This window comes from Capnocytophaga gingivalis, assembly GCF_002302415.1.
In the GTDB taxonomy this organism is placed as follows: Bacteria; Bacteroidota; Bacteroidia; order Flavobacteriales; family Flavobacteriaceae; genus Capnocytophaga; species Capnocytophaga gingivalis.
Window position 1 is genome coordinate 56,319 of the sequence record NZ_CP022386.1, and the last position, 115,343, is coordinate 171,661.

Sequence of the window (115,343 nt, forward strand, 5' to 3'; positions counted from 1 at the left end):
GTTTTGGGATTATATAAAGGGATACTTCAAGGCTAAGAAGGAAAAACAAGATTTTTTAGTAACTCCTGAGGAAGGAAAGTGGATACGGGCTTACCGCTGGAGAAATATCAAGAAAAAATTCTGAATTGTTGATAAGAAAATTTGCTGTATACTGATTTTTTCTTTACTTTTGCGCTGTATTAAAATAATACCACAAAGAGAATGAAAATAGCACTATTAGGTTATGGGAAAATGGGTAAAACCATTGAGCGTATTGCCCTTGAGCGTGGTCATGAGATTGTTCTCAGGGTGGATGCTCCAGGGGAGTATGATCTCTCAGTAGCTCAAGTGGCCATTGAGTTTAGTACCCCTCAGAGTGCTTTTGCTAATATTAGCAAGGCGCTTTCCGCAGGTATACCAACCATAGCTGGTACTACGGGTTGGCTTGAGAATTACCCAAAGGCGGAAGCCTTATGCAGGGTGCATGATACAGCCTTTCTCTATGCTTCCAACTTTAGTATAGGAGTCAATGTTTTCTTTGAGATTAATAAGGTCTTAGCAAAGCTCATGCAGAAGTATCCTCAGTATGCCATTGCTATTGAAGAAATACATCACACTCAAAAACTGGATGCACCCAGTGGTACCGCCATTACCTTAGCACAGGATATTATTGAACAGACCGACAAAGTTGGTTGGCAGTTGGGGGAAACCTCCGAAGATAAGATCCCCATTACAGCCAAGCGTATAGAGAATACTCCTGGTACTCATATAGTTACTTATAGTAGTCAAGTGGATACCATTGAGATCAAACATACCGCTCACAGCCGTGATGGTTTTGCCTTAGGGGCTGTTTTAGCTGCAGAGTGGATACAGGGGAAAAAAGGTGTCTTTTCTATGAAAGATGTCCTATTCGAAAAATAAATTTAATCATTTGTAAAAATAAATTTTATGGCAAGCGTAAGACGTTTAAAAAAGAATATTGCTTCTGTCTTAGGAGAGTTAGTAGATACTCTTATCATTTGGGAATTGGTAACTGATAAAAAAAATGAGGCTTCTCAAGCTGTGGTAGAGGAAATCTACGCCGCTTATGATAAGTATCTCGGACAAATTAATAATCCAAGTGAAAACAAAGGGGCTTTCTACAAACAACTGCTTAAGAATTTCGAAGAAGAAGTCAATGCTATTGTAGCAAAGATCAATGCTTTGAGCTAAAAAGAAATTACTTTTTTTGTTTTACACCAATTACATTTGTTCACAATGCAATTGGTGTTTTTTGCATATATTACTATGAAGAAGCTATTCTTATTTCTTTTCTTGGCCTTTACCTCTGTAACTTTTGCACAACAGACTTATAAGCTCTATGTAGAGGGCGAAAAACAGTGGGCATATAGGGAAAATGTGCTTACCGATTTTGTATATGCTTTCTGTACTAAGGATTTCGAGGACATTGCCAAAAATCCTGTGGTAAGGGATAGTTTAAAAGTAGCCTTATTAGAATCCATATATGATAAAATGCTGCAAAGTATCCCTACGAAAGATAAAAATACACAGATAAGTCTCTTTTTCGGAGAACGAAAAAAGGGGAAAGGTCGTATTTTCTTTATGACTTTCTTCGAAGGAAACCTAAAAGGTAAGCGCAAAGATGCTTTCTTTCAATTCCTGTTGGAAAACAATACTAAAGAAGGAGCGTTTAAGTGCGATACTATTGTGATTTCAGAGGGAAAGCATAGATTTACATACCAAGAACCCTCTGTAAAACTCAAAACAAGATATCAAAAGGAGGTGATGCAGGAATATGAAGCGCATGCATTAGAAAAAAATGCCAAAAAAGAATTGGAAAACTATATAAATACAAGAAAACGCTGGCGAAAAATGATTATCGTCAATTAGCGATAGTTTGCAAAAATGCTATGCATAGGGGTAATTTACACATAAATAATTCAAAACTCAAAACTCAAAACTAAATAGATGGCAGACGACGATTTGATTACAGACGATGAGCTGTACGAACACTATAGTTTTAAGGCAGGAAAGGGACAAGAACCACTACGAGTAGATAAGTTCCTGATGAACTTCGTGGAGAATGCCTCTCGAAATAAGGTACAACAGGCGGCTAAGGACGGCAATATATTTGTCAATGGAGTAGCCGTGAAGGCTAACCACAGGGTCAAGGCCAATGATGAAGTCAAGGTTATGTTTGCCCATCCTCCTCACGAATATCTCTTGGTACCTGAGCCTATTCCCTTGGATATTGTCTATGAGGATGAGGAACTAATCATCATCAATAAGCCTGCCGGTTTGGTAGTACATCCAGGGCATGGCAATTATCAAGGAACTCTCATCAATGGACTAATTTACCATTTTCAGCACCTGCCTATGAACAGTTCCGACCGACCTGGCTTGGTACATAGAATCGACAAAGATACCAGTGGCTTATTGGTTGTGGCTAAAACGGAAGAGGCTATGAATCACTTGGCTAAGCAGTTTTTCAACAAAACCAGTGAGAGGGAGTATGTAGCTTTGGTGTGGGGCAACCTCGCTCAGGACGAGGGAACTATCATAGGGCATATCGGAAGGCATCCTAAGAACCGCCTCCAGATGACCGTTTTCCCTGATGGAAGTGAAGGTAAGGAGGCCATCACTCATTACAAGGTCTTGGAGCGTTTTGGCTATGTAACCTTAGTTTCTTGTCGCTTGGAAACAGGGCGCACACACCAGATTCGAGCCCATTTTACCTATATAGGACACCCGCTTTTCAATGACGAGCGCTATGGTGGGGATAAGATACTCAAGGGAACAACTTCAGCTAAGTATAAGCAGTTTGTCGAAAACTGTTTTAAGATTCTCCCTCGTCAAGCGCTTCATGCCAAAACCTTAGGGGTGGAGAAACCCTCCACAGGGCAGATGCTCCGCTTTGATAGCGAAATACCTCAGGATATGCAACAATGTATAGAAAAATGGCGTAACTACCTTAGCAATAGAGAGGTAGTCAATGATTAATGAGAATAATAGGGAGGATTGCAATTTATCCCTCAAAAACAAGAATTTTTCAGAAAACCTCTAATCATAAAATGGAATTTTACTCTTTTATGTAAAGTGATTTTATAGCTAATTAATTTACATTTGAAAATATATTATGAAACAATTCTTTTTTCGACAGGCGAAAATAGAAGATTTAGAGGCTATATGGCCACTCTTTCTCTATGCCAAAGAAACCATGCGACAAAGAGGAACCCACCAGTGGCAGGATGGTTATCCCTTTAAGGAAACTATTGAGCAAGATATAGTTCATCACTATGCTTATGTAGTGGAAGAGGCAGGTGAGGTTATCGCTTATGTAGCCATCAGTAGGGATGGAGAGCCTACCTATCAAAAGATAGAGGGAGCTTGGCTTAACCAGGAGCCCTATATAGTAGGGCACAGAATGGTAGTAGGGAAGAAGGGACGAGGTAAGGGATTGGGATCTTTTATGATACGAGAAGCTGAAAAAATAGCTATTATTCATGGAATACGTTCTGTACGAGTGGATACTAACTTTGATAATCAGGTCATGAAACATATTTTTGAAAAAGAAGGCTATACTTACTGTGGTATCATTCAGGTACGTGATGGAAAACGTGAGGCCTTTCAGAAGATTTTAGTTTAAATAAAGAGTTATGAAATACAATCAGATAGATACAGGAGCCTATACCATCTACTTCGCAGAAGAGGGCTATAAATACTTAGCAGACTATATAAAAGAAAAGAAATATTCAAAGATATTTGTTCTTTCCGATACACATACCCATGAGTGTTGTGTATATACTTTCTTACAGAAATTCCCTTTTGAAGTGGAAATCATAGAAGTAGAGGCTGGAGAGGAGTACAAAACCTTGGATACCTGTCTTTCTCTTTGGCAGACCCTCTCTGATTTAGAGGCGGATAGAAAGAGCTTGCTGATCAATGTAGGTGGAGGGGTGGTTACTGATATGGGAGGATTCGTGGCATCTACTTTCAAGCGAGGAATTGATTTTATCAATATTCCTACTTCTCTCTTGGCGATGGTGGATGCTTCTATTGGAGGGAAGACAGGGGTCGATTTAGGAACCCTCAAAAACCAAATAGGCGTGATAGAGAACCCTAAGCTTCTTCTTATTGATGTCAATTATCTTAATACCTTACCCAAAGAGGAATTTCGTAGCGGTTTGGCCGAGATGTTTAAGCATGGACTCATACAATCTCCTGCTTATTGGGAAAAGATGAGACATCTCTCGACCTTGACTACCGATGATTTGGAAGAAATTATTTATCAATCGGTAGTGATTAAGTATCAAGTGGTATCTGAGGATCCTAAGGAACAAGGATTGCGCAAGATACTCAACTTTGGCCATACTCTGGGGCATGCTATTGAGTCCTATGCACTATCTCACCGAGAAAAGCGCTTATTACATGGAGAGGCTGTCGCTATAGGAATGATCTTGGCTGCTTATATCTCTCATAAGGTGCTACAGTTCCCTTGGGATAAGGTGGAGGAAATCAAAACAACTCTTTTAGAATATTTCCCTCAAGAGAACTTCACCTCACAAGAGAGAGAAGCCATACAGCAGCTACTCAAGTATGATAAAAAGAATGCTTACGGACGTATATATTTTGTATTGTTGGAGGAGATCGGAAAACCTAAGTGGGATATAGAGGTTCCTTCCTCTCTTATAAAGGAGGCTTTTGACTATTATAGTATTAATCATTGATTATGGTTATAGTTATACTTAATTGGAATGGAAAGCATCTATTAGAGCAGTTTCTTCCCTCTGTGGTACGCTATTCCTCAGGGGTAGGGCTTTATGTGATAGACAATGCCTCTACCGATGGAAGTGTTTTGTTCTTACAAGAGTACTATCCCCAGATAAAGATTGTCCAAAATACTGAAAACTATGGGTATGCCAGAGGATACAACGAAGGATTAAAGCATATCCCTGCCGATGTGTATTGCCTGCTCAACTCCGATGTCGAGGTCACCCCTCATTGGCTCAAAGCTCCTATTCATATCTTTGCCCATGAGCCTCAAATCAGTATATTACAGCCTAAGATAAAGTCTTATAAACAGAAAAACTATTTCGAATATGCAGGAGCTGCTGGAGGATATATAGACAAATACGGTTTTCCCTATTGTAGAGGGCGTGTCTTTGATACAATAGAGGAGGATACAGGACAATATGAGGAACAAACGCCTATTTTTTGGGCTTCTGGGGCATGTTTTTTTATTAGAGCATCCACTTTTGAGCATCTTGGTGGTTTTGATGAGGATTTTTTTGCCCATCAGGAGGAGATAGATCTCTGTTGGCGTGCGCAAAATGAGGGGTATAAGGTGTATTATACTCCCTTGTCTCAGATATATCACTTAGGAGGAGCAACACTTGAGCAAGGAAGTATACAAAAGGTGTTCCTTAACTTTCGCAATAGTCTTTTTATGCTCTTGAAAAACTTGCCTAAAGGGACTTGGTTTTCCACGATTTTTTTGAGAATGGTTCTGGATGGCATTGCTGGGATACGTTTTTTCTTTCAGGGAAAGCCAAGCTATACTTGGGCTATTCTTAGGGCGCATTTTGCTTTCTATAAGTACTTTTTTCATTTTTATCACAAGCGGAAAAATCCTATACTAAAACAGTATTACTCAATAAAATCAATAGCTTATAGCTACTTTATAAAGAATAAGAAAGTAGGGTATTAATGGGGGAACAAAAATTGTAGGTATACCCAAAAATAAAATTATCAAAAGATTGTGTCTTTCCTATATTTTTTCTATTTTTACGGCAGATTTTAAATCTTCCTAATAATATTTTTAAAGTATTGAAAATAAATATTTTATGAGAAATATTCTTCTAATTTTTTTATGTATCTGTTCATTCTTGGGGTACGCACAGGAGGAGACTCTTATGCGAGGAAGTGTGTTCAATACCAAGACAAACTTGCCTTTAGATAATGTGAATGTGCTCAATATCAATCAAGTAAAGGGAACAGTTACCAATATTAAGGGAGATTTCTCAATACGGGTAGCCGTGAATGATACTTTACACTTTTCTTATCTTGGCTTCAAGTCTATCAAAATAAGAGTAACTCAGGATATGATTCGTTTCCCTGGAACGCGTATAGGAATGACCGAACTGGCCTATGCCTTGGAAGAGGTAGTAATCTCTCCTTATCGCCTGACAGGTTATTTGGATATTGATGCAAAGTATATGCCTGTCAATACCAATAGACAGTATAGTATCTCTGGATTAGACTTAGGATATGAGCCCAGAACACGGGATAAGAATAAAACGGAAGAGGTCGTTACCTCTGTACTAAATCCCGCAGGACTGCTTTATAAGGCTTTTAGTAGTAGGGCTAAGGATTTACGCAAACTCAAAAAGATGAAGCAGAGTGATGAAATCCGTAGTATGCTCAATGGAAAATATGACCGAGAAGCTCTGGCCGAAATTTTAGGTATATCCAAGGACAAACTCGAAGAATTGCTTCGTCATTGCAATTATTCAAAAGATTTTATCAAGAATTCTAACGACTTACAATTCTTGGATGCTCTTACCCAATGTTATGAAGAGTACAAGCTCCTCAATAAAAATGGAGAACCTCAAAATAAAAAATGAAAAGGGAAGCTATTCTCTGCTCTTAGCCTCCCAATACCTAACACCTAATACCTAAAAAACATGAAGAAGTTTTTTAAAATTTTTGGTATCATTGTTTTAGTATTGATACTATTACTTGTTTCCATACCTTTTCTCTTTAAGAATACTATAAAGGATAAAATCATGGAGAAAGTAAATGAAAGTGTGAATGCTCAGATTAGTTTTACTGACTTTTCTCTGAGTGTCTTCAAGAACTTTCCCAATGCAACAGTAGAACTCGAAGGACTAAAGGTCATTAACAATGCTCCTTTTGCTGGAGACACTTTGGCTTATGTGGGGAATTTCTCTGCGAAGGTGAACCTTAAGGATATCCTTTTCAAAGGGGATAAGGATCCTTACAAGCTCTTAGGATTCTCCCTATCAGATGCTGTAGTGAATGTACACATGAATGAGGAGGGGAAAGGTAACTTCGATATTGCCAAAAGTACTTCTGATACTACTGATGAAGAACCCAACAATTTCTCTCTTGATCTCAAGGAGTATAGCATAGAGAACCTACGCTTTACATTCAGGGACGATACCTCTAAAATGAGTGTTATCCTTGATAGTCTTTATCATAAAGGAAAAGGAAATTTCGCTAATCAAGTACTTGATTTAGAGACAACTACAGCTACTAAGGTTTCTTTTGCTTCTGATGGAACAGCTTTCCTACGCAATAATGTAGTTACCCTGGATGCTGTCTTAGGAATCGACCTAAACCAACAGAAGTATACACTCAAGGACAATACATTGAAGTTGAATGCTTTGGAACTTAATTTTGACGGATTTGTACAGCTTTTGGAAGATGGACAACTCTATAATCTATCTTTTAAAACACCTAAGACAACCTTCAAGAATTTCTTGGATCTGATCCCTGCTGCCTATACCAAGAGTATAGAAGGAGTACAGACCACTGGTGAATTTACTATCAATGGTAAGGTAGATGGTAAGTATACTCCTACCACTATTCCTAAGCTGGATATTCGTATGCTCTCGAATAATGCGTCATTCAAGTATCCTTCCTTACCTAAGTCTGTCAAAAATATTGATATAGATGTAAAAATAGGAAATGAAACAGAAAAATTGGAGGATACTTATGTGAATATCAATCGTTTTGCCTTTACTATAGACCAAGATGCTTTTTCTGTAAAGGCCTTGCTCAGAAATCTTACTAAAAATATGTTGGTGAATGCGGATCTGAAAGGAGTGATCAATTTGGAGAATATCCAAAAAGCTTATCCTGTGAAGATGGATTTGGATCTGAAAGGTATTCTCAAGGCGGACATCTCTACAGCTTTCGATATGGCTTCAGTAGAAAAGAAGGCTTACGAACGTATTCAAAACTCAGGACACGCTTCTTTGGAGAAATTTGTCTATTCAGGAGCCGGCTTCTTGCAGCCTTTCCATATCAATAAGGCGGGAATTTCTTTCAATAATGCTAAGATAGAACTTACAGAACTGGATGCTAAGACAGGTAAGACTGATTTCAATATTAAGGGGACTTTAGAAAATTTCTATGGGTTTACACTTCGTAATGAGGTGCTCAAAGGGAATTTCACCCTCGCTTCCAATCATATAGATGTAGGTGATTTTATGCAAACCGATACACCTGCGGAAACTCCTAAGCAAGATAAGCAAGAAGAAAAGCCTACAGAAACTAAACCTACTTCCAAGACAAATGCTTCTATCAAAATTCCTGCTTTTCTAGATTGTAGTCTTGATGCCAAGGCCAAGAGTGTACTTTATGATAAGCTCAATTTGACTAATGTATCAGGAAAACTTATTATCAAGGATGAAAAAGTAACCCTACAGAACCTGCAAACCGATATCTTTGGTGGGAAAACCGCCGTTACAGGAAGTGTATCTACCAAAGGGGATACCTCCACTTTTTCTGTAGATTTGGACATGAACAAACTTAACGTTATGGAGTCTTTCTCTCAGATAGAAATGCTTAAGAAAATTATGCCTATTGCCAAAGTAGTAGAAGGTTTCTTTAGTTCTAAGATTAATGTAAAAGGAAAGCTCACTCCAGAACTTACCCCTGATATCAATTCTATCTCAGGAAGTCTTTCTGCTGCCCTATTGGATAGCCATGTAAAAGAGGCTTCTCCCTTAGTTTCAGCTTTGGATGCTCAGTTCAATCAGTTGAATCTTTCCAAGCTAAACCTCAAGGATCTCAAGGCTAATGTAACCTTTGAAAATGGCCGTGTGGTGGTAAAACCTTTTGCTATCAAATGGAATGGTAGTACTATCAATGTAGCAGGAACACATGGGTTTGACCAAACCATGGATTACAAACTTACTTTCAATGTCCCTGCTAAAATGCTTGGTCAGGATGCTTCAGCCCTATTGGCTAAGCTTACAGTAACCGAACAACAGAAGTTAGGGGATATTCCTGTCAATGTGAATATGGGGGGTAACTTTACCAAACCTCAGGTATCGACCGATATGAAACAAGTTGTCAATAACCTTGCGCTACAGGTAGCCAAAGCGCAAGCAAACCAGCTTACGGATAAGGTGATGGACAAAGTAGGTAAAGAGGTGACTAACAAAATCACTGAAAAAGTAGGAGGTGAAGCTGTAAATAAGGCTACAGATGCTTTAGGTAAGCTCATAGGAGGAAAAACCTCAGCTACGGATACTACTAAGACTACTCCTAAGGAGCAAACCAAAAAAGCTGTAAATAACCTCTTGGATGGTCTCTTTAAAAAGAAAAATAATAATGAGCAATGATTGTAAGGTTCAATGATTAATGATTAATGTGCTTATTAATCATTGAGGAAAGACGTGTGATTTTTTTAAAACACACGTCTTTTTACTAAAATTATTTGTTATTCATTATTCATCATTTGTCATTGATTATGAGATTTTTAGTATTTTTAGTTATTCTTATAATAGTCCAAAGTTGCCTTCTGAATAGGACTCATTATACAGGATATGTATGTGATGCTGCTACTAAAAAGCCCTTGGCAGGAGTAAAAGTTACAGAATTGGAGAGTCAGCAGTATACTTTTACAGATGAAAAAGGATTTTTTACTTTGAAAAAGATGGATGATATAGCCTCTCGTCTTATTTTTGAAAAAGAGCCTTATATAAAAGATACTCTTAGTTCTGTACTCATACAGCATGGAGAACATTTTGAATTTCTTTTTAAGGGAGAGCAAATCTACCTCAGAACCATACAGTACATGGATTCTATCTACAATGATTATGAAGAGAGTTTGTATAAAAGTACAAATCCACGAGAGCAGATCCTTCCTAAAGATAGTCTTATTATCCGAGGAAAAGATACTGCAGTGGTAACCCATTTACAAATTTATCATTATCCTGAAGAACAGCTTATAACAAAAGATTATATAGGATACTACAAAGGAGAAAAACCACGTAAAAATTCTCATTATATAGAAAAGCACACCCTGCGAACATACTTTATCAGACAAGGAAAGTTGAGTACAGAAACTATTTATTTTCCTAAGAAAGACAGCCTTATCTATGATCGGGATACTGTCAGATGTGAGTCCTTATTTATCAAGTATGATCTAGAAGGAAATATAAAAGAAAAAATCTGTGAAGGAAATTTTTCTTGTCCCGATATAGCCGCTCATACACGAGTGGGTACAGCATTTTTCTATAAGGGGGGTAAGCTCATCCAAGAGAAGTATTATCACAATGATCGCAGAGAAAAAGATTATATTCAGTATAGAGTATATGATACAATGGGAAATTATAGGGAAATCTATACTAATAATTATGAATTGTTTAATAATGATAGTCTTATCCTCTCTCCAGAGGAAGTAAGACGCCGCACAAAGAGATAGATAGAGGAAAAATAAAACAAATGAAAGATACAGTAAGGCATCAGGGAATGCGCAATCTTTTGGCTCGACAGCTTACTGAGCGCAAAGAATATCCTATTTCTGATGAAAAAGTATTACAAGCGATAAGAATGATTCCACGTCATTTGTTCTTAGATAGTATTTTTGAAGAAAAAGCCTATCAAGATATTGCTTTTCCTATAGGAGCAGGACAGACGATTTCTCGTCCTCATACGGTTGCTTTCCAGACAGAATTATTACAGGTGAATGCTGGGCAAAAAGTACTAGAGATAGGCACTGGGAGTGGCTATCAGTCAGCTGTATTGGTAGCACTCAATGTAGAGCTTTACACCATAGAGCGCCAACAGGAACTCTTCAAAAAAACAAAGTTATTACTTGATAAAATGGGCTATATGCCCCGAAAGATGATTTTTGGGGATGGATATAAGGGATATGTAGAACAAGCCCCTTATGATCGTATTTTGGTAACAGCAGGTGCACCAGAGGTGCCCAAGGAGTTGTTAGCACAACTCAAAGTAGGAGGGAGGCTTGTGATTCCTATAGGTCGGGGTGCACAGATCATGACGGTTTTTGTACGACTCTCTCCCACAGAGTTCAGCAAAGAGGAATATGGCACCTTTGGCTTTGTACCTATGTTGGAGGATACGCAAGTCAGGAGAAAGCAGTGAGTAGCAGTCAGAGAACAATGAACAGAGACAAACGGGAAAAAGAGGCGAAAAAATAGAAAAAAAACAGAAAAAAGTGTAGGTTTTTTGATTTTTTTTCAGTAACTTTGTAGGGAAAATAAGCAGTAATCTATATAATTTTTAAGGATATGAAACAAAGAGTTCCCGTTTCCCAGATTATGTCCAAAGACATAGTTACTCTAAGCCCTACTCAGACATTGTATGAAGCAGAGGCCTTATTCAAAAAACACCACATTCGCCATATTCCCGTGGTAGAGGGGCACAAACTCATTGGTGTGCTAAGTCTTACAGACTTGCTTCGCATCAGTTTTGCTGATCTCTCTGACGATGAAAAGCATGTGGATAGTGTGGTGTATGATATGTTCACCATTCCACAGGTGATGGCTAAAGTACCTTTGGCTATCTCTCCTGATACAACTATCAAGGAAGCCGCTGAGATTCTTGCTGAGCAAACTTTCCATGCACTTCCCGTTACCGATAACGGCAACTTGGTGGGCATGCTTACCACTACAGACCTTATCAAGTATCTTTTGGAACAATATTAATTTTAAAAAAGTTAGAAAACAAGAAGCCAAAATTCCTCAGGAATTTTGGCTTCTTCTTTATCCAAAATAATCAGCTTATTGTAGGGTTTCCTTTAGCCAATCAAAGAAGGTTCTTTGCCATAGTAAAGCGTTCTGAGGTTGTAATACCCAGTGATTTTCATCAGGGAAGTAGAGCAATTTGCTCTTGATTCCCCTGAGCTGAGCTGCAGTGAAGGCTTGGAATCCTTGTTCCTCAGGCACACGGTAGTCTTTTCCACCATGAATGATAAGGATAGGTGTATCCCAAGCGGCTACCTTCTCAATGGGGTTGAATTCGGTATAAGCTTTCTGAGCTAGAGCATTGTTTTTTTCCCAATAAGGGCCAGCAAACTCATGATTGTTGAAGAAAGTCTCTTCAGTAGTACCGAACATACTTTGGGTATTGAATACTCCACAGTGAGCGATAAAAGTCTTAAAACGCTTATTATGGATACCAGCTAAGTTATATACTGAATAGCCGCCATAACTAGCTCCCACAGCCCCTAATCGGTTACTATCTACATAAGGTTCTTTGGCAATATCATCAATAGCAGCGAGGTAATCCTTCATAACCTGTCCTCCCCAATCTCCACTGATCTGAGCATTCCATTCTACCCCATGTCCTGGCATACCACGACGGTTAGGAGCGATGACGATATAGCCTTGGGAGGCCATCAGCTGGAGGTTCCAGCGGAAGCTATAGAACTGAGTGAGCGCCGATTGAGGTCCTCCCTGACAATAGAGAAGGGTAGGATACTTCTTCTTAGGATTGAAATCAGGAGGATAGATCACCCAAGCGAGCATATCCTTGCCATCAGTAGTTTTGATAGTGCGTTCCTTTACAGGACACTTAGCTATATTCTTATACAAATAGTCGTTGATATGAGAGAGCTGTTTTACTTCTAAGGGAGTTTTTCTTCCTTTGAGGTTCACTGTATAGATCTCAGGAGCTCTGTTCATATCATTACGAGTCACCACTAAAAGGTCTCCAGATTGCCCTATGATATTGTTGATGTCAAAAATTCCTTTGGTAAGCTGTTTTACAGTAGGGTTTTTGGCAAAAGGCTCTATCTCAAAGAGTTGTTGAGTACCATTGGTAGCGGCGATAAAATAAATTTTCTTGCCATCATCACTCCATAGGTAGCTAAAAACTGTATTGTCCCAAGTGGCAGTAAGATTAATCTTCTGACCATTGTGAAGGATGTATAAGTCGTTCTTATCCGCTTCGTTGCCATCTTCCTTCATGCTTAACCAAGCCAATACCCCTTCTTTGCTAAAAGAAGGATTGGTATCATACCCCATCATACCCTCGGTGAGGTTGGTTGTAGTTTTGGTAGCGATGTCATACTGATAAATATCGGTATTGGTGCTTACTACATACTGAGTACCTACCTTGGCTTTGGTTACATAGAGTACCTTTTTGCCATCAGGGCTCCATATATAATCCTCTTCTCCTCCATGAGGTTCTTGAGGACAATAATAGGGAAGTCCCTGCATAATATCGGTAAGAGCTCCAGAGGCAATATTTTCTATAAATACATGATTATAAGAGCCTTCATTCCACTTATCCCAGTGGCGATGATCAAGTCCTTGATAGATTTTTCCAGAAGATTTGTCCAAATCCTTATGGAAATCCTTAGCAAGAACAGGAGTGAGTTTTACCTCCTTGTGGATGAGCTTAAGAGACTTATTGTTATTAAGTTTTTCTGTAAGCAGTTCCAACTGTTCCTTAGTGATGGATACCGTTTTTCCATCTTTGATAGCGAGCTTGTAATACTCTTTGTCAAAGGAATTATTTTTGACATTAGGAGTGGTAACCCCTATGAGTACATGGTTCTTGTCGGCTGTCAGTCCGATGCCACTAACCCTATGCAGCTCCCATAACTTTTCGGGAGTAAGCGGCTGTTGTGCGAATGTACTATACACCATAAACAATGTAAGTATTAGAGTGATTCTTCTCATGATATATATAATTAGAATTATTTTTCATGATAGCTTAGAGAACAACCAATGAATCATTCAAGAGAACATATCCTTTACCTTCTCAAAGAAAGTTTTTTCCGATTTGTCCGGATTGGGGGTAAAATTCTCATCTTCTAACATTTTCTGGAAAAAGTTCTTTTGTTCTTTAGTCAAGGTCTTAGGAGTCCATACATTGACATGTACTAAGAGATCCCCAGTGTCATACCCGTTGATATTGGGCAATCCTTTGTTCTTTAGGCGAAGGATTTTTCCAGATTGGATTCCTTCTTCGAGCTTGATACGAACCTTTCCAGTGGCTGTTTCTATATCTTTGGAAGTGCCTAGAACAGCTTCAGGCATACTTATATAGAGATCCAAGTGAAGGTTTTCCCCTTCACGCTTGAGAGTCTCATGCTCAATCTCTTCGATAAGTACTAAGAGATCCCCTGGAATACTGTTGTTTCCAGGCGCTTCATTTCCTTTTCCAGAGACTTTTAGTTGCATTCCTTCCATGACTCCAGCAGGAATCTTGATTGATACAGTCTCTTCTATGCTCTTGAGGCCTTGAGAGTCAGCCCCATCAGGTCTTTTGTCAATAATCTCACCACTTCCTCCACAAGTAGGACAAGGAGAAGAGGTTTGCATACGACCAAGCATAGTATTGACCTCACGGACGATACTACCATGACCATGACAGGTGGCACAACTCTTATAAGTGGCACCTTCTGCTTTTATTTTTCGTTGTACTTTTACTTTTTTCTCAGTACCTGTAGCAATATCGGCTAAGTTGAGCTTTACACGGATACGCAAATCCCCTCCCTTTACACGATAGGAATGAGAATTACCTCCTCCGAATCCTCCGAAACCAGAGAATCCGCTAAAGTGCCCACCGAATATATCCCCGAAGTTACGGAATATATCCTCCATGGTACTATATCCACCACCAGCACCCCCTTCGAAGGCAGCATGACCATACTGATCATACTGAGCACGCTTTTGTTCGTCACCAAGAATCTCATAGGCCTGAGCTGCCTCTTTGAATTTTTCTTCAGCCTCTTTGTCACCAGGATTTTTATCAGGGTGGTATTCTAAGGCTTTTTTTCGATAAGCTTTTTTTATTTCAGCGGCAGTAGCATTTTTGCTAACACCTAATATTTCGTAATAATCTTTTTTCATTTTTAATACTAAGAACAAGAACTTATTGTCCTACAACAACCTTTGGATAACGAATAATTTTGTCACCCAACTTGTATCCTTTTTCTACTACATCTAATACTTTTCCACGAAGGTCTTCGGTAGGAGCAGTGGTCTGAGTAATAGCCTCATGAATATCACTATCAAAAGGATCGCCAGTGTCAACCTGGATCTGTTCTAATCCTTTAGATCTTAGTGTATTAAGGAATTTGCTATGGATGAGTTCCACTCCACGAAGGAGGTTTTCATCCTCAGATTTGGATATTTCCACAAGAGCACGATCAAAGTCATCAAGGACTGGGAGCATAGAAAGTATGACATCTTGTCCTGCTGAGGTGAGCAATTCAAGCCTTTCCTTGGCAGTTCTTCTTTTGTAATTTTCAAATTCGGCAAACAGACGAGTGAATTTATCTTTTTCTTTATGTAGTTCAGCCTCTAATATAGAGATAGCCTCATCAGCTTCAGAAGAGTTATTTGACTGATTGTTATTGGATTTCTCAGTTTGTTTTTCTTCAGACTTCTGCTCAGGATTTTTTTTGATAATAATCTCAGGGAGTTCATCTTTTGTTTCATCTTCTATCTCTACATCAAGAGAATCCTGTGCAGTCGCTTGATGATGAGACTTTGGAGCTTCCTGCTCATGTATTTCATCAATAATTTCAGCATCTTGAAATTCAGCGTCCTGTATATCATCTGTATGGAAATCTCCTTGATGATGGTTATGTCCTGTATTCATAGGTTTATAATTTTTGTATTACTATTAATTACTATTTAGCTACCCCTATCAAAAGTATTGCCAAACTTAAAATAGTGACAAAATGGCAGTTGTACTTATCAGGCGTGAGGTGTAGTCTGTTTAGAATGATGTCTATGCCCCCTATGTTTTCTTTTTTTGGTGAGGTATCTAAAACGTAAGTCGTCATAGTAAAGGCCAGAGAGTAGGATTCCTATGGCGAAGAAAAGTGTTTTGAGCTTTAGTCCAAGTTCTACGAAAGCAAATCCTGCAAAGAAGCCTCCTAAAAAGAAAAACAAGACGATGGATAGGCGTAAGTGAATACTATTTTTGATTTTCTTTTCTTGTTCTTGATAGTTATTTCTCTTGAGATAAAATAGTTGAGAGAGTTCAATGCCTAAGTCTGTAAAGAGACCAGTGAGGTGTGTGGTGCGTACAGTAGCATTGGAAATCTTGGTCACAAAGGAGTTCTGCAATCCCATAGCATAGAGGAGCATAAAAGTAGTAGCTTCATGAGGAAAATCTAAAGAAATCCTATTGAGGAGAATGACTAAGCCCAATACAATACACTCCAAAATGGTAGGACGGAAGTACTTATTCTGCCGCTTGTGATAGTTGGCTTCCTCAATAAGCCAGCCAGAAGAGAAGGAACCTAAGAGGAAGCATACTATGTAAAAAAGGTAAATAGTCCCCTTCCAGAACTCAGCGATGGACATATCATGAATGAAAAAAGCGAAGTGTCCAGTGACATTGGTAGTAAGCCGCCCCAAGAAGAGGAAGCCAACAACATTGACCATGCCAGCTACGAAAGAGAGAACAACAGCTATTTGTAGATTGTTCTTTGCAGAACGCTTTTTTCCTTGATGTCTGAACATGAGCCTAAGTCAAGAAAGGGGTTAAGAATCTTAAATAGAGCTTCTGAATTGTTCTAAGAAGCGCACATCATTTTCATAGAAAGCGCGGATATCTCCTATCTGATACAAAAGCATAGCCACCCTTTCTAGTCCGATGCCAAAGGCAAAACCGGAGTATTTTTGAGGGTCTATTTTACAGTTGGTCAATACATTGGGGTCAGTCATTCCACAACCCATAATCTCAAGCCAACCTGTACCCTTGGTAATGCGGTAGTCAATCTCATTGTTCAATCCCCAATAGATGTCCAATTCAGCACTGGGCTCAGTGAAAGGGAAATAGGAAGGACGCAAACGTATTTTGGACTTTCCAAACATCTCCTTAGTAAAGTATAAAAGCGTTTGTTTAAGGTCAGCAAAAGAGACATTGGTATCAATATATAGCCCTTCTATTTGGTGGAAGAGACAGTGAGAGCGTGCCGAGATGTCCTCATTGCGATACACCCTGCCAGGAGCAATAATACGAATAGGCGGTTGGTGCTGCTCCATGTAGCGAACCTCTACAGAACTGGTATGTGTATGTAGCAGAATATCTGGACGAGTCTGGATAAAGAAAGTATCCTGCATGTCTCTGGCAGGATGATATTCGGGTAAGTTCAGTGCAGTGAAGTTGTGCCAATCATCCTCTATCTCAGGACCTTCGGCTATGTTGAAACCAATATTAGCAAATACCTCAATGATTCTATTCTTGATCAGGGAGACAGGATGACGGCTTCCTATTTCGATAGGGAAAGCCGGACGTGTAAGGTCATTGAGACTTTGGGTAGTCACATTCTGTCCACTGAGTTTTTCTTTAAGTTCATTAATCTTTGCCTCAGCTTTGCTTTTGAGTTCGTTGATTATTTGTCCGAAATCCTTTTTTTCTTCTTTGGGTACTTCCTTGAACTGCGCAAAAAAGTCATTGAGCAATCCCTTTTTACCAAAGTATTCTATACGGAATTGTTCTAATTCTTCTTTTTTTTCTGTAGCAAAAGCCTCTACACGAGCTATATGTTCTTTTATTTTATTAATCATGGGAGATTTTTTATGTTAGCATAGTTGAATTTTCTCTACACGGCGCTGGTGTCTGCCTCCTTCGAAAGGCGTTTCCAAGAAAGTCTTGACCATTTCCAAGGCTTGTTCAGCGGCTGTAAATCGGGCAGGGATGGCTAAGACATTAGCATTGTTATGTGCTCGAGCCAAGGCAGCTATTTCCTTGTTCCAGCATAAGGCGCATCGTACTTTAGGGTGCTTGTTGACTGTCATGGCGACCCCATTACCGCTACCACAAATGACAATTCCCCAGTCGGCTTCTCCTTTGTCAATCATTTCACCTACAGGGTGTGCAAAATCAGGATAATCTACACTTTGGGAAGTATCTGCTCCTACATTGGTTACTTGGTAATCTTTTGATAATAAGTACTGAAGAATCAAATTCTTATACTCAGTACCTGCATGATCATTTCCAATTACAATTTTCATCAGATAGTGTTTTTAAGGTGCAAAGGTACATATTTTTTGGTAGTTTCAAAAGATATTAGAGGAAAAAATTGTACCTTTGCGCAAGTATTGTATTTGCCAATAGAGAAAAGGCAAAAGACCAAAAAATATATAATGAAACTCACCTTTTTAGGTACAGGTACCTCACAGGGGGTACCTGTAATAGGTATGAATACCCCTGTGGCACATAGCCGCGATAAGCGAGATAAGCGCTTACGTACTTCCGCCCTACTTTCATGGGGAGGAGTTAATGTGGCTATAGACTGTTCTCCAGATTTTCGCCAACAGATGCTTTCCCATAAGGTACAGCACTTAGAGGCTATTCTCTTTACCCATGAACATGCAGACCATACAGCAGGACTAGATGATATACGCCCTTTTGTACTCAAGCAAGGGGATATGCCCATCTATGGGTTGCCCCGAGTGATAGAGCAACTGAGAATACGCTTTGCTTATATCTTTGCTACCGAGAATCGCTATGAGGGAGCTCCCTCGGTGAGAGTGACTGAGGTCGATGCTTCTACTCCTTTTACACTCTTTGGACAGGAGGTAATTCCTATTGCGGTGGAACATGGTTCCTTGCCTATCTTGGGCTATCGTATAGGGAAATTAGCCTATATCACCGATGCAAAACATATCCAAGAGGCAGAACTCTCAAAACTTTATAAGGTGGATACCTTAGTACTCAATGCCCTGCGTAAGGCACCTCATCCTACTCATCTGAATATAGCAGAAGCCATGGAGATTGTCAAAGAGGTACACCCTAGGCAGGCATTCTTTACTCACATCAGCCAGACAATGGGCTTCCATGCCAAAGTACAGAAGGAACTCCCTAAAAATGTATATTTGGCATATGATAAACTGACGATAAAGATTTAATTAGGAATAGGGAACAGTGAGATGCTGGTATGAACTGTAAGAAACGATCCAGTCAAGACACAATGCATTGTATCTCTACAATAAGACGCAATGAAATGCGCCTCTACGGAGAACGATGTCCACACTGGCGCGAGCTTGTAGAATTAGAAATCACATACAGTCACTGGAATATCCTTTGCCAGAAGGGTATCTTCAATGATAAGAGCTATTTCTTCCCAAGAGCCTCCTGCCAAGCCACAACCTATACGAGGCATCTGTACATGAGCTTGTTTTTCTTTGGCAAAGATGGCGACCTTAGTCAGAGCTTCTCTGACGGCCTCATAACGAATAGGAGGGAGTCCTTTTTCATCTTTTCTTATCTTATGCTGTCCAATGATATTGGCCACCCATATAAGCTCTTCCACTTGTACAAACTGGACAGCACCTAAGGCGAAGCCATCTTTATCTTGATACCACTTTCGATACTGCTCTTCAGGAGCTTTCCATCGCTTGGATAGAGCAAGGACAAAGCCTTTTCCCCAGCCTCCTTTGTCATTGCATATATGTGTGATAATGATATTTCCCTCACTTTGAGGTAGGGTAGCATCAGCTTTTATGTATTCTATTTCAGTCATGATAAAGTGTTAAAATAATCTTTGAGTATGGTATCATTGAGCATTCGAGGAGTAAAAACCTCCAAGAGGATAGGATTTTCATGATCAGAAAAGAGTATTTTTAAGCCTTCAGTAAGGGATTCTTTGTTTTCTGCTTGTAGGTAAGTAATCCCATACATACGACAGAGATACTCAGCGGTAAGAGAGTGAGTTGTTTCTTGAAAAGTCTCAAAGAAAGGCGTTTCCTTATCTGTTGGTAAGATGCGGAAGATGCCCCCACCCCCATTGTTTACGATGATGATTTTTAGGGTTTTAGGAATATAGTTGCACCATAAAGCATTGCTATTGTAGAAAAAACTTAAATCGCCTGTAATCAATAAAGTAGGTAAGGATTGTACCACACTAGCGCCTATGGCAGTGGAAGTACTGCCATCGATTCCACTAGTACCACGATTGCAAAAGATTTCCCATCCGTCCTTGGCGGGGAAAAGTTGCACATAGCGAATAGGGGCACTATTACTAATTTGTATATGATAGGGAGTAGGGATTTGCTCAAGAATAGCTTGATATACGGCCATATCCGAGAAAGGTATTTGGGCTAAGAAAGCAGAACGCTTGGCAAGAGTTTCCTTATAGATAGGTAGCCAAACACCCTTGTAATCAAAGCTAACAAGAGGAAGCTCAGGGGTGACAGCCTCTAAGAAAGTATTGATATCCGTTTTGAAATGATGGGTAAGGGCAAAAAAAGTATCATAGCCCACCTGCTCATCTATATAATAGTGAGCTCTGGGAGGGTACTGGCGTAAAAACTCTTTTATTTTCTTAGAAACCACCATCCCCCCTATAGAGATAAGCACATCAGGCTGCAATAGTTCTTGGAGATTTCTCTTTTGTATAGGAGAAAGGAAAGTATCAATCATCCCAACAAACGATTGCGCTACTACATTAGCCGTACTTTCGGTAAGGACTAAGATAGAAGGATCCTTCTGGAGCCAATCGATCCATTTTTGAGCCATAGTACCAGGAGGCAATACTCCTATGAGTACCATTTTCTTAGGGTAGATCCAGTCTTTGGTGAATTGGAGTAATTTTTCACAATTTAGGGGTATTTGTTTTTTTATTCCTATCTCATTGTGAAAAGTCACTGTAGGAGCGGGTAGGGTTCGGTATAGAGGCTCTTCAAAAGGAGCGTTGATATGTACAGGCAAGAGTTTGAGAGCAGCGGTATTCAGCGCCTCATTGAGCAGATATTCGTTGAAGGAAAGCGCCTTATTCTCCTCAGATAGATTGGCATTGTAAGCGGTATGAGCCGCTAGAGCATGAGGCTGATGAATGGTTTGTCCATCGCCTATATCTATTTTGGAGGCAGGACGGTCGGCACTAATGACCACTAAAGGGATATTACTATAAAAGGCCTCACTTACCGCAGGATAATAGTTGAGCAATGCTGAACCAGAGGTACAGGCCACTACTACTGGTTCTCGGAGCTGTTGGGCTAAGCCTAGGGCAAAGAAGGCCGCACAGCGCTCATCCACTATACTATAAGTGGTGAAAAAAGCATCACTGGCAAAGCCAATAGTCAGTGGGGCATTGCGTGAACCAGGCGAGAGGACTATATGTCGGATACCTTTTGCCTTGCAGGCAAGGAGTATCTGTTGGGCTAAGGGAATCTCGGGAAACAAAACGAAAATAAATTGAGTGAAAAAATCAAGAGTGAAAAATGAAGAGTGAAAAATGAAGAGTGAAAAATTTTTCACTCTTCACTCTTTACTTGTGTTTATTGTTTAGCAAAAACTTTTTGTAATAAAGGTGTCGTTCTTGAGCTGATATTAGTACGTATATCCTCCTCTTTTTGAGCAATTTGTAAGAAAAGTCCATCGATAGCCTTTTCAGTCACATAGCTTGTGAGGTTAGGTTCCACTTTGGTTACCAAAGGAATGGAGTTATACTTAGTAATGATATTGTTCCATACTTGGTCAGCACCTACTTTGCTTAGAGAGGCTTCAATTTTAGGAGAGAAAGCCTGTACTAAAGATTGAGTAGTGGTATTTTTCAGATACTCAGTAGCAGCATTTTTTCCGCCAGTAAGGATGGCTGTAGCATCGGAGAAAGAAAGATTCTTTACAGCATTAATAAAGATAGGTTTTGCCTGAGTTACTGCATCCTCAGCAGCACGGTTCAGTAGCTTTACTCCCTCATCGGCAAGGCTTCCTAGCCCAATGCTTCTTAGGGTTTTGTCCACCTTTTGGAGTGGTTCAGGGAAAAGAATTTTGGCCAAAGAACTGCCATAATAACCATCTTTTTGGCTAAGCAAATCCACTCCTTGGGAGATACCTAGTTCCAAGGCTTGTTTGAGTCCATTAGAAATATCTAAAGAGGACAAAGCTCCTGTTTGTTGAGTGTTGTTCATAATAGACTGCAAGTCAGCGCAGCTATTGAGGCAGAAAAGACTGCTTACTAATAAAACAATTTTCTTCATTTTTTTATTTTTTAAGGTTTAAGGTGTTAGAGTCCAATTACTACTTATCAAACTCACTAGTGAAGTGTAGCTTGAGTTGAGGATATTTTTGCTTGACCATTTCGATAGAGAAAGCGGAATCGGCCAAGAAGACCAATTGTCCCTGTTTATCACGAGCCAAGTACTTTTGTTTTACGCGGAGGAAGTCGAGATAATCAGGGTCTTTGGGGTTTTCAGGTTCTTCGACCCAACAAGCCTTGAAAATAGGGAAATTCTCATAACTACACTTGGCCCCATATTCGTGTTCCAAGCGGTACTGGATCACCTCATACTGGAGCGCTCCTACGGTACCAATGACTTTTCTTCCGTTGAAGTCCAAGGTAAAGAGCTGTGCTACCCCTTCGTCCATAAGTTGGTCAATTCCTTTCTCCAACTGTTTGGACTTGAGCGGATCGGCATTGTTGATATATCGGAAATGCTCAGGAGAGAAGCTTGGAATACCCTTGAAATGCAACACTTCCCCCTCGGTAAGGGTGTCCCCAATCTTGAAATTGCCGGTATCGTGTAGCCCAACAATGTCTCCAGCGTAGGAAATATCCACAACCTCTTTCTTTTCAGCAAAGAAAGCATTAGGGCTGGAGAACTTGAGTTTTTTGCCCAAACGTGTATGTAGGTAAGGTTTATTGCGCTCAAAGGTACCTGATACGATTTTGACAAAAGCCAAGCGGTCACGGTGGTTGGGGTCCATATTGGCATGTATCTTGAATACAAAGCCTGTAAACCCCTTCTCATTGGGCTGTACTATCCGTACATCGCTAGCCTTGGGTAGGGGAGAGGGAGCTATTTCTACAAAACAATCCAAGAGTTCTCTTACTCCAAAGTTGTTCAGAGCAGAGCCAAAGAAAACAGGCTGTTGGGAGCCATTGAGATAGGCTTGGCGATCGAAGGAAGGGTAAACCTCATACACCAGTTCCAAGTCTTCACGTAGGCGCTGTGCGGATTGAGAGGAGATAAGCTCCTCCAGTTCAGGGCTGGAGACGTCATCAAAAGCAATAGTTTCCTCGATATTCTTGCGGCTATCTCCAGAGAAGAGATTGATGTTCTTCTCCCATATATTATAGATTCCCTTGAAGTCATATCCCATTCCGATAGGAAAGCTCAAGGGAGTTACACGAAGCCCCAGCTTCTGTTCCACTTCGTCCAAGAGATCAAAGGCGTCCTTACCTTCGCGGTCGAGCTTATTGATAAAAACAATCATAGGAATATTGCGCATACGACATACCTCTACGAGTTTTTCTGTTTGTTCCTCAACCCCTTTGGCCACATCGATTACTACGATGACACTATCCACTGCAGTAAGCGTACGGAAGGTATCCTCGGCGAAGTCCTTGTGACCGGGGGTGTCCAAGATGTTTATCTTATGATCTTTGTAAGTGAAAGCCAAGACAGAGGTAGCTACAGAGATTCCCCTTTGGCGCTCTATTTCCATAAAGTCGGAAGTAGCTCCTTTCTTGATCTTGTTGGACTTGACTGCTCCTGCTTCCTGGATAGCTCCCCCGAAGAGGAGCAGCTTCTCGGTCAGGGTCGTTTTTCCCGCATCAGGGTGCGAGATGATGCCGAAAGTACGGCGCTTGCTAATTTCTTGTTCTAAGGACACTTTTTAATTGTCAATTATTAATTATTAATTTTCAGTTGTCAGTGATCAGTTGTCAGTTGTCAGAGGTCAGTTGTCAGTTTTTACAAGAATTAACCATTAACCATTGACAATTAATCATTAATCATTAGTTTCATCATTTCTTGATAGTCCATAGTATTTCCTCTGGAGAGGATTAGTGATCGGAAGCGATCCCCATTCTGGCGGGTAAGACCTCCATGTGACTCGAACCAGTGATAGGTATCTTCGGCTAATATCTCCGAATACTGATATGCATAATAGCCTGCGGCATAGCCTCCACCGAAGATATGAGAGAAATAGAATGAACGATAACGTACAGGCACTTCCTTAGGGAAACGCTTAACGGCCTCATTTTCAAAAGCAGCCACCTCGGTAACTTGAGCCAAGGCAGGAAGGGTATGCCACTGCATATCCAAATAAGCAGAAGCCAAGACCTCGCAAAAAGCATACCCACGATTGAACTCGCGAGAAGCCTTTAACTTCTCTATCAGTGAAGAGGTGATGACTTCCTGTGAAAGATAATGACGAGCATAGTGAGGAAGTACTTCGGGGTGGAGTGCCCAATACTCATTGAACTGAGAAGGAAATTCTACAAAATCCCTAGCTACAGCAGTACCGGCAAGGGTAGCATATTGCTGATCAGCAAAGAAAGCATGTAGTGCATGGCCAAACTCATGGAAAAGTGTTTCTACCTCAGAGAAGGAAAGCAGACAAGGAAGCTGCTCAGTAGGAGGGGTATAGTTACATACATTATATATCACAGGTTTCTGTCCAAAGAGTTTGGAGGGAGTTACCAGCTCACTCATCCAAGCACCTCCCCGCTTGCTTTCACGAGTATAGAAATCTCCATAATAGAGTCCTAAAGGAGATCCATCGGCCTCAAAGAGTTCATATACAACCACATCAGGGTGGTATATCGGAAGATCCATGCGGCGCTTGAAGGTAATTCCATAGAGCTCAGTAGCAGCATGGAAAACCCCTTTTTCCAATACATTGAAAAGTTCAAAATAAGGCTTGAGTTGGTTCTCATCCAAGTCGTATTGCGCTTTGCGTACCTTTTCAGCATAGTAATCCCAGTTATGAGGTGCTATTTGATCTTGTCCAGAAAAGTCTTTGAGACAAGCTACCTCCTTAGCTACTTTTTCAAAGGTAGGTTTTAGGAGTCTTTCGAAGAAATTCATAACCGTCTGGGGAGTCTTGGCTACACTCTTTTGCAAAGACCATTGTGCATAGTTATCATAACCTAAGAGTGTTGCTTTCTTCTGACGCAACGCAATGATTTCCAATACAATATTTTCAGTAGAGAAAGCCCCTTGAGAAGCCCTATTCCACGACTGTTGGAAGAGGCGGACACGCGTTTCTTCCTTTTCCAGTTGAGAGAGCAAAGGCTGCTGAGTGGTATTGGTCAAGGCGATTTTCCAAGAACCATCTTCCTGAAGAAGTATCTTTTGTTCCTCTGGAGAAAGTCCAACCAAGTCTTCTTCTTTTTCTATAGAAAGAGCTGCTTGGTGGCGTGCTTGTAAGGTATTATAGTTAAAATCATTCTCCAGAGAAGCTAATCGATTATTAATCTCTTTGAGAGCTTCTTTCTTCTCAGGAGAAAGGTTAGCACCTCGTAAGTAGAAAAGATCATAATAGTGCTCTAAGAGCTTAAGGGACTCACTATCGAGTGACAGAGAGGCACGTTGTTGATACAATACCTCTATACGCTCAAAGAGCTTGTCATTGAGATAGATGCTATCTTCATTAGCCGCCAATAGGGGTAGGATCTCTTTTTCGGTTTGTTGCAATACTTCATTAGTATCAGCTCCTGCAAGGGCAAAGAAAAGATTCGCTACACGCAGCAGCGCTTCTCCACTTTTTTCCAAGGCAAGGACAGTATTGTCAAAGTTTGGTGGAGCTGTTTGCTGAACAATAGCCGTAATAGCCTGCTGTTGTAAGGCCATAGCCTCAAGTAACGCAGGAGAAAAATCCTCACTTTTTATTTGAGAGAAATAAGGAGCCTGATAAGGCAGTGCCGTTTTTTCTAATAAAGACATTTGTCAAGTTTTGAGTTATTTATTATGGAAATCAAAAAAACAAGTGAACTTTATTTCATTATTCACTATTATTTCATTATTCACTATTTACTAATTTTGTTTTTCACTTCCCATAAACCTTTTGCCATATCAAAAATTGTACCAAAAAAATAGTTATAAGGTAAATATATTTATTTAACATTTATTTTTCATATATAGAAGAGAATAAGATAAAAAATATTGTTTATTTAACTAATTCAGTTTCAGTTGTAATGAAAAAATATTTTAGAAAAAATGAAAAAAAGTATTTTTCTTTTTGTGTAATCCAAGGGGAAAGTGTATCTTTGTCCTTGTTTAAGAGGAAAAAATGGAGGGATTTGATGGTTGATTTTAATCATAATTATATTGATTATCAAATAAGTAAATAAATAATTAATTAATATACAAGATGCGAAAAACATTTAGAAAAATTGCCCTTACATTATTGGTAATGATGTCAGTGGTAGCTTTGGCACAAAAGCCAAAGGTGCGTATTCTTGCTACAGGAGGGACTATAGCAGGAGTAAGTAAGTCAGCAACAGAAACTAACTACAAAGCAGGGGAACTTGGAATTAATCAACTTCTGCAAGCTGTTCCTCAAGTGAGAGATTTGGCTGATGTGTCAGGAGAACAAATCGTAAAAATAGGCTCTCAAGATATGAATGATGACGTATGGCTCAAATTGGCTAAGCGTATCAATGAGTTGCTCAACAAAGAGGGATATGATGGAGTGGTAATCACCCATGGTACCGATACTATGGAAGAGACTGCTTATTTTCTAAACCTTACAGTGCACAGTGCTAAGCCAGTAGTATTGGTGGGAGCTATGCGTCCTGCCACAGGTATGAGTGCCGATGGACCTTTGAACCTATACAATGCAGTAGCTGTAGCGGCGGATAAGAATGCTCAGGGACATGGAGTTATGGTATGTATGAATGACCTTGTTTTGGATGCGAAGTATGTAATCAAGAGCAATACAACTTCAGTAGACACTTTTAAAGGATCTATTTATGGACCTTTGGCTTATATCCACAATGGGAAAGTATTCTTTGGTCGTACCCCTACCAACAAACATACCACAGAGTCTCCTTTCTATGTAGACAACCTAAAAGTGCTTCCTAAAGTAGGTATCGTATACAGCTATTCCAATGCATCCGAACTTCCTATGAAAGCTTTTATCGATGCTAAGTTCGATGGTATTGTACATGCTGGAGTAGGAAATGGAAACTTCTATCATACTATTTTCGATTTGGCTGTCAAAGCACAACAAAAAGGTATTCAGATAGTACGTTCTTCCCGTGTACCTACTGGGGCTACCACTGAGGATGCCGAAGTAGATGATGCTAAATATCACTTTGTAGCCTCTCAGGGACTTAATCCTCAGAAAGCACGTGTACTCCTTATGTTAGCCCTTACCAAAACTAAGGATTGGCAACAAATACAACAGTATTTTAACCAAATGTAACATGTAATAATTATGTTTGATTGATATTTTTGATAAGGTATAAAAAGGGAGTAGAATTTTTTCTACACCTTTTACCTTATTTTATAATTAAAGAGACTTTTGCTGGTGTATAGAGATAATACAAATGTTAATAATAGCTTACTTTTACCTAAATGAAAAAAATATACAAAAACTTATTATTCAGGGTCTTCTGTGGGATTGTATTGGGGATACTTGTAGGAAAGATAGCCCCAGAGTGGTTCTATAGGATACTACTTACCTTCAAAGGAATCTTTGGGAATTTTTTAGGCTTTGCGATACCCCTGATCATCATGGGACTGGTAATGCCCTCCATCAGTGCCTTGGGCAAGAGTGCTGGAAAGATGCTCTTGGTTACGGTAGCTATAGCCTATTCCTTTACTCTTTTTTCAGGTTTTTCCACCTATTTTGTCTCCGATGCGCTCTTTCCTTCTCTTTTAGAAGGGCAAAAGATGGATGATATAGGAGAAGGCATATTAGCACTTCCTTACTTTACTGTTCCTATGCCCCCTGTGATGGATGTGATGACCGCTCTGTTGCTCTCTTTTGTTATAGGTATAGGTCTGTCTATAAGAGAACACTCTGTATTTGTAGAAGTCATCAAGGAATTTGGAGAGGTTGTCAGTTGGCTAATAGCCAAAGCGATAATCCCTATATTACCCTACTATATCATGAGTATCTTTGCCCAGATCACTTTTGAGGGTAAGGTAGTAGCTGTGATGGGAGTATTCTTCAAGCTCATAGGGATTCTCTTTGTGATGCATGTGGTGCTGCTTCTCCTTCAGTTTGCTATAGCAGGGAGTATCACCAAAAAGAATCCTATAAAAGCTCTGATGACCATGTTGCCAGCCTATGCGACAGCCTTGGGCACACAGTCCTCGGCAGCGACTATTCCCATTACGATGCGTCAGGCAATGCAATTAGGCATATCCGAGCGAGTAGCAGGCTTTGTCATCCCCCTATGTGCCACCATACACCTCTCTGGGAGTACAATGAAAATCACCGCTTGTGCTATAGCCTTGATGCTTATGGAAGGTATGCCCTTTGATATAGAACTTTTTGCAGGCTTTATTCCAATGCTTGGTATCATTATGATAGCAGCTCCAGGAGTACCAGGAGGCGCTATCATGGCTTCCTTAGGAATTCTCTCCTCAATGTTAGGTTTCTCAGAGGTACAACAGGGTCTGATGATTGCCCTATATGTAGCTATGGATAGCTTTGGTACAGCTTGTAATGTGACAGGAGATGGTGCTGTAGCACTTATTGTACAGAAAGTTATAAAAGAATAGTTGTGAGTTGGGTAGCTGAAAATTCAAAAACTAAAAACACATTAAAAAGATTGCTATTTCAAAAATAAGTAGTATCTTTGTACCTTATTTAGAAAATGGATTTTTTCAGGAAATGAACAACAAGCTACTTACAGTAGGAACATTGGCTTTTGATACTATAGAGACCCCTTTTGTCAGGGTAGAACGCACTATGGGAGGAGCCGCTAACTACAGCGCTTTAGCAAGTGCTATTTTCGATATAGAACAAGCCGTAGTCTCCGTGGTGGGAGAGGACTATCCAGCTTCTTTCTTGCAAATACTTTCAGAGAGAGAGATAGATATTACTCAAGTGGAGAAGAGAGTAGGGAAGAAGACTTTCTTTTGGAGCGGACGCTATTATGAAAATATGAATGAAAGGGAGACCCTTGAGACACAGGATGGTGTCTTACAGGATTATATTCCTAAACTACCATCACACTTTTTGGATGCTTCTTTTGTTCTCTTAGGAAACCAACATCCACAGTTGCAACTTGAGGTCTTAGATCAGTTTGTCGCTCCTCCAAGTCTGATCGTTTCCGATACAATGAACTATTGGATAGACCATAGCTTTGAACAACTTAGAGAAGTCATCCAAAAGACAGATGTGCTTACCGTAAGTGACCAAGAAGCCTTTGCCATTACCCAAGAGAAAGTCTTGCTCAAAGCTGTAGAAAAACTACAGCAAATGGGGGCTACTTATATCATCATCAAAAGAGGAGAACATGGAGCAATGCTCTTTCATGAGGATAAGAGCTTCTATACCCCCGCTTTACCATTGTGCAAAGTATGTGACCCCACAGGGGCAGGGGATACTTTTGCAGGGGGCTTTGTAGGTTATATGGCACAAACGGGAGATATTTCTTTCGAAAATATGAAAAATGGATTGGTCTATGCTACCGTCTTGGCCTCTTTCTGTGTGGAAGAGGTGGGTGCCTCTAAGCTATTGACCATCAATAAAGAAGAAGTGCTACGCCGCCTCTTCTCCCTAAAGGAACTAACCCAATTTGATATAAAAGTTGTCTAACCTATGAGTGATGCTATCAAGCACGAGTGTGGAATCGCGCTACTTCGTTTGTTAAAACCCTTATCCTACTACCAAGAAAAATATGGTACCCCCTTCTACGCGATACACAAAATGTACCTTCTCTTGGAGAAACAGCATAACCGAGGGCAAGATGGGGCAGGAATTGCTACTGTCAAGCTACAAATGCAGCCAGGAGAGCGCTATATTGCACGTGTGCGCTCCAATGATGCTCAGCCTATACAAGATATCTTCAAGCAGATAAACCAACATATCAACGACCTTTTAGAGAAAAACCCAACCCTTAAGGGAGATGTAGACCAACTAAAACGGATTGTCCCTTATCTGGGAGAAGTATATTTAGGACATGTACGCTATGGTACCTTTGGTAAGAATAGTATAGAAAATGTACATCCCTTCCTTAGAGAAAACAACTGGAACTATCGCAACCTTATCTTAGCAGGAAACTTCAATCTTACGAATGTTAATGAACTCTTTAATAAATTAGTAGAATTAGGGCAACATCCTATAGCTAAGACAGATACCATTACTGTGATGGAGCGTATAGGGCACTTCCTTGATACAGAAGTAGAGGAATGTTACCAAAAGCTCAAGGCAGAAGGAATTAGTAAAAAAGAAGCTTCAGTACTGATAGCTCAGGAGCTTGATATGATCAGAGTACTCCAAAGAGCAGCTACTCGCTGGGATGGAGGATATGCCATGGCTGGGATTGTAGGACATGGAGATGCCTTTGTGATCCGAGACCCAGCAGGAATACGACCTGCTTACTATTATAAGGATGAGGAAATAGTTGTAGTAGCCTCCGAACGAGCGGTGATACAAACAGCTTTTAATGTACCTTTTGAACGAGTAGAAGAACTCTCTCCAGGGGCAGCTATCCTTATCAAGCATGATGCTACAACCCAAATAGCACAAATACTCCCAGCTACAGAACGCAAGGCATGTTCCTTTGAGCGTATATACTTTTCCCGTGGTAGTGATCAAGAAATCTACAGAGAGAGAAAGAAATTAGGAGCCCTATTGCTTCCTAAAGTACTCAAATCCATTGAGAACGACCTTACCAATACTGTATTCTCCTATATACCCAATACTGCAGAAACCTCCTTCTATGGACTCATAGAAGCTGTATCAGAGCATCTTAACCAACAAAAAAAACAGCAAATACTCCAGGCGGGTAATACTCTTAGTGAGTCCCAGCTGACCCAAATTCTCTCTGTGCGTCCTCGTATAGAAAAAGTCGCGGTTAAGGACGTAAAGCTGCGTACCTTTATCACTGAAGATTCTGGAAGAGAGGACATGGTTGCCCATGTATACGACATTACCTATGGAGCTGTACGTCGCAATGAAGATAATTTAGTAATTATTGACGATAGTATAGTACGTGGTACCACCCTGAAGAAGAGTATTCTTAATATTCTCAGCCGCTTAGAGCCTAAGAAAATTGTAGTACTTTCTTCCGCTCCAGAGATCCGCTATCCAGACTGCTATGGAATAGATATGGCGCGTTTGGAGGACTTGATCGCCTTCGATGCTGCCTTGGAACTACACAAAGATAGAGGCACCTATGATATAGTGGCACAGATCTACCACAAGTGTATAGCTCAGAAACATAAGCCTGATAGTGAGATAGTCAACTATGTAAAGGAATTATATGCGCCCTTCACCTCAGAAGAGCTCGCCCAGAAGATTGTCCAACTATTGCGCCCTGAGACTATGACCTGTCAGTTGGATATTATCTTTCAAAGTGTAGAAAATCTCCATAATGCCTGCCCTAAGAACTTAGGAGACTGGTACTTTACAGGAGATTACCCAACTGTAGGCGGTAATCGGGTGGTCAATCAAGCCTATATCAACTTCTATGAAGGGAATAAGGAAAGGGCTTATTAATGTTTATAAAGAATTATATAACATTTTTTCGCAATAATAATCAAAAAAGCAATTGTTTTTTCCAAATAAAATATGTACCTTTGCAGTGAATTTTAACGATAAGATAATCTTTGATTATCAGCTAAAAGTAGTTATTAAAAAACCAAATTAGCATAAGAACATATGGAAAATAATCTAAAAATAAAAGGAAACATTTGGATAGAAACCGATACAGGCCTGGAGATCAATGCTGCCAAAGCATTACTTTTGGAACAGATAGATGTATTAGGCTCTATCTCAGAAGCGGCAAAGGTGCTCAATATGCCTTATCGCCGTGCTTGGGGAATGATACAAGAAATGAACAGAGACTCTTCTTTTGAGATAGTTGCTAAAGAAGCCGGAGGAAAAGCTGGTGGGCATAGTATACTCACTGAAGAAGGTCGTGACATTCTTCAACTTTTTAAGGATGTAAATGAAAGCCTAAAGCAGTATAGCAAAGGTGAAAATGGCTGTTTTACAGGCTGGAAGGAAGCATAGAGTTGTAGTAAACTCAGCTTTATCTCGAGGGGGTGTGATTCGGAGATAAAAATCCACTCCTTAAAAATTGTTTTGTCTTTTAAAAAAAGGTATAGTTTGTAAAATAAATACTGATATCTTCCCATTCTAAAGTAACTTTTATCTTTTTCATCATTTCTTCTTTAAAACAGGTGGTAATACACTAAATTATCTTCTATATCTTTTATCTATAGTCAAACAAATTTAGATTGCGAATAAATAAAAAATTTATTATTTTTGCACTGTCTATGGAACTAAGACTGTAACCAACAGAAATAGAGGAACTTAGAAAGCTCCAACGCAACTTGCAAGGTCGCTCGGATTATGCCCGAGTTACTTGTATTTTGATGCTTTCTATGGGCAATACTCCTATTTTTGTTGCTGATTGCTTAGGTATAGATATTTCTACTATTTATCGTTATCGTTCCTTATATCTTGAAGGAGGACTAGATAAACTCCTTGAGAATCGTTATAGAGGTTATCAAGGTCTGCTTAATATTTTTCAAATAGAATCCTTAAAACAAGAGTTACGCACACATCTTTATACAGATGCAAAACAAGTATCTCAATGGGTTAAAGACACTTTTGAAGTTACCTATACTCCACAAGGGATGGCTGATTTACTTAACAGAATTGGTTTTTCCTACAAGAAAACAACCGAAGTGCCTTGTGAGGCAGATCCTTTAAAACAAAAACTATTTGTTGAAGCACTCTCTAAAATTCTTCAAGAAAAGGAAGAAGGGGATGTGGTGTATTTTGCCGGTGGTATTCATCCTACGCACAACAGCCGTTCCACTTATGCTTGGATAGAGAAAGGTAAAGAGTTTCAACAACCAACAGTTAGTGGGCGTGATAGATTGAATATCAATGGTTTACTTAATGCTTATGATGTTATAGATGTAATAGCTCTTGATTGTGAATGCGTTAATGCAGAATCAACAAAAGAACTTTACGAATTAGCTCTTAAAAAGCATCCAAACGCTAAAAATATTTATATTATATCCGATAATGCTCGCTACTATCACAATAAAGAACTTCAAAACTGGGTAGAAGATAATAGAATCAAGCAAATTTTTCTTGCCTCCATACTCTCCGAACCTCAATTTAATAGAGCGCTTGTGGAAATTCTTACGAAAAAAAGTAATCAATACGGGTTTCTATCGAAACAAGACAGAATTCCGAGATGCTATAAGGAATTTCTTTGATAATATACATACTTATAAAAAGGAGTTAGAGTCACTTCTAACTCTCAATTTCCGTTTGATAAATTCGCAAACCATTTCTTTTTGACTATAATAGCTTATCAACCCAAAGACAGATGTCTGACGAGGTTTGCCTTTGTTGACATTCAGAATCTTAGAAAGAACTATCTACAATCGTTTTTTGACGGCAACTTATGGCTTAACAAACGGCGTCAGAAGACTGACACGCTTTCAAACGTGCGACTGATAGATGCCGCTTTAAACATCATCAAGGGAGGGCAAGGGTAAAGGAGAGAATTTAGATGTGCTGAAAAAATCTCCACCTTCACTTCGTGCGATCGCACGAAGTGAAGGTGGAGATTTTTTTAGTTCAAACTTTGTGTCGCTAAAACCCTACGGATGGCATACTTCTGAAGATGAGCGCATAGGCGTCTAACAAGAAAAGTTTTTTCATTGCTAATAATATACTATTTTTCTACTTTGGTGTTCGATATATTTGCCATTCCTGTAGGTTTGTTTTAGGGTCCAGTTACCTTGAGTGTCGTACTTGTAGCGGTAGGTAGTTACGGAGGTTGCTGTGGTATTGTCTTCTTTTTTGTAGCTTAATTCTCTGCGACTTATATCGCCTTGTGGGGTGTATTGATAGCGGTATTTTTCAGCTTGATCTAGAGGGAACTTGGTGTTGTATTCAGTTTCTTCAACGACTTGGTTTTTATCGTTGTATTGATATTCTATTATAAGGTGACCATATTTTATTTCCTTGATTAATTGTCCTTTATCATTATAGTGATATAGTTTTTCTTCTTTTAGTTCTCCTTCTTTTAGTTGGTTTTTATCGTAGTTAGCAATGCTTTTGATCTGCCTATCGGGAGTGTAGTATATTTCTAAGCTTAAGGTATTCTTCTCGCCAAAAGAACGCAAGCGCTGCAGGTTACCTTTGTCGTCATAATCAATTTTCAGGGAGAAGACCACCTCTTCACCATTATTAAAGAAGACTTCGGTGCAGTATTGTTTACCGTTCTTGGTTTGGTAATTAAAATAAACGATTTTGCCCTCTTGATTGGCAATATGGCTTATTTGTCCGTCATCATTACGGGTGATGATACGATTTTCAGACAAGAAAAACACATCTAAGCTGCCTTGCAGGGGTGTATCTAAGAAATCTTTAACGTAAGTTTCGTGGTATTCCATCTGGTCTTGGCCTGTGAGGGAATCTTTCGAATAAGAGGGAGGATCCCAGATACATATAGGGAACTGATAGATGAAGGTTTCTTTAGTAAAGAACACATCATTGAAGTGATCTTGGCGGAAGGTAAGACGCCCTAAGGTATCGTACTCTGAGATGATAGGCAAGGTATCATTTCTGTATTGCTGATAAGTGATGAGTTGTTTTACTCTGCCGCGAAGATGCTCTTTTTCCCAATCGGAGAAAGGATTGGAAGGTTCTGGTCTTTGAGAGCAGTTTATCATCAAGCAAGACAGGAAAAGTGCTATTTGTATTTTGGATATGTATTTCATAGAGTGTTTTGCTATGTGCGGCAAAGGTAAGCATTTATTTTGAGAGAAGCCCCTCTTTGCTGTTTTTTATTAGGTCAAACTCATCAAAATTTAAATTAATCATCTGATTATCATAATTATTCTTATCTTTGCTAAAAAAATAGGAATAAATTTATGAGTGCAGAAATTTGGAATGCTATTGCAGTTGTAAAAGACCCACGAGTTCAAGGAAGAATTGATTATCCTTTAGGGTTGATATTATTGGTAAGCTTATATGCAACTATATCAGGATGTGATGATTGGGAGCAAATTGAAGATTATGCTAATATCCATAGCGAAGACTTAAGAAATCTATATATTAAACTTTCTGGGAAAGAATTGAAGGTTAGCAGAATGCCTACTCACGATACCTTTAATCGTGTATTTCAGGTAATTGACCCCAAAGAATTTTTAGAGGTTTACAAAAAATTTATAATATCAATTTACGAAACTCTTACAGGTAAAACTATCGCCATTGATGGAAAAATACAAAGAGGAATAAAACAAACAGCAAACTCACATCCTTCTCATATTGTTTCAGCCTATTGTACTGACCATCATTTTGTTATAGACCATATAAATAGTGAAGTCAAAGGACACGAATTATCCTCAATACTGGATCTTATAAAGCTATTATTTCTTGAAAATAATACGGTAACTATTGATGCAGCAGGTACTTATGTTGAAGTTATTGAGATGATTCTCTCAAAAGGAGGTAACTTTGTCTTGCCAGTAAAAGGTAATCAGAAAAAACTATTAGAGTTCATAGAAAAGGAATTTAGAGAATATCGGGGAAATACAGTATCTGCTGATACACAAGAAGATATAGGACATGGGAGGGTTGAGAAGCGAACGGTTTATTGTATTACAGAAATAAAAACAGACGATGATATAGATGGCTGTATGCAAAAGTGGAAGGGGGTAAAAACTTTGGTGAAGATAGTTCGTGAGGTATATAAGAAAGCAGATAAAAGTACCCGCATAGAAACCGTTTATTACATAACGAATTTGATAGATCCAAAAGAGATAAATCGCGCTATACGAGCACATTGGGGAATAGAAAATAATCTACATAGGTCATTAGATGTGCTGCTCAATGAAGACCATAGTCAAAAAAGTAATCATAATGTGGTTGAGAACTTCCACATAATGAGCTTATTAGCACTTTTTATAATAAAAGAGATAAGTAAACAAAGAGGAATTAGTATGAACCGTACCCGAAAACTATGTGGCTATTCTTCCCCTTCTAAACTCCTTGTTAATTAAAGAATTTTGATGCGTTTACCCTGTGGTAAACCTTATTATATGTGGCTATAGAATTCTATTCAAAGAAAAAGGATATAAAAGATAAGAAAAATTAAGATACAACAACAAAAATCCATTAAAAATAATCATTAATCGTTAATCATTAATTTTCGTTCTACTTGCTCCTATGGCAGAGGCCATGATTCCCAGAATCAGTATAGTAAGGAAGACCACTACAATCTCAGACCAACGAATGTCTATAGGGTAGGGAATAGGGATCATTGCATTAGGGTTGATATATAGCATAGGATAGGCTTTTTGAAGCCAAGCGATACCCACACCTAAGCCGATCCCAAAAATGGCGCCTAATAGGGAGATAATAGCTCCTTGTAGGAAGAAAATACGCCTTATCTGACTAAGGGTCATCCCCATGGCAAAGAGAGTATATAGGTTCTTCTGTTTGTCTAAAATCATCATAATGATTGCTCCAACAAGGTTGAATAGCGCCACAATAAGTACTAAAGTAAAGATGAGGTAAGTGGCGAGGTTCTCCGTTTGGAACATTTTGTACAAGTCTTCGTTAAGCTCCATACGGTCTTTGATGACAAAATCACTCCCCAAGACTGAAAGAAGTCGTTTTTTTCCTTCTTCAGAAGAAATACCCTTGGTCAATTTTATCTCTATGGCGGATACATCATTCTCTTTTACGCCTAATAATCGCTGAGAAAGTGATAGGGTAGTAAAGACATACTTGCTGTCCAAATCCTCTGTAACTTGGTAATAGTCAGATAGTAACACTGTTTCCTCGCGATAGGGGGTGCTGGTAGAGGTGATACTTCCTTTGCCTGCCTTAGGCACTATAATCTGTAGTGGAGTAGTGCTGGTAAAGAGGCCTAAGTTCAGTGTTTCGGCAATGATATTACCCACCACTACATAATCATCGCTAAGTAGCCACTCTTTGGGGCTTAGCACTAAGATACTATCTACAGCATTGACTTTCGGATAGTTTTCATCTACTCCCTTGATATAAGCGATATAGTTTTTGCCTTGGCTATTGAGGAATACACGTTCCTCCAAGATCTTGCTATAGTGAGCTACCGTCTTCTCTTGAGATAGGGCTTTCTCTTGTTGGGCGGTAAGGGAAAAGATTTTCCCACTCTTTGGGAGTACTTTCAGGTCAGGATCGAAATAATTGGAAAACGACATACTGAAAGTCCTCAGCCCTGAGAAGCCCGCCAGAACAATCATCAGGGAGGCACCACCTATGATAAGCACAAAGATGGACATCCAGTTGATAATATTAATCACGTTCTGCGAGCTTTTTGAGCGTACATACCGCCAAGCTATAAAGAGAGAGGCTTTCAAGAGGGGTTAAGATTTTTTACGTTTGATAAGCAATTCAGGATTCTCTATAGGGTTTTCTTCTCCCTTGAGAGAGTGCTCTATCTGGGAGAGGTATTCTAGGGAATCGTCCAAGAAAAAACTCAAATCTGGCATTTTTCTCAGTTGATGTCTCACTCGCTGTGCCACTTCATGCTTTATCTGGAAGCTGTTGGACTGTATGGCCTTAAGGATTTCTTTGCCTTGCTCACTGGGAAATACACTGATGTATACTTTAGCCAGGGTTAGATCGACCGTGATGGCTACTTTTGTCACTGATAGGATAAGGTTGGTGAGTCCACCATTTTGTACGGCACGGCCTAAAATATCTCCCAGATCTTGTTGCAGAAGTCCTGCTATTTTCTTTTGTCGATTGGTCTCCATAAATGCTATAAATACATAAAACGATGCAAAGATAAAAATAATTTGCGAATAATTGTAGGTTTGTATTATAAAAATTGTATCTTTGCACTTTCATAAACAAATTCACGTATACACTATAATGAATATGGAGAAATTAACAAAATTAACAAATAGTATCTTTTCTTTTCTTTCTTCTTTGTCTCAGAACAATAATCGAGAATGGTTTTCTGATAACAAAAAAGATTATGAAAAAGCAAAAAGTCAAGCAGATAGTTTCTTTAGGGCAGTATATGCGGCTATCCAAGAGAAAGATCACTTAGGAGCAATCAAGATATATCGTATATATAATGACTTGCGTTTTGCCAAGGATAAGCCACCTTATAAGACGCATTTTGGACTGTATTTTGGCAGATTGCAGCCTAAGTATAGGGGTGGTTATTACCTTCATTTAAGTCCTGAACAGAGTTTTGTAGGTGGGGGATTTTTCAATCCTGAGCCTAAGGATCTCTTGCGTATTCGTCAGGAAATAGCTCAGGAAGGGGAACACTTTTCTCAGATAATGAATTCAGAGCCTATCAGGAGTTATTTCTCAGGGCAGTTATGGGGTCAGGAGGTAAAGACCACTCCCAAGGGATTCGATAAGGACGATCCTATGATTGATTTCTTGCGTAAGAAACAGTTTTTGCTCAAGCGGGATTTCACCTTGGATCAAGTGCTTGCAGACTCCTTTTTCCAAGAAGTGGTAGATACTTTTGTAGCCATGCTACCTTTTTATGACTTTATGACCCAAGCACTCACCACAGATGCTAATGGGGAACCTTTGTATAATTAAAAATGAATATAATGAAAAAGAAAATTACCCTTTTGCGAGTTATAGTTACTTCGTTTGCGATGTTTTCCATCTTTTTTGGAGCAGGAAACTTTATACTTCCTCCACGCTTGGGGCAACAAGCAGGGGATCACTGGTTATTAGTGGCGATTGGTTTCTGTCTTTCGGCAGTATTGATTCCTATTGCAGGAATTTTAGTACAAGCACGCTTGCAGGGCTCGGTATTAGATTTTGGTAAAAAAGTAAGCCCCATAGTGGCACTTATCTTAGGTTGTTTGCTCTATGGGATGTGTCTGGCTTTCCCTATGCCACGTACCGCTTCGGTAAGTTATGAGATGGTATCCGCTTCTTTTACAGGTACCATTCCTGCTTGGGCTAAGTACTTTTTTTATATAGTCTATTTTCTTTTAGTAGGATATTTGTGCTATCAGCGCAACAAGGTCCTGGATGTATTGGGCAAGTATCTGACTCCTATTATGGTAGGGATTATCTTCCTTCTTATCCTAAAAGCTATTTTTTCTATAAGTGATATAGAGATATCCTCTTTCCAAAAACCTTTAGCAGAGGGGCTTAAGGAAGGATATCAGACCTATGATGCTATGTCCTCTATCATCATAGGAGGGGTAATTAGTGCTTCTTTGTTTATGGATAATTCATTGGATAAGAGCCAAGTGAAGCGCTTGACTATTTATTCAGGGATAGGGAGTGGAATTTTGCTTTTTATCACCTATACAGGATTTATCTATGCGGGAGCTTCTCAGGGAGGGTATTTCCCAGCTATTGTTGAGCGAGTACCACTATTGGTGGCTATTACCAAGCATGTATTGGGAGGGGTAGGAGGATTGCTCCTAAGTATAGCCGTGGGTATTTCTTGTTTTACTACAGCTGTAGGTATTATCACTGGAGGAGCTGATTTTTTCAAAGAAATTACCAAAGGAAATGAGCGTACTTATAGAATATTTGTAACTATTCTCTGTGTATATTGTGTGATTGTAGCCCCTTATGGAGTGGAGTATATCATCAAGATAGCCTATCCTGTACTGGTGTTATTCTATCCAGTGGTAATCGTTTTGGTCTTTTTACATCTGTTGCCTTCTTATTTGGCTTCCAAAACGGTCTTCAAAGTGGTTTCATTGGTTACTTTTGTTACTACTATCCCTTTGTTCTTAGAACAATTGGGTTACCACTTCTTCGAAGTGCCTTTTCCCCTACACGAATATGGAGTTTCGTGGTTGTTTCCTGCTTTCTGGGCATGGGTTACGACTGTACTAATAGAAAAAACAATTGTTAAATCAAAAAAATAATGTCTCTTATCCTTCCTTCTTCTTTGCTCAAGGCAATAGACCAGAGAAAAAAAGAAGATGCTTTTCGTAGTCTCTCACTTAAAAATTATATAGTAGACTTTTATTCAAATGATTACTTAGGGCTTGCGCATAATCCCCAACAAAAGGAGTATGCGCAGGCTTTGCTCTCCCGAGAGCCTCAGTACAATGGGAGTACAGGTTCTCGCCTGCTATCAGGGAACTACCCTTTGATAGAGAAAGCTGAGGAGCAGTTGGCTGCCTTTCATCAGGCTCCTAAGGGATTGATATTCAACTCAGGTTATGATGCCAATGTGGGGATTTTCTCCTCAATTCCTCTCAAGGGGGATGTGGTGCTATATGACCAATATATACATGCCTCCATCCGAGATGGGTTACAATTGACAAATGCTCAGAGCTTTAAGTTCAAACACAATTCTTTGGAGGATCTTAGGGAAAAATTGGAAAGATTTTCAGGGAAGTATATCACCATTTATATAGCTACCGAAGCGGTTTTCTCCATGGATGGAGACATACCTAACCTAAAGGAGATGGTTGCCCTGTCCAAACAATATCAAGCCTATCTGATAGTAGATGAGGCGCACTCAGTAGGAGTATTTGGAGAGAGGGGAGAGGGGCTCTGCCAGCACTTAGGTATAGCCGATGAGGTCTTTCTTCGCTTGATTACCTTTGGTAAAGGGATTGGAGCACATGGAGCTATTGCACTGGCTCAGGAGCCAGTAATAGACTATTTGATAAATTTTGCTCGTTCGTTCATCTATACCACAGCCCCTTCGCCAGAGAGTATAGCCTCAGTAATGGCTTCCTATAAGCTTTTGCCTGAGCTGAAGGAAAGGAAAGTGTTACAAGAGCGTATCGCTTTCTTTAGGGAGAAGATACCCTTTTTTCCTTCAACAGAACAGGTTTATTTTATGGATTCTCAATCTTCTATACAAGGACTCATAGTCAAGGATACACAAAGGCTGAGAAATCTTTCCTCCTTGCTACAAACTCAGGGATTGGGTATCAAGCCTATTTATGCACCTACAGTACCCAAAGGAGAAGAGCGCCTAAGGATTTGCCTGCACAGTTTCAATAGTCAGGCAGAGATAGAACGACTCTTTTCACTGATTACTCAATGGCTTGAATCGCAGTAGTGGGTACTACTTCTTTTAGGTAGATGCCATCTTGCTCAAAGGATAAGGGTGTCTCAGGAAAATCCAATTGGGTAAGCCTTTTGAGCTCTTCGTATACCTTACAATTGTTGTCCAATTCCAACCCTTTGGCTTTGGTCTGCTTTACTGAAAGAACATTGGCGAAGAGAAAATCGCCTTTGCGATTGATTTTTATATCAAATAAGGGAGCTATTCCGTTAGGCCCGGCCAAGCTAAAGCGCCCATAAGTATTGAAGTTCCCCATACTATAGGCAATGAATTTTCCTTTGTATACCTCTACGGCACGTGTCACGTGTGGGCCGTGTCCCAATACTATATCAGCTCCATTGTCGATAGCTGTGTGGGCAAACTCATACACGTTGCCTCGGTTCTCCCCATAGAAAGTTTCCTTTTGGCGTGTTACTCTGGTATAAGAAGCCCCCTCGGCGCCACCATGGAAGGAGACGATTAGAATATCGACCTGAGGTCGAAGCTCTTGGATGAGATTTATTACCTTTTCTGTTGCATTGATAGAGATCATGTGGCTATTGGGTGAAAAGGCACAAAAACCATACTTGATACCTTCTTTCTCAAATACAACCGACTTATTCTCCACAGGTCCTGCATGATAGATGCCTACTTCATTGAGTACTCGAGCAGTATTCAGGCGACCTTTTTCTCCAAAGTCATTGGCATGGTTGTTGGCAGTGCTCATCAGGTTGAAGCCCGCCTCCTTTAAGATAGTCCCATAGCGATCAGGCATGCGAAAGGCATAGCAAGAACCTTCTTCCTTATCCTTGCACTTATCAGAATCTCCTTCGTCCAGGATAGCCCCTTCTAAATTGCCAAAAACAATGTCTCCCTTTAGGTAAGGCTTTACCTGCTTGAAACTCTCTATAGCATCGTCCTTGGGAAGATACCCAAGGGGAAAGGCCGAGCCAATCATCACATCACCTACTGCTACTATAGAAAGGGTGTCCTTGGTAGGGGAGAGGGCAAGGGGGGCTTTAGATAGAGAAGGAGCAAGGGTGTCCCGCTGGACAGGAATAAGGGTAGGTCTTATCTGTCCGTAAGATAAATTACAGAAAATCAGCGATATAAATAGAAAATATTTGTAAGACATAGAGTTGTATTACATTCAAAAAATAATGGATTAGTAGACCAAATCACCTACTTTTCTTTCTTTGTAGACCCCTTTTTCGATCTGCCAACATACTTTATAAGGACGTTCAGCATAATTATTATTTGCTACTATATAAAGTATATCGTTTTCCTTGTCATAATGGACAGAATTATGGTCTATAGAAAAAGAAGGTTCATACAAATCGCTATAAGCATCCTTGGGGAGGGACACTTGTTTTCCACGAATGTTTATCACAATACTTTTATATTCTGTAGTTGGCATTTTTCCATCAGTACCATAGGGAAGCTTATCATCTATTACTTCTACTCCACTTGGTGAGTCTTTGTAGTATTCAAAAGAATGTTTACTCTTGTCGAACTTTCCAGAAGTAAGAACAACTTGAATTTCTTTTCCTTCAAAGACAATAGTATTTCCTTTGGCAATGCCTTTGGCTATTATAGGGAATTCATGTATCCACTTGACCCTATCATTATAAATAAACCCCTCCTCATCGGTGTAAATCCAATTACCATTAGTTGCCTTATCATAGTTATACGCAAAAACAATGGTTTTGTTATTGAGCCTTTTGAGCACTTTGCTTTGGGCACTTTTTCCTTTTCGTACATTTACATAACCATCTTTGTCATAGATTACCCCAAAGGCTTCTTCCTGAGCATGAACAAAAGCAAACTGACAAAAAAACAGAAAAGTTAAGAATAGTTTCTTCATAATAATAGGTTTTTAGTTAGGACTATAAAAAGTATAGTCTAAGAGATGTTATCTATATTTTAGAAAGGAATACCTACTTTTCTTCCCTTGTAGACACCCTTTTCAATCTGCCAACAAACCATATAAGCCCCTGCTCCGTCACCATTGTTTGCTACTATATAGAGAATATCATTGTCTTTATCATAATGTACAGAATTGAATTCTGTATATAAATAAGATTCATACAAATCATTATAGGCACTTTGAGGAATGGAGACTTGTTTTCCACGAATCTTTACCTCAATACTCTTATATTCTCTCTTTGGCATATTACCATCTGTTCCCCAGAAAAGTTTTCCATCTATTTTTTCTATTACATCACGATATTCTTTATGATACTTGAAGGAATGCTTGCTTTTGTCAAACTTTTCAGTAGAGAGAACGACCTGAATTTCTTTTCCTTCAAAAACAATAGTATTTCCTTTAGCAATACCCTTAGCTATTTGAGGAAAATTATGTATCCACTTAACCCTGTCATTGTAAATATATCCTTCATAATCAGGATGAATCCAATTGCCATAGTAAGCCTTATCATATTCAAGAACAAAAATAAGGGTATTGTTGTCAAGTTTTTTAAGCACTTTGCTGTGGACACTTTTTTCTTTTCGTACATTTACATAACCATCTTTGTCATTGATTACCGCAAAGGCTCCTCCTTCTATAACTTGAGCCACGACAAATTGACAGAATAGCAGAAAGGGGACTACTAACTTTCTCATAGTAAGCTAATTTCTTAGTTAAGACTATAAGAGGTTCCTTCCTTGCCGTCCTTGAGCTGGATACCGAGTGCTAAGAGTTCATCGCGAATCTTGTCGGAGAGGGCAAAATCCTTGTTGGCACGGGCTTCCATACGCATATCGATCAGCAACTGGAGTACGCCATCGAGTCTGTCATTATTTGCGGCATTTAGCTCTTCATTTTTTAGTCCTAAGACATCAAAAACAAAGGCATTGACAAGGCTGCGAAGCTCTTCAAGTTCTTGGATGGAGATTTTTTCTTCCCCGCTTTTCACTTGGAAGATCCACTTAACAGCTTCAAAGAGGTGAGCAATGAGAATAGGCGCATTGAAATCGTCCAAGAGAGCATCGTAACACTTTTGTTTCCATTGTTCTATCTCAGAGGAAAGAGGTCCTGGGTGTTCTATCTCAGAGGTTAGCTCATTGAGGATTTTTACAGCCTCCATCAGTCTGTTGAAGCCCTTTTCAGCGGCGAGCATAGCCTCGTTGGAGATGTCCAATACGCTACGGTAGTGTGCTTGCATAAAGCAAAAACGAATTACCGAAGGAGCGAATGGTTTTTCAAAGAAAGTGTTATCCCCAGTGATAAGCTGCATCGGGAGGATATAGTTTCCGGTAGATTTGCTCATACGCTGTCCGTTCATGGTAAGCATATTGGCATGCATCCAGTAGCGTACAGGGCTCTGGCCATGTCCGGCCTTGCCTTGAGCTATTTCACATTCGTGATGAGGGAATTTCAGATCCATCCCCCCTCCGTGGATATCGAATTGGTCACCGAGGTATTTGGTACTCATCACAGTACACTCTAAGTGCCAGCCGGGGAAGCCATCCCCCCAAGGAGAAGCCCAGCGCATGATATGAGCAGGAGAAGCCTTCTTCCACAAGGCAAAATCCTGAGGATTGCGTTTTTCTCCCTGTCCGTCGAGGTCACGGGTATTGGCAAAGAGCTCCTCTATATTGCGACGAGAAAGTTCCCCATAGTTCAGTCCTCGCCTGTTGTATTCGAGTACGTCAAAATATACAGAACCGTTGCTTTCGTAAGCAAAACCATCTTTTAAGAGTTTTTCAGTTAGCTGTATCTGTTCCAAGATATGTCCTGTAGCAGTAGGCTCGATAGTAGGGGGGAGTAGGTTGAAGATTTCCAAAACCTTGTGGAAATCCACAGTATATTTCTGAACAATCTCCATAGGCTCAAGCTTTTCGAGGCGAGATTGCTTTACGAAACGGTCGTTGTTCACATCGCCATCATCGGTGAGGTGACCAGCATCGGTGATATTGCGAACATAACGCACTTTGTAACCTAAGAACTTGAGTGCACGATAGATAAAGTCAAAAGACATAAAGGTACGTACATTGCCCAAGTGTACATTACTATACACTGTAGGGCCACATACATACATACCTACATTATTAGCATGTAGGGGGACAAAGATTTCTTTTTCTCCTGTAAGGGAGTTGAATATTTTTAAGGAGGTATGATTCATTAGAACTTATTTTTTAGATAAAAATTAACCATTGTAGATAATAGCTTGATTTAGAGCGTCAACTACTTTTTGTATATATGACTTATCAGGTGAATTTAGTACATCAGAAGTTCCGGAATTACTACTAATTCTTACGAAATAGGAATAAAAATATTGGGTTTTGAGTTTGGACATTGTGTATATAGAAAAAATAATCAAGCCAATATATAAAACTACTTTAACATAATCAGAGAAAGGAACTTCTTTATTTACTTCTAAATAGAGTCCAATAGTTATTATTTTTTGAAATAATAATATAGAAGCAATACCTACTAATATTTTATAAAAAGTTTTGCTCGGCTTTTTTATTGAACAATTAGATGCTGTTGAAACTGATGAAATATTCCGTAAAACATAAGTTTTATCTCCTATCACTAATCGTGATTGAGAAACTAATACATTGTTTTGTTGAAAAAATATTTTTTCTTCATTTTGATTATCCATAATCTATTTGTATTTTTTCTATTTTATTCAAAATTCACTGGTTCTATTTTTTTAGTCTAAGAAAAGAAAAAACTCACATGCAAAGGTAAGAAAAATATTTTATATATAAACTATTTTTATAAAATAAATTTTTACTCTTCAGGTTCGAGACCTAATTCACGTGCGGCAATCTCACGCATTTCCACTTTGCGGATTTTTCCAGAAATAGTCATAGGGAATTCGCTAACGAATTTCCAATATTTAGGTATTTTATAGTGAGCAATTCTATCCTTACAGAAGTCACGGATTTCTTCTTCGGTGATGGTAACCCCTTCCTTGGGCTTGATCCATGCCATGATTTCCTCTCCATATTTCTCACTGGGGACTCCTATCACTTGGGCATCCATCACGCCTTTGTATGTATAGAGGAAGTCCTCGATTTCTTTTGGAGAGATATTTTCCCCGCCACGTATGATAAGGTCTTTGATACGGCCAGAGATGTGCAAATATCCCTCTTCATCCATCATAGCCAAGTCACCAGTATGCATCCAGCGCTGCTCGTCCAATACCTGATGGGTAGCATCGGGACTGTTCCAGTACTTGAGCATCACCGAATAGCCACGAGTACAGAGTTCCCCACTTTCTCCACGCTTGAGAGTAGCTTTGGTCTCTGGATCTATAATCTTGATTTCTAAGTGGTCATGTATGGTCCCTACCGAGTAGATTTGTTTTTCGAAAGGTGCTCCAATCTTTGTTTGGGTAGAGACAGGCGAAGTCTCAGTCATCCCATAACAGATGGTAATCTCGTGCATATTCATCTGTTCCTTGACCTTCTTCATGATCTCAGGTGGGCACAAGGAGCCAGCCATTACCCCAGTACGGAGGGAGGAAAGGTCGTAGGTCTTCTGTTCCATTTCTTGCAGTTCAGCTATGAACATGGTAGGCACTCCATAGAGAGAGGTACAGTGCTCACGCTCCACCGTCTCCAAGGTTTTTACAGGATCAAAGCTATCGTTGGGGACTACCATAGTAGCCCCATGAACAGTACAAGCTAAGTTGCCTATGACCATACCAAAACAATGGTAAAAGGGTACAGGAATACAAACTCTATCCACATGACTATAGTTCATACGTATTCCTATGAAATAAGCATTGTTCAATATATTATGGTGAGAGAGAGTTACCCCCTTGGGATTACCTGTAGTACCCGAAGTGTATTGGATATTGACAGGATCGTCGAACTGAACCTTTTCCTCACGCTTGCGCAGGGTCTCATCGGAGATGCGTTCCCCTTCCTTGAGAAAATGATCCCAGCTTTTATCCCAAAAAATAGTCTTTCGGATCGTATCGGTGAACTCACGTGCATCTTCCATCATCTTCTTGTAGTTGCTACTCTTGAACTGAAGTGCGGAGAACATGACCGATAAGCCCGATTGATTGATTACATAGATCAACTCACTGGTACGATAGGCTGGGTTGATATTTACCAAAATTGCTCCAATCTTGGCCGTAGCATACTGCAAGAGTGTCCATTGGTAGCAGTTGGGTGACCATACTCCTACACGGTCGCCACGCTTTACGCCTAAGGCGATTAGTCCTTTGGCGACTTGTATGACCTGCTCATAGAACTCCCTATAGGTAGCCCTATAGTTCTGGTGAGCACAGATAAGTGCCTCTTGGTCAGGATATTTCTCAATCGTTTTTTTCAAATTTTCATCGATGGTTTCTCCTAACAAAGGAATAGAAGAAGCCCCATGGGTGTAAGCATAATTGGTACTCATAGTATAAAAGTTTTTGAGGTTATGATTTTTTTCGCATGCGCATATTGAGGAACTCTATGCCCAAAGAAAAAGCAATAGCAAAGTATAAGTATCCTTTAGGAATAGCGCCTACCTCTTTGCCAAAGATAACCGCATGAGATAAGTGCATACTTTCGGTTAGAAGCATGAAGCCAATAAGAATCAAAAAGGATAGAGCTAAGATCTGGATAGAAGGGTTACGATTGACAAAGTTGCCCACAGGTACAGCAAAGAGCATCATAATACCTACCGAGAGGATAACCGCGATGATCATTATCAGTAGGGCACCTTCTAAGCCATTGGTCATCCCCACAGCCGTAAGGATACTGTCCAAAGAGAAAATGATATCAATCATAAGAATCTGAACAATAGTTCCCCAAAAAGAACTCCTACGAGATTTCTCCGCCTGGGATGAATCGGTAATGTGTTCTATATGGTTTACCTTGGAGTGAATCTCGTGAGTGGACTTGTAGAGAAGAAAGATTCCTCCCACCAGTAGGATAAGTGCCTGTCCATTAAAGTCCGCTCGGCACCAACCATAATCAAAACTGATCCAAGGCTCCTTAAGTTGAACTAGCCAAGAGATACATAAGAGCAGAAGGATACGGATGAACATAGCCAAGAAGAGCCCTACACGAGTAGCTTTCTTTCGTTGTTGCTCAGGGAGCTTGCCAGTGACAATAGAGATAAATATAACATTGTCAATCCCTAATACGATTTCCAAAAACGTAAGGGTCAGCAGAGCGATCATAGCATCGGCAGTGAATAAGTGTTCTATCATAAACCAAAATATTTATTTTACAAATGTAAACTATTTTATACTTTATTAAAAAGCAAATATACTACAAATTTTCAAATATCTCAAAAGAATTATCTTTATAGAAGAAAATAATTTTCTGTACTTCTTTTTTAGGAATATCCTTCAGAGGAATGTTTTTCTCTATAGGCTTTTCTTGAAGGGGTTCTATAGGAGGAAAAGGAATCTCAGGAGGCGCAATAGGAGTTACTTTTTTAGGAGGTAATTTCTCTTTAGGTTCTTCACGAGGTTCTTCTTTGGGGAAAGAGCCCTTTCCATAAAGTAACCAATAGAGGTCTATTTCTGGATATTTTTCTGTAATCTTGAGCACAAAATCCAAACTAGGCTTGTTCCTCTCGGATAATAAATGTGAAATACTGGAGCGCAAAACCCCTAAACTATCCGCCAAAGTAGAAGCGTTGATTTCGTAATAATTCATGATCTTCTGTAGGCGGGCTATGAATTTCTGTTGGTCGAACATAAGTAAAATGTATAGAAGTTTCAAGATTACAAAAGTAATTATTATTTTAATAATCTCCAAATTATTTTACAGAAATAAATTTGTAATATTTTACAAACGTGAATTATATTATATTTACTTTTGTGAAAAATATATAGATATGAATTTCGTATATACACCCGATACAAGAATCAAAGGGAAATATCTCTATAGTGGAAAGCTCCATCAGATACTCCACAATTATAATCTATGGAAATACCAAGAAGGAACCTCAGAGAAAGGGCAGCCTATCCCCTTGTATAGAATAGGTGAGGGGAGTAAGCGGATACTACTATGGTCACAGATGCATGGCAATGAAAGTACTACTACTCGGGCGCTTATAGATCTCTTTAAGCTCTTTGCTACCGAGGGCTATCCCTTTGCCAACTGTCAATTGTATATCATCCCTATGCTCAATCCCGATGGATCTGACTTATATACCAGAGAGAATGCCCGAGGAGTAGACCTTAATCGAGATGCTGTAAATCTCTCTCAAAAAGAAAGTATTTTTTTACGAAAAGTATACCAAGAAGTAAAGCCAGATTTTTGTTTTAACTTACACGACCAACGTACTATCTTTGGAGTAGGGCAGAAGCCTGCTACAGTATCTTTCTTAGCCCCTTCGGTAGATGTGACCAGAAGTATTACTCCTGTAAGAAAGAAAGCTATGCAGATTGTTACAAAAATAAACAATAGTTTACGATTGTTAATACCTGAGCAAATAGGTCGATTTGATGATAGTTTTAATCCCAACTGTACTGGAGATCAGTATTCACTATTAGGGACTCCTACTATTCTAATAGAATCTGGGTTTTACCCAGAGGATTACATACGTGAGCAGACCCGCAGGTATGTAGCAGAGGCGATTTTCAGAGGGATAGAATATATCAATGATACAGAAGTAACAGGAGAAGGATATGCCCCTTATTTTGATATTCCTGAGAATAAGAAATCTTTTAGAGATTACTGTATTGTAGATGATAAAGAACCTACTCGAAGGGTGTATGTACAATTGGAAGAACAGCTATCAGAGGGAAGGATTGTTTTTGTTCCTAAAGTAGTGGACAAGAGTGAGGGTGAGGAATTCTACGCCCATACAACCTATAAATTCTCAGAAATTTGTCGATACCCTAATAATGATATATATACAATGATTCCTGATATTTTGGAGTATATTCGAAAAGAAGTAGAGAAAATATAATTTTTTTGCTGTTTTTCTTATTTTTATTGCAAAAAAAGTTATACCTTTGCGCACAAAAATAAAAGTATGGCTTCACGATTTAAATTAGACGAAATTGACCACAAAATTCTCGATATGCTTATCGAAAATACTCGTATGCCCTTTACAGATATAGCCAAGGCTTTGGATGTATCAGCAGGGACTATTCATATACGAGTGAGAAAAATGGAGGAATCAGGGATTATCAAAAGCTCCACCCTTACGGTAGATTATGATAAGATAGGGTATACTTTTGTAGCTTATGTAGGTATTTTCTTGGAAAAAAACCATCAAACTCAGTTTGTCATAGAGCGACTCACTGAGATTCCTTACATTACCCAAGCCAGTATCATCAGTGGGAAGTATAATATCCTTTGTAAGATACGAGCCCGTGATACCAAGCATGCTAAGGAAATTATCTTTATGATTGATGACATTCAGGGAGTCTACCGTACAGAGAGTATGATTTCTATGGAGGAGAGTATCAGTGATAAGAAACGTTTGTTACACACCGTATTTAAAGAGTTGTAGAAAGAATTTTGTAAAAAGAAAGAATATGAATATGTTATCCTTTATCCCATTGTACAATCATACCAATGGAACCATGATGATTCTGCTTTTTGCTTTGGTTTGCCTTATGCTTACTTATGCAGTGGCTTCCATCATTAATAAAAACCAAAAGAGAAAGCAATAATTTTAGGATTAAAGAAAAATATAGGGCTATAGGTTTTTTGCAAAAATCCTTTAGCCCTTTATTTCTTCATTCTCCCCTTGAATAACTATAACTCAAATACCTGTTTCATAAAGAGAAGGCTTTCCTCGGGGGTACTGCTTTCCTTTAGGTGATTGATGAATTTGGTAGTGATTTTTTGAATGATTCTATCACTAATGATACTGGCTTGAAGTTCGTTGAAGTCAGTTATTTTTTTGCGATGGAAATCAATTTCTCCTTCTTTGAGAGTTTCTAAGGATTGCTTGAGTGCTTGTATAGCAGGGGCAAAACGTCGGTTCTGTAGCCATTGGTCGAACTCTTCCTTTATTTCTTCTATAATTTGCTGAGCTTGAGGTATAAAAGCCTTTCTACGCTCCAGAGTATCATCTGTCATTTGGGAGAGATAGTCCATATGGATAAGCCTTACCTTACTAAGTTCTTCTACATCTGTGGCAACATTCTTAGGAATGGATAGATCAAGGATAAGCATTTCTTTGTCGGAAGGAAGCATTTCCTTGGTAATCGTAGGAGTCTTGCTACCTGTAGCCACAACTAAAACATCTGTTTGGATAAGTTCTTCTTTGAGCAGCGCAAAATCTTTTACCAAAACATTGAACCTTCCTGCAATCTCTTGAGCTTTCTCCTTGGTGCGATTGATCAAGGTGATATGCTCATTTTGGGTATGCTTGATGAGGTTTTCACAGGTATTTCGTCCAATCTTCCCCGTACCGAAAAGGAGAATATTTTTCTGAGAAATATCCACTACATTTTGTAGTATATACTGTACCGAAGCGAAAGAGACAGAAGTAGCGCCAGAGGAAAGTTCTGTTTCATTTTTGATGCGTTTGCTCGCTTGGATTACACAGTTGAGCAAGCGGTCCATGAAGGCGTTGATTAGGTTGTATTTTTTGGCTAAGGAGAAAGATTTCTTCAGCTGGCTAATCACCTCAAAGTCACCCAGAATCTGGCTATCCAATCCTGTACCCACACTGAAGAGGTGGTTAATAGCCTCTTTATTTTTGTAGATATATCCTACCTTTTCGAAGTCTTCAAGAGTTGCCTTGGAGTGGGCACATAGTTTTTGAATCAGTTGGAAAGGATGCTGGGCAAAGCCATAGAGTTCTGTTCGATTACAAGTAGAGAGGATCGCCAGTCCCTCCATACCCTCCTGCTGAGAGAGGGAGAGAATACGCTCTTGATGCTCAGCATCAAGGCTAAAAAGCCCGCGCATATCTGCATCTGCCTTCTTGTAACTAATTCCGATGGTATAAAAATGAGTTTCTTTTTGAGTCGTATTTTGAGTCATCTGCATATCCATAAAACGAATGCAAAAATACAGCTATATTATGAAAAAAAATATCGCTAAAAGTTCTTTTTTTTACTCTAAAAGTACTATCTTTGCACTCAGATTTATTTTTTATTGAAAACCAATATTTTACTATATTTCTTTATGTAAAATATAGAAAAAGTCTAAATAAGAAATATAAAATATATTCGATTATGAGAGAAGAAAATATCGCCCGAAGTGCCTCTCTTTTTCAGGAAGTAGAAGAGGGAGTTTTTATCCTACACAAGGAGAATGAAAGTGATGATTATAAGATAGTTAGTCAAGAGATTAAGCAACATTTTATCCAGTTTCATTTCTGTGATAGGGCAGAGGTAGCCTTTGTATTCCATGGAGGAAACTACTCTTTTCCGCTGAAGGAGATGGAGAGTCTTTTGCTGTATAATCCCAAGGAAATATTGCCCTTGCAGGTAAGATTAGCACCAGGAGCGGCTCTATTTTCGTTATTTATTACCATAGGAAAGTTCCATTCACTATTTTTGGAAGAGTCCGGTTTGATAGATTTTCTCTCTCCTGGGCGCCAACATGAGAAGTACTATACCACAGGGACTATATCGCCTCATCTGTCGGTGATTCTACATCAGATACGTACAGTACACCTACCTAAAAGCCTTCACTTACTATATCTTAGGGCAAAGGTGTATGAACTCCTGAGCTTATATTTTAATAAGAGTCAAGATAATGAGGGAGAGGCTTGTCCATTTCTTTCCAATGAGGATAATGTACAAAAAATTCGTCAGGCTAAGGAGCTCCTTCTTAGTCGTATGACCTCGCCCCCTTCTTTACAGGAACTCTCCAAAGAGGTGGGATTGCCCCTGAAGAAGCTCAAGAGTGGTTTTAAGCAGATCTATGGAGAGTCCGTCTATAGCTTTCTCTTTGATTACAAGATGGAGCTGGCGCGTAAGTGGCTGACCACCGAGCAGTACAATGTCAATGAGCTCTCCCTAAAGCTCGGCTATAGTATGCCCAGCCACTTTATAGCTGCCTTTAAAAAGAAGTTTGGCACTACTCCTAAGAAATATATACTTACGAAAAATACCCTAATAAAGCAATGACAAACTACAAAGCTTTTCTCACTTAATTTGGATGTTTTCCCTATCTATTCAGATATTGATTTATTTCTTAGTGGGCTAAAAAAAGAAGGTGGGTAATAATCCAAAAATATAAATAATTTGTGATATTCTTAGAAAAATATTACTTTTGTCTCTTAAAAATACACGATAATGAAACCTACATTTGAACTTATGGCACCGCAGTGGATTGCATTCCCTGCTTATACTGAATTTACGATAGGCTGGCGTATGGGCGCTGGCGAAGATTATAAATCCAAGTTTTGGGACTGGTATGAGTCACTTACCCCAGCACAACAAAAAGAGTACCAAGCACTTTTCCCGTATCCTTGTTTTTGGCATTACAACAGATGGGAAGAAGATGACCAAGATATAGATGACGAGGAGGATTATTACTACGAAGGAATTCCTGTTTGGCAACCTAAAGGTGCTTATAAATACTCTAAAGCGACCTTTATCCATTCGGCAAAGAAGCTCAAGTTTGTTTTCTTTTGGAAGCCCAATGCAGAGGTAGTAGATGAATCTTGTTTTTCACAATGGCAACCCTCACCTTTTTCTGTAGATGGTGATAAATATTATTGTGCTGAGCAGTATATGATGGCTGAAAAAGCGCGTTTGTTTGGTGATGAAGAGGTGGAGGAAGAAATAATGAACACCTTCGACCCTAAACTGATGAAAGCCTTGGGAAGAAAAGTGCGCAACTTTGACCCTCAGGTGTGGGACAAAGCCAAATACAGCATCGTACTGAATGGGAATTACTACAAATTCACTCAGAATAAGGAAATGATGGACTTTTTGCTCTCTACCGGTGATAAAATACTAGTAGAAGCGAGTCCGCTCGATACCATTTGGGGGATAGGCTTGGGAAAAGACAATGAGAAAGCACATAATATCGCTTCGTGGCGTGGCAAGAACCTCTTGGGCTTTGCGCTCATGGAAGTAAGAGACGAGATAAGAAAGGTATATCAAAATGTACATTTGCTAAAATAAAAGAAATGAATACAACAGAAAAATACGCTGAAGAAATTCTACAAGGGATAGAAAAAGGATTTGGTAAATACATAGTGAAACCTCCTTATCAAAAGTGGTATCTTGATGAAGGATTAGCTGATTATATCATTGTCAATCAAAGTAATAACAAAATAGAAGTCTCTTTAGATAGAGATGGTTTTGGCACTGTAACTACTAAAATAGAAGGTATAGAAAGCCTCTCGGGGGAGGAAATAGAGGAAATTCTCAGTATTGTAGAAAAGAAAATTACTGAAATGTTCTTTGATGAAGTACATTTGGGAAAATTTGAATACCAACTGACAACAATACTAAATTTTAGGCACGCTAATAAGGAGTTCTATTTGGTGAACGATCCTCGCAAAGCAGAACTCAAACAGCGCTTTGATAGGTATGTGCAGGAAACTACTATTGATGGTAGTAGGAAGGTGATAGAAAATGAATGGATTAGTTTTTTAGACAAGTTATTCGACACAAATCTTACTCAATACACTGAAAGCCAAATCATAACAGTGGCTGAAAAGTATATGAAAAGTATAGAGGCTATGGGGGATAAAAAGTATCTTAAAGAGTATCGGAGTTCATTGATTCATCGGGCTGGAAAGTGGAAAAAGGCGGTGTTTATGCCACTTTATTACCAAGTGAAAGGGAATGAAAAATGGGATAAAGAATACATTCTGAAGGCAGAAATTGCCCCTGAAAAGGTTGATGCGGAGAAATTAAAACTATTTGTACAGCAGGCTCTTTGGAAAATCAAATACAAACAATACAGTTGGGATGTGAAGTTTGCTTGTGAAGACTTGGAACGAGCTGCCAATGAACTGGCTTCCGAGAAAGCTAAGCAATACCTTAAAAAAGGTACGGGCGAGCTACCCGATAACCTAATTCACTACAAAGATAGCGACTTGGAAGCTGATGCTAATGATGTATTTGCTACCATTAACCTTAAAATAAAGCAAGAGACCGCTGAGGCTTATGGCAAAGCATTAGGCTTTATCATTGCACTACTCAAAGCAGGTTTCTCACATAGTTATCAGATAAAATTCAGTTCTAAAGCCCCTAAACACTTTTTGGATATAAAAGGTCTTGCAAAATCAAGCACTCATCGCTTTTTTGCACAGGCATTGCAATATGAGACCTTGCATCCTAAATTAGAGAAATATGCGAAGGTAGCGATGAAAGAGTTTGAATGGTATACCGATGTGGAAGAAGGGGAGAAGAGCTGTATGCCAGGGAGCTATGCTGTATTTGGCTTGGGACTCACTGACAAGAAGTATTTTCCTTTGGTTATAGAATACTTTAAGTTAGTAGATGATGAGCACCAGATGGTACACAAAAACTTTGTGAGTGCGCTAATAGAGCAGTATGGGTTTAGCGTAGAGACCTTGCCTGTGATATATGAGGGAGTGATTTCTTCACAAGATGATGTGATATTCAAGTCGCTTACAGAGGCAATGCAAAATGTAGAAAACAAAGCACTCCTCAATGACTTTTTGAAAGATAAAGAGGATTACTACCAAGAGGCGATGTATTATGCCGTATATGGCAAAAATTGGGAGAAGAAAAAATGAAACCTACATTTGAACTTAAGACCCCTCCTTGGATTAAGTTTCCAGAACTTTCAGAGTTTACCATAGGCTGGCGCATGGGCTATGGTGAAGCCTATGCTTATGATTTTTGGAAATGGTATAGGGCACTTACCCCTGCACAACAGCAAGAGTATCAAGAGCTATATCCTCGTCCTTGCTTTTGGCATTTAAATACTTGGAAGCCAAGAGTTACGATAGAAGAATTAAGTTCTGGGGAGAATGATTACTATTATGGGGATAATCGTATTCCCTTTTGGCAGGCTAAAGGAACCTACAGATACTCTCTGACATTTTTTTTAAACTTAGCAAAAGAACTCAATTTTCTATTCTTTTGGAAACCTAATGCTCAGGTGATAGATGAATCTTGTTTTTCGCAATGGCAACCTTCTCCTTTTCAGGTGAATGCTTATCACTATTCTTGTGCTGAACAGTATATGATGGCTGAAAAAGCGCGTTTGTTTGGTGATGAAGAAGTAGAAAAGGAGATAATAAACACTTCTGACCCTAAACTGATGAAAGCCTTGGGAAGGAAAGTGCGCAACTTTGACCCTGAGGTGTGGGACAAACTCAAATACAGTATTGTACTGAATGGAAATTACTACAAATTCACTCAGAATAAGGAAATGATGGACTTTTTGCTCTCTACAGGCGATAAGGTACTGGTAGAAGCAAGTCCGATGGATACCATTTGGGGGATAGGCTTAGGCAAGGACAACGAGAAAGCACATAACATCGCCTCGTGGCGTGGCAAAAACCTCTTGGGCTTTGCGCTAATGGAAGTGAGAGATGAGATTAGAAAACTTTATAAAAATGTACATTTGCTAAAATAAAAGAAAAGAATACAATAGAAAAATACGCTGAAGAAATTCTACAAGGCATATTAGAAAAGATAGGAAGTGGAACGGAAACTCCTTATCAGTATCGCTATCTTGTGGAAGGCTTTGCTAACTATATTTTAATTGAGCAAGATGAAAATCGTGATAATAGCATCCTCTTTTATACTTCACTCAAAAGGTATAGTAGCCCTAAAGAAATAGTCATTCTCAATTTCTCTACACTTTCTAAAGAAGAAAAGAAAACTATTGCTAATACTTTGCAGGAGAAAATTACTAAGATATTTTTTACAGAAGCTTTTTTTGGAAAGTTTCAGTACAAAACATCGGTAAATATTGAATTTGAAGATTATACACTACAGTTCAAACTGGTACACGAAGCACGCAAAGCAGAGCTTAAGAATCGTTTTGATACTTTTATGGAAGAGGTAATCAACCACCCCAGTAGAGAAATGGAAGATGGGGAGATAGTTAGCTTTTTAGATAAGTTATTTGATACAGAGCTCAATGGCTATACAGCGATCCAAATCATAGCTATTGCTGAAAAAACATTAAAACTTTATGCTGGTAAAAAAGATTGGCTAAAAGAAAATGCAAGATGGCTTACTTTTAAGGCTAAATATTGGAAGTATGAAGTTTTCTATCCATTGTACTATGATGAAAAAAGACCTCAATGGAATATTGAATATACGCTCAAAGAAGGCATCACCCCCGAAAAGATTGATACTGATAAGCTAACCCTCTATATACAACAAGCTCTTTGGAAAATCAAATACAAACAATACAGTTGGGATGTAAAGTCTGCTCAAGAAGATTTAGAACGAGCAGCCAATGAACTGGGTTCGGAGAAAGCTAAGCAATACCTTAAAAAAGGTACGGGCGAGTTACCCGATAATCTTATTCATTACAAAGATAGCGAATTGGAAGCTGATGCCAATGATGTATTTGCTACTATTAGCCTTAAAATAAAGCAAGAGACCGCTGAGGCTTATGGCAAAGCATTAGACTTTATCATTGCACTACTCAAAGCAGGTTTTCCACATAGTTATCAGATAAGATTCAGTTCTAAAGCACCTAAGCACTTTTTGGATATAAAAGGTCTTGCAAAATCAAGCACTCATCGCTTTTTTGCACAGGCATTGCAATATGAAACCTTACATCCTAAATTAGAGAAATATGCGAAGGTAGCGATGAAAGAGTTTGAATGGTATACCGATGTGGAAGAAGGGGAGAAGAGCTGTATGCCAGGGAGCTATGCTGTATTTGGCTTGGGACTCACTGACAAGAAGTATTTTCCTTTGGTTATAGAATACTTTAAGTTAGTAGATGATGAGCACCAGATGGTACACAAAAATTTTGTGATTGCACTGATAGAGCAGTATGGATTTAGTGCAGAGACCTTGCCTATGATATATGAGGGAGTGATTTCTTCACAAGATGAGGTGATATTCAAATCGCTTACAGAGTCGATGAAAAACCCTGAAAATAAAGCACTGCTCAATGACTTTTTGAAAGATAAAGAGGATTACTATCAAGAGGCGATGTATTATGCCTTGTATGGAAAAGATTGGGAGAAGAAAAAATAGGGGAGAGGTACCAATGTATCTTAAATGATAAGAAAAATGATTATCTTTGCGCCGAATTTTAAATATAACAACAATGAAAGAATTACTTACACCAGAGGCACTATTGACCAATTTTAAGGATGTACGTGTCCTTACTCGCAAGGTCATAGAGGCTTTCCCAGAGAAAGACCTTTTTGAGTTTAACATCGCTAATCTACGTCCTTTTTCAGGGATGGTAGAGGAGTTTCTGATGATAACCAATTATATTTTTAGAGAAACCTTACACGAGAAACATACACCCTTCTATACTGAAGGACAATTTCCTACTACCAAAGAAGGGGTATTGGCCTTGTGGGACAAAGTTACAGAGATCATTGATCGTGAATGGAAGGAAATAGGGAACTTTACCCAGTCACTTACTATTTACCAAATGACTTTTAGTTTTGCTCAATGGATACTCTATGCCATAGAAAACGAAAGTCATCATAGGGGACAGGGCTATACTTACCTGAGAGCCTTGCAAATAGAGCCGCCTTTCTTTTGGGGGAGGGAAAGCTTTTAATAATGATTAATGCCAATAATGATTAATTTAAGTTTCGTAAGTTATATAACTTAGTCCTTATTCCCCCTCTCGGAGGGGGTAAGGAGGAGGTTTTATTTTTAATATATTGATTTATAAATAGTTATAATCTCAATTATATTCTAAAAACGACTTGCGAAACTTAATTGATTAATGATTTGTGATATTAATCATTGAACATTAATCATTAAACATTATTTTCATTTTTCCTTTGGAAATTTGAAAAAAAATAAGTAACTTTGTGCTCTAAAAAATTCAAACCAATGAGTGTATTAGTAAATAAAAATTCAAAAATCCTTGTACAAGGCTTTACAGGGAGTGAAGGGACTTTCCATGCCGGACAGATGATTCAATATGGAACCAATGTAGTAGGAGGAGTAACTCCGAACAAAGGAGGACAAACACACTTAGGAAAACCTGTTTTCAACTCTGTTAAGGAAGCGGTAGAGAAAGTAGGAGCGGATACTTCTATTATCTTTGTTCCACCTGCATTTGCTGCGGATGCCATTATGGAAGCTGCCGAAGCAGGAATTAAAGTGATTATTACCATTACCGAAGGGATTCCTGTGGCTGATATGGTAAAGGTAGCCGCTTATATAAAAGATAAAGATTGTCGCCTCATTGGGCCTAACTGTCCAGGAGTGATCACTCCAGAAGAGGCGAAAGTAGGGATCATGCCTGGTTTTGTATTCAAAAAAGGAAAAGTAGGTATCGTCTCCAAGTCAGGTACTTTGACTTATGAAGCAGCGGATCAAGTAGTACGTCAAGGATTAGGTATTTCTACCGCTATAGGTATCGGAGGAGATCCTATCATAGGAACTACTACCAAAGAGGCGGTAGAACTCTTCATGAATGATCCTGAAACAGAACTTATCGTGATGATCGGTGAGATTGGTGGTCAGCTAGAAGTAGAAGCAGCTCGCTGGATTAAGGAAACAGGCAACAAGAAACCTGTAGTAGGCTTTATCGCTGGAGAAACAGCACCTAAGGGGCGTACTATGGGACATGCTGGAGCTATTGTAGGTGGTAGTGAGGATACTGCTGAGGCCAAAAAACGTATTATGCGCGAATGTGGTATCCATGTAGTAGATTCACCAGCAAAGATTGGTGAGAAAGTAAAAGAAGTATTGAAATAACCTCCACATAATACTTAGAATTAACGTGTTGAGAGGCGACCATAAAATAGTGGTTAGCCTCTCTTCTTTTGAAAGTTTTTGAAATACCTATAATTTATATTATGTAAAATAGAATAATAATGATTAATGCCAATAATGATCTGTGATAGATATCTTTCTTGTTCATTAATCATTATTGGCATTCAGTCTTAATCATTACTTATTGATCCATTCTATGACTTCGGTATCATTAGGTAAGGTTTTCGGAGCAATGACTTTCTCTAAGTGGCCATCCTTACCAATGAGATATTTTTGGAAGTTCCAGCTCACTTTTGAATCCATGACACCATTCTTGGACTTCTGTGTAAGAAACTGATACAGAGGGTGCATATCCTTGCCCTTGACAGAGATCTTACTCATCATAGGAAAACTTACTCCATAATTCACCTGGCAGAATGTGGCTATTTCCTCATTGGTTCCTGGCTCTTGCTTGAGGAAATTATTCGCTGGAAAGCCTATAATGACAAAATCCTTGTCCTTATACTGCTGGTACAGTGCCTCTAACTCCTTATACTGAGGGGTCAGTCCGCACTTGGAAGCGGTATTGACAATCATTACTTTCTTGCCTTGTAGGCTTGACAATGGGAACGCTTTCCCTGTAATGTCCTCTACTTCAAATTGGTAAATCGTTTGGTCATTCATTTGTTTTTTGGTTTGTGCTTTTCCTAACATGATTCCCATGAGGAAAAGGAAGATTAATTTACTTACTTTCATTTTTAATTATTAATGGTTTATTATTAATGGTGTTTCTCAAATAAATAGAAAAATAATCGTATAAATGTTACAGAAAAATTTTATACTCTTATTACTACTATCTACATAACAGTAAAAGGCGCAATTAAGAAAAAATAAGGCATAGAACAGTACATTTTTATAGTAACTAAAAATATCCAGAAACAATTGAAAATCACTTCTTTGGTATTTTTCAGTGGAAATCCCTACTTTGTTGGTAGTACTAAAAACATCATCTTTATTAAAATAGCATTTTTCTATCTCATAATAAGTAATTTCTTCCTCGTCGTTTATTTGAGGAACTTGTCTGATAGAAAACAATCCTGTAGCTCTGTATAAAAACGTAATTTTATATTTTTGTTTTACACCATCTATTTTTTCAAGATATGCCTTTAGTATAACTCCTTGCTTATAACAAGTATTTACCAAAGCTGTTGTCTTTTTCATAGTTTCTATTTGGCTATAAATAGCTATTGTTCTATAAAAAACAAAAGAAATATAAACAGCACTTGCTATAATGAGTATATGAATAAGGATTTTTTTCATCTCAGGGCTAATCTTTTATCTTTTTCTTCCATTGCTTGCCATAGATGGCGTAATAGATATCTTCTTCGTAATATTTGTAAAAACCTGGTTCTTTGTTGGCAATAAAGAAGGCTTCTTTTTCTTTGAGGAATTTCGCCAGTAACTCCTTGTTCTCTGGCTTTTCCATTTCTTTTTCCAAATTCTTAAACACCATATCATACTGTGCAGAAGTGATTCCTTGGCAGATAAGTGGTAAGGATTTTTCATTCACTCCATAACGGTCGATAAGGGCGCTCACAAAGTATTTATGTACCATTTGGTGCTCGTCATCCAACAGCGAAAAATATTGGCTCACCAAAGGAAAGTACTCCTCCCCTATCAAGCCTAAACCAAAGACTGCATAACTACCCGGCATACAGCTTTTCTCGCCTTCTTCTACATCATTATACCACTGAAATTCTTTCATAGCCACCTCAGCATAAGCTACTAATTTAGGGCGCAACTCCTTGTATTGCAGTGCTTGGGCAAAGAAGCGATGAGTAGGCGATTTGGCAATGCCTTTGATATCTAAAAACTGTTTAGGGGCTTTACTGCTGAACTTGATATAGTAACTCGCAGGGAAATCGGCTTTGAGCAGAGCAATGATAAAATCTAAAGCCTTGTCATAAGCCGTGGCTGACTCTTGTTTGATTTTCACACTGATCTGAGCAAAAACATCATTGGCATCACATTCCACTTCACTATCCTTGTAATGGATAAGTTCGTTAGGCAAGATACCTGTCCCCTCTTTGAGGTACATCGCTGCTTTTTTAGAGCCTAATTCCTTAGCGGCACGCTCTAAATCCTCACAAGCAAACTCTACATCCCAACTATATTTTTTGTATTTGATACGCCAAAGGGCTTGTGCCACAAATAGGTTTAATTTGGCGTTATCTATATCTTTTGCTTGCAAACCTTCCTTGAGTGTATATTTCTTTGACCAATCACTTCCTTCTACTTTGTAATATAGTTTCATAAAAACCTTTTCTTTCCACTCTCGTGTATGGTAAAGCAAGCTCCATTGATATTCTTCTAAAGTCTTTTTCCACTTAGGATCTATGAGGGTAATCCCTTTATCGAGGATTTCAATTACCTTGTCCTCACTATAACCTGTGAGTTCAAAATCGAAGAGCTTATCAAAGAAGCTATGCACTTCCTTCTCTTTCATTTTCTCAGTAGCCTCATAGATTACCTTTTGCACATAGGTATCCAAACGCTCTTTGAGTTCTGCTTTGCGCTCGGGGTGTTCCAATCGTACTTGTTTGCGAGCGTGATGACCTGAGGCAGAAAGAAAATCAAGTACTAAGGCAAGTTTGTACTGAAAGCGATAATACAACTCAGGATTGAAGAACATTTGAGTAAATTGTTCTTCCAAAGCAGGAAGCAACTCATTGTCTATAAAATCGTCTGGAAGCTGCTCAAAGTCTTTAATGGTAATAGAAGGACAAGTATATTCTTCCTCATTATTATGAAACTCTATTTTGTTCTTTCTCTGTTTTATTTTGAAATAATCGGTGATACCTTCCCAGAGTTCATTTCTGCCATAGGGCTTTTTAGGAAGGTCTAATTCGTCAAAAGCAGTAGCTACCCCTGTTAGGATTTCATGGATGATGTTTTCCTTATTCATTATTTTTTAGTTTTAAATTTTGAGTTTAAGCTTTTTATAAATAAAGAGCTGCAAGCTCTATCCATAAGTAGGCACGAGCTAAAGTCGCTGAATACTTGGAAGCGAGCATGTGACTCGCGCCAGCTTAGGAATTGCCTTATTTATAGGGCGAATTGCAATTCGCCCCTACATACCCTGTCAAAGAAAAATTTCAATTCTTGAGAGAAAATCTCGACAGGATAACTATGCGCCATATTTTGTATAAGATGTATATCCACTTGTTGTTCAGGGGCTTTGTCTGTTAAAGCTATAGGCAGACTCTCCTTATAGGGAATCACCTCATCCTGCATACCTATGACAAGGAGCATATACTCCTTATACTGCTTATCCCAAAAAGGGGCAAAGGGCATTTCGTGCTGATAATTCAGTGCAGGATTGAACAATGCACAAGGTTTTTGTAGTTTTTGGGCTAAAAAATAGCCAATAAGTCCCCCTGCACTGGAGCCGATAATCACATCAATATTTTGGTACTCCTCACATAAATGAGTGAATAACTCAGGGCTATTTTTGTAATCAAATACAGGTGCAAGTATTTCCCCATAAGGTGCAAGTACCTCTTCCCTATCGGTGTGTAGATAGCTATCTAAGCCGTGCAAATATAAGATTTTTCTCATCACACTATGTGAACAGTTAAGGTTATTTTACAGGAGGTATTGCCTCATAATAGGTATATTTCACCTCTGTTTTCGAGGTGATTTTTTGATCTCGATAGGTTATTTTCTCAGTAAGATTTCCCTTGACACCATATCGGTAGAGGGTGCGTTCGTCTTCGGTATTGTTCTTGTAAGTGACATCCTCCAAACGCTCTCTGAAGGGAGTATATAGGTGAAATATACGTTTTTTTTCGAATCCTTCAGGGGTATACTCTACATACTTGGTGATTTCCCCTTGGGGATTGTACTCAAAAGAGACCATGGAGGTGATACTATCCTTAGGGTTGATATAGGTTACTTCCTGTAATAGTCCTTTGTAGCGATAGATCACACGACTGGGTAGGTTGTGTAGCTTATAGTTATAGAAGAGTTTTTCTACCAATAGGCTATCTTTTTCATATCGAGAAATCTTTTTTTCCTGCAGCATCCACAGGGCTCTATAATAATAGTAAGATTCTTTTTCCTGTTCGTATCCCTTGGTATTGTATTTGTATACCTCCCTATCGGAGAGTTGCCAATCGTTTTGTTCGAAAACAGACTTGACTATACTTTGTATATTTCCATCCTTGTCATACTCGGTATCGAAGCGAGTAACCTTAGGTAAGGAATCAGAGTAATCATACCGAAAGCGAGAGACCTCATACCCTAAGGTATCGTACTGATAGTGGGTAAGAGTCATTTTTATTTCATTATTTTTCAGTGCCTTATGCATGTAGTTTTCGACAATCACTCTGTGTTCTTCATCATAGTAGAAGCGTGTTTGTTCCTGTAAGGAGTCGTCCTGATAGGAGTTTTCTATCAGATATCCCTGAGGGTCGTAAGTGATGGAGAGCTCATAGGCTTTTTGCTGAAGAGTCTTCTTAGTAAGGGTATCTTCTATAAAAATATAGTTCACCTGTGTCTGTGTTCTGATACTTCCCTGTAGGGTATCCCTTTTTAGGTCCGGATGTGGTTTTTTCGCCTTAGGTTTCTCAGGCGTAGAAGTACAGGAAAGTAGGAATAAAAGTGAAAAAAAATATAGTAATCTCATGAGGTGGTTTAGGTCTGAAGGAAACAATGTTTATTTTTCTATACTAAATATGGGATATATCCAAAGACTGTCCTTAGGGGTTGGGAGCAAAGGGAGCATATTGGTCTTCATAAACCCATTTTCTGAATAGGGTTCGAGGGTTTCCAATAGGTATTTTCTTCCTTTCTGCCCAGTAAGCACCCATATATCTCCTTTGCGAATGGCTATTTTTTGTTTTTTTAGGGTCATTTTTTTCTCTATAGCTTCCTTAGTAAGGACAGATAAGCTATCTTTGGGAGCTTTTAGGGTATAGGCATATACACTTAGTAGCGAATCTTTCTCAAAACGATGCAATTCTATATGATTTCGCTTGAGATTATCGATAACTTTTGTCAGCAGCTGAGGAATTACATAGCTTTTTGCAATGGCAATAGTATCCTTAGGTTCATAGAGTGTTTTTTCTATAGGCAAGCTATCTTTGGCGGAGACAAGCCTGTAGGATAGGATATACTTTTGTTGCTTGATCATTTCCTTACCTTCCAAATCCTGTAGGTTCTCTATCAGTTCTTTGTGAGAATCGACAAGCAAGAGGATGTTTTTCAGTGCATTGTACATATCTTCCACACGGTTTTTATAAGGATTTTTCATGCGGCTGGCCACTTGTATTCCTATAGTGTTCCATAGGGATGCATACCCAACGATGGAGGCTGTAGAGGCAAAAGACTGTGCTGAAGGATAAGCCAGTAGTTTTCTGGAGGCTCTGCCAAGGCTATCCTCCACAGAGCGCTTGGCCAAAGAATCACTAAGCTGAGGTATGAAATTTTCTTCCAAATAGTACTTTACTTTGCCTAATTTTTCAGGAATAATGGTCTGGTAAAAAAGGCTTTGTGAGGGCACATCTCCAGCCAAGGAATATGTATCCACCAAAAAGTGTGGGTTTACCTGATGGAAAATCTCCACAAATGAGCGGGTATTGAGACTTTTATTTTCTATGAAATCCTCGTTGAGATTTCGCTCCAAAAAAGTGTTGATCTGTCCCTTGAAGAGAGCTTCCTGCTCCATCTGTCCTAAGTAGTTCATGATGGGAATTGTTACGACTACTGTATGAGCGGGAATTTCTATTTGTTTCTGCGCTAAGTTTCTCATCAGCTGCATAGTAGCATCAACCCCTTCACGTGCTTTTTCATTCATTCCGTTGGTGATGAAAAGAATCATCTTGTTTTTTCGAATACGGTTGAAGTCAAAAATACCATCGCTGTTGAAGATGACCAAGTACAATGGTAAACCGCTATCGGTAGTGGACATAGTTTTCAGAGAAACAGAACTGTAATTGGTAGCTAATTTCTTATAAAAATCGATAGTCTCCTCATAGGATGTCCCCCCTCCCCCATCAGTAAGCTCAAAAGGAGTGATAAAGTCCTCCTCAGGAGTGAAAAGTGGAGTATCACAGCTGGCAAAGAGGGTTACTAAGGATAATATCTTGATGATTTTCATGCTTTTTCTTTTTTTCTATGTACAAAAACACTCCCTACAGCGATTACAACAAAGGCTAAGGATGCCGAAAGGCTGATCCACCCACCTGTTTTGACAATCGTAGGAGCAAAGACAAACTCAATGGTATGCTTACCGGAGGGAATCTCAACTCCTCTGAAGGTATAGTCTACCTGATGAATAGTGAGTTCTTGGGAACCATCAAGGACAGCTTTCCAGCCATGTGGGTAATAGATTTCGGAGAAGACTGCCAAGCCCTCCTGAGGGTTGTCAGTGGAGTAAACGAGCCTGTCCGGCTCATAACTTCTGAGCTGGATAGTAGCTGTGCTATCTACCTGATATGTCTTATTGCTAAGTGACGAATCATAGGTGATGGCCTCAGCTTTAGGATCAAAAGTACTCATCCCTTGCATTGCCTGATCAGCATTGCTCACTTTGGAAAGTTTTTTGACAAACCATGCACTGCCCAGAGCATCAGGATTCTCCATCACAACCATCCCATTCTTTTCATTCTGGAGTATATACTTGACATTCAGTAGGTTAAGTATTTGTGCATTTTTATTTCTATAAAACTGATAGTCAAAGAGTTCCTGTATTCTTCTGGGTTTGGCTGCATGATACCCCCCAGGAGAGTGAAAGAAGTAGGAGGTACGGGCACCATTGAGCGCTTCGCTTAGTGAGAATACGCGGAAATACCCTTTGTCCTCGAGAATTTTCGTTTCTTCTTTAGAAGGGAGGAAGTAGTCTGCGGTCTGAGAAGGAAGCCAATAGTTTTCTTCACTTAAATAGCGATAAGTAACACTTCCTATATCGGTTACCAAAGTCAAGGAGACTAAGGCAAAAGTAATCTTTTCGTTGATTTTCCCTATAGAAAAGAGGTATACGATAGCGAAAGTAGCCCCTACATAGAGCAAACTCCTTAGGATATCAGTTGTATAAATACTTTCCCTATCCTGGCGGATAAGGCGGATAAGATCTTCCCCATATGCTTGTGCATAGTAGGCATCATTAGGAGCTTCAAAGGAAAGCCCTCCCTTGGCAAGCCATAAAAGTAAAAGTGTCCCTCCCACAATACCTGCAGTGTAATACAGATAGCGAGAGTAGATCTCTTTCTTATAGTGGACTAAGTATTGGTAAAGCCCCAAAATAGCCAAGGCAGGCATACAGAATTCTAAGATAGTCTGTACAGAAGAGACCGCACGGAACTTGTTGTACAAAGGGAAATAGTCGATCATTAGGTCAGTGAGCAGGGCAAAATTCTTTCCCCACGAGAGCAGCAAGGAGAGGATTACCCCAGATAGGAGCCACCACTTGATACGTCGTTTGACCACGAAAAGTGCTAATACAAAGAAAAAGAAGACTACTACCCCTATGTAAGCAGGAGCTGCTACAATAGGCTGATCGCCCCAGTAGGTAGGTAGCTGACGGGTGAATTGTCCTACGACAATAGGGTCATATCCCTGTGCCACTAAGAAGCTATAAGTAGCGGATTTTTCTCCTATATTTTCATGGTTAGAGCCTCCCAATAGGCGAGGAACAATTAGGTTTAGGCTCTCATAGACTCCATAGCTATACTCAGTAATATATTCCTTAGAAAGCCCATGAGTATTAGTCTTGGGTGTACCTTCAGCAGTGAGGGTCAGTTCCGAGTTGCCTCGGGTACTAAAACGTTCATACTCTTTGGTAGTCAAAAGCAGGGTAGCATTCATCAGTACAGCCAAAAGAGCCGCTACTGAAAGGGCACCTACCCCCTTGAAGAAAGGTCTTAGTGTCCCTCCCTTCCAAGCATGATAGAGCTTGATTCCCCCCAGAAGTAAGACTAATAGGAGGAGATAGTAGGTCATTTGGAAGTGGTTGGCATTGATCTCCAAAGCTAAAGCCAATGTAGTGAGCAGAAAACCCCACAAGTACTTTCGCTGAAAGGCCAGAAATATACCAGCTAAGACAAACCCAAAATAACCTATAGCATGTGCTTTGGCATTGTGGCCTACTGTGAGTATGATGATCAGATAAGTGGAGAATCCAAAAGCCAAAGACCCTAAGAAGGCATATCGGTAAGGGACTTTTACCACCAACAGAAAGAGGTAAAAGCCAACAAAATAAAGAAATAGATAATCGGCAGGGCGAGGTAAGAAGCGTATGACCTTATCTAATTTCTTTATATAGTTATGAGGATATTCAGCGCCTAACTGATAAGTAGGCATTCCTCCAAAGGCACTATTAGTCCAATAACTCTCCCTAACGGATCTGAAGTCATTGCGCTCTTTGGACATGCCTATGTACTGTATAATATCACTCTGTTGCATTTCCTTGCCCTGTAAGAGAGGGTAAAAGAAAGCCATTGCAATCCCCATGAAAAGGAGCAAGCACACCCCATGAGGGAGTAGCTGTTGGATTTTTATCTTCATACTATTCTATTTCTTCGTAATCTATGTATTCTCCTACAATTTTTTTCTCTTTGGATTGTTTGGATTGTTGAGAATGACCTGTTTGCCCAGTATAATTGGTAGAGGAGTTGTAATATCTCTGCTGGGTATTTCTCTGTTCTTCTTTCATCTCTTGGTTGAATTGCCTTTGAAAGGCATCTACTTTTCTACCTATCCAGAAGCGCAAAAAGGTAGGTACTAAGAGAGCAAGGAGCCAAAAACCAATAACAAATATAATAAGGACAGAGAAGAGTCCTCCTAAAAAGTCCATAAAAGAGGCTTGTTGTATCATAATTCAAAATTTTCGTCAAAAGTACATTTTTTCTTATAACCTACCAAATTTTCTAATGAAAAACTTTTGCTAAATAAAAAAATCATCTCAAAAGAAATTTTTTGAGATGATAAAATTAAAAATGTAATAAATATGAAAAATTAATTTTTAAAGGTGCCTTTGAAGGTTTTTAAGTACTTATCATAAGCCTCCTGAGTGGTTACTGTAAGATAAGTATTGTTCCCTACGAACTTGATGTGAGGTTCCAGCTGGGTGGCAGTAAGGTAGCCTGTGATAGGAAATACAGGAGTACCTTTCTCATCAAAAATGAGCATCGTAGGGTAAGCACTTACACCCAAAGCTCCTGCAAAATCATGCATACCATTGCGTGTGTTGGCCTTGGCTGGATCGTAGTTGTTGTTTTTATAAGTAGTTCCATTGTATACTACCTCCTCGTTGCCTTCAGCATTGAACTTTACAGCATAGAAATTATCATTGATGTATTTGACCAAGTCTTTGTTCTTGAAAGTTTTTTCAGAGAGCAATCTACAAGGACCACACCATGTAGTGTATACATCCATAAATATCTTTTTAGGAGTTTTCTTTTGAGCAGCTAAAGCATCATTCATGCTCATCCACTTGATCTCCTGAGCGGAAGCCACTACAGCCACCAACATAAGGAATATCGAAAAAATTTTTTTCATTGAAAATTTCTTTTTTTAATTACAGAACGATATCTATCAAAAATAATGCCAAACTTTTTAGTTCCCATTTTTAGCATTTTTCTCAAGAGTAAAAAACTCCTCCAGCTTAATGTCATATTTCACTTTCTTATTATGATTAATTATTTAATAATATATTGAATATTAATTATTTAAATTACTTTATATAAAGTAAAAAATGAAATAATTTGTAATATATTTTTTATAAATATCTGATAATTAGATAATTGTATTTATAATAATGTATTCAATATTATATATTAATATTTTAATTAATTGTAAAATATATTTGTTTTTTAGTTTATATATTATATTATAATTATATTATAATCATATTTTTATATAATACATATAATTAATGCTATGAGAATAGTATTTTTTTGTGTAATTTTGCGTGCAAATAAAAATAACTCTAAGCAGAAAAATCTATTCTCTGATGGAAAAAAATCTTCCTTATAGAACCATTGGTTTTAGCATTTTGGGAAATATACTCTTGGCTGTAGTCAAAATAGCTGCAGGTATTTTGGGAAATTCGTATGCCTTGGTAGCTGATGGGATAGAATCTGTATCCGATGTTTTTTCCTCTATATTGGTACTGGTAGGGCTCAGGTATGCACAAAAGCCAGCTGATAAGAACCATCCTTATGGTCATGGGAAGATAGAACCCTTGGTAACCTTTGTCATTGTGGGCTTTCTTATCGCCTCTTCCCTACTGATTGCCTACCAGAGTTACCAAAATATCCTCACTCCCCACCAAGCGCCTAAGGCTTGGACATTATTACTATTGGGTGGGATTATCCTATGGAAGGAGCTGAGCTATCGTATTGTACTTAGAAATAGCAAACTCACAGGAAGTTCTTCCCTCAAGGCTGATGCTTGGCATCATCGAGCAGATGCAATTACCTCTGTAGCCGCATTTATAGGAATTAGTATTGCTCTGTGTATGGGAGAAGGTTATGAGACAGCCGATGATTGGGCAGCACTGTTAGCCTCTGGGATTATTCTATACAATGCTTATAAAATCTTCCGTCCAGCATTGGGAGAAATATTGGATGAGGATATGTATGAAGATATATCACTAAAAATCAAAGAAGTAGCGAGAGAAGTTCCTGGCGTTATGGCTATAGAGAAGTGCCATATTCGCAAGACGGGTATGGCCTATTGTGTGGATATTCACCTGATTGTCAATGGTAATATCACAGTGAAGGAAGGTCATGATATTGCCCATAAGCTCAAGGATACCCTACAGCGACAGCTCCCTTCAATCGCTTCTGTACTGATACATGTGGAGCCTGACTATAAAGAAATTCGTTTTAGAGAGTGTTTACAAAACTAACTTTGCTGTAATCTCTCTTTGTATTTTTCCGGATTCAGTAGTCTTAAAATGAGGTAGATAGTATATTTTTTTAGGGAGTTCGTACTTAGAGAAAACTGTTTCTTTTTGTAAATTCATAAGTAAATCTCTGTAAGCCTCTTCCCTACCCTCTATCAGAAGGATTACTTTTTCTCCTAAAAGGGCATCGGGTTCTTTCCAAATAAAAAACCGATCAGTAATGAATGTTGCAAGCCTCTCCTCAACCGATTCAGGGAATATTTTCACTCCTGCTGAATTGATGATATTGTCCAGACGTCCCTGCCATTGGAAGCTCCTATCATTATAGAGAGTAACCACATCATGGGTATATATAGGCATATCAGCCACTTCAGGACAATCAATGACCAAACAACCTTGTGAGTCCTGCCTTATAGTAATTGCTCCTATAGTAGTGTAACGAAGGCTGTGCTGCTCCTTAGGAGCGATGGGTCGTAGGGCTATATGAGAGACGGTCTCAGTCATGCCATAGGTGGCATAGATCTGAGAAGGAACCTCCTGAAAAGCCGTTTCCATAGACAGAGAGATAGGGGCGCCCCCCAAGATGATTTTTCGGGCTCGGTGTAGTTGTTCTAAGGACTTGAAGGCTTGCATAGGAGTGAGGGCAACAAAGTCCACTTCTCCATCTATAGAGGCAAAAGGCGTGCTGCTGGGGGCTACTACCTCCAGAGAAAGCCCTAAGACCAAGGTGCGAACAAGCATCATCTTTCCAGCTATATAGTCGGTAGGCAGTGCACAGAGGGCACGATCGCCTACTTGGAGTTGTAAAAAAGCTCCAGTGAGCTGAGCCGAATGGATCATGTGCTCTTTCTTCACTGAAATCTCCTTTGGCACTCCCGTAGTTCCCGAAGTATGTAGGGTGAGGGTATCATTCTCATCGAGCCATTGAGAGAGAAAGGCAGCTGTTTTTTGCAAATGTACTTCATTGCTTTCTGTCCATAGCGCAATAAGAGATATAAGCCCCTTGCTATAGCAAGAGTATCCGTTGATTTTGGCTAAAGGATGGCAATATGTCGCCACAAGTGGATGCATGTTATATATCTTTTTCTTCTATCTTACCCAAAAGTTTTTCCTTCCAGTTGCTCCATTGGTATTTCTTAGCAAAAATAAAGAGTACAACTACCAAAGGTAGGTAGAAAAGCAGAATATACGAAGGAGTAATAACCGGTTCGCTCACCTCTTTGAGCAGAGAAGGTGTCTGAAAGACACTCCAAGAAGAGGAAGAGAGAAAGGCTATAAAAAAATTATTGGCAATATGAAAGCCCATAGAAAGCTCTAAGCCATTGTCCATTAGGGTGATTATTCCTAAAAAAAGTCCTAAACTGATATAAAAGAAAAGGAACCCGTAGCCCAGCTTAGCAATCTCTGGGTTGGCAACATGTACTAAGCCAAAGAACACAGAGCTCAGTACCAAGGGAACCCATTTGTACTTACTGACCAAGGCCGTAGCTTGTAGGAAGTAGCCACGGAAGAAATATTCTTCGAAACTTGCCTGAAAAGGAATGAGTAATAAGGCAATTAATACCAGGAGAAAGAAAGGAACAGGATCAAAATTCCACAAGTAATCAGAAGGAGTTAGCCAATAACTCACTAAGGTCTGTAGCGAGATAATACTTCCCCATAGGAAGAAGCTAAAGAAGATACGCTTATAGTCGATTTTCTTTCTCCCTGTGGTAAGAGCTCTTATAGGTTGGGCATGTACAGCCACAACAATAAGGAGCAAAACCCCTAAGAGGAATAAGAAAACCAGCAGATTGAAAGTGAAAAAAGGTAACTCTCCGATATGCGCTACCAAGGCAGAATAATCCTGTGGTGGAGAGAAAAACGCATTGAGGTTCAGTAAGATAAATAGTGAAATAGGAAGGCAGTAAAACCATTTGTTTTTGACTGAGAAACCATTTTTGATATACATGTTTTTCTGGGATTCTTAAAAATTCAAGTGACAAAGTTACAACTTTTTCTTTATAAAGAAAAAAAAGGATGAAAAATTTTATTATATCCTATAAAATTTATACTTTTGCAAATGATTAATGATCAATGCTCAATCTGTTCACTGTTCACAGATCATTGATCACTATTACCTAATTACTTAAATGAAAAAGACTTTAGAGGACTTAGAGTTTCCAGCCCTTTTATCCTTAGTAGCTGCGCACACCCACACTCCCAAAGGGAAGGAAAGGGTGCTGGCGCTAAAACCTTTGACACATAGGGAAACCATCACCTCTCTCCTATTCCAGACTAATGAGTACTTGACGTCCTTGGAGACACAGAACTATATTCCTTCCCATACTTTTGATGAAGTAGATCACGAAATACGTTTTCTGGGGATAGAAAATAGTCTCTTGGAGCCACATTCGTTTGCTAAAATACGTACATTGAGCCAAACAGTCAATGCACATCTGTTGTTTTTTAAGAAATTCCATGACTATTATCCTACTATTGCCGTACTTTCTCAGGATATTCCCTATACAGAACAGATTGTCAGGGCTATAGACAGTGTCTTGGACAAGTTCGGTGAGATCAAGTCAGAAGCCTCAGAGAAACTCTCCGAAGTACGAACTCAGATAGGTACCCTCAAAGGAAAAATCAATCAGAGTTTCTCTCGAGCCCTTTCCGAGTACAATGCTTTAGACTATTTGGATGACATTCGTGAGACAGTTGTCGAAAATAGGCGTGTGCTGGCGGTTAAGGCTACCTATAAGCGCAAGGTAAGAGGTACAGTACTGGGCAGCTCTAAGACAGGAAGTATCATCTATATAGAGCCATTGGTGACTGAGCAATATTCCCGAGAACTCTCTCACTTACTCCATGAGGAAAGAGAGGAGATCAGGCGTATCTTGCTGAGACTCACCAATACCTTACGTCCCTTTGCAGCGCTACTCTCCCAAGAGCAGGACTACTTAGTAGCCATAGATGTGATTGCCGCCAAGGCCTACTTTGCCAAAGAAACCCATGCACTCCTGCCAGAGCTGACCCAAGAGCGGGTATTGGAGCTTCGGGATGCCTACCATCCATTGCTCTATCTGAGCAATACTAAAAAAGGCAAACAAACCTTCCCACAGACCATTCGCTTGGACGATGAGCAACGGATTATTGTTATCTCAGGACCTAATGCAGGAGGGAAAAGTATTACCCTTAAGACCATTGGTCTGCTGCAACTGATGTTCCAAACGGGACTACTTCTTCCGGTACATCGCCTGAGTAAAGTGCCTATTTTCTCTCAGATTCTTACTGATATAGGCGATAACCAATCCATTGAAAATCACTTAAGTACCTATAGCTATCGCCTCAAGAACATGAACTATTTTCTAAGAAAATGCAATGAGACAACTCTTTTTCTCATTGATGAGTTTGGAACAGGAAGTGATCCAGAGCTTGGGGGTGCCTTAGCGGAAATTTTTTTAGAAGAGTTCTATCATCGTAAGGCTTTTGGAGTGATTACCACTCACTATGCTAATCTAAAAATATTGGCCAATGAGCTCCCTTATGCAACCAATGCTAATATGCTCTTCAATGATAAGACCTTGGAGCCTATCTACAAGCTCATTGTGGGAGAAGCTGGTAGCTCTTTTACCTTTGAGGTTGCACAGAAAAATGGTATTCCTTACAGCCTGATTAATCGTGCCAAGAAACGTATAGAAAAAGGCAAGATACGTTTCGATGCTACCATAGCTAAGCTCCAGAAAGAACGTTCTCAGATGGAAAAAACTACTTCATCGCTCAAGGAGGAAGAGGAGAAAACCAGAGAAGAAGCCAAGAGACTGGAGACACTTAACAATAAGATACAAAGTAAACTTACTTCCTATCAGGAACTCTATGACCAAAATCAGAAGTTTATCTATCTCGGTAACAAGATCAATGAAATAGCTGAGCGCTATTTTGAGGACAAGAAGCGTCGCCCACTCATTGCAGAATTTCTCAAAATTGTAGAGACGGAAAATAGTAAGAGAAAGGCCAAGAGCAAAAAAGAAAAGCAGGCCGAAGAAGCCCAAAAGAAAATCGCCCAAGAGCAGCTACACAAGGAGATAGAGGCTGTACGCCAACAGAAAAAAATAGAAAAGAAAGCGCGAGAACATTCTGAAAGACAGGAAAAACTCACCCAGATACAATCACTAAAAGTGGGAGATCGGGTACGCATAAAAGATAGTAAATCAGTAGGGGTTATTGATAAAATAGAAAAAGATAAGGCGCTGATTAATTATGGTCTTTTTACTACACTCACTGCATTAGCACAATTGGAATTGGTAGAAAAAGTAAAGAAAAAATAATTAGCATGAATCGGTATATCATTACTATAATGGCATTGTTACTATGGGGATGTCAGAAAAAGCAAATGCAACTTCCACAGGTAGAGGATACTAAAATTACCTCTGTAGAGGATTATTCTCAAGTATACCTCCCTTATGACCCTGAGACAGGTCAGGGAAAGCTCAATGCCAATGGTCTCATCAGTTCTACCAATTGGATTTTTCATATTGATAAAAGAAACAAATTGAGTGAGGTAGCCCAGCACTTTAGCAGGCTACAAGAGAAGCGGACAAATCCTCGCAACCCTCATAGCAACCCCGATGCTCATCTTTATATTTCTTTGGCGGATATACCCCATAAGCGCTTAGGTTTTATGGATGTAACAAACCTCACCCTTCTTCCCTACGACCCTTTGAAGATGTCCGAATATGGGAATACACCTATATATGTATATCCTGATGGTTTTCGCCTTAAGGAAGATAAAGGAGAAAAAACACCTTGGAATAAGTTTGGAACGTATAAAAATGTATTTTATGTTTGGATCTTTAGCGGTTCTATGACTTTTCAGCAATTTGTAGATATTTATTATACAGGATTACATCAGCAAGATGATGGAATTATCTCAAGAATAATAATTAACAACTAATATTTAATGTTCAATTTGTATATAACAGTACCTTACCATTAGCCATCAATCATTGTTCATTAACCATTAACCATTATAAAAGTGTTTGACTTTCTAAATTTCAAATTTGTAGATTTCTTGGACATCGTTCTGGTAGGACTGATGTTATACTACATATATCGCCTGCTCAAGGGAACGGTGGCCATTAGTATCTTTTCGGGTATTGTGATCATCTTTCTCTTTTGGAAGCTCACAGTAATTGTCAAGATGGAGCTGGTTAGCAGTATCTTAGGTCAGTTTATCAATGTGGGATTCTTTGCCCTCATTGTCGTTTTCCAGCAGGAGATTCGAAAGTTCCTTTTGGTGTTGGGTTCTACCAATGTACTTAATAGCAAGAACCTCCTAAGGAAGCTATCCTTGAAGAAAACCTCGGAGGATACTGCCATTGTCCAGATGTGTGAGACCCTTGTCTCGGCTTGTCGTAAGATGGGATCCGAGCGTACTGGAGCCCTTATTATTTTGGAGCGCAACCAGTCTTTGGAGTTTGTTCGTGCCACGGGCGACAAGATGAATATTGAACTGAACCAACCTATTTTAGAGAGTATTTTCTATAAAAACAGCCCTTTGCATGATGGGGCTATAGTTATTCAGGACGGTTTTATTGTGGCTACTCGTGTGATTCTCCCCGTGGTAGGACAAAGTGTGATCCCTAAGGAATATGGACTAAGACACCGTGCAGCAGTTTCTATTACTGAGAAAACCGATGCTTTGGCCTTAGTAGTCTCCGAGGAGACTGGAAAAGTATCCTATATCAACAATAGTGAGTTTGTCCCTTATAATACTGATAGTGAACTGGTGGCACTCTTAGCAGAAGAACTATCCAAATGATACGTGAAGATTTCATACAATACCTCTGGGGAGCGCATCTTATTCCTACAGCCCCCTTAAAGCTCTCCACTGGAGAGGTCTTGGATATCCTTTCCTATGGGGAGGCCAATCCCTACGGAGGACCGGATTTCTTCAATGCACGCCTGCGTATCGGATCCCTTCAGTGGGCTGGCAATGTGGAGATGCACACCGCTTCTTCCTTATGGTATGCCCATCATCATGAGCAGGATCCTGCTTATGGCAATGTAATTCTCCATGTAGTTTGGGAACATGATGTAGAAGTATTTGATTTTCAACAAAATATTATTCCTACTTTAGAGCTTAAATCATTGATTTCTAATGATTTGGTGGAGAAATACACTCAGTTACAGCAAGCTAAGTCTACTTTTATACCTTGTGAGAGAGAAATTTCTTCTCTTTCTGAAGGGCTCATTACCAATTGGTTGGACAGGCTTTATACAGAGCGGCTTGAGGAGAAGACCCAGGCTATTGTAACACTTTTGCAAGAAAGTCAGCAGGATTGGGAAGCCGTTTTTTTCTTGAAGCTACTGGGTAGTTTTGGAGGCAATATCAATGGAGATGCTTTTGAGCAGGCCGCAAAGCAGCTGCCTTTTTCGGTTATTCGCAAGCAGATGCAGGATCTTTCTCAGCTCGAAGCCCTGCTTATGGGGCAGTTGAGCCTCTTGGAGGCAACCGATTTGAGCTGTCCTTACTATCGTTCCCTACAAGAGGAATACCAGTATTTAGCCCATAAGTACGCTCTTGTGACCCCCTGTTTTAGAGTACAGTTCACCAAACTGCGTCCGCCCAACTTTCCCACTATTCGCTTGGCACAGATAGCTGCGCTATACCACCAAGAGCGGTCACTTTTTGACCGATGTATGACCTTAGCCTCCTATGAACAAGCTTTGGAATTTTTTGGAAAAGTGAGCCCGTCGCCTTATTGGAAAAATCATTTTTCTTTTGGCAAGGAGAGCAAGGAGAGCCACAAACACCTCTCCCCTATGCTGATAGCAAACCTTTGGATCAATACCATTGTTCCTATGCAGTATGCCTATGCTCGTTCTCGAGGCAAGAATACCTTGGCCGAGTGCAAAGCGAAGCTACGTGCTACCCCAGCCGAACACAACAGTATATTGGAGCGCTGGGAAGGACTTCTTCTACCTAATACCAATGCCATGGAGAGTCAAGCCATTCTCCAATTGTATAAAAAATATTGTAACAAACATGCTTGTATGGCTTGCCAAGTAGGGCAAGTCCTCCTAAAAAAGTAACCTATGAACACGACCTTTACTAAAATACGTATTTTCTTTGAGCGCAATGGTTTCAATGTTTCCACTCGCTTGGCCGAACGTCTGGGCTTAAGAGTCAAGTATGTCCGCTTGTTTTTTATCTATATAAGTTTTATCTTTGGTGCTGGTTTTGGCCTATACTTTGCTTTTGCTTTTGCCCTGAAGATCAAAGACCTTATTAGAAGAAAGCGCAGTTCTGTGTTTGATTTATAATTTTTTAATAGAATGAAAAATGGATTCTTTATTTTTAGGTATTGATAGATTTCCGACCTATACAGATGGGCAAATATTTGAATTATTTTATCAAAATAATGTACTAAAACTAACTTTAAAGGATTACCAAGAAAAAATAGTAACCTATTCTTTCCTAAATATCTTTCAATTATCTTTTGAAAATTATCTTAATGAAGATATTGATGAAATTCGTACCTTTTGGGAAGAAAGAGATGGAGAAAAGGTATGTAGAATTTCTATATTGTCGGCTTGGACAGGAAAAGAAATGATGCATTTTTCTTTCTTTATGTAATTTCTATAATAAAATCAGTAATAATACTTGTTTATTTTACTTTTTATCTACTAATGAAACGTTACACCGAAAAATATATTTCTATATGGAAAGACTCCTTGTGGGTGAGGTGCCCTAAATGTCAGGGAATAGCACATATCACCTATACCCAAGAGGGAGCAGAGGTACAATGTACTAATTGCTCTTTCCATACCATTCAAAAGGATTTGCAATATTTTGAGGCAATTGCCGCTCTTAATTGTCCTAATTGTGGTACTCCTATCAAGTACTCACAGAAACGACTTAAAGAGAAAAGGAAATTGGTAATGGTAGAGTGTACCCATTGCCATCAAACACATGAAGTAAAGCCACGTTATGAGACCTATTATGAACCTTTTCCCTCTGAGGATAGTGGCCTTTGGTGCGATGATATCTTTGGATTACCTTACTATTTTCAAGAGAATGTACGAGGCAACCTCTTCTGGGCAAAGAATCTTACCCATTTGAATGTGATGGAGGACTATATTTCTTCAGATCTACGTGAACGAGAAGGCATGACTATGGTAGCTAAACTACCTACTTTTGTCAAGCTCAGAAAGAACAGAGCACTACTACTCAAAATCTTACGCAGATGGAAAGAACAGCTACAACTCCCACAGACGGATACTCCTTTAAAACCTTCAATCATGCTCTTCTTTCAAGAGAAAGAAATCAATATTACTTCCTATCTTGAAGGACTTGATTTCTATGGGAGTTATCGCCACATTACCATTCATACATTTCACAAAAAAGGAACTCGTCACTGGACACAATTTGTCAGAAACAATCGCCTTTTAAGAGCCCTCTCCAAGGAAGAGTGTGCAGATATTCCCTTAGAGAAACCTGAATGCTTCTTAGTAGAATATAGCAATGCTGATTTTGGCAAAGAGGTATTTACCCATTTCCTCCAGCGCTATCTACAAACAAACCCTCCCGGTTCCCTCTATATTGATATGGGAGATACTCTTTATAGTGATCGAGAACTTTATAGTTTTTTACTTAAATATCCTGATTGGGATTGGAATAAAGATAGGCAATAATCTGCTTACTTTCAAAAAATTGTGATTAATCTCTTGACATTTGTTATTAAAAAATTGTATCTTTTGCACATCATTTACGTGATATGAAATAGAATACTAAAAGATAGATAAAATGAAATCTATATTTACTTCCGAACAAGAAAAATTGGCAGATATTATATTAGAAAACAATCATATTTCTCCTTTGAATGAATTATATTCTAAAGAAATAAAGGAGTTAGCTCTAATATGGTCTTATTATTCAGGAAGAATAGAAGGAAATACCTATAGCTTTGTTGAAACAGAGACTTTACTTAAAGATAATATTACCTCTGCTAAGAGATATGAAGAAGCAAAAATGTTGAAGAACTTATATAATACCTTTATAGCTGAAGTACAATATATAAAAAATGGAAATAAAGAGGTCATAGATAAAGAATTTCTTTTAAAGATATATTCAACCCTTATTTCAGATTTGATAGATAATAAAGAAAAAGGTATCATAAGAAGAAGATTTTTTCCTATTATGGAAACAGATTATACATCTTCTCAGTCAGAATTTGAAATAGAAGATAAGTTAAATGAAATAATAGATACTCAAAAAGATATCTCTAATCCTTTGGAAAAAGCTATCTATTTACATTGCAACTTAGCTAAATTACAACCTTTTATACAAGGAAATAAAAGAATGGCAAGATTAGTAGAAAGTGTAGCTTTAATGAATGAGGATATCATACCTATTTTTTCTACAAACAATGAGGATATTAATGTTTATTATACAGGAATGCTACATTTCTGTGATACAGGGGATTATACTGTCTATACAGACTATTTTTTGAGAAACAAAATTAATTACCTACAAAAATTAAGTGAGAAAAACTTGTTGTAGGATATAAAGAGAAGAAAACTCTAATTATCACACAAAATAATATCACTTCGAAAACAATGTTCTATACTATTCAGGTAGTTTCTTTTTTATCTTATGAGAGCTTAGCTATCATAATATTTATGATTCTTATCTCAAATTTCAAAACTAACAAAGACTCCATTATGATCGGACATATACTTGCCTTGTTCAGTGAAGTGATCCCAAGCACCTACCTGATATCCTTTTACCTTCCTTATAAAAGTGTTGGAGATGCAAATATGATCAATATTGTTTCTCACCTTATGTTTGATAGGGTCAATATGTAAGAAAGAAGAAAGATCACACTCTGTTATACAAGTCAAATCCAATTGGCTAAGGTAGTCAGAAAGTATTTGTCTTACTTTTTCAGTACCATATCCTTGGTTATTATATCTACTTTGATTGAAATCTCCCATTACAAGTATAGGCAAGCCCTCTTGCTCAAGAATACGCCCCCATTCTTTAGCTTGTTGATGCAAATCTTTTTCATGATATTCCCATTGTTTGTAGCCCAAACATCCATACCTCACTCCCGATACTCCAGCTTGATGATAGGGAATAATAGTCCCAAATACAATTACTTTTCCAAAAGGAGTTTCTACAACAGCACAAGCTGTTCGAAAATTATCAAAAGTCTCTATTTGTTTAGTAATTTCCCATTTAGAAAAAATAGAAACCCAGTGTTCTTCTGGAGTCCTTTCATAGGCTAATGAATGCACAGAAAAAGGATATAATTCAGTCAGTGATATACTGAAAGCACTTTCAGTAAGTACTAAGATATCTGCATTTACATCCTTAATCTTTTCTATAACAAGAGCTGTTTTCTCGGTTCCTTTTTTGGGACGTTCTACATTCCAAGTAGCTATTTTGTACATAACAAAGAAAATTCTTCTTAATAAGATTCTATAAAGCCACAAATATACAAAATTAATCATTAATGATTAATTATTATTTTTTATTGACGTTTGTGGTAAATGTAAGTTAAATTCTAAGTTATCACTTTTGATTCGTTACTTTCAAAAAATTGTCATTAATCTCTTGACATTTGTTATTAAAAAGTTGTATCTTTGCCCTCAAAATATGTTATTCTAAAAAAAGAAAATACCAAAGAAAATTTTAAGGTAGAGGATATTGTGGAAGTGTTACCAGAACTTATTTTATTTAAAAAAATGGATTTTTGGAATAGTGATTAAAATATTTAAAAATCCATTCATTGGAGATGAAATTGCTATCAAAGATGATTTAGGTCGTGTTTTCTTTGAAGGAAAAGATTTTTTTAAGTCTATTATAGCCCATCAGAAATTTAGTATGAGCAGCTGTAGGGGCAAAGTCGCATAAGTAAGTATGTGAGGCAATTCGTCCTTGAAAGTGATTTCACTCGTTTTGTAAAGAAAAAAGCAACCAATCAATAAAAAATTATACCAAGATAAATATATGTTACTAATTAAGTTTGGAGGCTCCTCGGTGGGGTCAGTAGAGAATTTGCAACGTGTGGTGCAGATTGTAAAAAAGCAGACAGAGCCTTTTATCATGGTGGTCTCTGCCTTTTCTGGGGTAACCAATACCTTGCAATCCTTAGGAGAGAATGCTTTGAAGAACACGCATCAGCCTATCCTTGAAGCACTTAAAGAAAGGCATTTCACGATGGCTAAATCTCTCTTACCTATCCATAGACAAACCAATGCATTAGTACATATTGGTAAGACGACACTTGCTCTTGAGAATCTGTGTAATAGTATCAGTACCTTGGGGGAACTCTCCGAGCGTACTCAGGCACGTATCATGGCTCAGGGAGAGCTGCTTTCTTCCTTTATCATCGGTGAATACCTCAACCAAGAGGGGGTAAATGTCAGCTACTTGCCTTCTGAGGACTATATTGTAGCTCAGGGAGACCCGCTGAATGCTGTAGTGGATTTCTCTCAGACGCAGTTGCGTATGCAACAGATTGATACAGAGGCTTCCTATATTGCTCCTGGTTATATTGCAGCTAACCCTGCGGGGGAATTGGTCGTATTGGGTAGAGGAGGCTCGGACTATACCGCTTCTATCTATGCCTATTGCTTAGGAGCTAAACAGGTGGAGCTCTGGAGTGATGTCAATGGTATGCAGAATGCCAACCCTAAGTTGGTCAAGAATACTAAGGTGATCTCTCAAATGAGTTATGAAGAGGCTTTCGAGATGGCTTATTTTGGAGCTAAGGTAATCTACCCTCCTGCCATTCGTCCGGCTATGGAAAAGAAGATTCCAGTACTACTACTCAATACCTTAGCACCTGAGGAAAAAGGTACCCGCATTCATGTGGCTACCCAAGGGCATACAGATAAGGTGTTGGGAGTTTCTACCCTAAGTGATATCAGTATGATCACCATTTCGGGAATAGGTCTGGCAGGCACTAAGGGTAGTGCTCGGCGTGTTTTCCAAGCGCTGGAGCAGGCCGATGTCAATGTAATTCTTATCACTCAAAGTTGTTCCGAGCAGAGTATCTGTTTTGGGATCAAAACCAGTGATGCCCAGAGTGCTAAAGAGGCCTTGGAACGTGAATTTGCTCAAGAGATAGGATCACTTATTAATCCTATAGAGCGTACGGACAATCATGTGATCTTAGCCCTTATTGGGGACAATATGAATCACCAAACGGGTCTTAGCGGTAAGGTGTTCAGTGCCTTAGGAGCCAATGGGGTCAATATCCAAGCCATCGCACAGGGAGCATCTGAACGCAATATCTCGGTGGTGATTGATGCCCATGACGAGCACAAGGCAGTCAATGTGGTACACGAGCGCCTCTTCCAAGAAGTTATCAAGCGGGTGCACCTTTTTATCATTGGTGCAGGTAATGTAGGGGGACAGTTTATTGATATTGTCTACAAACAACAAGAATATTTCCGCCAACAATACAAGGTAGATCTCAGGGTGGTGATGGTGGCCAATTCTCGTCAATATGTATTTGCGGATGAAGGTTTATCCCAAGAGGCACTTTCTCTACTTTCTACATCAGGGGCGACTACTTATGTTTCAGCAGAGGCTTTGGCCGAACTAATTATCGCTACCAACAGGCGCAACAGTATCGTGGTGGACAATACCGCTTCAGCTCAGGTGGCAGCGATCTACCCACAGCTGATACGCAAGTCCATATCGGTGGTTACCTGCAACAAGATTGCTGGTAGTGCCCCCTTGGAACAATACACTGCTCTGATGGAATTGGTTAAGAATCAAAACTGTGATTTCCAATATGAAACCTCGGTAGGAGCAGCACTCCCTATTATCAAGACCCTTCAGAACCTGCGCCTCAGTGGGGATACTATCCACCGTATTGATGCAGTAGTCTCTGGAAGTCTAAATTTTATCTTCAACCACTACAATGCTACTACACCTTTTGTGGAGATTGTCAAGCAGGCGCAAAAAGAAGGATATACCGAACCTGATCCACGTATAGACCTCAGTGGCTTGGATGTGATCCGAAAGATCCTAATTCTCTCCCGAGAGGCGGGTTATCGCAAAGAGATGAGCGAAGTAGTTTTTGAAAGTTTCCTCCCTGAGAAATCCTTGGAGACCCCATCGGTGGAGGCCTTTTATAAAGTATTGGAAGAAAATGAAGCCTTTTTCCAAGACCTATATCACCGAGCACAACAAAAAGGCGCCAAGCTCAATGTAGTTGCTCAACTCTTAGAGGGAGATATCAAGGTTTCTCTACAAGAAATCCCTGCTTCTTCTCCGTTCTACCAGCTGGATGGCAAGGACAATATTGTGGCCTTCTATACCGATATGTATCCTACCGAACCCCTTGTAATCAAAGGAGCAGGAGCAGGAGCCAAGGTAACTGCCAGTGGTGTTCTCTCCGATGTCATGTATGTTGCTAACAAACAGAAATAATACAAAAAACTATGAATCAATCGCTTAGAAAAGCAAACCCTATACAAGAAACCATTTGTGGTTTTGCCCCTGCTACCATTGCCAATGTCAATGTAGGTTTTGATGTCTTAGGAATCTCTCTTTCCTCTGTAGGAGATCGAGTGGAAGTGGCCCCCAATGGCAGTGGTGAGAATAAAATTACTTTCATTGAGAGTGCCACTCCCCTACCCTATGCAGCTGAGAAAAACTCTTGTACAGTGGTGATAAGTGCCATGCAAGCACAGCTGGAAAACCCTTTGTATGTCGACGTACGTATTCGCAAAGGCTTTGCTTCAGGTAGTGGCTTGGGCTCCAGCAGTGCCAGTAGTGCAGCAGCAGCCTTTGCCTACAATACCCTGATGGGTAATCCTTTTACCTTGGAGGAACTTCTCCCTTTTGCTGCAGAAGGAGAAAGAGCCGCTTGTGGTTCCGCTCATTATGACAATGTATCTCCTGCAATTCTGGGGGGAATTGTACTTCTGTATCAGAACAAACCTATTCGTTTGCCATTGCCTAAGGGGTTACACGCTGTTTCCTTTTTTCCAAATATAGAAGTCAATACTGCTTCGGCTCGTAGCATCGTCTCTCGACATGTGTCTTTGGACATTGTCTCCAAACAGGTATCAGCCATGGGGGCCTTTGTAAGTGGTTTATACCAAGAGGATTATGACTTGCTAAGAAAAGCAGCAAAGGATTTTTTAGTGGAGCCTTCCCGTAAGATTCTCATTCCTTATTTTGATGAGATGAAAGAGGCTACCCTCTCTGTAGGAGGGATTACCTTTGGGATCTCAGGATCAGGACCTTCTGTTTTTGCACTGGCTGAATCCCGTGCAGTAGCCGAACGTATTCTCGCGGAGCTACATAAGATCTATGCAGGACAAGGTATAGAGACGCTTTCCTTTATAGAAGATTTGGCCAATGGCAAAGGCTGTCGTCTTTCACAATTCGATGAATAATGTTTAATGATTAATGATAAATGAATAATGTTCTTATGTTGGCGCGAGTTTGTAGCTTATGTCTCTAAAATCTAAAAAAACGAAAGAAATCTTTTGTAGGTTTAGAAAAAAGTTGTAACTTTGCACCCGCAAAATCGCCGGTATAGCTCAGTTGGCCAGAGCACGTGATTTGTAATCTCGGGGTCGTGGGTTCGAATCCCTCTACCGGCTCTAAAGCTGTCAGCACTCTGGCAGCTTTTTCTTTTTTTCTGAACCCTGAAAAGGGAGAAACTAAAAACTAAGAACTAAAAACTAAAGAAATGTCCATTTCAAAAAAAGAAACCAAGCGTGTAACGGTACAAACGCTACAGGCTATGAAGGCCAAAGGAGAGAAAATCACCATGCTTACGGCCTATGATTATACCATGGCTAAAATCATTGATGGAGCGGGTATCGACATCATTTTGGTAGGTGATTCCGCTGCCAATGTCATGGCTGGATATGAGACAACACTCCCTATGACATTAGAGGCTATGATATACCACGCTTCGGCAGTAGTACGAGCCTGCTCTCGTGCCTTGGTAGTGGCAGATTTGCCTTTTGGTACTTACCAGTCCGACCCTCAGCGTGCTTTAGATTCAGCTATTCGCATGATGAAGGAAAGTGGAGCGCAGGCTGTGAAGCTTGAAGGTGGGCGAGAAATCGGTGAGGGAATCCGCCGTATCTTGGAAGCAGGAATCCCTGTGATAGGTCACTTAGGACTTACTCCTCAGTCTATCAATAAGTTTGGAGGCTACGGTCTCCGCGCCAAAGAACAATCTGAAGCCCAAAAGCTCAAGGACGATGCCCGCTACTTACAGGAATTAGGATGCTCTGCTATCGTTTTGGAGAAAATCCCTTCAGCTTTGGCCAAAGAGGTGACTCAAAACCTATCAGTGCCGACTATTGGGATAGGAGCAGGTCATGAGGTAGACGGACAAGTACTTGTTTCCCAAGATTTTTTTGGTATGTTTGTGGATTACAAACCTAAGTTTGTACGCCAGTACCTCAACCTACACGAGCTAATGACAGGGGCAGTAAGTCAATATATTACTGATGTAAAAGCACAAACCTTCCCCAACGAGAGCGAACAGTACTAAGGGATGAAGACAAACGCCCAGAACCTACAAGTGCTCTATGAGGATAATCACTTGATAGCTATCAACAAACGAGCAGGGGATATAGTTCAAGGAGATAAAACAGGCGATATTCCCCTGAGTGAGATCGTCAAATCCTATTTGGTGGAGAAGTACCATAAGCCAGGAGAAGCCTACCTTGGGGTAGTACACCGCTTGGACAGACCCACCACAGGAGTCGTTGTCTTTGCCAAGACCTCCAAGGCACTCCCACGCTTGAATGCAGCCTTTGCCACCAAGGAAGAGGTAAACAAACAGTATTGGGCTTTGGTAGAGAAAAAAGCGATTCCTCATCAAGGCACTTTGACCCACTTTTTGGTACGTAATACCTCGCAAAATAAGTCCTATGCTTATCCCGAAGAAAAGCCACAGTCTCAGAAGGCAGTGCTTACCTATAAAGTATTGGCGACACTTACCCACTACTTGTTGGTAGAAATCACGCTACTTACAGGTCGTCATCATCAGATACGTGCCCAGTTTGCCGCCTTAGGATGTCCTCTCAAGGGGGATCTAAAGTATGGAGCTAAGCGAAGCAATCCCGATGGGAGCATTTCCCTACATGCACGCGCTTTGGAACTATTGCACCCTGTAAGAAAAGAACCCCTGCATATTGTTGCGCCTCTACCAGAATTATTTTCTAAACTACTGAAAGATATACAGTTAGAAAACTCCTGATAAAAAACTCATTTTTTATTGGGAGTTTCATTTTTTTTTACTATCTTTGTGCATGTGTTTCACTGAGTCAGTGAGCATGGGTTATAATATAATTTAGTTAGATAAAAAATAAAAAATTTATGATCTTAGAAATGAAAGTCCCTTCGCCAGGGGAATCAATCACCGAAGTAGAAATCGCCACTTGGCTTGTGAAGGATGGCGATTATGTAAAGAAAGATCAAGCCATAGCTGAAGTGGATTCCGACAAAGCTACTCTTGAGCTACCAGCGGAAGCCAGTGGGGTGATTACCCTTAAAGCAAAAGAAGGCGATTCTGTAGCAGTAGGACAAGTAGTTTGTCTTATTGATACCGATGCTGCAGCTCCAGCCCAAAGTGCAGTTCCAGTGGCTGAAGTTCCTAAAGCAGAAGCTCCTGCTGCTGTAGTGGCTCCTGTAGCCCCAGCCTCTGTAGCTACTCCTGCTGCCCCAGTGGCACCAGCAGCTTCTAATAGCTATGCTACTGGAGAAGCCTCCCCAGCGGCGAAGAAAATTCTTGCCGAAAAAGAAATCCCTGCTAATGAAGTTAAGGGTACTGGCAAAGGCGGACGTATTACTAAGGAAGATGCTCTCAATGCACAGCCTGCTCGCCATAGTATGGGAACTCCTACCTTTGGCAAGAGAGGAGAAAAACGTACCAAACTCTCCATGCTACGACGTAAAGTAGCTGAGCGATTGGTATCTGTAAAGAACGAAACAGCTATGCTTACCACCTTCAATGAAGTGGATATGTCGGCCATCTATGAGATTCGCAACGAATATAAGGATGCCTTCAAAGAGCGCCACAATGTAAGCTTAGGATTCATGTCCTTCTTCACTTTGGCTGTAGTGCGTGCCCTCAAGCTCTTCCCTGATGTCAACTCTATGATCGATGATAAGGAAAAAATCACTTACGAATATTGTGATATCTCTATTGCCGTTTCCGGACCTAAAGGGCTCATGGTACCAGTGATCCGCAATGCAGAAAACCTATCTTTCCGTGGCGTAGAAGCCGAAGTAAAGCGCTTGGCTATCCGTGCTCGTGAAGGTCAAATCACTGTAGATGAGATGACTGGAGGAACCTTCACTATTACCAATGGAGGGGTATTCGGTAGTATGCTCTCTACTCCTATCATCAACCCTCCACAATCTGCCATCTTGGGTATGCACAATGTGGTAGACCGTGCTATCGTACGCAATGGGCAGATCGTTGTGGCTCCTGTGATGTATATAGCTCTCTCCTACGACCACCGTATCATTGACGGACGTGAATCGGTAGGTTTCTTGGTAGAGGTGAAGAATGCCCTCGAGAACCCAGTAGAGCTCCTTATGGACAACGACCTAAAGAAGGCCTTAGAACTATAGTATATTGTTGTTACTTGTCTATAAACCAAGAGCGGTTATTCTACCAAAGAATAACCGCTCTTTTTTAGTTAGAGATTATTATTTTTTCTTAAGAACATAGAAAGACGCTAATTCCCCTTCCACTTCTTGACCTTCTTGCAAGAAAGCAATAGAACCATCTTCTTTTACCTTATATTGCTGCTTCTTTTCTTTTTCCTCAGTACTAGTAAGGGTAAGTACTTTCTTTTGAGCATCATAAGCGACACTACCCTTATCCTTAGTAGTGAGATCCTCCATTACCTCTTCGGAGGTATACCCATCTTTGTTAAGAGTGAGAGTTACATTGATTCCACTGCAATCTGCACAAGGGAAAGTACCTGTGTAAGTGCCTTCATACGAAGAACTTTGCCCGCAAGAGGCCAAGACTAAGGCTACTCCTGCTACTAACATTTTTTTCATGTGATAATATATTTTTATTTCCAAGGGACATTACAATTTCCGTGCCAAAGAGTAAAAAGAAAAGTAAATTTTATCCACTGAGTTAAATTTTTTTTAAAAAGTAGTACTACTTTATTGAAATGACTTACCTTTGCCCCATTAATAATAAAAAACTAAAGAAAGATGAAAAAAATTTTTTTATTTTTGATTGCCCTTGTAGGCATTGTAGCTTGTAGTAAAAGTGATAGTGGAAGCTCTGATAATGGAGGAGGCGGAAGTGTAGCCGGATACAATCCTCCTGATTGGATTATTGGTACTTGGATGGATGGAAGCAATAGTATAGGATTCAAATTTACTTCAAAAGACTTTTGTCAAGTAGCGGGAGGAACTTCTAATTGCTTTTTAGAGGGGCCTTATGTAACTGTCACAGAGAGTAAAGCAACTAATAAAAGTTTCTCTTTTACTTTTAAAGTAGCTTCCACTGAATTTTCTTATGTTTTTGAACGATTAGAAGGTGGAAAAATAAAAACTACCAATAGAGGTAGTCTAAATGATGTCTATATCAAACAAAAATAACCCATAAAACTGCTCCAAAAGAGCAGTTTTTTATTTATTTTTTTAAAGAAGCAATTTATAGCGTCTATTTATCATGTATCTATTTTAAGCCAATTCTTCCTTATTTTATTTTACATAAATATTCGTTAAAATATTATCTATATAAATAGAAAGTACTATTTTTGCCTTGTGAAAATTAAAAAATGTGTAGAATGAAAAAGATTTTTTTATTTGTAGTAGCCTTAGTAGGGATAATTTCTTGTAGTAAAAGTTCTGATGATAAAGGTAATAATGGAACAGAAAATATTGATACACAAGAGACTACTACCTACAGTCCTCCTGATTGGATTATAGGTACTTGGAAAGGAGAATATGTAAGCTATGTTTTTGAAAAAGATCGCTTTTGTGTAAAACCTAAAATAGGATTGAGAAACTGTAGTACAACTAAAGGTTATGCTAAAGGGGTCGTACAAAAGAGAATTGATGCTAATAATTATTTTATCAAGATGCAATTAGTTGAAAATACTACTACTGTGATAGGGGGTACTTTCAGAAAAATATCAGATACTCAGATAGGTTGGCTTAATCCTAATGGAGAAGTAGAAGAAACCTATACCAAAGAATAAACCAAAAACTGCTCAAGAAAGAGCAGTTTTTTTATTGTATTTTTAGCACTTTACCTTGTTTCTTTCTCTTGACTTTTCTTCTTAAATGTTGTATCTTTGCACGCTATTCAGTGAACAGTGGTCAGTGAACAATGTCATTGATCATTAATCATTAATCATTAAAAAAAGATGCACACATTCAAACTCACCGAAGAGGTTATCACCCATATCCGAGAGCTAATAGCCTCTGATCAAAAGCAAGAGCTCAAGGAATACCTTGAGAGCCTTCACTTTGCCGATATTGCCGAAATCACCAGCGAATTGGAACTGGAAGAAGCAGCTTACCTGGTGAGTTTGCTCAATCGTGAAAAGGCGTCTGAGACCCTTACCGAGGTGGATGAAGAGGTCTTGGAGCACATTCTCGAAAACCTCTCCAACGAGGAGATAGCCCGTGACTTGCAAGAGTTGGATACGGACGATGCAGCCTACCTGATTGCCGAACTTCCCGAGGAGCGACAAACGCAAATTCTCTCTCATATTGAGGACAAGGAACACGCACAGGATATCGTAGACCTTCTCCGCTATGATGCTGATACCGCGGGAGGACTTATGGCTAAGGAGCTTGTCAAGGTCAATGAAAACTGGGGGGTAGATACTTGTGTAGCTGAGATACGCGAACAAGGACAGCATGTCACTCGGGTGCATTCCATCTATGTAGTAGATGACGATGAGGTACTCAAAGGGCGTCTTTCGCTTAAGGATCTGCTCACGGCTCCTCCTGAGGCACATATACGAGATATCTATATTCCTAAAGTGGATTTTGTTTTTGTCCATGATACCCCTGAAGAGGTGGCACATGTCATGCAGAAGTATAACCTAGAAGCCATTCCTGTAGTGGACAAGATGCATCGCCTTGTGGGGCGTATTACCATTGATGACATTGTGGATGTCATCAAGGAAGAAGCTGAGCACGACTACCAATTAGCGGCCGGGATCACCGAGGATGTGGAGGCTGACGATACCATCTGGAAACTCACCCGCGCACGCCTTCCTTGGCTGTTGATCGGAATGGTGGGAGGAATAGGAGCTGCCAGTATCATTAATGGCTTTCAGGAAGGACTCACCTCCTACCCTGTACTACTACTCTTTATCCCTCTGATACAATCCACAGCAGGGAATGTAGGGGTACAGTCTTCGGCTATTGTCGTACAAGGCTTAGCCAATAAGAGTATCGATGGAGCATTATTGGGGCGCTTGTTCAAGGAATTTCTGCTGGGGTTGATCAACGGTCTGGCACTGGCTTTCTTGGTATTGATTATGAGCCACTTTATCTTTGGTAGCTCTTACTGGGAATCGGCTACTGTATGTATAGCCTTGGTAACAGTGATTATCAATGCAGCTGTGGTGGGTACTTTTATCCCTATCTTCTTAGACAAAAGAGGCGTAGACCCAGCTGTGGCTACCGGTCCTTTTATCACTACTAGCAATGATATTTTAGGAATACTTATTTATTTTATGATTGCCAAAATTATTTTAGGATTTTAAAAATATATACTATGCAAATACAAAGAAGTCGTGCACAGGAGTCCACAGATGCTATAGAAAAACTCTATACCACTATGCGACACCTTTTCAACAGAGGATTCTATAAGCCAATGGGAGTATCTGGAGAAAGTCTCCGGGAGTCGCTTCTATTGCTACGTCCTGAGATATATGGTACCATTGCCCAACGACAAACAGAACTCAATGGGTTGCTCTATGTACTTGAGCGCTTGCCCATAGGGATAGAACAATGTAGGTTTATCAATATGATCTCCGATGAGGGGTATCGTCAGTCGCACTTTGAACCCATTATTCCTCCTAAGCGCCGCAGAAACTGTTATCGTATCGATGAGGAGCAGATGAATATAGAAATCACTCGTGGGCGTTCGGATATTTATGATATACTCACACACCTAACGTTTCTTTTTATAGAATCTCATAAGATAGCTCATAGTGTTTTGGATGAAGAAAGCGATAAGATTAGTCGCGATTGGGAGAAAATAGAGCTACTTGCCCAAAAGAAGAAACTCACTCAGGCCGAACGTGAATTGGCACTAATTCATATAGGAAAGGTATTAGGTCGTACCTTTGAGGAAATACTCCCTGCGTATCATCAGCTTTCTTCGGAGAAGAACCCTGAGCGTTTTATACAAGTGATTTATTGGTTGGGTAAAATTGCTTTGGAAGAAATACTCTCTGACAATAAGCGGGTGATTACCTTCTCCCCTATCCTAAGAGAACGCTTGGGACATCATATTTATGGAGAGATATGGGCAAATACCCTCAAGAAAACCCTCAAGGAACACAACCTCTTAGAGCGTCCCCTACATATCATCAGTGCCAATATGCATAGTGTGATGAATGCACTTTTTGCTAAAAAAGTCCTCGCTATCAAGGGTAAAGAAGATTCTCCATGGGATACTTACGCCTCACTAAGCGAAGAGAGGAATCACTCCCAAAGGGAAAAAGTAATGGATTATGCACTACAGCACGGAATGATTTTTATCAAAGATAAATCTGGAACCAATATAGACGTACAGATTGTAGATACAGCCCTTATCCCTGAAAATGATTTCTTTAAGAAGACAAGTGTAGACAAAGCACCTGTACTCTTGGTGATGGATTATGCCTTCGGAGAACAAGCCTATGAAACAATAGATGAGCTGTTAAAGCCTTATAAAACAGAGGGAAAGAGCCATTTTCTTAATGTAGTTTCTGTATCTATCATGGGAAAAGCAGGAATCTTAGAAGGAGAAAAGGGAGATATCATGATTCCTACAGCTCATATATTTGAAGGAACTGCTGATAACTATCCGTTTGAGAATGAATTGTCTACATCCGATTTTGAAGGGAATGGCCTTAGAGTATTCGAAGGCACTATGGTAACTGTCTTAGGGACTTCCTTGCAGAATAAGGATGTACTTACCTACTTTCATAAATCCACTTGGAATGTTATAGGCTTGGAGATGGAGGGAGCACACTATCAGAAAGCCATACAATCGGCCTCCAAAATTCGTAAGAGTATCCGCCGAGATGTAAAGGTACGCTATGCCTACTACGCCTCCGATAACCCCTTGGAGACAGGGAGTACTTTAGCCTCAGGAGGGTTAGGACTTATAGGAGTGAAACCTACTTACCTGATCACTTATAGAATATTAGAACAAATAGGGAGGGAGTAATCACTTCTTCCCTATCTTTTTATCTTGATATAATAATTGGATTTATCGTTTTTATTTACTTGAAAATGAGTAGGTAAGGATTTGAAAATCTTTATATAATTACTATGTCCATAGTCTTTAGGGGAAAATTTCGGAGCTAATCTTCTCAGTTCGTTGACTACCTTGCTAAGTGGGGCAGTTCCATCGGCTTCTGCCGTATTGGTCACTGCTTCTTTTAACAGTATGAGTTTTGCATCGATCTTATTAGCAGGCTTTCCTGCTGGTGGAGTTGTGGTTGTTTTTTGGGGAGTTATCACTATTATCTTGGGCTCTTTTGCTATAATAGTAGAAGAGGTAGGAAGTTCTGGAACAATAGGGACTGTAGGAGTAGTGTAGTTGTAATCATCTGTATATTTGAACTTGTGACAAGCTTTGACAAAGGCAGGAGGTGTTTACCTTTTACCTATCCCCATGACAAACTTGTTGTTTTCTTTGAGTTTTACTACCAATTCTGTAAAATCACTGTCACTGGAGATTATACAAAAACCAGTAATATATGGATAGGTATAGAGTATCTCCATAGCACTGATTACCAAGGATATATCGGTGCTATTTTTCCCTTTACTATGAGCAAAACTCTGCATAGGTTTGATAGCAAAGGAAGCAATGTATTGTCCCCAAGAACTCAATTGTGGAGTTGTCCAGTCTCCAAAAGCCCATTTGAGAATAGGATCTCCATAGAGCTTTACCTCTTCTATAGATTGAGAAAGGTATTCCGCTTGGGCATTGTCTGCATCTATTAGGACGGCTATTTTTTTAATCCCTTCCATAGTTTATGGGTTGGTTGTATTGATTACTTCTTGGATAAAGTTCAATACAAACTCGCTGTTTTTCAGTTCATAACTGAGACTTACAGGCGTAATGTTTTTGATAAGCAGTTTGCCATTTTGGTCGCGGGTATATCGTTTTTCTGTAGAGGTAAGGGTTATTTTGTCTTTTTGCATAGTGATGTTTTGTAACTCATAAAGTTGCCACTCGGTGCGATGGTCGGCAAAGAAAACTTTTTCATCTGTGATTTTGGTGTCGACAATCATATGTTTGCCTTGTAGTTCTCCTTCTTCATTGATGCCCATAGGAAAGACATCAAATCCTCCATTTTCTTGGAAAATATCAATCTCTTCTCCGTTCTCATCGTATAGTACAGGGCGTAGTTCTTTGAGCTTTCCATTTTCGGTAACCAATGTAATACTACTCCAGTGTTTTTCACGTTTGGTTAAGAGTACTTGCTTAGTATGCAAATCGTAAATAGCTTTAATCCACACCTTATCCGATGGATATTGTGCCAAGAAGCAGAAGTGCTGAAGTTTATCCCTTGAAAGCACTTCAAAAGATAATTCGCTATAGTCAGGTTTTACTTGTACATTGTAAAGAGGTAGAGGAAAAGGGTCGCCATAAGGGTTTTCATCATAATAGAATTGATGTGTATTAGGATCATAATCCAAACACGCAAAGTTTTCCTCTTCTATACCTCCTAATACTACTGAAAACCAATCAAAATCACCTATTTCCACCCTGCAATAATACAAATCTATTACTGTAGGGATAGGCTTAAAGCCATACGCCAAGGCTGCCTCACGAATAAAGTCAGTAAGCTCTTTGGTATAGCCAAGATACAAAAAGCCCCAAAGGAATTCAGGCATTTCTTCTTCCTCTGGGTTATTAAAAGTAGAGAGTTGCTCGCAGAGGGTTTGTATAGCTTCTGCGAGGTAAGTCTGTTTGTCTGTGGCTTGGTCAGCTTTTTCTAATTTAGCCAAGAAAGCCTCCAAATATGTGTTACAATCGGTGATATTTTCTTCTGTATAATAGCGGTCTTCCTCAATAGTTGTTGAGAGTTCCGCGCGCATTTTCGTGATGATTTGGTCTTTTTGAGTAATGAATTGGGACATTTGTTTTATTTTATGATTGTTTGGCATAGCAACTATAACACAAAGGCGTCGCTACGGTTACTTTTTTCTCTTCACCACAACAATGGCAGTACTTTTCTTCATAAAAACGATTGCCATACTTCGCCCATATAGGGTAGCAACTTTCACACAAAGGCATCAAAGGATTAAATGGTATTTCGGTATTACAACGTATGCAATGTCCTTTTTTCTCTTGTGGGGTCGCTTGTGCAATAGGTTGTACTGTTTCTTGTGTTGTAGCTTGTGGAGCCTCCTCTTGTACTACCTTTTCAGGTGCAGGCTCTCTTTCTGTACGTTGTCTGTTTTCCGCATTTACATAGTTTTCGGGCACAAAAGAAGAGTAACGGATAGGCTTTACCTCTCTGTTGCAGAGTATATCGTCTACTAAATCCAAATGTACAGTAGAGCCTACGTAGTCTTTTGCCAGACCTAAAAACTTCTTGTTGTAGTTAGGGCGTTTGGCAAAGATAGTGTAACCACTGTCGAGCACACTCATAATGGTATTTTTAGAAGTCTCGAAGAAGTTGTTTTTGTTCACAAGGTCGGTGAGGGCTTTTTCGGCAAGTACACCAAACTCTACATTGTTTACCAAGGAATAGTCCATGAGGTTCATCGAGGTAATGACCGATTGTTTTTCGTTAGCATAATACTTGCCGTGCAATTCGGGGATGTAAACAATAGTAATATTCGGGAAGCTCAAAAAGTATTCTATTTCCTCCCTTTTGAAACTGCGCTCTTTGTTGCGCTCGTTTTTACCAAACCCAATGAGTATATGCAGTTTGGAGTTATGGAGGTGTTGCTTAAAGATATTGTCTTTGAGGTAATCACCCAGCTGAATATAAGGTGAAATGATGATAAGTTCTTTTTCCGCCTTAAAAAGAGTATCGTAAATAGTATCCGATAGCGTTTTTCCTGTTAAAAAGTCCATAAGTATAGTTTTGAGTTTTGAGTTCTTAGTTTTGAGTTTCTATAGGGAGGGTATCATACCCCAATGATTGTAAAAAGAGCAATCCATTGAGGGGAGTTATTTTTTGAGAGCCTGTCCAACCTTTTGTTTCTGCCCAATCGATGAGTTTGGGAATATATTTAGGTTCGTTGAGATTGATTGTATAATTTGTGGAATTTTTGTTTCATACCATTTACTTTCTAGTTATTCCATGTTTTCATAAGAGCAAAGATATCTTATTTTTTTATATCAAGCAAATAAAAGGCTACCTTAGGATTTCTGATGTTAATAGAGAGTATCTTATAAGTTCGATATTTCTATTAGCTATCACATCATCCAACAGATTCAGATATACAGTATCACCTATATATTTTTTTCCGAAGCCTAAAAAATTTGAGCCATAGTTAGGTCGTTTTACAAAAACAGTATAACCACTATCAATCATATCCATAATTGTATTTTTAGATGTCTCATAAAGACTATCTTTAACAATAAGATTAGATTTTTTATTAATAAATACACCTAAATCAATACTATTTACTATAGGATAACTAGATAAACTCATTGAAGTAATAATTGATTGGCGTTCATTAGCATAGTATTTAGCGTTAAGTTGAGGTATATAGACCAAAGTAAGGTTAGGAAAATTCAAAAAATACTCCAATCCACTCCCCCTAAATCCAAATATATTATCATCCTTATAACTTTTAAAACCTATGATAATATGCAGTTTAGGATTGTTTAAATGCCGTTTAAATATATTTTCTCTCAGATAACTACTTATCTGAATATAAGGAGAGATGATAATAAGTTCCTTTTCAGCTTTGAAAAGGGTATCCGAAATAGTATCTGATAGCGGTTTTCCTGTTAAAAAGTCCATAAGTATAGTTTTGAGTTTTGAGTTCTTAGTTTTGAGTTTCTATAGGGAGGGTATCATACCCCAATGATTGCAAAAAGAGCAATCCATTAAGGGCAGCTATTTTTTGAGTACCTGTCCAACCTTTTATTTCTGCCCAATCTATAAGTTTGGGGATGTATTTAGGTTCATTGAGGTTGATGAGATCCTCGGTTAGTGTAATTTTGTTGAGCAATTTGATATTTCCATTAAGGGGTTGCCCCATAAAATCATCTTCAACGGTGATAAAATCAACACATAAGGGGGTATTCTTCTCACCACTTAAGAAAATACGCACCAAAAGTAGCGAGTTATGATCCCCTTTTCTATTATAAACAGTATCTACCCGATACAAATATTCCTTGTCCTTATGTACTAACTTTCGGAGTTTTTGTTTCATAGTGAGTAGTTTGTACAAATGGTTTTTATAATATGATTCAATAGTTGTAAAAAGACCTTCCTACAATAAAATATGTTAATTATATTTTCCTTCTAATCCCAATTTTTCAATTCGAGATTGTATTCCTCCTTCATTTCTACCAAAAATATCACACAATTCCTTAATAGATTTTTTTTCAGCATAGAGAGAAGCTAATTTTTTATCATCTTCTTCTGTCCATTTCTCATAGGCATTGGGATATATTGCTTTTGTTTTTTCTTTATAATTTTCATAATTACTTTTGACACTATCTCTCTTTTCAGGAATAGATGACAATACAGATTGTATTATTTTGGAACAAAAAGTTCTTATTTTTTTTAGAATTAACTTTCTTCTTTCCTCTATAAATTCTCTAAAATTTTCTTCTTTCCAAAGAGCTTCATTTGAAGGAATTAAATGAATTTTTAAATACCCATTCAAGTCTTTAACATATATCGGGTTAGAAACCCAATCAAAGAAAGATTTACCATTTTTATCAAATTGATTTGTTCGTGAGTCTAATAGTTGAAAATTCTTTATACTATTAATCTCTTCTAAATCATATCCTTTCTTAAGCAAAATATTTTTAGGCATTATATGGTCTACGTCACTTGTCCGAATAATTTTTCCATATATTAAATAGAAAATGAGAGATTTATCCAAATCTTCTAATCTATCATAATCATTATCTATGAGGTAATCTTTTGTAAATATTATTGGATGCTCCCTGTATATACTAAATAGTTTATCTGTAGGAAATAATTTATTTTTATGCTCTTTTACTACATTAAGTATTTTTCTAATTCCTGTTGAATAAGGTATCCAACCAGCCCCTTTACTGCGAAAAACTCCATTAAGTAATGAATGAAGTATCCAATCTTTCATCAAAGGAAAATCTTCATTTGAAGTGTCATAATTATCAAAATATCTTTCCACCTCTTTATTGCTAATATCTTTATGAAATAAATGATAAGCTATAAAAAATAGAGGAATAAATGAGCGATTCTCATCTTTGTAATAGTCATATAAATAAGTTCTTTTGAGAAAATCTTTTAATGCTTTAATTACAATTCTAATCCTTTCCTTATTAGCTATAGCAAACTGAGCATCAGAAGCCTCAATAGAAGCCATTTCTTTATTATAATTATCTTGTAGCAGGAATATTAACTTAATCAAATTTTCCTGAGATAGTCCTATGTCTTCATTATCTTGAAGCATTTCTCTTAAAAAACTTTCCATTTCCCAAGAAAAACCTTTTAAAATAGAAGCCACTAAATCAAATGAAGATAGTTTTGTTCCTCCATCATTCAATCTTCTAAATAGTTCTACAATTCTTTGACGATTATCTATTTCTGGTAACTTTTTATTAATAGTTACTTTTGAAATTCCCAATGATTCAGAAGAAATAATATTCTTATAAAAAGCTTTTATATTTTTACCTATATGATCTTTTTCATTTTTCTCTTCTATGTCATTATTTAAAATAATCTCATCTGCAACTATTTCTTCATCATCAGTGTCTTTTAACATTCTCAAAAGTTCTTTTGCAGGATACCAAAAGTATTTAGTAATTACTCTATCTTCTATCTCTTTTGAAGTCTTAGGTAAATCTTTTTCATTCTTTTCAAACTTAAATTCAAATAGAGAGTTATAATCACTGAATAAATCGAAATATAGTTCTTTGCCATTAATAGATCCTTTTAAGCCTATATAAAAAGATTGTAATCTTTGTTGTCCATCAATGACAAAAGATTGTTGCTGTCTGAGTTTTTCTACTTCCTTTGATTCTATAAAATTACCATCCTTAGTAAATGGTCTATAGCTAAATAATGGTCTTGTTCCCTTTTCTTCTTCTATGACCATTATTCCTCCAAAGCTGTTTCCTTTTAAGACAGTATCATAGAGCAATTCAATCTTTTCTTCAGTCCAAACTAATGAACGCTGAATAACAGGAAGTACAAACTTCTCTTCATCTATTTCTGTAACTATATCAGATATTCTATAGGGTTTCCAAGTTGCCATAATACTTTATTTTTCATCAGTCATTCAGCTTCAATACCGCCATAAACGCACTCTGTGGTATCTCTACGTTACCTACTTGGCGCATACGTTTCTTGCCGGCTTTCTGCTTCTCTAAGAGCTTGCGCTTACGGGAAATATCCCCTCCATAACACTTGGCAGTAACATCCTTACGGAGCGCTTTAATAGTCTCGCGCGAGATGATTTTAGCCCCAATAGCGGCTTGGATAGGAATGTCAAACTGCTGACGTGGGATCAGTTCACGGAGTTTCTCGCACATCTTCTTACCTATATTATAAGCATTATCAGCGTGTATAAGGGCAGAGAGTGCATCTACCGATTGGGAGTTGATAAGGATATCCACCTTCACAAGGTTAGAAGCGCGCATCCCAATAGGCGAATAGTCAAATGAAGCATAGCCTTTGCTCACCGTTTTTAGTCGGTCGTAGAAGTCGAATACGATTTCGGCCAAAGGCATATCAAAGTTCAGCTCTACACGCTCAGGGGTCAGGTAGTGCTGGTTGGTGATGATCCCGCGTTTTTCAATACATAGCGACATCACTTGACCCACAAAATCGGCTTTGGTGATGATACTTGCCTTGATATAGGGTTCCTCTACTCGGTCTATTTTCGAAGGATCAGGTAGATCAGAAGGGTTATTGACGATGATCGGTTTTTCGGGTTCTTTCTTCGTAAAGGCATGGTAACTTACGTTGGGCACGGTGGTAATTACGGTCATACCAAACTCGCGCTCCAGGCGCTCTTGTACGATTTCTAAGTGGAGCATACCCAAGAAACCGCAACGGAAGCCAAAGCCCAAAGCAGCTGAACTCTCAGGAGTAAAGACAAGCGAAGCATCATTCAGTTGGAGCTTTTCCATGGAAGCGCGCAGCTCTTCATAATCTTCCGTATCTACGGGGTAGATACCAGCAAAAACCATCGGTTTTACGTTCTCAAAGCCGTCAATAGCTTCAGTACACCCATCTACAGCCGAGGTAATGGTATCCCCTACTTTTACCTCGCGTGCATCCTTGATACCTGTGATAAGGTAACCCACATCGCCTGTGGAGATCACGGGCTTGGGGACTTGGTTGAGCTTGAGGGTACCCACCTCGTCGGCATCATAGGTTTTGCCATTGGACATGAACTTGATTTTCTGTCCTTTGCGTATCTCTCCATTCATCACACGGAAGTAGGTTTCCACCCCGCGGAAAGAGTTGTACACCGAGTCGAAAATTAAGGCTTGTAGGGGAGCCTTAGGGTCGCCAGTAGGCGCAGGAATACGCTCAATAATCGCTTCCAAAATAGCCTCCACGCCCAAGCCGGTCTTTCCACTGGCTGGGATAATCTCATCGGGCGAACAACCGAGAAGGTCTACTATGTCGTCTTTCACCTCTTCGGGGTTGGCGCTCGGCAGGTCTATTTTGTTGAGTACAGGTATAATTTCGAGATTATTTTCCAGAGCCAAGTAGAGGTTAGAAATCGTCTGTGCCTGAATGCTTTGGGCAGCATCTACGATCAGGAGTGCCCCCTCACAAGCAGCGATGGAGCGAGATACCTCGTAAGAGAAATCCACGTGACCTGGGGTATCAATAAGGTTAAGGATATATTTCTCGCCTTTGTACATATATTCCATTTGGATAGCGTGACTCTTGATGGTAATCCCACGCTCACGCTCCAAGTCCATATTGTCCAACAATTGGTCTTGTTTTTCGCGTTCGGAAACGGTTTGGGTAAAGTCGAGCAAACGGTCGGCTAAAGTACTCTTGCCGTGGTCGATATGTGCAATAATGCAGAAATTACGTATATTTTTCATTCGTTCTTTTTACTTGTTAGTCATTAGTAGTTTGTACAGACTACTGATTAAGGGGCAAAGATACATATTTTTTTGGATTTTTCCATCAGATGATGCCCATTTTTTCCATAAGGAAGGTAGCATTTTTATTTTGGCAGATACCTTCCTTGAGGGTGTAATCAAAATAGAGCTCTCCATCTACTATCTGAGATTCGAAACACTTATTTTGCAGTACCTCTGGATATTTTTCACTCAAGGCACATACCTCTAAGTCATGGGTAGCAATTACACCAATGGCCTTGAGTAAGACCATTTTCTCTATAATCTTGAAGGTGCCAGACTGCTTGTCTTGGGAGTTGGTACCGCGGAGCAGTTCATCCAAAAGTACAAAACAAGGAGCTTGAGCTAAAGTTTCCATGATAGAACGCAGACGATTGATTTCGGCAAAGAAGTATGACTTACCATCGCTTAGTGAATCGGATAGTCGCATGGATACCAATAGCGGCATCGGGTGTATGGTTGCTTTTTGTGCACAGACGGGTAGTCCCATACTTGCCAGTAACATATTCACACCTAAGGCTCTGAGGAAGGTGCTCTTGCCGGACATATTGGAGCCTGTTAGGATCACAAAGCGATGAGGAGCAAAGGAAATACTATTGTCAATACGATCCTTAGCAGGAATCAGTGGATGGCCTAAACCTTCGAAGGAGATTAGTTGCTGGTCATTCAGCGAAGGATAGGCAAAGGTAGGATTGTTATAGGCAAAAGTAGCAAAACTGTGTAGTACCTCCATTTCAGCAATGACAGTAAGCCAAGGGGTGATGTGTTGGGCATGGGTTCGCTTCCAATCCAAGAGCTTTCTATAGGCGTGTAGGTGATAGAAGGTGAAGATATTCAGAGGGATAGAAACCAATATATTGCCTACACTATCCAAGTCGTCCAACAGGCGGGAGAGCCGAGAGATGCTCTTGCTGGCAGAAGATTGTTCTGCTGAAAGCTGTTTCTGTAGGGAGACAAACCGAGAAGAACCTAATCCAGAGGCTTGCTCTATTTGGGTGATGCTCCTTTGGAAAGCATGCAACAGGCGATAGGTATTCTCAAACCCAAGTTTGCTCTTTTGCATTTTGCCAACAAAGGAAAAGAACACTAACAGATTGACCACTATCAAGCTCTTGAATAGTATCTGGAAGAGCTCTTGCTCCCAGCCATATCCTACTATTACACTAAGAATTGCAAGGAAAGAGAGCCCCCATAGTAGTGGTGGTAAGGCACGGGGAAAGGTGTGTTCCTGCTCTTTTGCCCATTGCTCCATCTGTTGGTAGAAGTCTTGAGTATCTTCTATCTGTGAGGTCGTTGCCATAAACTCCTGACGCCACCTAAGGTGCTTCTCTTGGGAAAGTTCTTCTATAGCTTTCTGTAAAGTAGTAATATCATCAGTCTTAGGATTTAGAAAATGATCAGCCAATACTTGGCGTCCCAGAAAAGTATGAGTGCGGTTGATATACTGATAGAGAGAATGGGAACCAAAGATATCTAAATCATAAGAATACGGATGGGAATCGTCTTGAAATTCCTTTCCATCAGCGGTGAAAAACTCATTTTTTTCCAAGAAGGCTATCTCCTTTTCATTGAGGATAATTTTTGCCTGAGCTATTTGGCGCAAAAGATTGGTTTTCTTGTGCAAAGAGACCAAATATAAGAAAAGAACAAGCAAAAGCAAGATTACAAGATCAATAATCCACCTCTGAGCACTAAAAGCAAAGTAGATAGCTCCCAAAAGCACCACGGCAACTATAAGGCGTAAGGAGCCTATCATCTGGGTTTTCCTTGAGAGTTGCTTATGGGTAAGGGTAGCTTCTTGTAAAAGTTGTTGATAAGTAGAAATCATTTATAGTATATTGGTTTATAGATAGTTATTCAATAAAAGAAAAGCTACCCATATAGGATAGCTCTTGTTTTTTGCATAAAAGAGAGATTAGGCAGCTTTCTTTGCAGAGCAGCAACCTTTTTTACCAGTCTTTTTACATTCTTTTTTCTCGCTGTCAGAAGCCATACCATCTTTTTTGTCTTCTTTGCAGCAAGCCTTGTCTCCTTTGCCGTCTTTGCAGCAAGCCTTAGCTTCTTTGCTATCTTTGTCACAAACTTTTTCATCATTTTTACCATCTTTGTGACAAGCAGCACCTTCTTTTTTATCTTTGCTGCAGCAAGCCTTGGTAGTTGCTTTCTCTGGCTGTACTTGTTTGCTATTGTCCTGAGCGTTCATAGCCACAGGAGCCATAGCCATAGCTAATAGTATCAACAAATGTTTCATATGCGTTTGTTTTTTAATGATGGGGCAAAGGTATAAAAAAATAATGATATAAAAGTATTTTTTGCATTTTTTCTTTGGTGATTATTGAAAATAATCTTATTTTTGCTATACTTAAAATTTTTATCTTATGGAAATTAAGCTAAAACGTATCTATGAGCCAAAGGAAGAAGCTGATGGCTTTCGTATCTTGGTTGATAGGCTCTATCCTCGAGGCATCAAAAAAGAAGACTTACAGGTAGACCTATGGGACAAGGAAATAGCTCCCTCTGAGGAGTTGCGCAAGAAGTTCCATCTTGAGAATAATTTTGAGTCTTTCTCGAAGAAATACCTTGATGAGCTTTCCAAAAATCCTCATGCAGCAGATTTTCTCCAACAGGTAAAGGAGTATCCTTGTGTGACACTTCTTACGGCGAGCAAGGAAGTGAATTATTGCCAGCTCCCCATTCTCAAGACATTTATAGAGTGTTCTCTACAGAAAAAAGAGGCTAACTGAAGAAAAACAATTAGCCTCTCAAATTAACATCTAATATTAAGGCAACAAACTATTACAATTTGGGAGCACCTTTGAGTACTTCAGCATCAGCACCTGCTTCGAACTTCTTGAAGTTTTCGATGAAGGCTTCTGCCAATTCTTTGGATTTGGCTGCAAATTGAGCTTTGTCATCCCAAGTATTTTCAGGATTAAGAATACCTTGATCAGATATAGTAGCACAAGATTGAGGTACTTGGAATCCGAAGATAGGAAGCTCTTTGTATTCTACTTGGTTGAGAGCTCCTGTGAGCGCTGCAGTGATAAGAGCACGGGTATCTTTTAGGCTGCAACGTTTCATTTTTCCATTGTATCCAGTATTGACAAGCCATACATTCACGCCAGATTCTTTGATTTTGGCAGCCAACATTTTTCCATATTCAGCTGGGTGCAAAGGCATGAAAGCAGCACCAAAGCAAGCAGAGAAAGTCTTCTGTGGAGTGGTGATACCTACTTCAGTACCTGCTACCTTAGAAGTATATCCAGAGATGAATTGGTAAGCAGCTTGGTTAGGTGTAAGCTTAGAAATAGGAGGTAATACCCCATAAGCATCGAAGGTAAGGAAGAAGATATTCTTAGGATTGTGTCCTATAGAGCCTGGTTGGATATTGGCAATGTGATAGATAGGATAGGATACGCGGGTGTTCTCAGTAATATCGGTACGAGAGAAATCCACGACTCCCTTATCATCCATAATTACATTCTCGAGGATAGCGCCTTTTTTGATAGCTCCAAAGATTTCAGGTTCTTTTTCGGCAGTAAGGTCAATTACCTTGGCATAGCAACCTCCCTCGAAGTTGAATACTGTATTTTCAGGAGTCCAACCATGTTCGTCGTCGCCGATAAGGTGACGGTTAGGATCGGCAGAAAGGGTAGTCTTACCTGTTCCAGAAAGACCAAAGAAAATAGCTGTATCACCATCTTTACCTACGTTGGCAGAGCAGTGCATAGGCATAGTGTTGCGGAATACAGGAAGCTCAAAGTTCATAGCCGAGAAGATTCCTTTTTTGATCTCTCCAGTATATCCAGTACCTCCGATAAGCGCAATCTTACGAGTAAAGTTCAGAATAGCAAAATTCCCTTGGCGTGTACCATCTACTTCAGGGTTGGCCAAGAAGCTGGGAGCGTTGATCACTAACCAATCTTCTTTGAACCCAGCCAACTCACTGTCATCTATACGAAGAAACATATTGTTGGCGAAGAGGTTACTCCAAGGGAGTTCTGTAATTGTACGTACATTTGTACGGTATTTAGGATCGGCACATACATAACCATCATGTACGTATACTTCCTTTTTAGAGAGAAATGCTACTACTTTTTCATACAATGCGTCAAACTTCTCAGATGAGAAAGGGATGTTGATTTTTCCCCACCATACACGATCTTTGGTGATACTGTCTTCAACAATAAAACGGTCTTGAGGAGAACGTCCTGTGAACTTACCTGTGTTCACAGCCAAAGCTCCTGAGGAAGCTTCTTTACCTAAGCCTTTGGCAAGGGTTTCAGCATGTAACTCATCTGCAGTGAGTTGGTAGCGCACATTAGCATCTTTAATCCCGTATTTTTCTACGGAAAGATTTTTTGTACTCATAGATAAAATTTTTAATTATAAAATAATCAGTTAAAAAGTAATCCACTTGTTGGGATTTTGTGTCCCACAAAGGTACAACTTTTTTCTGTAACAAACAACTATTTTACACAAAAATTTTATCTTTTTTCCTCAATGCCTTATTTTAAAACTTATACCCTACTCCCGTCTGTAAGAAAATATTCTGTACTTCTCCTCTGGCGGAAAGGTTTGCCAATCCTATATTGATATTGGTATCCAAGAAAAATCCGGTACGGAAATGGTATTCAACTCCTGCTCCCAAGCCAAAATCAAAGTCGGAATTCAGGTACCTACCTTCTATTTTGGAGGAAGTGCCTCTTCGTCGTTCTCTTACGGAAGCCAAGTAACCCACATAGGCCCCCACTTTAGGACGAAGGCCTGCTACAGCATTGAACTTGAACCATAAAGGAAGGTTCAGCTGGGTAATGTGTACCTTGTCTCCTTCGTAATAATAGTCTCGAGAGTAATCGGAATCTCTACTATAGAAGCGCTTTACATTCCTATACTCGGTACCTAAAAAGGTGAGTTGAGCTCCTGGTTCGAGGTAGAATTTTTTGGCAAGAGGTATCTCTACCAAGAAGCCTACATGTCCTGTATATAGGTAATCCGTTACATACTCTACCCTACTACTATTGGAATAGCGATTGTGGGTATCGAACCCCCTACCATCAATAATAAGGTCAGAAACCGTAAAACCTGCTCGCACTCCAAAATGAGCTCTCTGCCCATAGGTTGTTGATAATGAGAATAATGCAGCGTAAAATAACAATAATTTTTTCATACGTTGTTGCTTTTAATGGGGCAAATATACAATTTTTCACTAAAAAGAGATGCTTACACTGGTAAAAATATTGCGTCCCATACGTGGGATATTCCCCCAATCGGCATAGGTACTATAATAGGTATTCAATAGGTTTTCGACCCCTACTTCCCATCTGAGACTGTTCTTTCCTAAAGGGAAAAGGTAATTGGCTGAAAGGTTATATACTATATAGGCGGGGGTACGGTCTTCTCCGTACTGGGGGGCATAGGCTGTTTGGGTAAAGTCTCCATTGACCGCAAAAGTCACGGCTAAGCGTTCCCTGAGGTATTGCAAAGAGCTCTGATAGCTCAACGGACGGATAAAGGGGAGATTTTCTCCCTGATGGTCTACACCTTGGGCATAGTTGAGACTTCCCTTCCATCGGTAATGGTCTAAGAAGTGATAACTTAAGTGTAGTGAGGTATTGAATATCTTAGCATATTCCAAGGCCTCATACTTTTTAACCCCTACCGAAGCAGCATTCATCGGGAAAGCTACACGAAGGATTTTTCCCAGTATATAGTTTTCTATATAAAAATAATTAGCTTTTACCTCAGCAATAAGAGCATTGTTCTCGAAGCTCACACTTCCATTGAGTTCATAGGAAATTTCGTTTTTTAGGTTTGGGGTGCCTATATAGTCATAGCGGTCAAAACTGTTATAAATATAGTAACCATAAGCCTCGGATACGGAGGGTGCTCTGTGACCATATCCCATTCCTAAAGAGAAGGTCAGAGGGTTTACTTTTGCTTGGTAAGAAGCGTGCATGCTAGGTAGAAAGCGGGTTCTCTCTTGGGGAGAATCGGCTGTATTCTGGTTGAATACACGAATAAAATCCAAGTACTCTATATGGTTGTGGTGTAGCCCTAGGGTTCCACCCAGAGTAAGTTGTTCCTTATCACTCAGCTCCCATTGGTTGGAGAGGGATAGTCCTCCATAATTGGTGGTAACCCCTGGCCAAGTAAAGGCAAATCCCTTGACCTTGCTTCGGTCCTTGGGATACATGGTCATCTCCGCAAGGGAGTAGTTAGAGTATCCATTGAGCTGAATATCAGCAGTGTAGTTATTTTTCTTGAGTAGTATCTTGGAGGTTAGCCCATAGGTAGTACTCCACCCTGGCATATCCATATGTACAAGGTTTTCAGGGCGGGTAGTATCATCCATGTAGTGTTCTATAGCATTGAAGTAGGCTTTGGTGTCCCATACCTTGAGTATTCCTTCCTCGAAGAGTTGTTTGAAGGAAAGAGAGGTAATCAAGGCACGAGCCAGCCAAGTATCCATAGGGAGGGCTGGGTAGCCTACATTCTTGGCTACGTCAAAGATGGCATCGGCCTTCAGGGCGGAAAGCTCTGAAGTCTTGTAAGCCAATCCTAAGGAGGTATTGTACTTCTCAAACTGAGAGTGCTTAACCTTCTCCCCTTGTCCGTCCTTATAGCTTTCAGCCTTGCGATAAGCGGCAGTACCATCAGCGACGAACCTTTGGGAGGAGTAGTATAGGTCGGCCAAGGCAAATCGGTGGGCATTGTTGTGCTGGAAGCCTACCTGAGTGCTTCCTCCCCAATCAGGAGTCTCAGAGAAGGCTACTCGCTTGCGTTGTAGGTCTATACCTCCGGCTATGGTAGCCCCATGCATACCTCCTTGTTGTCCGGAGTGTATATCCACTTTGGAGAGGTTGTTGGTCTCCACATAAGAGGTTACTGGATCCATCTTGTCCGTACATGCACCAAATACATGCATACCATCAATAGTGACAGAGGAGCGCTCAGTATTCATATTGTTGAGCATAGGTTCCCAGGCATAAGCCCCCCGCTTGATAAAACTGATATTGTCAGAAGTGGAAAGGTATTCGTCCACTGTACAAGAGAGTTTTACTTCCGACTGGATTTGTTTTTTGCGAAATTTCTCAGCAACTACTACCTCCTTGAGTTTGATGATACTATCATTACTCTTTGTTTGTCCATAGAAAGAAAGAGGTAAGAGAGGAAGTATATAATATATGGTATTTTTCATTGTGTTTTTTAGAAAAGAATATCGATATGAAGTTCACTTTGCTCACCGAAGACCCCCATTTGTACCCTTTGAGATACTTGAGTGCCTTTTATCACCTGACCAGTGGCATCTTTGAGAATAAAGTTCAGAGTCCAATAGCCCTCCATGGTATAATTTACTTTCCCATGGTAGAAGCCATCTGCTCCTTGGCGTAGGTCTTGGTTGTTAGGAGAAGAGTGGTTCCCCATATCCTCTCCAGGCATACGTGGGTCAAGCTCCAAAAGATAGCCATTGGCCACAGTATAGGTACTATCGGACTGTTGTACCCAGATACCTGCAATCAATTCGTTGACAGCCACCTTAGGAACTTCAGGAGCTGTTAGAGCTATATAGTATTGCTTGCCATCACGCCCTACAAACTGGGTCATATTCAGGTTGGGGTTGCGGGTGTCCAAGACCTCTATGCTTGTTTCTAAGGAATAAGTTGTACCATTTACTTTGTAAGTAAGGACTATATCCCAAGGGGTTTTGATTCCCGAATGGGTGGCATTGAGCACAGAATAATCCTTAGGAGTATCAAAAACGGCAAATCCTTCAAAGGATCTGTTTTTTGTAGAAGGAGTAAGTATAGGACTATGAGGCACAGACTTGGTATTGCCTTCTGTGTCCTTATGAGAAGGGGAAAAAGTCACCTCAGAGATAACATCTTGTTCATTGGAGGTGGAAATCTTTACCGCTATTTTATTGTAACCACGGAGAAATTCGCCATCAGGAGCTTCTATGCTGATAAGGTGATTATTTTTCTTGAAGTAGCCCACTTCTTGTAGCTCTCCACGAGAAGTAAAGTTGAGCCGATTGCCAAAAGGAGTTTTCTCTACTGTACAAGAGGACAACCCTATAGCTATGAATATAAGGAATATATGTATAGTTTTCATTTTTTTACTAATTTAAGAATATAGGGGTTATACCTAACCACTAATAATTAACCATTAACAATTGATAATTAACAGTTAACTGGCGGTCTGAGTGTTTCACTATCTATAGTCTCATAAGTAGAAAAATGATAATAAAAAATAAGTGACTTTTCAGTAACAGGAAGGTAAAGTGGTTCAAATGTAGGAATTTCCATACAAAAAACCTCAGCTTGGTGTTTTGTAAAATCAAATTTGATATTGGTCTGTTCCTGAGTGTTGTCCGAAGATACTTTGGCTAAGAAGCACTTCCCATCACAATGTTTTTGTACATTAGCTTTGTTTTCACAGAAAAGAGCTGTAAACTCCTTAGGAGAAAGAAGGTAATAAGAGAAAAAAAGCCCCCCACGTATGGCACTAAGTAGTACCATACAAGAGAGACAGATAAGGCTTATATGCGCTCTTTTTCTCATGAAAGATTTTTATTTGAAGAAGGAATCGACAAATTCGTATTTGTTGAATACTTGTAGGTCTTCTATGCCCTCTCCCACTCCTATGTACTTGACAGGGATCTGGAATTGGTCAGAAATACCTATGACCACGCCTCCTTTGGCTGTTCCATCCAACTTAGTAATAGCCAGAGCGTTGACCTCTGTAGCCAAGGTGAATTGTTTGGCTTGTTCAAAGGCATTTTGTCCTGTAGAGCCATCCAGTACCAAGAGAATCTCATCGGGAGTCTCAGGCAGGAGCTTTTGCATCACACGCTTCACCTTGCTTAGCTCGTTCATAAGGTTTACCTTATTGTGCAAGCGCCCAGCTGTATCGATAATCACCACATCAGCCCCTTGGGAAAGAGCAGAGGAAAGGGTATCATAGGCCACAGAAGCAGGATCGCTTCCTGTTTGTTGTTTTACAAGAGGGACACCTACACGTTCTGCCCATACCTGTAGCTGGTCAATGGCTGCGGCACGGAAAGTATCGGCAGCCCCTAAGACTACCTTAAGTCCTTTTTTCTTGAATTGATAAGCCAATTTTCCTATAGTGGTCGTCTTCCCTGCTCCATTGACCCCTACGACCATAATCACATAGGGCTTCTTGTTCGAGGGGACAGAAAAGTCCACTTCCTCCCCACGCTGAGTCTGGGAAAGTAGAGCAGCTATTTCTTCTCGAAGGATTCGATTGAGCTCGCTGGTACCTAAGTATTTCTCTTGGGCTACACGCTTTTCTATACGCTCGATGATCTTCAGGGTGGTATCTACTCCTACATCACTACTGACCAAGACCCCTTCTAACTCATCAAGGATATCATCATCTACCTTGGATTTTCCTGCAATAGCACGGGTGAGTTTGTCAAAAAAAGATGTCTTTGATTTCTCCAAGCCCTTATCTAAGGTTTCTTTCTTGTCGGAGGAAAATAATTTCTTGAAAAAGTTCATAGTCTATTATTTGAAGCCTATTTTAGGGCTGTTAGTATCTTCTTTCAGAGCCTTTGTTTCCATATTGGTCAGTTCAGCCAAGGAACAAGGCGAGGTTATGTTGGGCTCTTTGCCTATAGAACGGAGATAACTGTTACATTTCTCTACTGTAAGTTCCTTGAACTTGTATTCGGCTATGAGTCGTCCCTTTCTCAGTAGGGCGGAATCAATCTTGGATATATCCGAGTTGAAGGTACAGATCAGTTGGCACTCCAATACGTCGGAGAGCATACCATCGGCAATGTTGAGTATGGAGGATACTACATCGGTATTGCTATTGTAAGCGGTACGCTCAGCTATATAGTTTTCACAATCCTCCAAAACCAAGACTGAGTTTTTGTGATCTATCAATACTCCCATGAAGGAAGGATCCGTCAGAGAAGCAATCATAGAGGTAGGCACAAAGATAAATTTTTTATTAGGTACCTGACTAGTGAGCCACTTGATATAGTTGGTCTTGCCTGATCCTGCTATCCCATGGAAAAGAACCACCCCTTTGTTTTCATCAGTGATGCTCTTCTTTACTCTATTGTGTATTTCCAAGAAATCATCATTATACATTCGCTCGAAATCAATACGAAAAGGCTTGATCATATGAGTTTTGAGATCGAATCCGTTCTGGTTCTTTAGCAGAATAGAGACTTTTGCCTTTTTAGACTGGTGTTTCTGGAGGTATTCTGCAAAAAGAGTGGTAAGATGTTCCTTTGCTTTGGGATTTTTATTTTCATAATATACATAGTTCACCTTACAAATCCCCTCTTCGAATAGTTCGTTATCATAATCATTGGATAGATTGTAGGATATGAGTAAGAAAACCTCCAATTCTGGGTGGTAATAGCATTCCTCATCCTCATAGAGTCGGTTACTCTTGGAAGCATAGCTAAGAGTGTAAAAATCAGAACATTTTTCGAAATGTTGTAACTGATCTCTGTATATGATAAGGTCATCGTCCTCCAAATAAATATCACAGAGTATATCACTGAGTAATATACGATAAGGATTTCGATAACTAGCAAAACGGTGTTTGTCATAGAGCTGTATCTCATCATCTCCATTTACACGAAGTATATTGATTGCTCTATAATATTTGGATTCTAAAATCTTCATTAATTATCTTTTCACTAATTATTGTAATAAGTCGGGGCGGCGCTCCTCAGTACGTTTATAAGCCTGTTCTTCCCGCCAATTTTCTATCAAAGGAGTGTTGCCACTGAGGAGTATATCAGGGACTTTCCACCCTTTGTATTCGGCCGGACGGGTATATATAGGAGGCGCTAAGAGATTGTCCTGAAAGGAATCCGTAAGCGCTGAAGTCTCATCGGAGAGTACCCCTGGGATCAGGCGTACGATAGCATCGGAAAGTACTGCTGCGGCCAGTTCGCCTCCGGAGAGAACATAATCCCCTATGGAAATTTCCTTAGTGACAAAGTGGTCTCTCACTCGCTGATCTACCCCCTTGTAGTGGCCACAGAGAATGATAATATTCTCCTTGAGAGAGAGTGCATTGGCCATTGGCTGGCTTAGGGTCTCACCATCGGGGGTAAGGTAGATCACCTCATCGTAGGTACGCTCAGCCTTCAGAGCCGAAATGCAAGCGTCTATAGGCTCTATCATCAGTACCATGCCTGCTCCTCCTCCAAAACTGTAATCATCTATCTGTTTGTAATTGCCCAAGCCATACTGGCGGAGGTCATGAAAGTGTACAGTAGCTAAGCCCTTTTCTACTGCACGCTTGAAAATAGAGTGCTCGAAAGGGCTTTGGAGAAGTTCGGGAACAACGGCTATAATGTCAATACGCATCTTACGAACGATGTTTGTTGATTTCGTCCTGCAATTGGCGACGAACCTTTTGCTCGCGCTCTATAGCTTTGGTGCGATATTCCTCATATTCGTTTTGTAGAGATTCTAAATCCTTTAGTGCTCCACGGGTGATACTATTAGAACGAGAGAATCGGGATACGAATACAGCTAAGAATATTGCTAATATAATAATAATCCCCCATACAACAGCAGAATACAAGCCCTTTTCAATGGTCATTCCTAAGAACTCTATACTGTTATTACGATTTTTTTCTTTGTCCAAGTCACTCTCCAAAGAAGTGATTTTTTGGTTGAGCTGTTTTATCTGAGAGGATTGGCTGCTGATGGTGTCAAGCTTTTCTCGGAGTACCTGTTTTTGAGCCTTGAGACTATCGAGCATAAAGCGCTTGAAAGAGTAGATACTTTCCTTCTTGATAAGCTTATACTTTTCCCAATTTCCTGCTTTTTCTACCAGTTGATCATACTGCCCTTCTATGGTAGCAGGATATTGTTTTTCGTTTTCTTGAGGAGTCTGTTGAGTAGTTTGTTCTTCCTGAGCAGTAGCAAAAAAAGGAGCTAAAAGCCCAAGAGAAATGATAAACATTCTTTTTGTCATTTTTTCTATGTTATATTTTATTCCAACGGCAAAAATACTATTTTTTTCTCAATAAAAATACTTACCCCTCATTATTAACAAAAATTTGTTTCTTTTCTTGTTTTCTGCTAAGGGAAAATGAAAGAAATTATATAAGGATGGTTGTTCCTTTTACCCCTTGCTTATAAGGAATGTATTTTATACCTTTGCTGCCTTGGAAAGCATATATTCATGAATCTCTTAATCAATATAGTAGGGACTACTGCCATAGGAAAAACAGCCTTGGCTATTGTCTTAGCCCGACACTTCAAGACAGAAATACTCTCCTGTGATTCCCGACAGTTCTACCGAGAGATGTCCATAGGTACAGCCGTCCCCTCACGTGAGGAATTGGCCACAGCGCCACATCACTTTATTCAGCATAAGAGTATTTTTGACACTTATTCTGTAGGTGATTTCGAAAGAGAGGTTATGGAGCTGCTTCCTAAGCTCTTTGCTCGGAGAAAACTTGTGATCATGGTTGGGGGTAGTGGATTATACAACGATGTAATCCTCAAAGGATTGGATGAATTTCCACCCATCAAAGAGGGAGTGAGAGAATCTCTCAATGCTTTATATAAGGAAAAAGGAATAGGGGTACTACAAGAACAATTAAGGGCACTAGACCCTACCTATTGCCTTAAGGTAGATATGCAAAATCCTCAGCGTATCATACGTGCTTTGGAGGTATGCCTCAGTGGAGACTATCCTTATTCCTACTACTTACAACAGAAAAGCACTCAGCGGGATTTTTCAGTGATTTCCATAGGTCTTACTGCTGAGCGGGAGGTGATCTATGAGCGTATCAATCAGCGTATGGAAGTGATGCTTCAGGCAGGTCTCCTGCAGGAGATAGAGCGCCTTCTTCCCTACCGTCATCTCAACGCCCTACAGACAGTGGGGTATCGGGAGTTCTTTGATTTTTGGGAGGGAAAGGTCTCCCTTGCCGAGGCTATAGAGAATGCCAAAATGAATACCCGCCGCTTTGCCAAGCGACAGCTTACTTGGTTTAAGAAATCTGAGGATATTCAGTGGTTTGACTATAAGGAAGACAGAGGAAAAATCATTGAAAGGATAGAGACTCAACTCTTAAGCAAGGCATAAGCGCTCTCCCCTGCCCTACGGCTATTCCTCTGGAGGCTTAATCATAGCAAGTAGTTTTCCATCCAACCATATCCCTACTCCAAAGCTTGGAAAAGCACCTAAAAGAAGAGAAAAGGCAATCACTTCTAAGAGTTCTTCCATAGATACAAAACCTTTTCCTTGTCCAATAGAAATTATAGTAATACTTGAAAAGACTCCAAAGGAGTAGAAAAAAAGCATCAGGAGAATCCCTAATGGGAGTTTTTTGATAAGAAATTTGTTACTGCGACTCAAGTATTCTCCTATCCCTATAGCTATAGGAATACAACAGATAGCCCCTACAAGTATAAAGATAAAAAAGTTTATTATAATACCCAAGGCTTCTATACCAAAAAATAATGAGCCTACTCCCAATAAAGAGAGGAGAATAACTACAAATTCTATCATAAGGGCTCTACAGAGTAATAAAGAAATAGAAGACATGATTTCTTAATAATTAATGTGTTAATTTCTCAATAACCTCATACGTTCTACCGATAGGAATTTCGGTATCCCCTATATATACAAACTGGTGGGTGTAAGAAGTAATGTGTTGTGTATTCACTACATAACTCTTATTGACGCGTACAAATACCGATTCAGGAAGCTGGCTATGTATGTTTTTTAGATTAATCCACGTGATGTAGCGGTCGGTGAAGGTGTGGATAATCACATAATCTTTTAATGCTTCTATATAGAGGATATCGCTGTGTGCAATACGATAATTGCGCCGGTTCGCACGAATGCTGATATATTGGGCATCGGTCGCTTCTAAGTCAGTTTTTTGCTCAGAGAGCAACTGGTGATAACTTTCGGCTTTGGCAACAGCCTTTTTGAAACGCTCAGGGGTGATGGGTTTTACTAAATAATCAAGGGCATCTACCTCATAACTCTCTAAAGCATACTGACTGTAGGCTGTGGTGAAGATAACGAGTGTTTGCTCGGGTAGGATTTTAGCCAGTTCCAAACCGTTGATTCCTGGCATCTCGATATCTAAAAAAAGCAAGTGCACTTCGTTCTTTTTCAAAAAATCGGTAACACCTACCGCATTCTTAAAAGTGCCTACTACCTTCAAGTTGCTGTATTGCCTGATGAGGCGCTCCATCCCGATACGCGCCAAAGGTTCGTCGTCTATAATCAAACAATTCATAAGGGCAAAGTTAAGGTTACTATATATTCTTGTGGCAAACGCT

At 39.4% G+C, this 115,343-nt stretch carries 113 protein-coding genes, 1 tRNA gene and 1 pseudogene (2 of these 115 cut by a window edge); 57 read left to right on the forward strand and 58 right to left on the reverse strand.

Annotation, left to right across the window (positions count from 1 at the left end):
* The 13 genes from CGC50_RS00345 to CGC50_RS00405 all read left to right on the forward strand — a co-directional run.
* Positions 1–124: the end of a glycosyltransferase gene (locus tag CGC50_RS00345; protein ID WP_095909233.1), read on the forward strand. 719 nt of this gene lie to the left of the window's left edge; only the last 124 of its 843 coding nucleotides appear in the window; the start codon falls outside the window, past its left edge; its stop codon occupies positions 122–124.
* A 77-nt stretch (positions 125–201) separates the two neighbouring features.
* Positions 202–900 (forward strand): 4-hydroxy-tetrahydrodipicolinate reductase, encoded by a 699-nt coding sequence (dapB, locus tag CGC50_RS00350; RefSeq protein WP_095909234.1) that lies wholly within the window; start codon positions 202–204, stop codon positions 898–900.
* A gap of 27 nt (positions 901–927) precedes the next feature.
* The gene (locus CGC50_RS00355; RefSeq protein ID WP_002665517.1) at positions 928–1,191 is read left to right on the forward strand and encodes a hypothetical protein; all 264 of its coding nucleotides are present in this window, start codon (positions 928–930) and stop codon (positions 1,189–1,191) included.
* 75 nt (positions 1,192–1,266) lie between these two features.
* A complete protein-coding gene (locus CGC50_RS00360) occupies positions 1,267–1,869 on the forward strand; it encodes a hypothetical protein (RefSeq protein WP_232781154.1) in 603 nt (200 codons plus the stop codon).
* 78 nt (positions 1,870–1,947) lie between these two features.
* Positions 1,948–2,979, forward strand: coding sequence for an RluA family pseudouridine synthase (locus CGC50_RS00365; RefSeq protein WP_095909236.1), 1,032 nt, complete (start codon positions 1,948–1,950; stop codon positions 2,977–2,979).
* A 136-nt stretch (positions 2,980–3,115) separates the two neighbouring features.
* Positions 3,116–3,625 carry a GNAT family N-acetyltransferase gene (locus tag CGC50_RS00370; RefSeq protein ID WP_095909237.1) on the forward strand — a complete coding sequence of 170 codons (510 nt, stop codon included), beginning with the start codon at positions 3,116–3,118 and terminating at the stop codon, positions 3,623–3,625.
* 10 nt (positions 3,626–3,635) lie between these two features.
* Complete coding sequence (aroB, locus tag CGC50_RS00375) at positions 3,636–4,706, forward strand: 3-dehydroquinate synthase (protein WP_095909238.1); 1,071 nt, start codon at positions 3,636–3,638, stop codon at positions 4,704–4,706.
* A gap of 2 nt (positions 4,707–4,708) precedes the next feature.
* Positions 4,709–5,686, forward strand: a complete 978-nt coding sequence (locus tag CGC50_RS00380) for a glycosyltransferase family 2 protein (protein WP_095909239.1) — start codon at positions 4,709–4,711, stop codon at positions 5,684–5,686.
* 136 nt (positions 5,687–5,822) lie between these two features.
* Positions 5,823–6,602 (forward strand): carboxypeptidase-like regulatory domain-containing protein, encoded by a 780-nt coding sequence (locus CGC50_RS00385; protein WP_002665603.1) that lies wholly within the window; start codon positions 5,823–5,825, stop codon positions 6,600–6,602.
* Positions 6,603–6,662: 60 nt separating this feature from the next.
* Positions 6,663–9,353, forward strand: a complete 2,691-nt coding sequence (locus CGC50_RS00390; protein WP_095909240.1) for an AsmA family protein — start codon at positions 6,663–6,665, stop codon at positions 9,351–9,353.
* Between the two features lie 128 nt (positions 9,354–9,481).
* A complete protein-coding gene (locus tag CGC50_RS00395; RefSeq protein WP_095909241.1) occupies positions 9,482–10,438 on the forward strand; it encodes a peptidase associated/transthyretin-like domain-containing protein in 957 nt (318 codons plus the stop codon).
* Positions 10,439–10,458: 20 nt separating this feature from the next.
* Positions 10,459–11,124 carry a protein-L-isoaspartate(D-aspartate) O-methyltransferase gene (locus CGC50_RS00400; RefSeq protein ID WP_095909242.1) on the forward strand — a complete coding sequence of 222 codons (666 nt, stop codon included), beginning with the start codon at positions 10,459–10,461 and terminating at the stop codon, positions 11,122–11,124.
* Positions 11,125–11,270: 146 nt separating this feature from the next.
* A complete protein-coding gene (locus CGC50_RS00405) occupies positions 11,271–11,687 on the forward strand; it encodes a CBS domain-containing protein (protein WP_002665557.1) in 417 nt (138 codons plus the stop codon).
* Between the two features lie 75 nt (positions 11,688–11,762).
* On the opposite strand, the gene CGC50_RS00410 is transcribed toward CGC50_RS00405, so the two are convergent.
* The 6 genes from CGC50_RS00410 to rpiB all read right to left on the reverse strand — a co-directional run bounded on the left by CGC50_RS00410 (position 11,763) and on the right by rpiB (position 17,966).
* On the reverse strand, positions 11,763–13,667 hold the full coding sequence (locus tag CGC50_RS00410; RefSeq protein WP_095909243.1) for a S9 family peptidase: 1,905 nt from the start codon (positions 13,665–13,667) through the stop codon (positions 11,763–11,765).
* Between the two features lie 57 nt (positions 13,668–13,724).
* The gene (gene dnaJ / locus CGC50_RS00415) at positions 13,725–14,843 is read right to left on the reverse strand and encodes a molecular chaperone DnaJ (RefSeq protein ID WP_095909244.1); all 1,119 of its coding nucleotides are present in this window, start codon (positions 14,841–14,843) and stop codon (positions 13,725–13,727) included.
* 22 nt (positions 14,844–14,865) lie between these two features.
* Complete coding sequence (locus tag CGC50_RS00420) at positions 14,866–15,597, reverse strand: nucleotide exchange factor GrpE (protein WP_095909245.1); 732 nt, start codon at positions 15,595–15,597, stop codon at positions 14,866–14,868.
* Between the two features lie 98 nt (positions 15,598–15,695).
* On the reverse strand, positions 15,696–16,469 hold the full coding sequence (locus tag CGC50_RS00425) for a YoaK family protein (RefSeq protein WP_095909246.1): 774 nt from the start codon (positions 16,467–16,469) through the stop codon (positions 15,696–15,698).
* Between the two features lie 30 nt (positions 16,470–16,499).
* A complete protein-coding gene (gene pheS, locus CGC50_RS00430; protein ID WP_002665525.1) occupies positions 16,500–17,519 on the reverse strand; it encodes a phenylalanine--tRNA ligase subunit alpha in 1,020 nt (339 codons plus the stop codon).
* Between the two features lie 15 nt (positions 17,520–17,534).
* Positions 17,535–17,966: a ribose 5-phosphate isomerase B gene (gene rpiB / locus CGC50_RS00435; protein WP_095909247.1), complete on the reverse strand. Its 432-nt coding sequence runs from the start codon at positions 17,964–17,966 to the stop codon at positions 17,535–17,537.
* A 132-nt stretch (positions 17,967–18,098) separates the two neighbouring features.
* Between rpiB and CGC50_RS00440 the strand changes: the two genes are divergently transcribed.
* A complete protein-coding gene (locus CGC50_RS00440) occupies positions 18,099–18,863 on the forward strand; it encodes an MBL fold metallo-hydrolase (RefSeq protein ID WP_095909248.1) in 765 nt (254 codons plus the stop codon).
* A 143-nt stretch (positions 18,864–19,006) separates the two neighbouring features.
* Here CGC50_RS00440 and CGC50_RS00445 read toward each other — a convergent pair whose 3' ends face one another.
* From CGC50_RS00445 to CGC50_RS00465, 5 genes are all read right to left on the reverse strand, one after another.
* Positions 19,007–19,477 carry a macro domain-containing protein gene (locus tag CGC50_RS00445; RefSeq protein ID WP_095909249.1) on the reverse strand — a complete coding sequence of 157 codons (471 nt, stop codon included), beginning with the start codon at positions 19,475–19,477 and terminating at the stop codon, positions 19,007–19,009.
* The gene (menD, locus tag CGC50_RS00450) at positions 19,474–21,138 is read right to left on the reverse strand and encodes a 2-succinyl-5-enolpyruvyl-6-hydroxy-3-cyclohexene-1-carboxylic-acid synthase (protein WP_095911238.1); all 1,665 of its coding nucleotides are present in this window, start codon (positions 21,136–21,138) and stop codon (positions 19,474–19,476) included. Before menD ends, CGC50_RS00445 begins: the two co-directional genes overlap by 4 nt.
* A gap of 95 nt (positions 21,139–21,233) precedes the next feature.
* Positions 21,234–21,935: a DUF4197 domain-containing protein gene (locus CGC50_RS00455; RefSeq protein ID WP_002670163.1), complete on the reverse strand. Its 702-nt coding sequence runs from the start codon at positions 21,933–21,935 to the stop codon at positions 21,234–21,236.
* Between the two features lie 40 nt (positions 21,936–21,975).
* Positions 21,976–23,571, reverse strand: coding sequence for a peptide chain release factor 3 (locus CGC50_RS00460; protein ID WP_095909250.1), 1,596 nt, complete (start codon positions 23,569–23,571; stop codon positions 21,976–21,978).
* A 110-nt stretch (positions 23,572–23,681) separates the two neighbouring features.
* Positions 23,682–25,628, reverse strand: a complete 1,947-nt coding sequence (locus tag CGC50_RS00465) for a M3 family metallopeptidase (protein WP_095909251.1) — start codon at positions 25,626–25,628, stop codon at positions 23,682–23,684.
* 427 nt (positions 25,629–26,055) lie between these two features.
* Here CGC50_RS00465 and ansB point away from each other — a divergent pair, with 427 nt between their 5' ends.
* The 7 genes and pseudogenes from ansB (at position 26,056) to CGC50_RS14240 (ending at position 33,189) form a co-directional block, all read left to right on the forward strand.
* On the forward strand, positions 26,056–27,111 hold the full coding sequence (gene ansB, locus CGC50_RS00470) for an L-asparaginase 2 (RefSeq protein WP_095909252.1): 1,056 nt from the start codon (positions 26,056–26,058) through the stop codon (positions 27,109–27,111).
* Between the two features lie 152 nt (positions 27,112–27,263).
* Complete coding sequence (locus CGC50_RS00475) at positions 27,264–28,418, forward strand: dicarboxylate/amino acid:cation symporter (protein WP_095909253.1); 1,155 nt, start codon at positions 27,264–27,266, stop codon at positions 28,416–28,418.
* A gap of 112 nt (positions 28,419–28,530) precedes the next feature.
* Positions 28,531–29,460 carry a PfkB family carbohydrate kinase gene (locus tag CGC50_RS00480; protein ID WP_095909254.1) on the forward strand — a complete coding sequence of 310 codons (930 nt, stop codon included), beginning with the start codon at positions 28,531–28,533 and terminating at the stop codon, positions 29,458–29,460.
* Positions 29,461–29,463: 3 nt separating this feature from the next.
* Positions 29,464–31,365, forward strand: coding sequence for a class II glutamine amidotransferase (locus tag CGC50_RS00485; RefSeq protein ID WP_095909255.1), 1,902 nt, complete (start codon positions 29,464–29,466; stop codon positions 31,363–31,365).
* 162 nt (positions 31,366–31,527) lie between these two features.
* Positions 31,528–31,881 (forward strand): winged helix-turn-helix domain-containing protein, encoded by a 354-nt coding sequence (locus CGC50_RS00490; protein WP_095909256.1) that lies wholly within the window; start codon positions 31,528–31,530, stop codon positions 31,879–31,881.
* A 374-nt stretch (positions 31,882–32,255) separates the two neighbouring features.
* Positions 32,256–32,921 (forward strand): annotated as a pseudogene (locus CGC50_RS00495) (winged helix-turn-helix domain-containing protein); the annotation flags it as partial.
* A 94-nt stretch (positions 32,922–33,015) separates the two neighbouring features.
* The gene (locus CGC50_RS14240; protein ID WP_262482335.1) at positions 33,016–33,189 is read left to right on the forward strand and encodes a hypothetical protein; all 174 of its coding nucleotides are present in this window, start codon (positions 33,016–33,018) and stop codon (positions 33,187–33,189) included.
* 368 nt (positions 33,190–33,557) lie between these two features.
* Here the strand turns inward: CGC50_RS14240 and CGC50_RS00505 are convergent, their stop codons facing one another.
* On the reverse strand, positions 33,558–34,619 hold the full coding sequence (locus CGC50_RS00505; protein ID WP_095909258.1) for a hypothetical protein: 1,062 nt from the start codon (positions 34,617–34,619) through the stop codon (positions 33,558–33,560).
* Positions 34,620–34,772: 153 nt separating this feature from the next.
* Here CGC50_RS00505 and CGC50_RS00510 point away from each other — a divergent pair, with 153 nt between their 5' ends.
* A complete protein-coding gene (locus CGC50_RS00510; RefSeq protein ID WP_095909259.1) occupies positions 34,773–35,903 on the forward strand; it encodes an ISAs1 family transposase in 1,131 nt (376 codons plus the stop codon).
* Positions 35,904–36,038: 135 nt separating this feature from the next.
* On the opposite strand, the gene CGC50_RS00515 is transcribed toward CGC50_RS00510, so the two are convergent.
* Positions 36,039–37,247, reverse strand: coding sequence for an ABC transporter permease (locus tag CGC50_RS00515; RefSeq protein ID WP_002670282.1), 1,209 nt, complete (start codon positions 37,245–37,247; stop codon positions 36,039–36,041).
* 6 nt (positions 37,248–37,253) lie between these two features.
* Positions 37,254–37,646, reverse strand: a complete 393-nt coding sequence (rbfA, locus tag CGC50_RS00520) for a 30S ribosome-binding factor RbfA (protein ID WP_002670299.1) — start codon at positions 37,644–37,646, stop codon at positions 37,254–37,256.
* A 124-nt stretch (positions 37,647–37,770) separates the two neighbouring features.
* Here rbfA and CGC50_RS00525 point away from each other — a divergent pair, with 124 nt between their 5' ends.
* The 3 genes from CGC50_RS00525 to CGC50_RS00535 are packed head-to-tail and all read left to right on the forward strand — an operon-like array spanning position 37,771 to position 40,912.
* Positions 37,771–38,457, forward strand: a complete 687-nt coding sequence (locus CGC50_RS00525; protein ID WP_095911239.1) for a DUF2461 domain-containing protein — start codon at positions 37,771–37,773, stop codon at positions 38,455–38,457.
* Positions 38,458–38,468: 11 nt separating this feature from the next.
* Positions 38,469–39,758, forward strand: a complete 1,290-nt coding sequence (gene brnQ / locus CGC50_RS00530) for a branched-chain amino acid transport system II carrier protein (RefSeq protein ID WP_095911240.1) — start codon at positions 38,469–38,471, stop codon at positions 39,756–39,758.
* Complete coding sequence (locus tag CGC50_RS00535; RefSeq protein WP_095909260.1) at positions 39,758–40,912, forward strand: aminotransferase class I/II-fold pyridoxal phosphate-dependent enzyme; 1,155 nt, start codon at positions 39,758–39,760, stop codon at positions 40,910–40,912. Before brnQ ends, CGC50_RS00535 begins: the two co-directional genes overlap by 1 nt.
* Here the strand turns inward: CGC50_RS00535 and CGC50_RS00540 are convergent.
* The 8 genes from CGC50_RS00540 to CGC50_RS00575 all read right to left on the reverse strand — a co-directional run bounded on the left by CGC50_RS00540 (position 40,887) and on the right by CGC50_RS00575 (position 48,559).
* Positions 40,887–42,032, reverse strand: a complete 1,146-nt coding sequence (locus CGC50_RS00540) for a CapA family protein (RefSeq protein ID WP_095909261.1) — start codon at positions 42,030–42,032, stop codon at positions 40,887–40,889. The two genes, CGC50_RS00535 and CGC50_RS00540, sit on opposite strands and share 26 nt — an antisense overlap.
* A 30-nt stretch (positions 42,033–42,062) precedes the next feature.
* On the reverse strand, positions 42,063–42,761 hold the full coding sequence (locus tag CGC50_RS00545) for an SH3 domain-containing protein (RefSeq protein ID WP_095909262.1): 699 nt from the start codon (positions 42,759–42,761) through the stop codon (positions 42,063–42,065).
* A gap of 59 nt (positions 42,762–42,820) precedes the next feature.
* Positions 42,821–43,519 (reverse strand): hypothetical protein, encoded by a 699-nt coding sequence (locus CGC50_RS00550; protein ID WP_095909263.1) that lies wholly within the window; start codon positions 43,517–43,519, stop codon positions 42,821–42,823.
* 14 nt (positions 43,520–43,533) lie between these two features.
* Complete coding sequence (gene cysS / locus CGC50_RS00555; RefSeq protein ID WP_095909264.1) at positions 43,534–45,021, reverse strand: cysteine--tRNA ligase; 1,488 nt, start codon at positions 45,019–45,021, stop codon at positions 43,534–43,536.
* A gap of 24 nt (positions 45,022–45,045) precedes the next feature.
* Positions 45,046–45,504: a DUF6232 family protein gene (locus CGC50_RS00560; protein ID WP_095909265.1), complete on the reverse strand. Its 459-nt coding sequence runs from the start codon at positions 45,502–45,504 to the stop codon at positions 45,046–45,048.
* A gap of 131 nt (positions 45,505–45,635) precedes the next feature.
* Positions 45,636–47,264 carry an AMP-binding protein gene (locus CGC50_RS00565; protein ID WP_095909266.1) on the reverse strand — a complete coding sequence of 543 codons (1,629 nt, stop codon included), beginning with the start codon at positions 47,262–47,264 and terminating at the stop codon, positions 45,636–45,638.
* A 19-nt stretch (positions 47,265–47,283) separates the two neighbouring features.
* On the reverse strand, positions 47,284–48,060 hold the full coding sequence (locus tag CGC50_RS00570) for a TerC family protein (protein WP_198541650.1): 777 nt from the start codon (positions 48,058–48,060) through the stop codon (positions 47,284–47,286).
* A 64-nt stretch (positions 48,061–48,124) separates the two neighbouring features.
* The gene (locus tag CGC50_RS00575; protein WP_095909267.1) at positions 48,125–48,559 is read right to left on the reverse strand and encodes a helix-turn-helix domain-containing protein; all 435 of its coding nucleotides are present in this window, start codon (positions 48,557–48,559) and stop codon (positions 48,125–48,127) included.
* A 139-nt stretch (positions 48,560–48,698) separates the two neighbouring features.
* On the opposite strand from CGC50_RS00575, the gene CGC50_RS00580 reads away from it, so the two are divergent.
* From CGC50_RS00580 to CGC50_RS13845, 3 genes are all read left to right on the forward strand, one after another.
* Positions 48,699–49,778 (forward strand): M14 family zinc carboxypeptidase, encoded by a 1,080-nt coding sequence (locus CGC50_RS00580; protein WP_095909268.1) that lies wholly within the window; start codon positions 48,699–48,701, stop codon positions 49,776–49,778.
* A 66-nt stretch (positions 49,779–49,844) separates the two neighbouring features.
* On the forward strand, positions 49,845–50,327 hold the full coding sequence (locus CGC50_RS00585) for an Lrp/AsnC family transcriptional regulator (protein ID WP_002670257.1): 483 nt from the start codon (positions 49,845–49,847) through the stop codon (positions 50,325–50,327).
* Between the two features lie 25 nt (positions 50,328–50,352).
* A complete protein-coding gene (locus CGC50_RS13845; protein ID WP_002670305.1) occupies positions 50,353–50,490 on the forward strand; it encodes a hypothetical protein in 138 nt (45 codons plus the stop codon).
* Positions 50,491–50,575: 85 nt separating this feature from the next.
* Here the strand turns inward: CGC50_RS13845 and hemA are convergent, their stop codons facing one another.
* Entirely contained in the window at positions 50,576–51,814 is a 1,239-nt protein-coding gene (gene hemA / locus CGC50_RS00590; protein ID WP_095911241.1) for a glutamyl-tRNA reductase, read from the reverse strand.
* Positions 51,815–52,008: 194 nt separating this feature from the next.
* On the opposite strand from hemA, the gene CGC50_RS00595 reads away from it, so the two are divergent.
* From CGC50_RS00595 to sucD, 7 genes are all read left to right on the forward strand, one after another.
* Entirely contained in the window at positions 52,009–52,908 is a 900-nt protein-coding gene (locus tag CGC50_RS00595; RefSeq protein ID WP_095911242.1) for a helix-turn-helix transcriptional regulator, read from the forward strand.
* A 168-nt stretch (positions 52,909–53,076) separates the two neighbouring features.
* The gene (locus CGC50_RS00600; protein ID WP_095909269.1) at positions 53,077–53,913 is read left to right on the forward strand and encodes an NADAR family protein; all 837 of its coding nucleotides are present in this window, start codon (positions 53,077–53,079) and stop codon (positions 53,911–53,913) included.
* A gap of 5 nt (positions 53,914–53,918) precedes the next feature.
* Positions 53,919–55,502, forward strand: a complete 1,584-nt coding sequence (locus tag CGC50_RS00605) for a DUF6138 family protein (RefSeq protein ID WP_095909270.1) — start codon at positions 53,919–53,921, stop codon at positions 55,500–55,502.
* Entirely contained in the window at positions 55,499–56,350 is an 852-nt protein-coding gene (locus tag CGC50_RS00610; RefSeq protein ID WP_095909271.1) for an NADAR family protein, read from the forward strand. Before CGC50_RS00605 ends, CGC50_RS00610 begins: the two co-directional genes overlap by 4 nt.
* Before the next feature lie 59 nt (positions 56,351–56,409).
* Positions 56,410–57,939 carry a DUF6138 family protein gene (locus CGC50_RS00615; RefSeq protein WP_262482357.1) on the forward strand — a complete coding sequence of 510 codons (1,530 nt, stop codon included), beginning with the start codon at positions 56,410–56,412 and terminating at the stop codon, positions 57,937–57,939.
* A gap of 73 nt (positions 57,940–58,012) precedes the next feature.
* Positions 58,013–58,480 carry a DinB family protein gene (locus CGC50_RS00620; protein ID WP_095909273.1) on the forward strand — a complete coding sequence of 156 codons (468 nt, stop codon included), beginning with the start codon at positions 58,013–58,015 and terminating at the stop codon, positions 58,478–58,480.
* A 281-nt stretch (positions 58,481–58,761) separates the two neighbouring features.
* Positions 58,762–59,634 (forward strand): succinate--CoA ligase subunit alpha, encoded by an 873-nt coding sequence (gene sucD / locus CGC50_RS00625; protein WP_095909274.1) that lies wholly within the window; start codon positions 58,762–58,764, stop codon positions 59,632–59,634.
* 195 nt (positions 59,635–59,829) lie between these two features.
* Here sucD and CGC50_RS00630 read toward each other — a convergent pair whose 3' ends face one another.
* From CGC50_RS00630 to CGC50_RS00670, 9 genes are all read right to left on the reverse strand, one after another.
* Positions 59,830–60,354 (reverse strand): glutathione peroxidase, encoded by a 525-nt coding sequence (locus CGC50_RS00630; RefSeq protein WP_314817984.1) that lies wholly within the window; start codon positions 60,352–60,354, stop codon positions 59,830–59,832.
* Between the two features lie 69 nt (positions 60,355–60,423).
* On the reverse strand, positions 60,424–60,951 hold the full coding sequence (locus CGC50_RS00635) for a hypothetical protein (protein WP_095909276.1): 528 nt from the start codon (positions 60,949–60,951) through the stop codon (positions 60,424–60,426).
* Positions 60,952–60,958: 7 nt separating this feature from the next.
* On the reverse strand, positions 60,959–62,596 hold the full coding sequence (locus CGC50_RS00640) for a DUF6138 family protein (RefSeq protein ID WP_095909277.1): 1,638 nt from the start codon (positions 62,594–62,596) through the stop codon (positions 60,959–60,961).
* A gap of 140 nt (positions 62,597–62,736) precedes the next feature.
* Positions 62,737–63,249: a YqiA/YcfP family alpha/beta fold hydrolase gene (locus CGC50_RS00645; RefSeq protein ID WP_095909278.1), complete on the reverse strand. Its 513-nt coding sequence runs from the start codon at positions 63,247–63,249 to the stop codon at positions 62,737–62,739.
* 22 nt (positions 63,250–63,271) lie between these two features.
* Positions 63,272–64,318: a sugar-binding protein gene (locus tag CGC50_RS00650; RefSeq protein WP_232781156.1), complete on the reverse strand. Its 1,047-nt coding sequence runs from the start codon at positions 64,316–64,318 to the stop codon at positions 63,272–63,274.
* Between the two features lie 30 nt (positions 64,319–64,348).
* Positions 64,349–65,791 (reverse strand): M14 family metallopeptidase, encoded by a 1,443-nt coding sequence (locus CGC50_RS00655; RefSeq protein ID WP_095909280.1) that lies wholly within the window; start codon positions 65,789–65,791, stop codon positions 64,349–64,351.
* Positions 65,788–68,196 carry a YfhO family protein gene (locus CGC50_RS00660; RefSeq protein ID WP_095909281.1) on the reverse strand — a complete coding sequence of 803 codons (2,409 nt, stop codon included), beginning with the start codon at positions 68,194–68,196 and terminating at the stop codon, positions 65,788–65,790. Before CGC50_RS00660 ends, CGC50_RS00655 begins: the two co-directional genes overlap by 4 nt.
* 1 nt (position 68,197) lies before the next feature.
* Entirely contained in the window at positions 68,198–68,506 is a 309-nt protein-coding gene (locus CGC50_RS00665; RefSeq protein ID WP_095909282.1) for a DUF4834 family protein, read from the reverse strand.
* Between the two features lie 140 nt (positions 68,507–68,646).
* Positions 68,647–69,189 carry a thioredoxin family protein gene (locus CGC50_RS00670; RefSeq protein ID WP_002670259.1) on the reverse strand — a complete coding sequence of 181 codons (543 nt, stop codon included), beginning with the start codon at positions 69,187–69,189 and terminating at the stop codon, positions 68,647–68,649.
* Positions 69,190–69,643: 454 nt separating this feature from the next.
* Here CGC50_RS00670 and CGC50_RS00675 point away from each other — a divergent pair, with 454 nt between their 5' ends.
* Entirely contained in the window at positions 69,644–70,543 is a 900-nt protein-coding gene (locus tag CGC50_RS00675) for a cation diffusion facilitator family transporter (protein ID WP_095911243.1), read from the forward strand.
* On the opposite strand, the gene CGC50_RS00680 is transcribed toward CGC50_RS00675, so the two are convergent.
* The gene (locus CGC50_RS00680; RefSeq protein WP_232781157.1) at positions 70,532–71,599 is read right to left on the reverse strand and encodes an AMP-binding protein; all 1,068 of its coding nucleotides are present in this window, start codon (positions 71,597–71,599) and stop codon (positions 70,532–70,534) included. The genes CGC50_RS00675 and CGC50_RS00680 overlap by 12 nt on opposite strands.
* 13 nt (positions 71,600–71,612) lie before the next feature.
* A complete protein-coding gene (locus CGC50_RS00685; protein ID WP_095909284.1) occupies positions 71,613–72,491 on the reverse strand; it encodes a CPBP family intramembrane glutamic endopeptidase in 879 nt (292 codons plus the stop codon).
* Positions 72,492–72,672: 181 nt separating this feature from the next.
* On the opposite strand from CGC50_RS00685, the gene CGC50_RS00690 reads away from it, so the two are divergent.
* The 8 genes from CGC50_RS00690 (at position 72,673) to CGC50_RS00725 (ending at position 80,084) form a co-directional block, all read left to right on the forward strand.
* Positions 72,673–74,847: an endonuclease MutS2 gene (locus CGC50_RS00690; RefSeq protein ID WP_095909285.1), complete on the forward strand. Its 2,175-nt coding sequence runs from the start codon at positions 72,673–72,675 to the stop codon at positions 74,845–74,847.
* A 5-nt stretch (positions 74,848–74,852) separates the two neighbouring features.
* Entirely contained in the window at positions 74,853–75,473 is a 621-nt protein-coding gene (locus CGC50_RS00695; protein ID WP_095909286.1) for a hypothetical protein, read from the forward strand.
* 81 nt (positions 75,474–75,554) lie between these two features.
* Positions 75,555–76,340, forward strand: a complete 786-nt coding sequence (locus tag CGC50_RS00700; protein ID WP_095909287.1) for a diadenylate cyclase — start codon at positions 75,555–75,557, stop codon at positions 76,338–76,340.
* Complete coding sequence (locus tag CGC50_RS00705; protein ID WP_095909288.1) at positions 76,337–77,614, forward strand: DUF2851 family protein; 1,278 nt, start codon at positions 76,337–76,339, stop codon at positions 77,612–77,614. Before CGC50_RS00700 ends, CGC50_RS00705 begins: the two co-directional genes overlap by 4 nt.
* Before the next feature lie 3 nt (positions 77,615–77,617).
* Complete coding sequence (locus tag CGC50_RS00710) at positions 77,618–77,845, forward strand: PspC domain-containing protein (protein ID WP_095909289.1); 228 nt, start codon at positions 77,618–77,620, stop codon at positions 77,843–77,845.
* 19 nt (positions 77,846–77,864) lie between these two features.
* A complete protein-coding gene (locus CGC50_RS00715; RefSeq protein WP_095909290.1) occupies positions 77,865–78,158 on the forward strand; it encodes a hypothetical protein in 294 nt (97 codons plus the stop codon).
* Between the two features lie 53 nt (positions 78,159–78,211).
* On the forward strand, positions 78,212–79,216 hold the full coding sequence (locus tag CGC50_RS00720) for a hypothetical protein (RefSeq protein ID WP_198541616.1): 1,005 nt from the start codon (positions 78,212–78,214) through the stop codon (positions 79,214–79,216).
* A 112-nt stretch (positions 79,217–79,328) separates the two neighbouring features.
* Positions 79,329–80,084, forward strand: coding sequence for a Fic family protein (locus CGC50_RS00725; RefSeq protein ID WP_095909291.1), 756 nt, complete (start codon positions 79,329–79,331; stop codon positions 80,082–80,084).
* A gap of 131 nt (positions 80,085–80,215) precedes the next feature.
* On the opposite strand, the gene CGC50_RS00730 is transcribed toward CGC50_RS00725, so the two are convergent.
* Positions 80,216–80,977, reverse strand: a complete 762-nt coding sequence (locus tag CGC50_RS00730; RefSeq protein WP_095909292.1) for an endonuclease/exonuclease/phosphatase family protein — start codon at positions 80,975–80,977, stop codon at positions 80,216–80,218.
* Positions 80,978–81,536: 559 nt separating this feature from the next.
* Here CGC50_RS00730 and thrA point away from each other — a divergent pair.
* The 6 genes from thrA (at position 81,537) to odhB (ending at position 88,154) form a co-directional block, all read left to right on the forward strand.
* On the forward strand, positions 81,537–83,972 hold the full coding sequence (gene thrA / locus CGC50_RS00740; protein WP_095909293.1) for a bifunctional aspartate kinase/homoserine dehydrogenase I: 2,436 nt from the start codon (positions 81,537–81,539) through the stop codon (positions 83,970–83,972).
* Between the two features lie 11 nt (positions 83,973–83,983).
* Positions 83,984–84,946, forward strand: coding sequence for a homoserine kinase (locus tag CGC50_RS00745; RefSeq protein ID WP_095909294.1), 963 nt, complete (start codon positions 83,984–83,986; stop codon positions 84,944–84,946).
* 136 nt (positions 84,947–85,082) lie between these two features.
* Positions 85,083–85,156: transfer RNA gene (locus CGC50_RS00750), tRNA-Thr, on the forward strand.
* Between the two features lie 89 nt (positions 85,157–85,245).
* Positions 85,246–86,064: a 3-methyl-2-oxobutanoate hydroxymethyltransferase gene (gene panB / locus CGC50_RS00755; protein WP_095909295.1), complete on the forward strand. Its 819-nt coding sequence runs from the start codon at positions 85,246–85,248 to the stop codon at positions 86,062–86,064.
* 3 nt (positions 86,065–86,067) lie between these two features.
* Positions 86,068–86,775 carry an RluA family pseudouridine synthase gene (locus CGC50_RS00760; RefSeq protein ID WP_095909296.1) on the forward strand — a complete coding sequence of 236 codons (708 nt, stop codon included), beginning with the start codon at positions 86,068–86,070 and terminating at the stop codon, positions 86,773–86,775.
* A gap of 119 nt (positions 86,776–86,894) precedes the next feature.
* Entirely contained in the window at positions 86,895–88,154 is a 1,260-nt protein-coding gene (gene odhB / locus CGC50_RS00765; protein ID WP_095909297.1) for a 2-oxoglutarate dehydrogenase complex dihydrolipoyllysine-residue succinyltransferase, read from the forward strand.
* Between the two features lie 78 nt (positions 88,155–88,232).
* Here odhB and CGC50_RS00770 read toward each other — a convergent pair whose 3' ends face one another.
* Entirely contained in the window at positions 88,233–88,592 is a 360-nt protein-coding gene (locus tag CGC50_RS00770) for a copper resistance protein NlpE (RefSeq protein ID WP_095909298.1), read from the reverse strand.
* 162 nt (positions 88,593–88,754) lie between these two features.
* Here CGC50_RS00770 and CGC50_RS00775 point away from each other — a divergent pair, with 162 nt between their 5' ends.
* From CGC50_RS00775 to CGC50_RS00790, 4 genes are all read left to right on the forward strand, one after another.
* Positions 88,755–89,147, forward strand: a complete 393-nt coding sequence (locus tag CGC50_RS00775; protein WP_095909299.1) for a hypothetical protein — start codon at positions 88,755–88,757, stop codon at positions 89,145–89,147.
* 191 nt (positions 89,148–89,338) lie between these two features.
* Positions 89,339–89,752, forward strand: a complete 414-nt coding sequence (locus CGC50_RS00780) for a hypothetical protein (protein WP_095909300.1) — start codon at positions 89,339–89,341, stop codon at positions 89,750–89,752.
* Positions 89,753–89,920: 168 nt separating this feature from the next.
* A complete protein-coding gene (mgtE, locus tag CGC50_RS00785) occupies positions 89,921–91,276 on the forward strand; it encodes a magnesium transporter (protein WP_095909301.1) in 1,356 nt (451 codons plus the stop codon).
* Positions 91,277–91,287: 11 nt separating this feature from the next.
* Entirely contained in the window at positions 91,288–92,952 is a 1,665-nt protein-coding gene (locus CGC50_RS00790) for a DUF6909 family protein (RefSeq protein ID WP_095909302.1), read from the forward strand.
* An 11-nt stretch (positions 92,953–92,963) separates the two neighbouring features.
* Here the strand turns inward: CGC50_RS00790 and CGC50_RS13990 are convergent, their stop codons facing one another.
* A complete protein-coding gene (locus CGC50_RS13990) occupies positions 92,964–93,158 on the reverse strand; it encodes an OST-HTH/LOTUS domain-containing protein (protein WP_232781232.1) in 195 nt (64 codons plus the stop codon).
* Here CGC50_RS13990 and CGC50_RS13995 point away from each other — a divergent pair.
* A complete protein-coding gene (locus CGC50_RS13995) occupies positions 93,106–93,327 on the forward strand; it encodes a hypothetical protein (RefSeq protein WP_232781237.1) in 222 nt (73 codons plus the stop codon). The two genes, CGC50_RS13990 and CGC50_RS13995, sit on opposite strands and share 53 nt — an antisense overlap.
* A 56-nt stretch (positions 93,328–93,383) precedes the next feature.
* Here CGC50_RS13995 and CGC50_RS14000 read toward each other — a convergent pair whose 3' ends face one another.
* The 9 genes from CGC50_RS14000 to CGC50_RS00835 form a co-directional block, all read right to left on the reverse strand.
* Positions 93,384–93,761 (reverse strand): NYN domain-containing protein, encoded by a 378-nt coding sequence (locus CGC50_RS14000; protein ID WP_232781159.1) that lies wholly within the window; start codon positions 93,759–93,761, stop codon positions 93,384–93,386.
* 3 nt (positions 93,762–93,764) lie between these two features.
* Positions 93,765–94,877 (reverse strand): hypothetical protein, encoded by a 1,113-nt coding sequence (locus CGC50_RS00800; RefSeq protein WP_095911244.1) that lies wholly within the window; start codon positions 94,875–94,877, stop codon positions 93,765–93,767.
* A 10-nt stretch (positions 94,878–94,887) separates the two neighbouring features.
* Positions 94,888–95,823, reverse strand: coding sequence for a phospholipase D-like domain-containing protein (locus tag CGC50_RS00805; protein ID WP_095909303.1), 936 nt, complete (start codon positions 95,821–95,823; stop codon positions 94,888–94,890).
* Between the two features lie 283 nt (positions 95,824–96,106).
* Entirely contained in the window at positions 96,107–96,721 is a 615-nt protein-coding gene (locus CGC50_RS00810; protein ID WP_095909304.1) for a phospholipase D-like domain-containing protein, read from the reverse strand.
* Positions 96,722–96,746: 25 nt separating this feature from the next.
* Complete coding sequence (locus tag CGC50_RS00815) at positions 96,747–97,136, reverse strand: hypothetical protein (RefSeq protein ID WP_095909305.1); 390 nt, start codon at positions 97,134–97,136, stop codon at positions 96,747–96,749.
* 75 nt (positions 97,137–97,211) lie between these two features.
* Complete coding sequence (locus CGC50_RS00820) at positions 97,212–99,176, reverse strand: DUF262 domain-containing protein (protein ID WP_095909306.1); 1,965 nt, start codon at positions 99,174–99,176, stop codon at positions 97,212–97,214.
* A 16-nt stretch (positions 99,177–99,192) separates the two neighbouring features.
* On the reverse strand, positions 99,193–100,989 hold the full coding sequence (gene lepA, locus CGC50_RS00825; protein ID WP_002670296.1) for a translation elongation factor 4: 1,797 nt from the start codon (positions 100,987–100,989) through the stop codon (positions 99,193–99,195).
* 85 nt (positions 100,990–101,074) lie between these two features.
* Positions 101,075–102,856: a MutS-related protein gene (locus CGC50_RS00830; RefSeq protein WP_002670315.1), complete on the reverse strand. Its 1,782-nt coding sequence runs from the start codon at positions 102,854–102,856 to the stop codon at positions 101,075–101,077.
* A gap of 87 nt (positions 102,857–102,943) precedes the next feature.
* Positions 102,944–103,279: a hypothetical protein gene (locus tag CGC50_RS00835; RefSeq protein ID WP_002670211.1), complete on the reverse strand. Its 336-nt coding sequence runs from the start codon at positions 103,277–103,279 to the stop codon at positions 102,944–102,946.
* A gap of 127 nt (positions 103,280–103,406) precedes the next feature.
* Here CGC50_RS00835 and CGC50_RS00840 point away from each other — a divergent pair, with 127 nt between their 5' ends.
* On the forward strand, positions 103,407–103,772 hold the full coding sequence (locus tag CGC50_RS00840) for a DUF488 domain-containing protein (protein WP_002670214.1): 366 nt from the start codon (positions 103,407–103,409) through the stop codon (positions 103,770–103,772).
* A 52-nt stretch (positions 103,773–103,824) separates the two neighbouring features.
* Here the strand turns inward: CGC50_RS00840 and pckA are convergent, their stop codons facing one another.
* The 9 genes from pckA to CGC50_RS00885 form a co-directional block, all read right to left on the reverse strand.
* Positions 103,825–105,399, reverse strand: a complete 1,575-nt coding sequence (pckA, locus tag CGC50_RS00845; protein ID WP_095909307.1) for a phosphoenolpyruvate carboxykinase (ATP) — start codon at positions 105,397–105,399, stop codon at positions 103,825–103,827.
* 142 nt (positions 105,400–105,541) lie between these two features.
* Positions 105,542–106,198: an outer membrane beta-barrel protein gene (locus CGC50_RS00850; RefSeq protein ID WP_002670264.1), complete on the reverse strand. Its 657-nt coding sequence runs from the start codon at positions 106,196–106,198 to the stop codon at positions 105,542–105,544.
* 39 nt (positions 106,199–106,237) lie between these two features.
* Positions 106,238–108,229, reverse strand: a complete 1,992-nt coding sequence (locus tag CGC50_RS00855) for a TonB-copper family protein (protein ID WP_002670227.1) — start codon at positions 108,227–108,229, stop codon at positions 106,238–106,240.
* Between the two features lie 8 nt (positions 108,230–108,237).
* On the reverse strand, positions 108,238–109,143 hold the full coding sequence (locus CGC50_RS00860) for a hypothetical protein (protein ID WP_002670263.1): 906 nt from the start codon (positions 109,141–109,143) through the stop codon (positions 108,238–108,240).
* A 68-nt stretch (positions 109,144–109,211) separates the two neighbouring features.
* A complete protein-coding gene (locus tag CGC50_RS00865) occupies positions 109,212–109,592 on the reverse strand; it encodes a hypothetical protein (RefSeq protein WP_002670209.1) in 381 nt (126 codons plus the stop codon).
* A 9-nt stretch (positions 109,593–109,601) separates the two neighbouring features.
* Complete coding sequence (gene ftsY / locus CGC50_RS00870) at positions 109,602–110,555, reverse strand: signal recognition particle-docking protein FtsY (RefSeq protein ID WP_002670265.1); 954 nt, start codon at positions 110,553–110,555, stop codon at positions 109,602–109,604.
* Between the two features lie 6 nt (positions 110,556–110,561).
* On the reverse strand, positions 110,562–111,701 hold the full coding sequence (locus tag CGC50_RS00875) for an AAA family ATPase (protein WP_002670158.1): 1,140 nt from the start codon (positions 111,699–111,701) through the stop codon (positions 110,562–110,564).
* Between the two features lie 18 nt (positions 111,702–111,719).
* Positions 111,720–112,394 (reverse strand): tRNA (guanosine(37)-N1)-methyltransferase TrmD, encoded by a 675-nt coding sequence (trmD, locus tag CGC50_RS00880; protein WP_002670153.1) that lies wholly within the window; start codon positions 112,392–112,394, stop codon positions 111,720–111,722.
* Between the two features lies 1 nt (position 112,395).
* Positions 112,396–113,010: a hypothetical protein gene (locus CGC50_RS00885; protein ID WP_040360347.1), complete on the reverse strand. Its 615-nt coding sequence runs from the start codon at positions 113,008–113,010 to the stop codon at positions 112,396–112,398.
* A gap of 210 nt (positions 113,011–113,220) precedes the next feature.
* On the opposite strand from CGC50_RS00885, the gene miaA reads away from it, so the two are divergent.
* Positions 113,221–114,132 carry a tRNA (adenosine(37)-N6)-dimethylallyltransferase MiaA gene (gene miaA, locus CGC50_RS00890; protein ID WP_002670285.1) on the forward strand — a complete coding sequence of 304 codons (912 nt, stop codon included), beginning with the start codon at positions 113,221–113,223 and terminating at the stop codon, positions 114,130–114,132.
* A 21-nt stretch (positions 114,133–114,153) separates the two neighbouring features.
* Here the strand turns inward: miaA and CGC50_RS00895 are convergent, their stop codons facing one another.
* The 3 genes in view from CGC50_RS00895 to CGC50_RS00905 are tightly spaced (at most 13 nt apart) and all read right to left on the reverse strand, a layout consistent with a single transcriptional unit that may run on beyond the window.
* A complete protein-coding gene (locus tag CGC50_RS00895; protein ID WP_002670184.1) occupies positions 114,154–114,594 on the reverse strand; it encodes a hypothetical protein in 441 nt (146 codons plus the stop codon).
* 13 nt (positions 114,595–114,607) lie between these two features.
* Positions 114,608–115,300 carry a LytR/AlgR family response regulator transcription factor gene (locus CGC50_RS00900; protein ID WP_002670225.1) on the reverse strand — a complete coding sequence of 231 codons (693 nt, stop codon included), beginning with the start codon at positions 115,298–115,300 and terminating at the stop codon, positions 114,608–114,610.
* Positions 115,297–115,343 carry the final stretch of a sensor histidine kinase gene (locus CGC50_RS00905; RefSeq protein WP_002670164.1) on the reverse strand. It continues 1,033 nt past the right edge of the window, so only the last 47 of its 1,080 coding nucleotides appear in the window; its start codon lies beyond the right edge, outside the window; the stop codon is at positions 115,297–115,299. Before CGC50_RS00905 ends, CGC50_RS00900 begins: the two co-directional genes overlap by 4 nt.

Bases quoted from the DNA above. Each gene is read 5' to 3' on its own strand.
- dapB (WP_095909234.1), top strand. From the start codon at position 202: ATGAAAATAGCACTATTAGGTTATGGGAAAATGGGTAAAACCATTGAG.
- CGC50_RS00355 (WP_002665517.1), top strand. From the start codon at position 928: ATGGCAAGCGTAAGACGTTTAAAAAAGAATATTGCTTCTGTCTTAGGA.
- CGC50_RS00360 (WP_232781154.1), top strand. From the start codon at position 1,267: ATGAAGAAGCTATTCTTATTTCTTTTCTTGGCCTTTACCTCTGTAACT.
- CGC50_RS00365 (WP_095909236.1), top strand. From the start codon at position 1,948: ATGGCAGACGACGATTTGATTACAGACGATGAGCTGTACGAACACTAT.
- CGC50_RS00370 (WP_095909237.1), top strand. From the start codon at position 3,116: ATGAAACAATTCTTTTTTCGACAGGCGAAAATAGAAGATTTAGAGGCT.
- aroB (WP_095909238.1), top strand. From the start codon at position 3,636: ATGAAATACAATCAGATAGATACAGGAGCCTATACCATCTACTTCGCA.
- CGC50_RS00380 (WP_095909239.1), top strand. From the start codon at position 4,709: ATGGTTATAGTTATACTTAATTGGAATGGAAAGCATCTATTAGAGCAG.
- CGC50_RS00385 (WP_002665603.1), top strand. From the start codon at position 5,823: ATGAGAAATATTCTTCTAATTTTTTTATGTATCTGTTCATTCTTGGGG.
- CGC50_RS00390 (WP_095909240.1), top strand. From the start codon at position 6,663: ATGAAGAAGTTTTTTAAAATTTTTGGTATCATTGTTTTAGTATTGATA.
- CGC50_RS00395 (WP_095909241.1), top strand. From the start codon at position 9,482: ATGAGATTTTTAGTATTTTTAGTTATTCTTATAATAGTCCAAAGTTGC.
- CGC50_RS00400 (WP_095909242.1), top strand. From the start codon at position 10,459: ATGAAAGATACAGTAAGGCATCAGGGAATGCGCAATCTTTTGGCTCGA.
- CGC50_RS00405 (WP_002665557.1), top strand. From the start codon at position 11,271: ATGAAACAAAGAGTTCCCGTTTCCCAGATTATGTCCAAAGACATAGTT.
- CGC50_RS00410 (WP_095909243.1), bottom strand. From the start codon at position 13,667: ATGAGAAGAATCACTCTAATACTTACATTGTTTATGGTGTATAGTACA.
- dnaJ (WP_095909244.1), bottom strand. From the start codon at position 14,843: ATGAAAAAAGATTATTACGAAATATTAGGTGTTAGCAAAAATGCTACT.
- CGC50_RS00420 (WP_095909245.1), bottom strand. From the start codon at position 15,597: ATGAATACAGGACATAACCATCATCAAGGAGATTTCCATACAGATGAT.
- CGC50_RS00425 (WP_095909246.1), bottom strand. From the start codon at position 16,469: ATGTTCAGACATCAAGGAAAAAAGCGTTCTGCAAAGAACAATCTACAA.
- pheS (WP_002665525.1), bottom strand. From the start codon at position 17,519: ATGATTAATAAAATAAAAGAACATATAGCTCGTGTAGAGGCTTTTGCT.
- rpiB (WP_095909247.1), bottom strand. From the start codon at position 17,966: ATGAAAATTGTAATTGGAAATGATCATGCAGGTACTGAGTATAAGAAT.
- CGC50_RS00440 (WP_095909248.1), top strand. From the start codon at position 18,099: ATGAAACTCACCTTTTTAGGTACAGGTACCTCACAGGGGGTACCTGTA.
- CGC50_RS00445 (WP_095909249.1), bottom strand. From the start codon at position 19,477: ATGACTGAAATAGAATACATAAAAGCTGATGCTACCCTACCTCAAAGT.
- CGC50_RS00455 (WP_002670163.1), bottom strand. From the start codon at position 21,935: ATGAAGAAAATTGTTTTATTAGTAAGCAGTCTTTTCTGCCTCAATAGC.
- CGC50_RS00465 (WP_095909251.1), bottom strand. From the start codon at position 25,628: ATGTCTTTATTAGAAAAAACGGCACTGCCTTATCAGGCTCCTTATTTC.
- ansB (WP_095909252.1), top strand. From the start codon at position 26,056: ATGCGAAAAACATTTAGAAAAATTGCCCTTACATTATTGGTAATGATG.
- CGC50_RS00475 (WP_095909253.1), top strand. From the start codon at position 27,264: ATGAAAAAAATATACAAAAACTTATTATTCAGGGTCTTCTGTGGGATT.
- CGC50_RS00480 (WP_095909254.1), top strand. From the start codon at position 28,531: ATGAACAACAAGCTACTTACAGTAGGAACATTGGCTTTTGATACTATA.
- CGC50_RS00485 (WP_095909255.1), top strand. From the start codon at position 29,464: ATGAGTGATGCTATCAAGCACGAGTGTGGAATCGCGCTACTTCGTTTG.
- CGC50_RS00490 (WP_095909256.1), top strand. From the start codon at position 31,528: ATGGAAAATAATCTAAAAATAAAAGGAAACATTTGGATAGAAACCGAT.
- CGC50_RS00505 (WP_095909258.1), bottom strand. From the start codon at position 34,619: ATGAAATACATATCCAAAATACAAATAGCACTTTTCCTGTCTTGCTTG.
- CGC50_RS00510 (WP_095909259.1), top strand. From the start codon at position 34,773: ATGAGTGCAGAAATTTGGAATGCTATTGCAGTTGTAAAAGACCCACGA.
- rbfA (WP_002670299.1), bottom strand. From the start codon at position 37,646: ATGGAGACCAATCGACAAAAGAAAATAGCAGGACTTCTGCAACAAGAT.
- CGC50_RS00525 (WP_095911239.1), top strand. From the start codon at position 37,771: ATGGAGAAATTAACAAAATTAACAAATAGTATCTTTTCTTTTCTTTCT.
- brnQ (WP_095911240.1), top strand. From the start codon at position 38,469: ATGAAAAAGAAAATTACCCTTTTGCGAGTTATAGTTACTTCGTTTGCG.
- CGC50_RS00535 (WP_095909260.1), top strand. From the start codon at position 39,758: ATGTCTCTTATCCTTCCTTCTTCTTTGCTCAAGGCAATAGACCAGAGA.
- CGC50_RS00540 (WP_095909261.1), bottom strand. From the start codon at position 42,032: ATGTCTTACAAATATTTTCTATTTATATCGCTGATTTTCTGTAATTTA.
- CGC50_RS00545 (WP_095909262.1), bottom strand. From the start codon at position 42,761: ATGAAGAAACTATTCTTAACTTTTCTGTTTTTTTGTCAGTTTGCTTTT.
- CGC50_RS00550 (WP_095909263.1), bottom strand. From the start codon at position 43,519: ATGAGAAAGTTAGTAGTCCCCTTTCTGCTATTCTGTCAATTTGTCGTG.
- cysS (WP_095909264.1), bottom strand. From the start codon at position 45,021: ATGAATCATACCTCCTTAAAAATATTCAACTCCCTTACAGGAGAAAAA.
- CGC50_RS00560 (WP_095909265.1), bottom strand. From the start codon at position 45,504: ATGGATAATCAAAATGAAGAAAAAATATTTTTTCAACAAAACAATGTA.
- CGC50_RS00565 (WP_095909266.1), bottom strand. From the start codon at position 47,264: ATGAGTACCAATTATGCTTACACCCATGGGGCTTCTTCTATTCCTTTG.
- CGC50_RS00575 (WP_095909267.1), bottom strand. From the start codon at position 48,559: ATGTTCGACCAACAGAAATTCATAGCCCGCCTACAGAAGATCATGAAT.
- CGC50_RS00580 (WP_095909268.1), top strand. From the start codon at position 48,699: ATGAATTTCGTATATACACCCGATACAAGAATCAAAGGGAAATATCTC.
- CGC50_RS00585 (WP_002670257.1), top strand. From the start codon at position 49,845: ATGGCTTCACGATTTAAATTAGACGAAATTGACCACAAAATTCTCGAT.
- CGC50_RS13845 (WP_002670305.1), top strand. From the start codon at position 50,353: ATGAATATGTTATCCTTTATCCCATTGTACAATCATACCAATGGAACC.
- hemA (WP_095911241.1), bottom strand. From the start codon at position 51,814: ATGACTCAAAATACGACTCAAAAAGAAACTCATTTTTATACCATCGGA.
- CGC50_RS00595 (WP_095911242.1), top strand. From the start codon at position 52,009: ATGAGAGAAGAAAATATCGCCCGAAGTGCCTCTCTTTTTCAGGAAGTA.
- CGC50_RS00600 (WP_095909269.1), top strand. From the start codon at position 53,077: ATGAAACCTACATTTGAACTTATGGCACCGCAGTGGATTGCATTCCCT.
- CGC50_RS00605 (WP_095909270.1), top strand. From the start codon at position 53,919: ATGAATACAACAGAAAAATACGCTGAAGAAATTCTACAAGGGATAGAA.
- CGC50_RS00610 (WP_095909271.1), top strand. From the start codon at position 55,499: ATGAAACCTACATTTGAACTTAAGACCCCTCCTTGGATTAAGTTTCCA.
- CGC50_RS00620 (WP_095909273.1), top strand. From the start codon at position 58,013: ATGAAAGAATTACTTACACCAGAGGCACTATTGACCAATTTTAAGGAT.
- sucD (WP_095909274.1), top strand. From the start codon at position 58,762: ATGAGTGTATTAGTAAATAAAAATTCAAAAATCCTTGTACAAGGCTTT.
- CGC50_RS00630 (WP_314817984.1), bottom strand. From the start codon at position 60,354: ATGGGAATCATGTTAGGAAAAGCACAAACCAAAAAACAAATGAATGAC.
- CGC50_RS00635 (WP_095909276.1), bottom strand. From the start codon at position 60,951: ATGAAAAAAATCCTTATTCATATACTCATTATAGCAAGTGCTGTTTAT.
- CGC50_RS00640 (WP_095909277.1), bottom strand. From the start codon at position 62,596: ATGAATAAGGAAAACATCATCCATGAAATCCTAACAGGGGTAGCTACT.
- CGC50_RS00645 (WP_095909278.1), bottom strand. From the start codon at position 63,249: ATGAGAAAAATCTTATATTTGCACGGCTTAGATAGCTATCTACACACC.
- CGC50_RS00650 (WP_232781156.1), bottom strand. From the start codon at position 64,318: ATGAGATTACTATATTTTTTTTCACTTTTATTCCTACTTTCCTGTACT.
- CGC50_RS00655 (WP_095909280.1), bottom strand. From the start codon at position 65,791: ATGAAAATCATCAAGATATTATCCTTAGTAACCCTCTTTGCCAGCTGT.
- CGC50_RS00660 (WP_095909281.1), bottom strand. From the start codon at position 68,196: ATGAAGATAAAAATCCAACAGCTACTCCCTCATGGGGTGTGCTTGCTC.
- CGC50_RS00665 (WP_095909282.1), bottom strand. From the start codon at position 68,506: ATGATACAACAAGCCTCTTTTATGGACTTTTTAGGAGGACTCTTCTCT.
- CGC50_RS00670 (WP_002670259.1), bottom strand. From the start codon at position 69,189: ATGAAAAAAATTTTTTCGATATTCCTTATGTTGGTGGCTGTAGTGGCT.
- CGC50_RS00675 (WP_095911243.1), top strand. From the start codon at position 69,644: ATGGAAAAAAATCTTCCTTATAGAACCATTGGTTTTAGCATTTTGGGA.
- CGC50_RS00685 (WP_095909284.1), bottom strand. From the start codon at position 72,491: ATGTATATCAAAAATGGTTTCTCAGTCAAAAACAAATGGTTTTACTGC.
- CGC50_RS00690 (WP_095909285.1), top strand. From the start codon at position 72,673: ATGAAAAAGACTTTAGAGGACTTAGAGTTTCCAGCCCTTTTATCCTTA.
- CGC50_RS00695 (WP_095909286.1), top strand. From the start codon at position 74,853: ATGAATCGGTATATCATTACTATAATGGCATTGTTACTATGGGGATGT.
- CGC50_RS00705 (WP_095909288.1), top strand. From the start codon at position 76,337: ATGATACGTGAAGATTTCATACAATACCTCTGGGGAGCGCATCTTATT.
- CGC50_RS00710 (WP_095909289.1), top strand. From the start codon at position 77,618: ATGAACACGACCTTTACTAAAATACGTATTTTCTTTGAGCGCAATGGT.
- CGC50_RS00715 (WP_095909290.1), top strand. From the start codon at position 77,865: ATGGATTCTTTATTTTTAGGTATTGATAGATTTCCGACCTATACAGAT.
- CGC50_RS00720 (WP_198541616.1), top strand. From the start codon at position 78,212: ATGAAACGTTACACCGAAAAATATATTTCTATATGGAAAGACTCCTTG.
- CGC50_RS00725 (WP_095909291.1), top strand. From the start codon at position 79,329: ATGAAATCTATATTTACTTCCGAACAAGAAAAATTGGCAGATATTATA.
- CGC50_RS00730 (WP_095909292.1), bottom strand. From the start codon at position 80,977: ATGTACAAAATAGCTACTTGGAATGTAGAACGTCCCAAAAAAGGAACC.
- thrA (WP_095909293.1), top strand. From the start codon at position 81,537: ATGTTACTAATTAAGTTTGGAGGCTCCTCGGTGGGGTCAGTAGAGAAT.
- CGC50_RS00745 (WP_095909294.1), top strand. From the start codon at position 83,984: ATGAATCAATCGCTTAGAAAAGCAAACCCTATACAAGAAACCATTTGT.
- panB (WP_095909295.1), top strand. From the start codon at position 85,246: ATGTCCATTTCAAAAAAAGAAACCAAGCGTGTAACGGTACAAACGCTA.
- CGC50_RS00760 (WP_095909296.1), top strand. From the start codon at position 86,068: ATGAAGACAAACGCCCAGAACCTACAAGTGCTCTATGAGGATAATCAC.
- odhB (WP_095909297.1), top strand. From the start codon at position 86,895: ATGATCTTAGAAATGAAAGTCCCTTCGCCAGGGGAATCAATCACCGAA.
- CGC50_RS00770 (WP_095909298.1), bottom strand. From the start codon at position 88,592: ATGAAAAAAATGTTAGTAGCAGGAGTAGCCTTAGTCTTGGCCTCTTGC.
- CGC50_RS00775 (WP_095909299.1), top strand. From the start codon at position 88,755: ATGAAAAAAATTTTTTTATTTTTGATTGCCCTTGTAGGCATTGTAGCT.
- CGC50_RS00780 (WP_095909300.1), top strand. From the start codon at position 89,339: ATGAAAAAGATTTTTTTATTTGTAGTAGCCTTAGTAGGGATAATTTCT.
- mgtE (WP_095909301.1), top strand. From the start codon at position 89,921: ATGCACACATTCAAACTCACCGAAGAGGTTATCACCCATATCCGAGAG.
- CGC50_RS00790 (WP_095909302.1), top strand. From the start codon at position 91,288: ATGCAAATACAAAGAAGTCGTGCACAGGAGTCCACAGATGCTATAGAA.
- CGC50_RS14000 (WP_232781159.1), bottom strand. From the start codon at position 93,761: ATGGAAGGGATTAAAAAAATAGCCGTCCTAATAGATGCAGACAATGCC.
- CGC50_RS00800 (WP_095911244.1), bottom strand. From the start codon at position 94,877: ATGTCCCAATTCATTACTCAAAAAGACCAAATCATCACGAAAATGCGC.
- CGC50_RS00805 (WP_095909303.1), bottom strand. From the start codon at position 95,823: ATGGACTTTTTAACAGGAAAAACGCTATCGGATACTATTTACGATACT.
- CGC50_RS00810 (WP_095909304.1), bottom strand. From the start codon at position 96,721: ATGGACTTTTTAACAGGAAAACCGCTATCAGATACTATTTCGGATACC.
- CGC50_RS00815 (WP_095909305.1), bottom strand. From the start codon at position 97,136: ATGAAACAAAAACTCCGAAAGTTAGTACATAAGGACAAGGAATATTTG.
- CGC50_RS00820 (WP_095909306.1), bottom strand. From the start codon at position 99,176: ATGGCAACTTGGAAACCCTATAGAATATCTGATATAGTTACAGAAATA.
- lepA (WP_002670296.1), bottom strand. From the start codon at position 100,989: ATGAAAAATATACGTAATTTCTGCATTATTGCACATATCGACCACGGC.
- CGC50_RS00830 (WP_002670315.1), bottom strand. From the start codon at position 102,856: ATGATTTCTACTTATCAACAACTTTTACAAGAAGCTACCCTTACCCAT.
- CGC50_RS00835 (WP_002670211.1), bottom strand. From the start codon at position 103,279: ATGAAACATTTGTTGATACTATTAGCTATGGCTATGGCTCCTGTGGCT.
- CGC50_RS00840 (WP_002670214.1), top strand. From the start codon at position 103,407: ATGGAAATTAAGCTAAAACGTATCTATGAGCCAAAGGAAGAAGCTGAT.
- pckA (WP_095909307.1), bottom strand. From the start codon at position 105,399: ATGAGTACAAAAAATCTTTCCGTAGAAAAATACGGGATTAAAGATGCT.
- CGC50_RS00850 (WP_002670264.1), bottom strand. From the start codon at position 106,198: ATGAAAAAATTATTGTTATTTTACGCTGCATTATTCTCATTATCAACA.
- CGC50_RS00855 (WP_002670227.1), bottom strand. From the start codon at position 108,229: ATGAAAAATACCATATATTATATACTTCCTCTCTTACCTCTTTCTTTC.
- CGC50_RS00860 (WP_002670263.1), bottom strand. From the start codon at position 109,143: ATGAAAACTATACATATATTCCTTATATTCATAGCTATAGGGTTGTCC.
- CGC50_RS00865 (WP_002670209.1), bottom strand. From the start codon at position 109,592: ATGAGAAAAAGAGCGCATATAAGCCTTATCTGTCTCTCTTGTATGGTA.
- ftsY (WP_002670265.1), bottom strand. From the start codon at position 110,555: ATGAACTTTTTCAAGAAATTATTTTCCTCCGACAAGAAAGAAACCTTA.
- CGC50_RS00875 (WP_002670158.1), bottom strand. From the start codon at position 111,701: ATGAAGATTTTAGAATCCAAATATTATAGAGCAATCAATATACTTCGT.
- trmD (WP_002670153.1), bottom strand. From the start codon at position 112,394: ATGCGTATTGACATTATAGCCGTTGTTCCCGAACTTCTCCAAAGCCCT.
- CGC50_RS00885 (WP_040360347.1), bottom strand. From the start codon at position 113,010: ATGACAAAAAGAATGTTTATCATTTCTCTTGGGCTTTTAGCTCCTTTT.
- miaA (WP_002670285.1), top strand. From the start codon at position 113,221: ATGAATCTCTTAATCAATATAGTAGGGACTACTGCCATAGGAAAAACA.
- CGC50_RS00895 (WP_002670184.1), bottom strand. From the start codon at position 114,594: ATGTCTTCTATTTCTTTATTACTCTGTAGAGCCCTTATGATAGAATTT.
- CGC50_RS00900 (WP_002670225.1), bottom strand. From the start codon at position 115,300: ATGAATTGTTTGATTATAGACGACGAACCTTTGGCGCGTATCGGGATG.